The 112,987-nt window shown below is 42.6% G+C and carries 117 protein-coding genes, 1 tRNA gene, 2 rRNA genes, 1 other RNA gene and 1 CRISPR repeat array (1 of these 122 running past the window's edge); of the genes, 37 read left to right on the top strand and 84 right to left on the bottom strand.

Going from position 1 to position 112,987, the window contains the following annotated elements; all coding sequences use genetic code 11:
- Positions 1-669: a TIGR00266 family protein gene (locus PAP_RS04735; protein WP_048164932.1), complete on the bottom strand. Its 669-nt coding sequence runs from the start codon at positions 667-669 to the stop codon at positions 1-3.
- A 165-nt stretch (positions 670-834) separates the two neighbouring features.
- On the opposite strand from PAP_RS04735, the gene PAP_RS04730 reads away from it, so the two are divergent.
- From PAP_RS04730 to PAP_RS04710, 5 genes are all read left to right on the top strand, one after another.
- The gene (locus PAP_RS04730; RefSeq protein WP_048164931.1) at positions 835-1,887 is read left to right on the top strand and encodes a hydroxymethylglutaryl-CoA synthase; all 1,053 of its coding nucleotides are present in this window, start codon (positions 835-837) and stop codon (positions 1,885-1,887) included.
- A gap of 10 nt (positions 1,888-1,897) precedes the next feature.
- Positions 1,898-3,055 carry a thiolase domain-containing protein gene (locus PAP_RS04725; protein ID WP_048164930.1) on the top strand — a complete coding sequence of 386 codons (1,158 nt, stop codon included), beginning with the start codon at positions 1,898-1,900 and terminating at the stop codon, positions 3,053-3,055.
- Between the two features lies 1 nt (position 3,056).
- Positions 3,057-3,464, top strand: a complete 408-nt coding sequence (locus tag PAP_RS04720) for a Zn-ribbon domain-containing OB-fold protein (RefSeq protein ID WP_048164929.1) — start codon at positions 3,057-3,059, stop codon at positions 3,462-3,464.
- Between the two features lie 92 nt (positions 3,465-3,556).
- Positions 3,557-3,832: a hypothetical protein gene (locus PAP_RS04715; RefSeq protein ID WP_048164928.1), complete on the top strand. Its 276-nt coding sequence runs from the start codon at positions 3,557-3,559 to the stop codon at positions 3,830-3,832.
- 29 nt (positions 3,833-3,861) lie between these two features.
- Positions 3,862-4,779, top strand: a complete 918-nt coding sequence (locus tag PAP_RS04710; protein WP_048164927.1) for an SDR family oxidoreductase — start codon at positions 3,862-3,864, stop codon at positions 4,777-4,779.
- Between the two features lie 27 nt (positions 4,780-4,806).
- Here the strand turns inward: PAP_RS04710 and pfdA are convergent, their stop codons facing one another.
- The 15 genes from pfdA to rpl7ae all read right to left on the bottom strand — a co-directional run bounded on the left by pfdA (position 4,807) and on the right by rpl7ae (position 13,174).
- Positions 4,807-5,253 carry a prefoldin subunit alpha gene (pfdA, locus tag PAP_RS04705; protein ID WP_048164926.1) on the bottom strand — a complete coding sequence of 149 codons (447 nt, stop codon included), beginning with the start codon at positions 5,251-5,253 and terminating at the stop codon, positions 4,807-4,809.
- 151 nt (positions 5,254-5,404) lie between these two features.
- Positions 5,405-5,641: a 50S ribosomal protein L18Ae gene (gene rpl18a, locus PAP_RS04700; protein WP_048164925.1), complete on the bottom strand. Its 237-nt coding sequence runs from the start codon at positions 5,639-5,641 to the stop codon at positions 5,405-5,407.
- Between the two features lie 10 nt (positions 5,642-5,651).
- A complete protein-coding gene (locus PAP_RS04695; RefSeq protein ID WP_048164924.1) occupies positions 5,652-6,335 on the bottom strand; it encodes a translation initiation factor IF-6 in 684 nt (227 codons plus the stop codon).
- A gap of 41 nt (positions 6,336-6,376) precedes the next feature.
- Positions 6,377-6,649, bottom strand: a complete 273-nt coding sequence (locus PAP_RS04690) for a 50S ribosomal protein L31e (protein WP_048164923.1) — start codon at positions 6,647-6,649, stop codon at positions 6,377-6,379.
- A gap of 6 nt (positions 6,650-6,655) precedes the next feature.
- Positions 6,656-6,811 (bottom strand): 50S ribosomal protein L39e, encoded by a 156-nt coding sequence (locus PAP_RS04685; protein WP_048164922.1) that lies wholly within the window; start codon positions 6,809-6,811, stop codon positions 6,656-6,658.
- A 499-nt stretch (positions 6,812-7,310) separates the two neighbouring features.
- Positions 7,311-7,919, bottom strand: a complete 609-nt coding sequence (locus tag PAP_RS04675; protein WP_048164920.1) for a DUF7411 family protein — start codon at positions 7,917-7,919, stop codon at positions 7,311-7,313.
- Between the two features lie 7 nt (positions 7,920-7,926).
- A complete protein-coding gene (locus PAP_RS04670; protein WP_048164919.1) occupies positions 7,927-8,265 on the bottom strand; it encodes a DNA-binding protein in 339 nt (112 codons plus the stop codon).
- Positions 8,266-8,362: 97 nt separating this feature from the next.
- The gene (locus tag PAP_RS04665) at positions 8,363-8,815 is read right to left on the bottom strand and encodes a 30S ribosomal protein S19e (protein ID WP_048164918.1); all 453 of its coding nucleotides are present in this window, start codon (positions 8,813-8,815) and stop codon (positions 8,363-8,365) included.
- Positions 8,816-8,818: 3 nt separating this feature from the next.
- Positions 8,819-9,235, bottom strand: a complete 417-nt coding sequence (locus PAP_RS04660; protein WP_048164917.1) for a YhbY family RNA-binding protein — start codon at positions 9,233-9,235, stop codon at positions 8,819-8,821.
- 53 nt (positions 9,236-9,288) lie between these two features.
- The gene (locus PAP_RS04655; protein ID WP_048164916.1) at positions 9,289-9,705 is read right to left on the bottom strand and encodes a ribonuclease P protein component 4; all 417 of its coding nucleotides are present in this window, start codon (positions 9,703-9,705) and stop codon (positions 9,289-9,291) included.
- Between the two features lie 22 nt (positions 9,706-9,727).
- Positions 9,728-11,521 (bottom strand): translation initiation factor IF-2, encoded by a 1,794-nt coding sequence (gene infB, locus PAP_RS04650; protein WP_048164915.1) that lies wholly within the window; start codon positions 11,519-11,521, stop codon positions 9,728-9,730.
- Positions 11,522-11,593: 72 nt separating this feature from the next.
- Positions 11,594-12,115, bottom strand: a complete 522-nt coding sequence (gene ndk, locus PAP_RS04645) for a nucleoside-diphosphate kinase (protein WP_048164914.1) — start codon at positions 12,113-12,115, stop codon at positions 11,594-11,596.
- Positions 12,116-12,298: 183 nt separating this feature from the next.
- Positions 12,299-12,505, bottom strand: a complete 207-nt coding sequence (locus PAP_RS04640; RefSeq protein WP_048164913.1) for a 50S ribosomal protein L24e — start codon at positions 12,503-12,505, stop codon at positions 12,299-12,301.
- A 2-nt stretch (positions 12,506-12,507) separates the two neighbouring features.
- On the bottom strand, positions 12,508-12,717 hold the full coding sequence (locus tag PAP_RS04635; protein ID WP_048164912.1) for a 30S ribosomal protein S28e: 210 nt from the start codon (positions 12,715-12,717) through the stop codon (positions 12,508-12,510).
- Positions 12,718-12,802: 85 nt separating this feature from the next.
- Positions 12,803-13,174: a 50S ribosomal protein L7Ae gene (gene rpl7ae / locus PAP_RS04630; protein WP_048164911.1), complete on the bottom strand. Its 372-nt coding sequence runs from the start codon at positions 13,172-13,174 to the stop codon at positions 12,803-12,805.
- A gap of 168 nt (positions 13,175-13,342) precedes the next feature.
- Here rpl7ae and PAP_RS04625 point away from each other — a divergent pair, with 168 nt between their 5' ends.
- On the top strand, positions 13,343-13,903 hold the full coding sequence (locus PAP_RS04625; RefSeq protein ID WP_048164910.1) for a Maf-like protein: 561 nt from the start codon (positions 13,343-13,345) through the stop codon (positions 13,901-13,903).
- Between the two features lie 10 nt (positions 13,904-13,913).
- On the opposite strand, the gene PAP_RS04620 is transcribed toward PAP_RS04625, so the two are convergent.
- From PAP_RS04620 to PAP_RS04595, 6 genes are all read right to left on the bottom strand, one after another.
- Positions 13,914-15,425 (bottom strand): AMP phosphorylase, encoded by a 1,512-nt coding sequence (locus PAP_RS04620; protein WP_048164909.1) that lies wholly within the window; start codon positions 15,423-15,425, stop codon positions 13,914-13,916.
- Positions 15,426-15,552: 127 nt separating this feature from the next.
- Positions 15,553-15,795, bottom strand: a complete 243-nt coding sequence (locus PAP_RS04615; RefSeq protein ID WP_048164908.1) for a hypothetical protein — start codon at positions 15,793-15,795, stop codon at positions 15,553-15,555.
- Positions 15,796-15,902: 107 nt separating this feature from the next.
- Positions 15,903-16,145, bottom strand: a complete 243-nt coding sequence (locus tag PAP_RS04610) for a hypothetical protein (RefSeq protein ID WP_048164907.1) — start codon at positions 16,143-16,145, stop codon at positions 15,903-15,905.
- Positions 16,145-16,924 (bottom strand): cell division ATPase MinD, encoded by a 780-nt coding sequence (gene minD, locus PAP_RS04605; protein WP_048164906.1) that lies wholly within the window; start codon positions 16,922-16,924, stop codon positions 16,145-16,147. Before minD ends, PAP_RS04610 begins: the two co-directional genes overlap by 1 nt.
- Positions 16,925-17,128: 204 nt before the next feature.
- On the bottom strand, positions 17,129-17,950 hold the full coding sequence (locus PAP_RS04600) for a slipin family protein (protein WP_048164905.1): 822 nt from the start codon (positions 17,948-17,950) through the stop codon (positions 17,129-17,131).
- A gap of 1 nt (position 17,951) precedes the next feature.
- Complete coding sequence (locus PAP_RS04595; RefSeq protein ID WP_048164904.1) at positions 17,952-19,298, bottom strand: NfeD family protein; 1,347 nt, start codon at positions 19,296-19,298, stop codon at positions 17,952-17,954.
- 129 nt (positions 19,299-19,427) lie between these two features.
- Between PAP_RS04595 and PAP_RS04590 the strand changes: the two genes are divergently transcribed.
- From PAP_RS04590 to PAP_RS04575, 4 genes are read left to right on the top strand one after another with little or no spacing between them, the layout of a single operon-like run.
- Positions 19,428-19,715 (top strand): hypothetical protein, encoded by a 288-nt coding sequence (locus tag PAP_RS04590; protein WP_048164903.1) that lies wholly within the window; start codon positions 19,428-19,430, stop codon positions 19,713-19,715.
- Positions 19,716-19,725: 10 nt separating this feature from the next.
- On the top strand, positions 19,726-20,544 hold the full coding sequence (locus PAP_RS04585) for a DNA-3-methyladenine glycosylase family protein (protein ID WP_048164902.1): 819 nt from the start codon (positions 19,726-19,728) through the stop codon (positions 20,542-20,544).
- Entirely contained in the window at positions 20,541-20,879 is a 339-nt protein-coding gene (locus PAP_RS04580; protein ID WP_330217318.1) for a hypothetical protein, read from the top strand. Before PAP_RS04585 ends, PAP_RS04580 begins: the two co-directional genes overlap by 4 nt.
- Complete coding sequence (locus PAP_RS04575) at positions 20,854-21,249, top strand: hypothetical protein (RefSeq protein WP_048164901.1); 396 nt, start codon at positions 20,854-20,856, stop codon at positions 21,247-21,249. The genes PAP_RS04580 and PAP_RS04575 overlap by 26 nt, the downstream gene beginning before the upstream one ends.
- 62 nt (positions 21,250-21,311) lie before the next feature.
- Here the strand turns inward: PAP_RS04575 and PAP_RS04570 are convergent, their stop codons facing one another.
- Positions 21,312-21,797, bottom strand: coding sequence for a type II toxin-antitoxin system VapC family toxin (locus PAP_RS04570; RefSeq protein WP_048164900.1), 486 nt, complete (start codon positions 21,795-21,797; stop codon positions 21,312-21,314).
- 24 nt (positions 21,798-21,821) lie between these two features.
- Positions 21,822-23,051: a phosphoglycerate kinase gene (locus PAP_RS04565; RefSeq protein ID WP_048164899.1), complete on the bottom strand. Its 1,230-nt coding sequence runs from the start codon at positions 23,049-23,051 to the stop codon at positions 21,822-21,824.
- A gap of 154 nt (positions 23,052-23,205) precedes the next feature.
- Here PAP_RS04565 and PAP_RS04560 point away from each other — a divergent pair, with 154 nt between their 5' ends.
- Entirely contained in the window at positions 23,206-25,362 is a 2,157-nt protein-coding gene (locus tag PAP_RS04560) for a restriction endonuclease (protein WP_052649074.1), read from the top strand.
- Here PAP_RS04560 and PAP_RS04555 read toward each other — a convergent pair whose 3' ends face one another.
- Entirely contained in the window at positions 25,363-25,977 is a 615-nt protein-coding gene (locus PAP_RS04555) for a hypothetical protein (protein ID WP_048164898.1), read from the bottom strand.
- An 88-nt stretch (positions 25,978-26,065) separates the two neighbouring features.
- Between PAP_RS04555 and PAP_RS04550 the strand changes: the two genes are divergently transcribed.
- Complete coding sequence (locus tag PAP_RS04550; protein WP_052649072.1) at positions 26,066-26,632, top strand: CAP domain-containing protein; 567 nt, start codon at positions 26,066-26,068, stop codon at positions 26,630-26,632.
- 83 nt (positions 26,633-26,715) lie between these two features.
- Here PAP_RS04550 and PAP_RS04545 read toward each other — a convergent pair whose 3' ends face one another.
- Entirely contained in the window at positions 26,716-27,417 is a 702-nt protein-coding gene (locus tag PAP_RS04545; RefSeq protein ID WP_048164897.1) for a TIGR02253 family HAD-type hydrolase, read from the bottom strand.
- Positions 27,418-27,588: 171 nt separating this feature from the next.
- Between PAP_RS04545 and PAP_RS04540 the strand changes: the two genes are divergently transcribed.
- Positions 27,589-27,888, top strand: coding sequence for a hypothetical protein (locus PAP_RS04540; RefSeq protein WP_048164896.1), 300 nt, complete (start codon positions 27,589-27,591; stop codon positions 27,886-27,888).
- Here PAP_RS04540 and PAP_RS04535 read toward each other — a convergent pair.
- Together PAP_RS04535 and PAP_RS04530 are read right to left on the bottom strand one after the other, a co-directional pair.
- Positions 27,878-28,444 (bottom strand): ASCH domain-containing protein, encoded by a 567-nt coding sequence (locus tag PAP_RS04535; protein ID WP_048164895.1) that lies wholly within the window; start codon positions 28,442-28,444, stop codon positions 27,878-27,880. The genes PAP_RS04540 and PAP_RS04535 overlap by 11 nt on opposite strands.
- An 11-nt stretch (positions 28,445-28,455) precedes the next feature.
- Positions 28,456-28,794 carry an ASCH domain-containing protein gene (locus PAP_RS04530; RefSeq protein ID WP_048164894.1) on the bottom strand — a complete coding sequence of 113 codons (339 nt, stop codon included), beginning with the start codon at positions 28,792-28,794 and terminating at the stop codon, positions 28,456-28,458.
- Between the two features lie 94 nt (positions 28,795-28,888).
- On the opposite strand from PAP_RS04530, the gene PAP_RS10185 reads away from it, so the two are divergent.
- Positions 28,889-29,062, top strand: coding sequence for a class III signal peptide-containing protein (locus PAP_RS10185; protein ID WP_330217317.1), 174 nt, complete (start codon positions 28,889-28,891; stop codon positions 29,060-29,062).
- A 9-nt stretch (positions 29,063-29,071) separates the two neighbouring features.
- A complete protein-coding gene (locus PAP_RS04525; RefSeq protein ID WP_048164893.1) occupies positions 29,072-30,202 on the top strand; it encodes an A24 family peptidase C-terminal domain-containing protein in 1,131 nt (376 codons plus the stop codon).
- Between the two features lie 76 nt (positions 30,203-30,278).
- On the opposite strand, the gene PAP_RS04520 is transcribed toward PAP_RS04525, so the two are convergent.
- From PAP_RS04520 to PAP_RS04495, 6 genes are all read right to left on the bottom strand, one after another.
- A complete protein-coding gene (locus PAP_RS04520) occupies positions 30,279-30,905 on the bottom strand; it encodes an HAD-IB family phosphatase (RefSeq protein ID WP_048164892.1) in 627 nt (208 codons plus the stop codon).
- 44 nt (positions 30,906-30,949) lie between these two features.
- Entirely contained in the window at positions 30,950-31,609 is a 660-nt protein-coding gene (locus PAP_RS04515; protein ID WP_048164891.1) for a protein-L-isoaspartate(D-aspartate) O-methyltransferase, read from the bottom strand.
- A 90-nt stretch (positions 31,610-31,699) separates the two neighbouring features.
- Positions 31,700-32,305 (bottom strand): HVO_0476 family zinc finger protein, encoded by a 606-nt coding sequence (locus PAP_RS04510; RefSeq protein ID WP_048164890.1) that lies wholly within the window; start codon positions 32,303-32,305, stop codon positions 31,700-31,702.
- Positions 32,306-32,348: 43 nt separating this feature from the next.
- Positions 32,349-33,140, bottom strand: coding sequence for a helix-turn-helix transcriptional regulator (locus PAP_RS04505; RefSeq protein ID WP_236627011.1), 792 nt, complete (start codon positions 33,138-33,140; stop codon positions 32,349-32,351).
- Positions 33,141-33,229: 89 nt separating this feature from the next.
- The gene (locus PAP_RS04500) at positions 33,230-35,116 is read right to left on the bottom strand and encodes a phosphoadenosine phosphosulfate reductase domain-containing protein (RefSeq protein WP_048164888.1); all 1,887 of its coding nucleotides are present in this window, start codon (positions 35,114-35,116) and stop codon (positions 33,230-33,232) included.
- Between the two features lie 80 nt (positions 35,117-35,196).
- On the bottom strand, positions 35,197-35,898 hold the full coding sequence (locus PAP_RS04495) for a hypothetical protein (protein ID WP_144367991.1): 702 nt from the start codon (positions 35,896-35,898) through the stop codon (positions 35,197-35,199).
- 284 nt (positions 35,899-36,182) lie between these two features.
- Here PAP_RS04495 and PAP_RS04490 point away from each other — a divergent pair, with 284 nt between their 5' ends.
- The 9 genes from PAP_RS04490 to PAP_RS04450 are packed head-to-tail and all read left to right on the top strand — an operon-like array spanning position 36,183 to position 45,082.
- Positions 36,183-37,019 carry a CheR family methyltransferase gene (locus PAP_RS04490; RefSeq protein WP_048164886.1) on the top strand — a complete coding sequence of 279 codons (837 nt, stop codon included), beginning with the start codon at positions 36,183-36,185 and terminating at the stop codon, positions 37,017-37,019.
- A complete protein-coding gene (locus PAP_RS04485) occupies positions 37,012-37,374 on the top strand; it encodes a response regulator (RefSeq protein WP_048164885.1) in 363 nt (120 codons plus the stop codon). Before PAP_RS04490 ends, PAP_RS04485 begins: the two co-directional genes overlap by 8 nt.
- Positions 37,375-37,378: 4 nt before the next feature.
- The gene (locus PAP_RS04480) at positions 37,379-38,467 is read left to right on the top strand and encodes a protein-glutamate methylesterase/protein-glutamine glutaminase (RefSeq protein WP_048164884.1); all 1,089 of its coding nucleotides are present in this window, start codon (positions 37,379-37,381) and stop codon (positions 38,465-38,467) included.
- Between the two features lies 1 nt (position 38,468).
- The gene (locus PAP_RS04475) at positions 38,469-40,688 is read left to right on the top strand and encodes a chemotaxis protein CheA (RefSeq protein WP_048164883.1); all 2,220 of its coding nucleotides are present in this window, start codon (positions 38,469-38,471) and stop codon (positions 40,686-40,688) included.
- Complete coding sequence (locus PAP_RS04470; RefSeq protein WP_048164882.1) at positions 40,675-41,283, top strand: chemotaxis protein CheC; 609 nt, start codon at positions 40,675-40,677, stop codon at positions 41,281-41,283. Before PAP_RS04475 ends, PAP_RS04470 begins: the two co-directional genes overlap by 14 nt.
- 11 nt (positions 41,284-41,294) lie before the next feature.
- Positions 41,295-41,906 (top strand): chemotaxis protein CheC, encoded by a 612-nt coding sequence (locus tag PAP_RS04465; RefSeq protein WP_048165944.1) that lies wholly within the window; start codon positions 41,295-41,297, stop codon positions 41,904-41,906.
- Positions 41,902-42,384 (top strand): chemotaxis protein CheD, encoded by a 483-nt coding sequence (locus PAP_RS04460; protein ID WP_048165943.1) that lies wholly within the window; start codon positions 41,902-41,904, stop codon positions 42,382-42,384. Before PAP_RS04465 ends, PAP_RS04460 begins: the two co-directional genes overlap by 5 nt.
- 12 nt (positions 42,385-42,396) lie before the next feature.
- Positions 42,397-44,610, top strand: coding sequence for a methyl-accepting chemotaxis protein (locus PAP_RS04455; RefSeq protein ID WP_048164881.1), 2,214 nt, complete (start codon positions 42,397-42,399; stop codon positions 44,608-44,610).
- 34 nt (positions 44,611-44,644) lie between these two features.
- A complete protein-coding gene (locus tag PAP_RS04450; RefSeq protein WP_048164880.1) occupies positions 44,645-45,082 on the top strand; it encodes a chemotaxis protein CheW in 438 nt (145 codons plus the stop codon).
- Here PAP_RS04450 and PAP_RS04445 read toward each other — a convergent pair whose 3' ends face one another.
- From PAP_RS04445 to PAP_RS04380, 13 genes are all read right to left on the bottom strand, one after another.
- Positions 45,083-46,072: a CheF family chemotaxis protein gene (locus PAP_RS04445; protein WP_048164879.1), complete on the bottom strand. Its 990-nt coding sequence runs from the start codon at positions 46,070-46,072 to the stop codon at positions 45,083-45,085.
- Entirely contained in the window at positions 46,069-48,027 is a 1,959-nt protein-coding gene (locus PAP_RS04440) for a BatD family protein (RefSeq protein WP_048164878.1), read from the bottom strand. Before PAP_RS04440 ends, PAP_RS04445 begins: the two co-directional genes overlap by 4 nt.
- On the bottom strand, positions 48,024-49,730 hold the full coding sequence (gene flaJ, locus PAP_RS04435) for an archaellar assembly protein FlaJ (RefSeq protein ID WP_330217316.1): 1,707 nt from the start codon (positions 49,728-49,730) through the stop codon (positions 48,024-48,026). The genes PAP_RS04440 and flaJ overlap by 4 nt, the downstream gene beginning before the upstream one ends.
- Before the next feature lie 10 nt (positions 49,731-49,740).
- On the bottom strand, positions 49,741-51,366 hold the full coding sequence (locus PAP_RS04430) for a type II/IV secretion system ATPase subunit (RefSeq protein WP_048164877.1): 1,626 nt from the start codon (positions 51,364-51,366) through the stop codon (positions 49,741-49,743).
- 1 nt (position 51,367) lies between these two features.
- Positions 51,368-52,060, bottom strand: a complete 693-nt coding sequence (locus PAP_RS04425) for an ATPase domain-containing protein (RefSeq protein ID WP_048164876.1) — start codon at positions 52,058-52,060, stop codon at positions 51,368-51,370.
- Positions 52,061-52,072: 12 nt separating this feature from the next.
- The gene (locus PAP_RS04420; protein ID WP_052649068.1) at positions 52,073-52,537 is read right to left on the bottom strand and encodes a flagellar protein G; all 465 of its coding nucleotides are present in this window, start codon (positions 52,535-52,537) and stop codon (positions 52,073-52,075) included.
- A gap of 2 nt (positions 52,538-52,539) precedes the next feature.
- On the bottom strand, positions 52,540-53,034 hold the full coding sequence (locus PAP_RS04415) for a hypothetical protein (protein ID WP_048164875.1): 495 nt from the start codon (positions 53,032-53,034) through the stop codon (positions 52,540-52,542).
- 9 nt (positions 53,035-53,043) lie between these two features.
- On the bottom strand, positions 53,044-53,865 hold the full coding sequence (locus PAP_RS04410; RefSeq protein ID WP_048164874.1) for a FlaD/FlaE family flagellar protein: 822 nt from the start codon (positions 53,863-53,865) through the stop codon (positions 53,044-53,046).
- A complete protein-coding gene (locus PAP_RS04405) occupies positions 53,862-54,362 on the bottom strand; it encodes a flagella accessory protein C (protein ID WP_048164873.1) in 501 nt (166 codons plus the stop codon). The genes PAP_RS04410 and PAP_RS04405 overlap by 4 nt, the downstream gene beginning before the upstream one ends.
- 54 nt (positions 54,363-54,416) lie before the next feature.
- Positions 54,417-55,433: an archaellin/type IV pilin N-terminal domain-containing protein gene (locus PAP_RS10420; protein ID WP_084177531.1), complete on the bottom strand. Its 1,017-nt coding sequence runs from the start codon at positions 55,431-55,433 to the stop codon at positions 54,417-54,419.
- 10 nt (positions 55,434-55,443) lie between these two features.
- On the bottom strand, positions 55,444-56,106 hold the full coding sequence (locus PAP_RS04390; RefSeq protein ID WP_048164872.1) for a flagellin: 663 nt from the start codon (positions 56,104-56,106) through the stop codon (positions 55,444-55,446).
- A gap of 150 nt (positions 56,107-56,256) precedes the next feature.
- Positions 56,257-57,216 (bottom strand): class I SAM-dependent methyltransferase, encoded by a 960-nt coding sequence (locus PAP_RS04385; RefSeq protein ID WP_048164871.1) that lies wholly within the window; start codon positions 57,214-57,216, stop codon positions 56,257-56,259.
- A gap of 9 nt (positions 57,217-57,225) precedes the next feature.
- Positions 57,226-57,546 (bottom strand): helix-turn-helix domain-containing protein, encoded by a 321-nt coding sequence (locus PAP_RS04380; RefSeq protein WP_048164870.1) that lies wholly within the window; start codon positions 57,544-57,546, stop codon positions 57,226-57,228.
- Positions 57,547-57,974: 428 nt separating this feature from the next.
- Between PAP_RS04380 and PAP_RS04375 the strand changes: the two genes are divergently transcribed.
- Complete coding sequence (locus tag PAP_RS04375) at positions 57,975-58,706, top strand: hypothetical protein (RefSeq protein ID WP_048164869.1); 732 nt, start codon at positions 57,975-57,977, stop codon at positions 58,704-58,706.
- On the opposite strand, the gene PAP_RS04370 is transcribed toward PAP_RS04375, so the two are convergent.
- Positions 58,701-59,951: an amidohydrolase family protein gene (locus PAP_RS04370; RefSeq protein WP_330217315.1), complete on the bottom strand. Its 1,251-nt coding sequence runs from the start codon at positions 59,949-59,951 to the stop codon at positions 58,701-58,703. The genes PAP_RS04375 and PAP_RS04370 overlap by 6 nt on opposite strands.
- Before the next feature lie 239 nt (positions 59,952-60,190).
- Between PAP_RS04370 and asnS the strand changes: the two genes are divergently transcribed.
- The gene (asnS, locus tag PAP_RS04365; protein WP_048165938.1) at positions 60,191-61,480 is read left to right on the top strand and encodes an asparagine--tRNA ligase; all 1,290 of its coding nucleotides are present in this window, start codon (positions 60,191-60,193) and stop codon (positions 61,478-61,480) included.
- 64 nt (positions 61,481-61,544) lie between these two features.
- Here asnS and eno read toward each other — a convergent pair whose 3' ends face one another.
- Positions 61,545-62,837: a phosphopyruvate hydratase gene (gene eno / locus PAP_RS04360; protein ID WP_048164867.1), complete on the bottom strand. Its 1,293-nt coding sequence runs from the start codon at positions 62,835-62,837 to the stop codon at positions 61,545-61,547.
- A gap of 117 nt (positions 62,838-62,954) precedes the next feature.
- On the opposite strand from eno, the gene deoC reads away from it, so the two are divergent.
- Both deoC and PAP_RS04350 read left to right on the top strand, forming a co-directional pair.
- Positions 62,955-63,614 (top strand): deoxyribose-phosphate aldolase, encoded by a 660-nt coding sequence (deoC, locus tag PAP_RS04355; RefSeq protein ID WP_144367989.1) that lies wholly within the window; start codon positions 62,955-62,957, stop codon positions 63,612-63,614.
- The gene (locus tag PAP_RS04350; protein ID WP_048164865.1) at positions 63,614-63,898 is read left to right on the top strand and encodes a family 4B encapsulin nanocompartment shell protein; all 285 of its coding nucleotides are present in this window, start codon (positions 63,614-63,616) and stop codon (positions 63,896-63,898) included. The genes deoC and PAP_RS04350 overlap by 1 nt, the downstream gene beginning before the upstream one ends.
- On the opposite strand, the gene PAP_RS04345 is transcribed toward PAP_RS04350, so the two are convergent.
- The 5 genes from PAP_RS04345 to PAP_RS04325 all read right to left on the bottom strand — a co-directional run bounded on the left by PAP_RS04345 (position 63,895) and on the right by PAP_RS04325 (position 68,959).
- Positions 63,895-64,500: an ECF transporter S component gene (locus tag PAP_RS04345; protein WP_394296786.1), complete on the bottom strand. Its 606-nt coding sequence runs from the start codon at positions 64,498-64,500 to the stop codon at positions 63,895-63,897. The two genes, PAP_RS04350 and PAP_RS04345, sit on opposite strands and share 4 nt — an antisense overlap.
- A 108-nt stretch (positions 64,501-64,608) precedes the next feature.
- Positions 64,609-65,946: an ornithine aminotransferase gene (locus PAP_RS04340; RefSeq protein WP_048164864.1), complete on the bottom strand. Its 1,338-nt coding sequence runs from the start codon at positions 65,944-65,946 to the stop codon at positions 64,609-64,611.
- A gap of 132 nt (positions 65,947-66,078) precedes the next feature.
- Positions 66,079-67,074, bottom strand: a complete 996-nt coding sequence (trxB, locus tag PAP_RS04335) for a thioredoxin-disulfide reductase (RefSeq protein WP_048164863.1) — start codon at positions 67,072-67,074, stop codon at positions 66,079-66,081.
- 140 nt (positions 67,075-67,214) lie between these two features.
- Positions 67,215-67,748, bottom strand: a complete 534-nt coding sequence (locus tag PAP_RS04330; RefSeq protein WP_048164862.1) for a metal-dependent hydrolase — start codon at positions 67,746-67,748, stop codon at positions 67,215-67,217.
- Positions 67,745-68,959: an AAA family ATPase gene (locus tag PAP_RS04325; protein WP_048164861.1), complete on the bottom strand. Its 1,215-nt coding sequence runs from the start codon at positions 68,957-68,959 to the stop codon at positions 67,745-67,747. Before PAP_RS04325 ends, PAP_RS04330 begins: the two co-directional genes overlap by 4 nt.
- 61 nt (positions 68,960-69,020) lie before the next feature.
- Here PAP_RS04325 and PAP_RS04320 point away from each other — a divergent pair, with 61 nt between their 5' ends.
- Positions 69,021-69,515: a THUMP domain-containing protein gene (locus PAP_RS04320; protein ID WP_048164860.1), complete on the top strand. Its 495-nt coding sequence runs from the start codon at positions 69,021-69,023 to the stop codon at positions 69,513-69,515.
- A gap of 123 nt (positions 69,516-69,638) precedes the next feature.
- Here the strand turns inward: PAP_RS04320 and PAP_RS04315 are convergent.
- The 14 genes from PAP_RS04315 to PAP_RS04255 form a co-directional block, all read right to left on the bottom strand.
- Positions 69,639-72,695 (bottom strand): 23S ribosomal RNA (locus PAP_RS04315).
- A gap of 118 nt (positions 72,696-72,813) precedes the next feature.
- Positions 72,814-72,890 (bottom strand) — tRNA-Ala (locus PAP_RS04310).
- 52 nt (positions 72,891-72,942) lie between these two features.
- Positions 72,943-74,416 (bottom strand): 16S ribosomal RNA (locus PAP_RS04305).
- Together the 16S and 23S rRNA genes with 1 tRNA gene alongside form the textbook arrangement of a ribosomal RNA operon.
- A gap of 368 nt (positions 74,417-74,784) precedes the next feature.
- A complete protein-coding gene (queC, locus tag PAP_RS04300; RefSeq protein ID WP_048164859.1) occupies positions 74,785-75,504 on the bottom strand; it encodes a 7-cyano-7-deazaguanine synthase QueC in 720 nt (239 codons plus the stop codon).
- A 10-nt stretch (positions 75,505-75,514) separates the two neighbouring features.
- The gene (locus PAP_RS04295; protein ID WP_048164858.1) at positions 75,515-76,411 is read right to left on the bottom strand and encodes a dihydroorotate dehydrogenase; all 897 of its coding nucleotides are present in this window, start codon (positions 76,409-76,411) and stop codon (positions 75,515-75,517) included.
- 295 nt (positions 76,412-76,706) lie between these two features.
- Positions 76,707-77,022: signal recognition particle sRNA (ffs, locus tag PAP_RS10175), an RNA gene on the bottom strand.
- Positions 77,023-77,190: 168 nt separating this feature from the next.
- The gene (locus PAP_RS04290) at positions 77,191-78,081 is read right to left on the bottom strand and encodes an Mrp/NBP35 family ATP-binding protein (protein ID WP_048164857.1); all 891 of its coding nucleotides are present in this window, start codon (positions 78,079-78,081) and stop codon (positions 77,191-77,193) included.
- Positions 78,082-78,323: 242 nt separating this feature from the next.
- Positions 78,324-79,271 carry a pyruvate synthase subunit PorB gene (gene porB, locus PAP_RS04285; protein WP_048164856.1) on the bottom strand — a complete coding sequence of 316 codons (948 nt, stop codon included), beginning with the start codon at positions 79,269-79,271 and terminating at the stop codon, positions 78,324-78,326.
- 10 nt (positions 79,272-79,281) lie between these two features.
- On the bottom strand, positions 79,282-80,466 hold the full coding sequence (gene porA, locus PAP_RS04280; protein WP_048164855.1) for a pyruvate synthase subunit PorA: 1,185 nt from the start codon (positions 80,464-80,466) through the stop codon (positions 79,282-79,284).
- A 10-nt stretch (positions 80,467-80,476) separates the two neighbouring features.
- Positions 80,477-80,794: a pyruvate synthase subunit PorD gene (gene porD / locus PAP_RS04275; protein ID WP_048164854.1), complete on the bottom strand. Its 318-nt coding sequence runs from the start codon at positions 80,792-80,794 to the stop codon at positions 80,477-80,479.
- Positions 80,795-80,887: 93 nt separating this feature from the next.
- Entirely contained in the window at positions 80,888-81,823 is a 936-nt protein-coding gene (locus tag PAP_RS04270; RefSeq protein ID WP_048165936.1) for a 3-methyl-2-oxobutanoate dehydrogenase subunit beta, read from the bottom strand.
- Positions 81,824-81,828: 5 nt separating this feature from the next.
- The gene (gene porA, locus PAP_RS04265; protein WP_048164853.1) at positions 81,829-83,007 is read right to left on the bottom strand and encodes a pyruvate ferredoxin oxidoreductase; all 1,179 of its coding nucleotides are present in this window, start codon (positions 83,005-83,007) and stop codon (positions 81,829-81,831) included.
- Between the two features lie 10 nt (positions 83,008-83,017).
- On the bottom strand, positions 83,018-83,335 hold the full coding sequence (locus PAP_RS04260; protein ID WP_048164852.1) for a 3-methyl-2-oxobutanoate dehydrogenase subunit delta: 318 nt from the start codon (positions 83,333-83,335) through the stop codon (positions 83,018-83,020).
- Positions 83,336-83,404: 69 nt separating this feature from the next.
- Positions 83,405-83,962: a pyruvate/ketoisovalerate ferredoxin oxidoreductase subunit gamma gene (locus tag PAP_RS04255; protein WP_048164851.1), complete on the bottom strand. Its 558-nt coding sequence runs from the start codon at positions 83,960-83,962 to the stop codon at positions 83,405-83,407.
- A 295-nt stretch (positions 83,963-84,257) separates the two neighbouring features.
- Between PAP_RS04255 and PAP_RS04250 the strand changes: the two genes are divergently transcribed.
- Positions 84,258-85,220: an inorganic phosphate transporter gene (locus PAP_RS04250; RefSeq protein ID WP_048164850.1), complete on the top strand. Its 963-nt coding sequence runs from the start codon at positions 84,258-84,260 to the stop codon at positions 85,218-85,220.
- Here PAP_RS04250 and hflX read toward each other — a convergent pair.
- From hflX to PAP_RS04225, 5 genes are all read right to left on the bottom strand, one after another.
- A complete protein-coding gene (hflX, locus tag PAP_RS04245; protein WP_048165935.1) occupies positions 85,179-86,477 on the bottom strand; it encodes a GTPase HflX in 1,299 nt (432 codons plus the stop codon). The genes PAP_RS04250 and hflX overlap by 42 nt on opposite strands.
- Positions 86,478-86,835: 358 nt before the next feature.
- Positions 86,836-87,168 carry a nascent polypeptide-associated complex protein gene (locus PAP_RS04240; protein WP_201769549.1) on the bottom strand — a complete coding sequence of 111 codons (333 nt, stop codon included), beginning with the start codon at positions 87,166-87,168 and terminating at the stop codon, positions 86,836-86,838.
- A gap of 24 nt (positions 87,169-87,192) precedes the next feature.
- Positions 87,193-88,509 (bottom strand): histidine--tRNA ligase, encoded by a 1,317-nt coding sequence (hisS, locus tag PAP_RS04235; protein WP_048164848.1) that lies wholly within the window; start codon positions 88,507-88,509, stop codon positions 87,193-87,195.
- Positions 88,510-88,565: 56 nt separating this feature from the next.
- Positions 88,566-89,186: a MarC family protein gene (locus tag PAP_RS04230; protein WP_048164847.1), complete on the bottom strand. Its 621-nt coding sequence runs from the start codon at positions 89,184-89,186 to the stop codon at positions 88,566-88,568.
- Between the two features lie 66 nt (positions 89,187-89,252).
- A complete protein-coding gene (locus PAP_RS04225; protein ID WP_048164846.1) occupies positions 89,253-90,737 on the bottom strand; it encodes a phospholipid carrier-dependent glycosyltransferase in 1,485 nt (494 codons plus the stop codon).
- A 135-nt stretch (positions 90,738-90,872) separates the two neighbouring features.
- Here PAP_RS04225 and PAP_RS04220 point away from each other — a divergent pair, with 135 nt between their 5' ends.
- Complete coding sequence (locus PAP_RS04220) at positions 90,873-92,750, top strand: threonine--tRNA ligase (RefSeq protein WP_048164845.1); 1,878 nt, start codon at positions 90,873-90,875, stop codon at positions 92,748-92,750.
- Here PAP_RS04220 and PAP_RS04215 read toward each other — a convergent pair.
- The 3 genes from PAP_RS04215 to mtnA form a co-directional block, all read right to left on the bottom strand.
- On the bottom strand, positions 92,740-93,483 hold the full coding sequence (locus PAP_RS04215; protein WP_048164844.1) for a hypothetical protein: 744 nt from the start codon (positions 93,481-93,483) through the stop codon (positions 92,740-92,742). The genes PAP_RS04220 and PAP_RS04215 overlap by 11 nt on opposite strands.
- Positions 93,484-93,574: 91 nt before the next feature.
- Complete coding sequence (locus tag PAP_RS04210; protein ID WP_048164843.1) at positions 93,575-94,267, bottom strand: TBP-interacting protein; 693 nt, start codon at positions 94,265-94,267, stop codon at positions 93,575-93,577.
- Between the two features lie 118 nt (positions 94,268-94,385).
- A complete protein-coding gene (gene mtnA, locus PAP_RS04205) occupies positions 94,386-95,453 on the bottom strand; it encodes an S-methyl-5-thioribose-1-phosphate isomerase (RefSeq protein ID WP_048165934.1) in 1,068 nt (355 codons plus the stop codon).
- A 287-nt stretch (positions 95,454-95,740) separates the two neighbouring features.
- On the opposite strand from mtnA, the gene PAP_RS04200 reads away from it, so the two are divergent.
- The gene (locus PAP_RS04200) at positions 95,741-97,000 is read left to right on the top strand and encodes a cell wall-binding repeat-containing protein (protein ID WP_048164842.1); all 1,260 of its coding nucleotides are present in this window, start codon (positions 95,741-95,743) and stop codon (positions 96,998-97,000) included.
- Between the two features lies 1 nt (position 97,001).
- Here the strand turns inward: PAP_RS04200 and PAP_RS04195 are convergent, their stop codons facing one another.
- Positions 97,002-98,057, bottom strand: coding sequence for a M20/M25/M40 family metallo-hydrolase (locus PAP_RS04195; RefSeq protein WP_048164841.1), 1,056 nt, complete (start codon positions 98,055-98,057; stop codon positions 97,002-97,004).
- Positions 98,058-98,189: 132 nt separating this feature from the next.
- Positions 98,190-101,627: direct repeats of the CRISPR family, unit length 30 nt; unit sequence CTTTCAATACTTCTAAAGTCTTATTGGAAC.
- 484 nt (positions 101,628-102,111) lie between these two features.
- Entirely contained in the window at positions 102,112-102,729 is a 618-nt protein-coding gene (locus PAP_RS04190; protein ID WP_048164840.1) for an IMPACT family protein, read from the bottom strand.
- Between the two features lie 57 nt (positions 102,730-102,786).
- Between PAP_RS04190 and PAP_RS04185 the strand changes: the two genes are divergently transcribed.
- Entirely contained in the window at positions 102,787-105,456 is a 2,670-nt protein-coding gene (locus PAP_RS04185; protein WP_048164839.1) for a DEAD/DEAH box helicase, read from the top strand.
- Positions 105,457-105,471: 15 nt separating this feature from the next.
- On the opposite strand, the gene PAP_RS04180 is transcribed toward PAP_RS04185, so the two are convergent.
- On the bottom strand, positions 105,472-105,918 hold the full coding sequence (locus PAP_RS04180) for an HAD family hydrolase (RefSeq protein WP_048164838.1): 447 nt from the start codon (positions 105,916-105,918) through the stop codon (positions 105,472-105,474).
- Positions 105,919-105,980: 62 nt separating this feature from the next.
- Between PAP_RS04180 and PAP_RS04175 the strand changes: the two genes are divergently transcribed.
- Positions 105,981-106,535, top strand: a complete 555-nt coding sequence (locus tag PAP_RS04175; protein WP_048164837.1) for a flavoprotein — start codon at positions 105,981-105,983, stop codon at positions 106,533-106,535.
- An 18-nt stretch (positions 106,536-106,553) separates the two neighbouring features.
- Here PAP_RS04175 and ftsY read toward each other — a convergent pair whose 3' ends face one another.
- On the bottom strand, positions 106,554-107,459 hold the full coding sequence (gene ftsY, locus PAP_RS04170; protein WP_048164836.1) for a signal recognition particle-docking protein FtsY: 906 nt from the start codon (positions 107,457-107,459) through the stop codon (positions 106,554-106,556).
- 88 nt (positions 107,460-107,547) lie between these two features.
- Here ftsY and PAP_RS04165 point away from each other — a divergent pair, with 88 nt between their 5' ends.
- Positions 107,548-108,393, top strand: coding sequence for an FKBP-type peptidyl-prolyl cis-trans isomerase (locus PAP_RS04165; RefSeq protein ID WP_052649067.1), 846 nt, complete (start codon positions 107,548-107,550; stop codon positions 108,391-108,393).
- 84 nt (positions 108,394-108,477) lie between these two features.
- Positions 108,478-109,071: a CPBP family archaeomyxosortase MrtA gene (gene mrtA / locus PAP_RS04160; protein WP_048164834.1), complete on the top strand. Its 594-nt coding sequence runs from the start codon at positions 108,478-108,480 to the stop codon at positions 109,069-109,071.
- Positions 109,072-109,095: 24 nt separating this feature from the next.
- Here the strand turns inward: mrtA and PAP_RS04155 are convergent, their stop codons facing one another.
- From PAP_RS04155 to PAP_RS04140, 4 genes are read right to left on the bottom strand one after another with little or no spacing between them, the layout of a single operon-like run.
- On the bottom strand, positions 109,096-109,854 hold the full coding sequence (locus PAP_RS04155) for a YchF/TatD family DNA exonuclease (RefSeq protein WP_048164833.1): 759 nt from the start codon (positions 109,852-109,854) through the stop codon (positions 109,096-109,098).
- A 39-nt stretch (positions 109,855-109,893) separates the two neighbouring features.
- Positions 109,894-111,207 carry a M20/M25/M40 family metallo-hydrolase gene (locus tag PAP_RS04150; RefSeq protein ID WP_144367988.1) on the bottom strand — a complete coding sequence of 438 codons (1,314 nt, stop codon included), beginning with the start codon at positions 111,205-111,207 and terminating at the stop codon, positions 109,894-109,896.
- 43 nt (positions 111,208-111,250) lie between these two features.
- On the bottom strand, positions 111,251-112,108 hold the full coding sequence (locus tag PAP_RS04145) for a heparan-alpha-glucosaminide N-acetyltransferase (RefSeq protein WP_330217314.1): 858 nt from the start codon (positions 112,106-112,108) through the stop codon (positions 111,251-111,253).
- Positions 112,036-112,713 carry an adenylate kinase gene (locus PAP_RS04140; protein WP_048164830.1) on the bottom strand — a complete coding sequence of 226 codons (678 nt, stop codon included), beginning with the start codon at positions 112,711-112,713 and terminating at the stop codon, positions 112,036-112,038. Before PAP_RS04140 ends, PAP_RS04145 begins: the two co-directional genes overlap by 73 nt.
- A 56-nt stretch (positions 112,714-112,769) precedes the next feature.
- Here PAP_RS04140 and PAP_RS04135 point away from each other — a divergent pair, with 56 nt between their 5' ends.
- Positions 112,770-112,987: the 5' portion of a single- stranded DNA-binding family protein gene (locus PAP_RS04135; protein WP_048164829.1), read on the top strand. The gene runs 235 nt beyond the window's last position; the window shows 218 of its 453 coding nt (coding positions 1-218); it begins with the start codon at positions 112,770-112,772; the stop codon falls past the right edge of the window.

Raw genomic sequence — 112,987 nt, 5'->3', positions numbered from 1 at the left:
TCACTCTTTACTCGGCAGATATGGAATAATCCAGCTCAAAAAGCTATCTAAACTTCTCGTTTGGATATAAAGAGTCCCAGTCCCATAGAATTCTGCGACTAATCCCTCACCGCTAAATAATGTGCTCTTTAAGCCTCCAACGCGCCTTAAATTGAAGTCTAATCCCTCGCTGAAGGCCACTAAATGGCCGGTGTCTATTATAAAGCGCTCGTTGTGAAGTTCCTTCTTGTATATTGCCCCAAAACTTGAGAGAAAAACCGTTCCCTGACCTGTCATTTTGAGTAAGAATAGGCCTTCACGCCCAAAGAATGTTTTTGCTCCTCCCCACTTGGTGTTGATATCTATGTTCTCTGAGCTAGCCAAAAAAGCTCCACTTTGAGCGTACAATGTGCCGTTAAGCTCAAAAACTTCAATATCCCCCATATATGCCGGTGCAAATCCTACTACTCCTTTTCCACCTTCGGCCCTAAACTTGTTGATGAAAAAGCTTTCACCGCCGAGCATTGAGCGCTTCAAGGCTCCAAAAATGCCACCTTTAGCTTTTGTTTCCAGTCTTATGTTCGGGCTCATGTGAACCATAGCACCCGCTTCGGCTTGAATGACCTCTCCTTCTTCAAGCTCTACTTCAACCAAGCTAAAACTTGGCTTGTGCAAAATTTCATACCTCATCGTATTATCCACCTAGTGATAACTCTAAACGATAGTATATAGGGCTTCCTATCGATAATTGACGAAATATGCTTTCACTTTTACCGAAAGGCTTTTATAATAACCCGCTTTATCCATCAAGGAACGTTTGAAATTTAACTCTTATGAACTAACAAGGTGATGCCGATGAGAAGACTGTTAAAACCAATAAAGGATGTTGGTATTGTTGGATATGGAGCATATGTCCCAATGTTCCGCATAAAAGCGGAGGAAATTGGGAGAGTTTGGGGAATAAGCAGTTTCCCAATCCAAGAAAAGTCCGTGAATAATTTAGATGAAGATGCCTTAACAATAGGCATCGAAGCTGCGAGAAACGCTTTGAAAAGGGCTCAAATTGATCCTAAAGAGATTAGAGCGATTTGGTTTGGAACGGAGTCAAAGCCTTATGCCGTCAAACCAAGCGCCACCGTAATAGCCGAAGCCATAGGCGCTACACCTGAGTTAGATGCAGCTGATTTTGAGTTTGCTTGTAAAGCTGGAACCGAGGCATTACAAGCTTCTATAGGATTTGTTGGAAGTGGAATGGCCAAATATGCTATGGCAATTGGTTCTGATACAGCCCAAGGCAGACCTGGCGATCACTTGGAGTTCACAGCCTCCGCTGGAGGCGCGGCATACATCGTTGGAGAGAAGAGTAGTGAGACGATTGCCTACTTTGAGGGAAGCTATTCCTATGTAACCGATACCCCCGACTTTTGGAGGAGGCAACACGAGCACTACCCAAGACACGGCAACAGGTTCACAGGAGAACCAGCATACTTCCACCAAATTGTGAGTGCTGCTAAGGGTTTAATGGAAGAACTCGGCTATTCTCCAAGCGATTTTGATTACGCTGTCTTTCACCAGCCAAATGTTAAGTTCCCACTAACAGTTGCGAAGATATTGGGAATTCCAAAGGAGAAGGTACTACCGGGTCTCTTAACCGGGATAATAGGAAACACTTACAGCGGTGCTACGTTAGTTGGCGTTTCAGCGGTTTTAGACATAGCTAAGCCAGGCGACAGGATTCTTTGGGTAAGCTTTGGAAGCGGTGCTGGAAGCGATGCATTCTCACTCGTGGTTCAAGACGCTATAGAAGAGAAAAGAGATTTGGCTCCAAAAACAATGGACTACGTAAATAGAAAGAAATACATAGACTACGCCCTCTACGCGAAGCACAGAGGCAAGTATATAATGTGAGGTGGTTAAAATGAGGAAGCCGGTTATCATTGGTGTTGGTGCAGTCCCTGTTGGAGAGCACTGGAGAACTAGCTTGAGGGACATGGCCGTTGAAGCTTTGCTTAATGCTATGGAAGATGCAGGCGTTGATAAGGTTGATTCACTTTATGTTGGAAACATGGCGTCTGGAAGCTTCATAGAGCAGGAAAACTTAGGTGCCCTAATAGCAGACTTTGCGGGATTGGGAAACATTCCTGCTGTTAAGATTGAGGCTGCTTGTGCAAGTGGAGGAGCAGCAGTTCAAGAGGGAGTTAAAGCAGTCATGAGCGGCCTTGAAGAGGTAGTTGCCGTTGTTGGTGTCGAGAAGATGACCGACGCTTGGCCAAGCGATGGCACACGCTATTTAGGATATGCAGCAGATTCAGAATATGAACTCTTCCACGGAGCAAGTTTTGTAGCATTAAATGCTCTCATCATGAGGCTCTACATGAAGGAGTATGGCTATACTGAGGAAGATTTAGCTCATTTTGCAGTTAATGCACACATAAATGGAGCAAAGAATCCATATGCCATGTTTAAGAGACCAATTAAGTTAGAAACAGTCCTCAGGAGCCCGTACATTTCAGACCCAATAAAACTCTTCGATGCTTCTCCCATGTGCGATGGTGCAGCTGCAGTGATAATAACCACCGAGGAAAAAGCCAAAGAATTCGTTGATAAGGCCAAGATGGTTGAAGTTGCAGGAATGGGAAGGGCAATCGACACGATAAACCTCGCCAATAGGAAGGAACTTTTAACCCTGAAAGCTGCAAAAGTTGCCGCTGAAAAGGCCTACAAGATGGCAGGCATAGAGGCAAAGGATATAGACCTTTTCGAGATTCATGATGCATTTACAATAATGGCTGCTCTTAGCTTGGAGTCCATAGGCATAGCAAAAAGAGGAGAGGGTGTCAAATTAGCAAAAGAGGGACAAATAGCAATCGATGGAGATTACCCAATACAGACTTTAGGAGGTCTAAAGTCAAGAGGACACCCCGTCGGTGCCACAGGTGTCTATCAAACTGTCGAAGCAGTGTGGCAGCTTAGGGGAGAATCACCAAACCAAGTACCAGACCCAGAAATTGCCCTAACTCAAAATATTGGTGGAACAGGTTCGAATATAACAATTAGCATTCTGAGGAGGGTTTAAAATGGCGAGGCCAATGCAGGTAGCCAGATATTGGAGACACTTTAAAGAGAAGTACCGCTTAGTCGGTACAAAGTGTAAGAGCTGTGGTAAAGTTCACTTTCCTCCAAGACAAGTATGTGACGAGTGCGGAAGCAGAGAGATGGAAGATGTCCAGCTAAGTGGAAAGGGAAAAGTCCTCAGCTGGACAATAGTTAGGAACCCACCGAGCGGCTTCGAATACGTTAAACCATATCCCCTAGCTTTAATCGAGCTTGAGGAAGGCCCAATAGTGTTTGCTCAGCTCACAGACGTTGACCCTGAGGAGATAGACTTCGGCATGGAAGTCGAGATGGTAACGAGGAAGATTCGGGAGTTCGGAGAAGACGGACTAATCCTCTACGCCTACAAATTCAGACCACCAATTAAGTGAGTTGTAGCGTTTTCTTTTTATTCCTTTTAATACTCCTACACTTTGCACAATTCTTAAAATGTTTGAAATACATAAAGTTATTTGGTGGTATTATGGACAGTGAAGTAAAGCTTGCCCTTACAAAAGAGGGCGTACAAGTTGTTGACAGCCAGACGTTTAAAGTGCTGGCCGTTTTTACGATAGAGGACATAGCAGAAATACTCGAATTCAGATATGCCATCCCGTGGAACAAAAGCAAGAGTATTCTGGAGGAAATAATGTACATACTAGAAGATATAGAGGAACTCTATGAAAAGCTGAAGGCTGAAGGAAAGATGCTTTCAAAAGAGATAATCGAGGATCACGTGAAAAAGAGAAAAACATTTTAAGCGCTTTACTGTATTCTATTCGATGCGGTATGAAGAACAAGCTCATAGTGGTCACTGGAGGGGCTGGATTCATAGGCTCCCACATCGCCGAGGAGCTGAGCGAGAAAAACGAAGTGATTGTAATTGACAACCTCTACACTGGAAATCTTGAAAACGTGCCTCCAAACGTCAAATTCATCCAAGCAGATGTTAGGGACTACGAGAGCATAGCAGATCTCATCTCCCAAGCAGACTACGTTTTTCATGAGGCTGCTTTAGTGAGCGTTGTTGAGAGCGTCGAAAAGCCACTCCTTGCGGAAGAAATCAATGTTCTTGGGACGCTTAACATTTTGAGGGCTTTAATCGAAGGGCATGGAAAGATGATTTTTGCCTCTTCTGCTGCTGTCTATGGCGACAACCAGAACCTTCCCCTTAAAGAGAGCGAAAAGCCAAACCCACTATCCCCCTATGGCGTGAGCAAAGTAAGTGCAGAGTACTACCTAAAAGTGTTTCACGAACTCTATGGCATCCCAACTGTGTCTCTAAGATACTTCAATGTATTTGGGCCTAGACAGGGATACAACCAATATGCGGGAGTTATAAGCATCTTCATAAACCGCGCCCTTAGGAATGAGCCGCTAGTAATCTATGGAGATGGAAAGCAGACGCGGGATTTCATCTATATTAAAGATGTAGTTAGTGCAAATATCCTCGCTGCGGAAAGTTCTAGAGCAGATGGGAGAGTATTTAACGTGGCTAGAGGGGAGCAGACTACCATTTTAGAGCTCGCTTTGAAGATAATCGATGCAACCAATTCAAAGAGCTCAATACTATTTGATAAGCCAAGGCCGGGAGATATAAGGCACAGCTTAGCGGATGTAAGCGAAATTAGAGAGCTCGGCTTTGAACCAAAGTACAGCCTTGAGGAGGGCCTGCTAAGGACGGTGGAGTGGTATAAGAAAGGATGAAATACAGAAAAGATAGAAGGGCAAAGCTCACTTCCTTGGAACATTAAACTTCATTGCCTGCTCCTGCTGAAGTTTTTGGGCTTTTATAGCCAGCTCTTGGAGCTTGTGCTCTATTTGGTGAAGACTTTCCTGAGTCTTCTTTATCGCTTCCTCATACTCCTTAACCCTGCTATCTAAGTAGCCTATAGCATCGTCTAAGCTCTTCTCTATCGCGTATCCAGCCCCAACGCTGACTATCGCATTTTCCTTGTCCACAATTTGACCCTTTAAGAATGAACCGGCGCCGATAGGAACTAAAATTTCCGGCTTTTCATCTTCAACTTCCTTGAGCTTCTCTAACGTTTCTTTAACCGCTTTGAACTCGTTCATTCCTAAAGTTAGGAGCTCGAGGTTTTGAGCTAGCAACTGGGCTTGAGCCTGCAAAAGCTGATACTCATAAGCCAACTTTTGGAGTGCCTCCTCACTTTGAGCCATAACTTCACCTCCAAGGAGAAATGGGAAAAGCTACTTTTAAGGATGTTGGTAACTTTGAAAGTTGTATAACCAACGGAAAGATAACGAGTTAAGATCAAACAGAGAATCATTAGAAAATAGTCCCATCCCTTTGAAAAAGAGAAAAACGAAATTAAGCGAGTTCTAAGCTGAGCTTTCTAACTATTGGGTTTTCTGCTTCTTCTGGCTTTATCTCTTCGATTGACTCTATGATGACCTTGTTCCTCTTAACACGGTGCTTGCTTCCAAGTTCGGAGTAAACAAGCTCTTTAATGTCCTCTTCCTTCAAACCCCTATATTCCCTTGTGAACTTCTCTTTCTTTCCGTTCCTCTCAAAGACTCCTCTAACCCTGAATACCTTAACCTCCATTCCCCTCACCTCATAGGAATCCTAAAGCTTCCTCAATCTTGACGATTTCGGGACCGGTTGTTAGAGATCCTACAACAACACCGTTTGAGTTGGCCAGCAAACATGAGCCAACGAATGGAACACCCATGTTGGCAGTTCCAACATAAACATCAACCTTAAAGAGGTCGCTCAACCATTCGAGCTCCTCCTCGGTTGCCTCCGGATGAACGAGAGCACCTTTATTTGTTACAACTCCAACGCTCCCAACGGCATGGTACTCCGCTATAACGCCCCTCTCGACTTCAACACCAAGCACATCCTCGATGAACTTGACCTCTTCCCTTGAAAACTTCGGACTCACTAAAGCGGCTTTGTCATTGGCTAGAATAAGGTTTCCGAGTGCAGTATAAGCAGTCATCATAGGCTCAATCCGTGTATCTATGCCAAGTTCTCTTAGCGAGTTCCTAATTTTCTCAAGCTCGCCATCCCAAATGTAGTATGTAGTTAAAATGCCGTTGGAGTTCCCAACAGATAAAAGACCAACGATTCTTGATTTCATAATGCTCGTTTCAATTAAAGGAACTCCTAGGACTTCCTTAAGAACATCGAGCTTCTTCTCCTGAAGCCCCTCTCTAATCAAAGCTACTCTATCCGTAGCTAACCCAAACACTCCCAGGTATGGTGAGTTTTCAAAATCAAGTCTTTCTATGTGCATCTTCTATCCCTCGGCTTTCCCTCACAGGGAAAATGTAAAAATCAAGCGAGGTGAACTTCGGCAACCTTAATCTTGCCTTCCTCTGTTTCCCTCTCGTCAATTATGACCTTAACGCGAAGCTTGCTTGGTGGTTTCTCAATGCCGCGCTCCCATATCTTCTCGTTGACGTCCTTGCCGATGATAACTTCTTGAGCCTTTGTGTGCCTTGCTACGAACTCTCTAACGAACTTGACAGCCCTTGGAGCTCTCTTCCACCTTGGAGCAATCTTCTTAACTTTTCTAATAGGGATGGTATAAACTCTCTCCTCTGCCATAGCTCATCACTCCTTAAGCTTTGTCCTCCTCCAGTATCTCCTCTTGGGGTGGCTCATAACCTTCCTGTTTGTCTTAACGATTACCCAAACTGGAATCCTTCTATTTTGCTTACCAGCTTTTGCGAGTCTAAGCTTCTTTGCAAGTGGCTTATACCTTGCCATGTCAATCCCTCCTTCACTTGTGAACGTGAAAAGTATCTAAGGCACAATTTAGTCCGAGCTTATTTAAACTTTGCTTCCATTCACATTCAAAAGGTTGAGGTTAAAAACCTTTCCCTCGAGGGGCATTTTTCTGTTAGTTTTCAGCGTTCCTTCGTGCCCCTTACGCTAACCCCCTATTCTGACATCCCGCTGAAATGAAGGGGTAAAGGGGAAGGCCGAAAGATGCCAGAATGGTCAAACTGCAACCCATTCCCCTTTTAAAAACCTTTCCATCTGGGGGCACGTTCTGTCTTACTTTTCTGGCATCTTCCATGCCCCCTAAGTTACCCCCATATTCAGCGTTCTTTTCTGAGAGTAGTATATTCACTCTCATTCCACTTTTTAATGACCCATACATGAGGGCATTTTTCTGTCTCCATTCAGCATTTTTTCATGCCCCTTACGTTAATCCCTTATTCTACATTCCCTCAGGCATACTGTTAAAATTTATGAGAAATGCTCAAAAAGGTTCCCCTAACCTCCACCCCAAGACCCTCGACTGATAGTGGCGCCTTGGAAAGATAGTCAGCGGATCAATGCCTTTTTCTCTCAAAAGGTGCCTGAGTTCAACTTCGTAGTCGCTCTTTTCAAGCTCCTCGCTCTCCTTAACCTCAACAACGAAGAGCTTTTCCGTAAGCTCTCTAATCGTTTTGTAGCCTAAACCAAGGAGAGGCCTTATGTATTGAACTTTGAATCTATCTTCGAGCGAGCGCGTCTTCCTCTGGTCTAAAAGGGGGACTCTATCGTCTCTTCTCGTCCCGTCGCTTATTCTTTCAACGTTTTCGCGTTTTGCAATTTCCTCTAAAGCCCTCTCGTGAATGAACTGGATGGCATTGTTCGGGTGACCATCTTTAATGCACATTTCCATGGCCTTCTCCAGAATTATCTTGTCTAAAAAAACTACCTCATGCTTAAAGCCCAATCTTTCAGCAGTTTCTTTAGCGTAGCGCCATGAGTCGAGAAGGCCAAAGTTAACTGTTATGAGCTTAACATCATAACCCATTTTCTCGAGAATATAAGCGGAGAGGGAAGAGTCCTTTCCCCCGCTGTAAAAGTGATAAACCTCCATAGAAAGCTCACCACTTAATCCTAAACTCTCTCCTCGTCCTCGCCTCAATCTGGGCTAGTATCCTCTTGAGCTTTGCATCGTCTATGCGCTCCCTTATCTGGCCCGCCTGGTAAAGCTGAATTAAGATTAGCTCCACCTGTTGAGCAAGCTCGGGCCTGACAAGCCTAACCCTCGAAAGCCTCTCTCTTGCTTCTGGAGTGAGTATTTGTCTTAATATTGCCTGTATTTGAGCTTCCATCTCTGCCTGCCGCCTTGCAGCTTCCTCTTGGGCCGCCTGCTGCTCCGCTAAGCGCCTTTGAAGCTCAAGAAGCTTTTTTTTCCTAATCTCCTCAATATCCTCAGCCATGAGTATCACCTCTTTTCTCGCTAAAAGAGGTTAGAACTTAGAAGTTAAAATTCTTTTCCTAAGGCAAAAATCTCAAAAGGTAGATAATAAAGGAAGCTCAGTACTTCTTAAGCTCGGGAATAACTTCCTCAAGCTCCTTCTTAAGCTCAGTGGCAACCTTATCAAGGAAGCTTTGTCCTTGTGGGGTGACTACTCTTCCTTCCCCTGGGACTTTCTTAATGAACCCAGCTGCCTCGAGCTGTTGAAGGGCCTTTCTTATTACGCTTCCGCTAGCCTTGTAGAAGCGCTCTGGAGCATGACCCCTGTTCTTCTTGCCTCCGTACCAAGTCCTTAGCCTCTCAATGCCAACTGGACCATCAACATATACCTTCCTAAACACTGAAGCAACTCTATAATACCACCAGTCATCCTGCTCTGGAAGCCTCTCCTTGTGTATGCCAGTCTTAACGAATGGTGCCCACTCAGGTGGCTTAATAGCCTCAACTTCCTTCAACTTTTGTGCAGCCTTCTCAACGAGCAAATCACCGGGAACATCATAAACCGTAGCCATCCTTCAATCCCTCCCTTTTTTGAATTTTTTCCTAAATTGAGCGATATCGAGCTTGACCTTTTTAACGGGCTTTTCTTCCCGCTTTTCCTTTGAGAGTTCCTTAAGCTTAAGTCTCTTTAAATACTTTTCCCAACCTTCTCTTGGACGGAACAATATAAACCTTTTGCCCCTAACGTCTATGAGCTCGCTGTCCGTAAGCTCGGCTACTTTTGCAGCTATTTCTTCACGCTCCATTTGAGTAGCAATAAGAGCTCCTTTCTTAATTTCAACTTTTACTACACCATCCTTCTTTAGCTGGGTGGTAATTTCATTTATAGCACCTTCATCAAACCCTTTCTTTCCAATCCACGCTTTAGGGGAGATATCATAATATTTGGCCCTCATGGCCCTTCTCACTTTTCCGGGTAAGCGTTTCTCCATCTCTCGCACACCTCTCTTATTTTCTCGCTCTCGCTTAGGAGAAGCTACAAGGTTTATAAACTTTGGGTGTTTTTAAAGGTTTTCTCTTCACCATTGCTATCAACACTAATCCTGTGCTCTTTCCGCCTTATCTTCTTTTCTCTAAGGTAAGGATAACGCATAATATGACCACACTCGAGGCATTTAACAACTACATGAGGCATTCTCTTCTGTCTGAGCCTTATACGAGCATTCACACCAGGAACCAAGAAGGAATGGCACTTCTTACAATACCTCCTCTTCCACTTTCGGGGCATCCTAATCTTTGCTTTCTGCTGGACTGCTAGAGCTATCTCAACATATCTGTTGGCTAATCCTCTGTCGTATGGAAAGACTCTTTCAGCTAATGTGAAGAGAATTTCAATGCGCTCCCTCGCTATGGTTTTCTTTTCCCGCTGTTCCTTTTTTCGGAGAAATTTCTTGCTCGCCATGTCCTCACCAAAAGAATTAAAATTAAAGGGTGGCCCAGAATGGATCTTTTTGCTTCTTAACCTTCGCAATCTCCTTAAGCGCCCTTATATCTGTCTCATCGAGCTCGTTCCTGAGCTCTTTGACAAGTCTCATCACATCATCTCTCGAAAGGTCAACATAGAGCATTTCACCGGGATGGATGTGTCTTCCGACTATTGGGCCTTCTATAGCTATTGCGACTTGATCGCCCCTCTTTGCCTCTTGTATGAAGTCGCTCTTTGACTTTATTGACTTAATAACCCCAACTCTCTCGCCGTTCTGCTTCATTAATGGATAGCCTGGCTTTATGCGGCCCTCTAAAACCTCGATGCCAACTATCGCGGGGTGGCTTCTCCTAAAGACGTAGCGCTCATCTGGGAAAAGCTTTATAACACCAGGGAACTTTGTTTGAGCCAAGAGCTCCCTCTTTTTAGCCTCTTCTTCCGCTTTGCGCCAAGCTTCATAGTCCTCTATAATCTTATAGATGATGTTGCCTACGAATATTGGAATGCCCCTAGCATCAGCTATCTCCCTTGCGTCCTCATTCACCTTGACGTTGAAACCAAAGATAACTCCGAGATACTCATTCTCGTCTTTTATGCTCAGAGCTTCCATGACATCCGTCTTGCTTATATCCCCAACGTCTGCCTTTCTTATTGGTATGTCCTTCTCTTGAAGCTCCTTGCTTAAGGCTTCAAGGCTTCCCAAAGTGTCGGCTTTGACTATAACGCCTATCTCACCGCTCTCGATTTTTATGCGCTCTATTTGGCTCAAAATCTCCTGCTTAGCCTTCTCTACATCTTCTTCGCTCCTTGCCGCTATCACAGGTGAGCCAGCCAAAGCACCATCCAACCCGGGAGCAGCTATCTTAATACCCGCAGCAGCAGCAACTTCATCTACTTGATCGAACCTAAACCTCGGGTCTCTAATCTCATCCAGAGGCTTGGGCTTTAGCAAAGCCCTAATTTTTGTAACTATTGCCTCATCCTTGCCCCCAACCACTATGGTGTCGTCTTTTCTGAGGGTTCCGTCATAGACTATAACATCTATTGTAGTTCCGAGGCCTATCTCTTCCCTAACCTCAAGTATTGTACCTTTTGCAGGTCCTTCAACCTCAATCTTGAGCTTCTGCTCTAAATACCTCTGAGCCAGTCCCGCTATTAAAACGAGGAGCTCCGCAATTCCAATACCATATTTAGCAGAAATCGGTACTATTGCAAGCTCTTTTGTAAAGTCCTGCACTCTGTCAAAGCGGTTGGCTTGGAAGCCCATTTCATAGAACTTTCCAATGACCTCCCAAAGCTTTGTCTCGAGCTCCTGCTGGGCCCTCTGGTCTTGCTTCTTGAAGTTCACAAGGAAAGGCTCATTCTCGTTGATTTTCCATCCTTTAATCCTGTCAATTTTGTTTGCCGCAACTATGAAGGGTGTTTTGTACTTCTTCAAAATCTCTATGCTCTCTATCGTCTGGGGCTGGAAGCCCTCATTTACATCGATGATTAGGATTGCTAAATCGGCTAAGCTACCTCCTCTCGCCCTAAGGCTCGTGAAGGCCTCGTGTCCCGGAGTATCTATAAAGAGCAAGCCTGGAAGCTTAATCTCACCTTTCCAAAGGCTTAAAAGGGGGCCTGCAATTTCCTTAACCACTTCAATCGGGACTTCCGTGGCTCCGATGTGCTGGGTTATTCCTCCTGCTTCTTTGCTCGCAACATTTGTTTTACGGATTCTATCGAGCATTGTAGTCTTTCCGTGATCTACATGACCAAGAACCGCTATAATTGGTTGCCTAATCTTTTTCATAGTATCACTCCCTATAATCTTAACTAAGCTTAACTAAAAAACTAGATTTTTAAAAGTTTGGGAAAGAAGAGGCTAAACATCCAAGCATCTTGTAGAGTCAAGATACTCGCCTTTATCCTTGTCCCAGTGAGAGTGATAGAACCACTCGGCAGCTTTGCAGTACTCGTGGAGCTCTTCGTCTTTAAAGTAAAGCTCAATCTCCCTCTTAGCACTTTCTTCACTGTCTGAAGCATGTATGACGTTGTAGATGGCATCGCCAACATCGAGGCCATAGTCCCCTCTAATTGTTCCCGGCTCGGCATCTTTGGGGTCAGTTGCTCCAGCCATCTTTCTTACAACACTTATTGCATACCTGCCTTCAACGACCATGACGACGCTCGGTGCTTTAGTTACGTAATCGATGAGGGGCTCAAAGAATGGCTTCCCTTTGTGCTCTGCATAGTGCTTTTCAGCCAGCTCTCTATCAATGTGTATCATCTTCATTCCAACGATTCTAAGCCCTTTCTTTTCAAGACGGCTGATTATTTCACCGATTAGGCCCCTAACAACGGCATCGGGCTTTATTATAACTAAAGTGCGCTCTATCTTTCTCATTGGCAACACCAAAATAAATATGAATGGCGAATAAAAAAGGTTTGCGGAAAAGATTAAAGGGATGCCTTTGATTCACTCAGCCTTAGTTATCTCCACGAGTGCAAAATCTTCTATGGGATGGAATAGAAACACATAGGCATCTTGAAAATAAGAGAACCAAGAATAATAAGATAGAGAGAGGAATCACTTCTTTCTCTTTGCCCTTTGCATTCTTGCTTCTTCGAAGGCCTTTGTCCACTTGAGCTTTCTTGGGTTCTTACCCATTAGGAAGTACTTCTCGCACTTGCCGGAGCAGAATAAGAAAACTCTTCCATCGTTCCTCACGAGCATTTTGCCTGTTCCTGGCTCGAACTCTTTGCCACAGTATGAGCAAACATTCCATCTTGCCATGCTCATCTCCTCCTAATTTCTCTAGCTTCTCTTTCTGTTTCTCTAAGGATGACGATGTCTCCAACCCTAACTGGGCCCTTAATGTTTCTCCTGATAACTCTACCCTTGTCTCTTCCTTCAAGAACCCTAACCTTAACTTGAGTAACGCCACCCGTGACTCCTGTCCTTCCAATGATCTCAATAACCTCAGATGGGTATCCTTCGTCTGCCATTTCTCACACCTCAATGAAAGTTATAAATTAAAAATCTCGCCCCTCAACTTAAGCTTTTCCCTAAGGTGAAAGGATAAGAAGGAGCTCACTTGGCGAGCTCCCTAACCTTAGCTGCAATGTCCTCAACTAATTCCCTACCCTTTCCGGGCTCAATGATAGCAACACTAGCTGATGGAACCTCAATACCAGCAGCAGCACCAAGCTCCTTCTTGCTTGGGACATAGATGTATGGGATTTCCTTCTCTTCACATAGTGGTGGTAAGTGTGCAACGATCTCCTCTGGGTCAACGTCCTCAGCTATGACGACGAGCTTAGCTTGACCCCTCTCAATAGCCTTTGTGGTCTCGTTTGTACCCTTCCTAATCCTTCCGGTGTCCCTTGCGAGCTCAACTGCCTCTAAAGCCTTGTCAGCCAACTCCTTTGGAACCTCAAACTTTACGTAACTTGGCTTTGCCATCTCACATCCCTCCAAATTTTCATCGTTCATCTAAGCTTCTAATGAAGCTTTCGAATAGGCAAATGCGCGATGGCTATTTAAATTTTTTCCTTTTTAAATATTGTTATCACAACCTCAAAAGTCTTAAGCTCAAAATCTAAACAACTCAAAAAATCATGGGGTGATTGCATGATCATATTAGCCTCAAAGAGTCCAAGAAGAAGGGAAATTTTGGGAAAGTTCTTTAAAGACTTCAAAATCATCCCGAGCAAAGTAAGCGAAGAGAGCGACGCATTAAGTCCACGAGAGCACGCAATAGAGGTGGCGAGGAAAAAAGCTTGGGACGTCTATTCAAGAGAAAAAGGCACAGTAATTGGAGCAGATACAATAGTAGTTTTAGGCGATGAAGTGCTTGGAAAGCCAAAAAACGAGGAAGAAGCCAAAATAATGCTAAAAGAGCTTAGTGGAAAGACCCATGTGGTGATAACAGGATACTGCATAATTCATGAAGGGGATGAAATTTCCAATGCTGTAATTACTGAAGTAAAGTTTAGAGAGCTAAGCGAGGAAGAGATTAACGCTTATGTAAAGACAGGGGAACCTTTGGACAAAGCAGGAGCCTATGGCATTCAAGGGAAAGGTGGGCTTTTGATAGAGTGGATAAAGGGGGATTACTACAACGTCATGGGACTCCCCATGCAGGTCATACTCGAACTTCAAAAGCTAGGTTTTAATCCATGGAAAAAATAAAGTAAAACAATCAGATGTTGCCTATCCTCTGAAGAACCATTCCTTCTATTTTTATTGGCTCACTCCTTCTCGCAACGACTATAGCTTGATCCAGTCTAGTTTCGCTCTCCGCGTAGATTGTGAAGAGAGGATCTCCTTCCTTGACCTTCTCTCCCACTTTAACGTAAAGCTTAAGTCCAGCTCCTTTGTCCTCAGGTGCTCCAGCTTGCCTAGCTATAGCCGTTATAGCCCTATTATCTATACCTGTGATGTAACCGCTCGTTGGAGCCACAAATGTGTATGTCTTATCGCCGATGGGTATGTCCTCAGGCTTAATGTTGGGGTCGCCGGCTTGGGCCTCGATTATTTCTTTCATCTTCTCATAGGCTTTTCCGCTCTCAAGTATTTCACGTGCCATCTTTTTACCCATTCCAGCGGGTGCAACACCCCCCATCTCAAGGATTATGCCCGCCAAACCAGTGGCCTTCTCTACGAGGCTTCCAGGCCCTTTGCCACTTATTAGAGTTTCCATAAGCTCTCTTGCCTCCAAAGCAGGCCCGACCATGTGGCCAACAGGTTGTCCTCCATAGGTTATCGCGACCTCGACGTACTGCCCCAAACGCTTTCCAAGCTCGATAAAGTCCTTTGCCAATGAACGGGCTTGATCTAAGTTTTCCACTTTAACACCCTTACCGGTTGGAATATCGATTAAAACATACTGGGCGCCCATGGCGTACTTCTTCGACATTATGCTGGCCAGCATTAGGCCGGTAGGATCGACACTTAATGCTCTCTCCACATGGATGGTTAAGTCATCGGCGGGCGCTAGGTTTAGTGCACCTCCCCAAACCAAGCATCCTCCGACTTTTTCAACTATCCTCTTTATCTCATCTAAGCTAAAAGTGACGTTTGCCAATGTTTCCATAACATCCGCAGTTCCAGCAGCACTTGTTATTGCCCTAGATGAGGTTTTTGGAATTGTAAGCCCAGCAGCAGCGACTATAGGGACGACTATCATGTTTGTTTTGTTCCCCGGAACGCCTCCTATGCTGTGAACATCCATAATTGGCTTCCTATCTATATCAAGCATATCTCCAGTTTCAGCCATAGCTATAGTCAGAGAAGCCGTTTCGTCCATATCTAACCCGTGTATTTCTAAAGCCGTTACAAATGCACTTATTTCTATATCCCTCAGCTTTCTATCGACTATATCCTTTATGAGGCTCTCAATTTCAACTTTCTTCAGCTTTTCTCCCTTCATCTTCTTTTTGATGTAGCGCACGCTTTCGGGAGTTGCAGCAGGAACCACTTCAATAAGCTCTCCTTGAGAAATGTTAATACTTAAGAACTCTCCACTTAACCCAATTTCTCCAGGCTTTATGTTTACATTATCTATGGCAGCCTCTCCGTAAATGGCCCTTTTCCCTATTTCAAGCTTTACTAAGTCTGTTGGGTGTATTTTAGCGGCTTTTGCATCTTTTTCATTTATAAATACTATAGGCTTGCCGGGATTGATTTCCAATATTTTACTTCTCAATTTCATTGTCTTCACCCCTCAAGTTATTTATTGGTAATATTTCGAATACACGATCCTCATACTTAAGTGTTTTGAACTAGAACAGCATTAAGAACAAACTAAGAAGTATCCTAAAATGCAAAAAATATGTAAATTAAGCAACGCCTGAAGACCCTTCAACAGGATGTGTATAAACCACTTTAGAGTTCATCAAACTTACGGCTAGCACTATATCCGAAGCTATTTCTTTAATTTTCTCTGGGAGAATTGCATCCCTACCATATACATAGTTGAACACTTCATTTAGTGGGGCTCTCAGGAGTTTGCCATTAAAAACTAGCACTTCGTCTTTATTGACTTCTACTAAGGTGTCGGGATAGGCTAACCTCAACCTCATCTCCCGCCACCCCCAAAATAATCTTAAAATAGGATGCCTTTTTAAATTTAACTGCACAGAAATGTTTATTTACAAGCCTATACTAAAAATTTGGAAAGGAGCCGACCTCAGAGCCCTTTGATTTCCTCTTCTATAGATTCTTCAAGGGTCCTTTCCCATTCTGCGATGTCGAATTCTCCTAACTCAGCTTCCAAATCTTCCTTAAGGTTTAAAACTCTTCTCTTAAGGGCATTCTTAGTTTCTTCATCATAAACAACATAGTAAGGCGTTCTCCTCGCTGATATGTAGAGGAGCAAAAGCACTATATTCAGAATCAATAAAATTAAGAGCAGAGCATAAACTATAATCATCAGCGCTTCCCCCCAAAGAGTGCTCTAAATACCCTTTTAATTGGGCTTTCCGGCTCTGGAGGAGTATACTTAATTCCTGCAAGCTTAGCAGCTAACTGCTTAATTGAAATCGCTGCTGGTGAGGTTGGGTTTTTGATGACTAGAGGCACGCCATAAGCACTTGCTCTTTTTACTTCAGGATCTTCAGGCACAATGCCCAAAACCGGAACTTCTAATATAGCCTCAATTTCTTCCTTTGTGAGCTCCGTCTTTTCATTTGTAACCCTATTGAGAACAGCACCTAAGGGAAGAGTTCCTAACTTCTCTGCGACAAGCTTTGTTTTCAATGAATCTGTTATAGCAGAGATTTCCGGGTTTGTGACTATTATGAGCTCCTTTCCAATCAACAATGCTGTGACAGAGGTTATTTCTAAACCTGCTGGCGCATCTATCATTATAAAATCTCCCATTTGAGATATTTCTCTTATGAGCTCTCTCAACTTCTCGGGCTTTGCTTTTTTAATCTTCTCTAAGCTCAGTCCACCGGGGATTACTTTTACTCCTGCAGGCCCCTCATAGATAGCATCTTTAATATCAGCTTCTCCTGCCAATACATCGTGTAAGGTTATGGGTATATCCTCCATTCCCAAAATTAAGCTCAAGTTAGCCATTGTGATATCAGCATCAATTAAAATGACCTCTTTTCCAAATTGAGCCAAAGCAACGCCCAAATTTGCAACGGTTGTTGTCTTACCGGTTCCACCTTTACCAGATGCGAATACTATTGATCGTCCTTCCAAAAAGCACACCTCCCTCTTATTAAAGGATTCAAACCCACTTCCAGTTTGAATATTATGGGTTTTTAATAATTAAATATTTTCGTTTAAAGTACTACTTCATTTTTTGATGTACATTAACGTCCTTTAGACAACGTTAAGCAACATTAAAGTTAAACAGAAAAAAGTATATTAACCTAACGGTTCAAATAAAGAAAAAAGAAAGTGCTACTCTTCCTTGGATCTGGCTTCTTCTTTTAACTTCTCCTTCGCAATCTCAGCTATCTCTGCAAAGCCTCTGAACAGCTTGAGCATCTCCATCGGAATCGGCAGGACGATGACGTTGCTTTTGTCGCCCGCAACATCACTTATTGTTTGCAAGGTTCTAAGTTGTAGTGCCATTGGGTGCTTTGATATAATTTCTGCTGCCTCAGCAAGCTTTTCAGCTGCCTGTCTTTCAGCCTCAGCAAGCGTAATCCTTGCTCTCCTTTCCCTCTCAGCCTCAGCCTGTCTTGCCATTGCTCTCTGCATTCCGCTCGGCAGTTCTACATCCTTAATCTCCACTGTTGAGACTTTAATACCCCACGGGTCCGTTGCCTCATCTATGATCTTCTGGAGCTCTAAGTTAAGCTTATCCCTCGCACTCAACAGCTCATCCAAGTGTGCCTGACCAATAACGCTCCTCAAAGTAGTTTGAGATATTTGAGATGTTGCCATGATGAAATTCTTGACCTGAGTCACGGTTTTAATAGGGTCAATAACCCTAAAGTAGACTACTGCGTTTACCCTAACTGGGACGTTGTCCCTTGTAATAGTTTCTTGAACTGGAACGTCCAAGACTTGAGTTCTCAGATCAATCACGATAGCTTTTTCGAATATTGGTATAATGAAGAATATACCTGGACCTCTGGCACCAACAACCCTACCAAGCCTGAATATCACTGCTCTCTCGTATTCTTTCACGATTTTTATTGCTGATGCTAAAAACATCAAGACAAACAACAAAACAATTGCCAGCACTATTGTGCTTCCACCCAATAAAGCCACCATCTCATTCACCACCTTTCTTTTCTTCTAAACGGCTTTCTTTAAGACGAACAACAATAAGCTTCAATCCTTCAGTCTTAACTACCTTAACCTTCTCCCCAACGTTAATATCGTCTCCATATTTGCTCTCAGCTTTCCAAAGTTCACCCCTTATCTTCACCAGCCCATTTGGGACGAGAGGCTCGACAACTTCTCCTACTAGTCCAATCATTTCTTCTTTTCCTGTTTGGGCTTTTTTCCTATGAGCTCTTACCACTGCAGCCATGCCAAATGCAAAGAATAATGCCAATAGAATCCCCACAGTTATTATGATGATCCTCAAATTCTCGTAAACGTCGCTACTAACAAGGTAGTCCACACCACCACCTCCGCTGAACATAAGTATGCTTCCGATAATAAACGTCACAAGCCCTGCTACGGTGAAAAGTCCAAATGTGGGAGTTAATGCTTCCGCAATGAAGAAAACTATCGCTAGTATTAGGAGTAGTATTCCAGCACTCCTGTATCCAAAATATCCAAGACCAATTATGGCTAAAGCTATCATTATTGCACCTGCCGTTTCAGGAACATGCCATCCCGGACTTAAAAAGCCCAGTATCAGCGCCCAAATTCCCAGAGTTAAGAGAATATAGCTTATAGAAGGATCCGTTATGTAGCTTATGAGCTGGTCTTTTAGTGTAGGCTCTAAATATCTAATCTCTGTCCCTTTCAAGTCCAAAGTGACGTATTTCCCATTTACTGGGAGCTTTGTTTTCATACCATCGGCCTTTTCTAATAAATCGTTTATGTCATATGCAATAACCTCTATAACCCCATACTTAAGGGCTTCCTCCGGAGTTATGCTCAAATCCTCAGTGATAAACTTCTCCACCACAGTCTCATTTCTTCCGCTTGCGTGAGCCAGGCTCCTTATGTATGCCACATAGAAGTTCACGACTTTGTCAGGAGCTGCAATAATAGAGCCATTTTGTGAGTAGCCTAAAATTGGCCTACAAGCGCCCATGCTGGTTCCCTGAGACATTGCAATCAAATGAGAGCCCAACGCTATATACGTCCCTGCAGAAGCGGCGGTGGCTCCGTGGGGATAGACATAGATTATAACAGGAACTTTTGAATCATTTATCCTTTGGATTATGTTCTGCATTGCATCGCCCCTTCCTCCGGGCGTGTCTATAGTAATAATTAACGCGTTAGCATTTGCTCTTTCAGCCTCGCTTATATACCTATCAAACTGGTCATAAGTGTAGGAGGTAATTTGACCTTTAATTTGAGCAACATACACAACTTTTGCTTGAGCAAATGCAGGAGTGAGGAGCAAAAGGAATGCGATAAAAATCAATAATTTCTTCATAACCACCACCTTGTATAAAAGTTGTTTCTTGAATTAATTAAACTTTTCCCTATAAGTTATATCACCTCAAATGCAACATACTTAGCAAAAATCTATAAATAGTTAGGTGAGCTATGTAAATGGTGGGCGATGCGAGAGGTAATAATAAAATTTCGCTTAGCCAGGGGAGAGGAAAAAGTTAGAGTTGCGTGGCAAGTTGTAAAGGAAGCCTCAAAATACTCTCATGAAGAACCTTTTTGGGAGTTCCTAAAGAAGAAATTCAATGTCAAAGCATCTGAAATTAAAGAGATAATGAGGTTTTTGGAGAAAGAGGGAGAACTAGAAATTAAGCGTTCAAAAGATGATAAGAGGCTCTACGTATCCACCCTTAAAGACATTAAAAAACACCCCGTTACACTTGAAAAGTGGCTGAAATAAGGTGAATAGGATGATAAACTTAAGAAGAACAACACACGAGATGATAAAAAACAACACTTGGAAATTTGAAAACGGGATATTCTGGCAGGCATTTGATTTTGGCTTAGCTGGATTCGATGGTGAGAACTTTTACTTTAGCGAAATGCTCTCCAAGAAGGAGCAAAAAGAAGCAAAAGAAAAAATTGAATTTATTCTCGGCCTTAATACAAATTTAGATGAATTCTACAGCCAAATTCAAGACTCAAAGTTTTCTTTTCTTGCTGAAGAGTTCCAAGGTTTAACTCAACCAGCGGCACCTTTCAAGTATCAAGCACTAATCGAGACCATAGCTCAACAACAGGTTAACTTTGAGTTTGCAATGAAAACGATTGGAAACTTTGTCAAAACCTTTGGCAAGCGCGTAGGTGAGCTTTACGCATTTCCAAGTGCAGAAGAAGTGAAGAATTTAACGCTCGAGCAGATTAAGAGTGTGAAGTTCGGCTATAGGGCAGAGTACATTAAAGGGCTTACAGAACTCTACGTTAAAGGGGAGCTTAAATTAGATTTGGAACACCTAGGTGAAGAGGAATCAATAAAATACCTCACGAGGTTTAGAGGAATTGGAAAGTGGAGTGCCGAGCTTTTCTTGGCCTACGGCTTGAGAAAGAACACCTACCCCGCTGGCGACTTAGGATTGAGAAGAGGGGTTGCAAAGATATTTGGGAAGAGCGTTAAGGAGATCAGAGAAAGGGATGTTAGAGAGATAATCGAGCCTTACGGGAAGTGGAAGTCCCTCTTAGCGTTTTACATAACGTGCTATGATAGGAAGACACAAACAGAGATGAGGTGAAAACTTTGGAGATCGTAGTCCCGAAAGATATGTTCAAAGAACTCAAAAAGACAAGTAAAGAAGGATTACTGGAGCTTATAGAGAAGAACCTTGAAAAAGCCGAGCTCACATTAAAGGCAAGGAAAGAAACGTTTTTAATTGAGCAAAAAGCCAAGCTTGAGGAGAAAATTAAAGAGATTGAAGAAGAGCTCAAGGATCTTAGAGAGTTCTACGAAACAGCACTAAATGACAGGGAGATAATGGAGAAAGTTAGAGATGCACTTAGAGAAGAGAATGAAGTGTTAAGAAAAGAGCTGGAGGAGAAGAGACGTGCGCTTGGTAATAAAGCCAGATAAAGGATGGGGAAAGATCAGAATTGAAATACCAGATGAAGTCTGGAAAAAAATAGAAAAGCTGAGCGAAGAGTATGGAGTTCCTGCGGAGAATATCATCGAAATTATTCTATTCGGCGAGTTTAAAGAGCCGCAGGGAGAGCTAGAAACCCTCGAACGTGAGATAGAAAAACTAAAGCTCAAAGCAGCAGAGCTCGAGAAGGAGTGGGCGCCTTTGAGGTATAAAGCCTACGGCGTTAGCGAGGACAACAAAATTTTGGCAATCGAGCTGAACGGCCTTTTAGCGGAGAACATACAGCTCAAGAGGTTTTTGAGAAAGAAGACCCAGCAAGACTGGGAACTTAGAAGGAAGATAGAATACTATTTAAGATAGCGTCAGGGCTCATAGGGTTCATCACCTCTCAGTTCAGCCTTCTCATCATCCGCTAAATATATTTACTCCCGCTTCTTTTTACGCTTTTTCCTGCGGGGAATTAGCTTTACTCTACTCCCACAATCGGGGCAGATGCCTTCGGGAGGATAACGCTCAAACTTCTTTCCACAGCCTATGCAGACATAACGCCACTTAATAACCTTTTTAATGCCTTTTTTGAGAGTTTTAAATTCCAAACCGAGCGTTTTTGCAATGTTTTGGAGGTTGTAATCGTCTGTGAAAAGCGTCGCTTTGAACTCATAAGCCAATGCCAAAATTTCAATGTCAGCCTCACTCAACTCATCAAGCTCGCCGGTTTCCATAGCTTTAGCTCTCACAAAGTCCACACTCTCTTTTGAGGGCACAAAGACCTTCACTTTCCCAGCACTAATTAGGCCTTCCAAAAAAAGCCTAGAGCTGGGGTCTCTCACCTCCTCCACAACTTTCGGCGTTGTATAACCTTCCACATCGACCCCTTGAATAAAAATTGCAGCATCTATCACAAGCATAAAAGAAGATAAAAGCCGGTGAATTTAAACCTTGTCTTTGAATTTGTTATAGCTTATTTTTAGGGCTTCAATAACCGGGAGCTTTTTACCTGCAAAGAAGTTTAGCATCGCACCGCCTCCTGTACTTACATGGCTAATGCCTTTGATGTCATATTCGTAGATGCTCGCTATGCTGTGCCCTCCACCTACTATCGAAAAGGCCTTGCTTTCACCAATAGCCCTAAAAACCCCAACAGTCCCCTTCGCAAATTCTTCCCTCTCAAAGACGCCCATTGGACCGTTAGCAACTATTACACTGACTCTTCTCAACAATTCACTGTATTTTTCAATGGTTCTGCTGCCTATATCCAAGATAGGATACTCATCGAAGAACGCTTTCTCCTCGCTCAGTAAATCCACCTCAACTCTCTCTCCTTTATAATCAACGGCAAAATCAATTGGAGTCTTTACGTAAGGGTAAAACTCATCTAAAATCTTCTCAGCCCAATCTACAAGATCAAGCAGGCCCTTTTTATGCATGAATTCGATGTTTGCATCGCCTAAATCATAGCCCTTAGCCAAAGTGAAGATATGTCCTACTAAGCCGCCAGTGAGAATTAAATCCGCTTTTCCACTTTTTAACACATTTTCAGCAACTTTTAGAGAGTCATCTACCTTTGCACCGCCTAAAACATAGACCTTTGGGGTTTCATCGCTCTCATATGCCCTCTTGAGTGCTTTAATTTCTTTCTCCATCAGAAAGCCAGCAATCATTGGCTTTAGCCTTGCAAAGCCAATTAAAGAAGGTGATGAGCGGTGAGCAGCTGCAAAAGCATCGTTTACAAAATAGTCAATTAGTGGAGACAGTTTTTTAACAAAAAACGTATTTTCGCACTCTTCAAAAGAGGCATTTTTAATTTCCTCCGAGACAAATCTAAGATTCTCCAGAATCACTATCTCTCCGGGATTCAAAGCCTTAATTCGCTCTCTGGCATACCTACCAAAGATATCCTCAACGTACTCAACTTCCTGCCCCAAAAGCGAACTTAAGATTTTCGCGTGCTCTTCGGTTGTGGCGAACTCTTTATCATAAGGCCTTCCCTGATGCGTTCCTATAACAATTTTTGCCCCATGCTCCAAGAGATACATGATAGTCGGTAATACAGCTTTAAAACGCGCATCACTAGTTATTTTGCCATCTTCTACCGGAGAGTTTAAATCTGCCCGAAAGAAGACTGTTTTATTGTAATAATTGAAATCCGTGAGCTTAAACATCACATCACCATAAGGAGATAAAAATGAGTAGGTTAAAAGTTTATTTTATACACCTTTAGTGATAACATCACAGAATTCACTTTTTGCAAAAGGAATTTATAATAGAAGGCACATAGAGCTATTAGCAAATTTTAGTACGCTTATGGTGATTGGAATGCCCTGGAACTTGGAAACGCTTAGAGAGGTTGACAAAGATTATTTTATCGAATTAATTTTGGATTTAATCAAAAATTTAGGATTTAGAGACGCTGATAAGATAGCAACTTCAGAAGAGACTGGAGCAGATATTATAGCCATAAGAGAGGATCCAGTGAGCGGTTTAGAAAAGTATCTAATCAAGATAAAGCCCAGAAGTTTGGTCTCTTCTAGCGATCTAAACGATTTTATTAGAGTATTGGACAGATACAAAGGAGATAGAGGAATCTTTGTAACAAATGTGGACTTTACAAAAGATGCTAAACTTCTGGCTCAAAGGGAGCACAGAGGAAGGCTAATCCTTTGGAGTGGTGGAAAGGTTGTCGAGATGTTGAATGAATACAGAATTGAACCAAAAAAAGAATTGATAGAGAAATTAAAGTCCAAAAAGGAAGCAGAGAGCAAAAAGAGGGCAATCCTCAAGATAATTAAGCTGGACTCTCCGCTTCTATTTGATTTCAATCATGAAAAGACCGTGGAAAAAGTTATAGGCAAGCTTTCCAAGGAATACAAAATCAAGAGGGCACTTGTTTCGCTCAAATACCTTGGAGTCATCTTATCACCTGCATATATTATCTCTTGGTCCTGCAGGACAAAAGAGCAAAAAGAGGCTGAGATAAAGGATAAGGCTGTGGTTTTTAGTGATGGGAGCATAGTTATCAGGACAAGTGAAGATGAGAGGCTAAAGCCAACAGTTTCAAAAGCTCTTTTAAACAACTCTTCTGTTATAAAATGCACCGAAAAAACTCTCGAAGTCGGAATAAGCCCAAGTGAGGCGACTTTAATTGCAAAATCTCAGCTCTCCAAAGAACTCAATGTTTCGCAGTCTCACATTGCGATATCCGCGAAGAAAAAAGTTTACGTACCAAAGAAGGCTCTGTTAAAATTGCAAATCCACAAAAACGAAGCAGAAGCTGAGATGGACTTAGAAACATCTGAAATCAAAATAAAAATAAGCCTTCTCCCCGAAGAGATGCTGGTTGATTTTGCTAAGGAAGAATGCAAGAGAGTAACCCGCGAGGAGCTCAGAGAGTATAGGACTAAGATAAAGGAAAATCGCATGCTTTTGCGTGGAGAGACAGAAAGGTTTGAGTTTGCCGTTGCTATCGATGGATACACGGGAGAGATATTAGCCAAAGATATTAGAATGAAGGGAGAAGCCCTCTTAGAACTCATATCTCAGCTGTATCCACAGGGCAAGCTTGTGAATGTCGAAGAGCGCAAGAGAGAAGCCGTTGGGGATATTCTAGTAGAGAACAAAATCGTGATTCTAAAAGTAAACCTAGAAAATGGTGAGTACAGTGTATTAAAGGAACTTCATCATCCTGAAGAGGCGTTCAAAGCAGCAAAAGCAATTATTGAAGATAACTTCCCAGTCAAAGATTTGAAGCTTGAAAACTTCAAAGTTTTAGGACATAAAGTAATAGAAGTCCTGCTGAGTGGGGAGGGCGGAAAAGCCAGAGTAAAAGTCGATGGGACCAATTTGGACGTAATAGATTACTTCGTCGAAATTAACCAGAATAAGGCAAAAGAACTCATTCTAGACAAATATAAAGGTTGCAAGATAGAGGAAATTAGCGAGGACTCAGATTCATTCACGTTCTCAGTAAGTAGCGATACACAAAAAATCAGAGTAAAAATAAGCAAAGACGGAAAACTCATCGAAGAGCTGGATAACGTGATGAAAGAAGAGGTCGTTAGAGAGAAAGCGCTAAAGTATCTAGAAGAGCAAGGAGTAGAAGCAAAAATCGAAGAAATAACGCTGGACACTGATTGGATCATAACATTCATAGGGGATGAGAAGTTCGGAAAGCTTATCCTAGGCAGAGCAGATGGGAAAGTAAAAGCTCAGGAGATAAGCTACACCGAAAGGGCCCTAGAGAAGTTTTACTATGAACATTTAAAGCAAAAGTATGGAGAAGAAAATCCAGCGACTGAAAGGATGACCCACTACAGGGACAAAGGATACCTTACGATAAAGGTCTCCTCAGAGAAGAAGCTCTACTACGCCAAAATAGACGTCAAAACCGGACGCATTATAGCAGAGGATACCCTCGTAGATAAGGGAATAACCGCAAAAATAAAGAAGATGCGGCTAGAGAGCAGATACAAGTAACTACGTCATTAAGAGATTTTCAATTATTTTTATCGTCTCGACTATCTTTTTTTCGGGTTTTTCTTCATCTCTTGGAATCTCTATGTTTATGACCAGCCTCTCTTCTTGCTTCTCATCGTCAAAGTCATAGAGCTCAAGCTCTTCAATGTCCACATCCTCAAAGAGCGCCTCAACTTCGGGAGTTATGACCTTTCTGTCGTTACCATATATCTCGAGCCTAATGTTTTCATTTCTAGTCGATGCCAAGACAACCAGATCATAGCTTCCAACTTTCTTTGTGAATCTCACATAACTCCCATAGTCGATAACTTCCTCTTTAAAGCCCAACTTTCTGAGAGTAACTCTAAGGTTTTCTATTCTGTTCTTCATTTTCTTTATTATTCTCTCTCTGAGCTTGTAGGCTTCTTCAACAGCCCTTTTCATGCCCTCACCAACGTCATTAATCTCGCCTTCCCAAATACCAATGATCTTTAACCCTGATGATGTTGAGCGGAGTTCCAACTTAATACTTTTAACATCAAAATCTCTCAAATCATCAATTTTGAGTTCACCAAGTGTTAAAATTTCGAACTCAATTCTAACATTCTCTCCAAAAGTTTTTCCTTTAAATTTCAAGGGCATCACCCTACATCATGAAATGCTGATGGGTTTAAAAACTCTTCCATCCCTCTAGGATTATAAAGTACAAAAGAGAGGAAAAGTCATGAACAAAAACATCCTCATAATATTCATTGTTATCATAATAGTTCTGCCCTCGAGCTTATGTATAAACGCTGAGAATTTAGAAACCAGCAAAATGCAGACTCTTAGTGAGAGTGGAATAAAAGAGCGCATTTTTGAAAGAATCAATGAAATACGCGAGAGAAACGGGCTGAGCCCGTTAGAATGGAATGAAACCCTAGAAAAAGCTGCCCAGATGCACGCAGAAGATATGGCAAAAAGAAACTACTTTTCTCATGAGAGCCCCGAAGGGGAGACGTTTAAAGACAGACTCGCTAAGGTAGGATACAAACCAAAGAGCATAAGCGATGGAAAGAGTGAAACCATAGTGATTGGCGGAGAAAATCTATTCCTCTATGGTGGAGAAGGAAGCGTTGAAGAGATTGTAAATGAAGCAGTGAATGGATGGATGAACTCTAAAGGACACAGGGATAATATACTAAGAAAAGAGTTCACTCTAACTGGCATAGGGGTGGCATTTGCTCACAACTGCACTTATGAAGGACAATCATTCGAGTTCTGCATTTACATAGTTCAGATGTTCGGGTAGAAAAGGAAAAGGAAGGTCAGCAACGGCAGGGCTCTTCACAGCTCCGCTAGCGAAATTTTCATCATCCCCAAACTGGAATAAAGTTAGAGCTCTTCCACAATCTCCAGTATTTCCCTTAAGTCACTTATTATGAGCTCACACTCACCCCAAAGCTCTCTCTTTTCCCCTTTCTTATCGAGAAGGACGCTCATCATGTCAAGCTGTCTTGCTCCAGCACAGTCTTTTAATGGATTGTCCCCAACGTAGATCGCCTCATCTCCTTCAACACCAGCTTTCTTTAACGCAACTTCAAAAATCTTGGGGTGGGGTTTGTAAAAGCCTGCTTCCTCACTAGTTGTTATGCTGTCAAAGAGCTCCAATATGCCCAGCGCCTCGAGATGTGCCCTCAAATAGTCGTTATCCGAATCTGTTATCATTCCCACGTGATAGCCCTTCTCCCTTAATGCTTTCAAAACTTCGAGGACTTCTTCATACAGCTGTCCGTACTTTTGGTGCATCCTCAAATGGATCTCCCAAAAATCCTTTGGAACTTCAAAACCGTAGTTTTGGGCCACTTCATTTATCGCTTCTTCATCAATGAGCTTTATTGGTTTGTAGGGCTTTCCAGCCAGCTCTTTAAATTTTTTGCTTGACTTCTCTTCATATTCTTCCCATATCTTCATATAGTCCAAATCTTCGACACCGGCCTTCTTTAGAACCTCTCTGATTATATTCTGGTGGGTAACGTTCTCACCTTCTTTGCTTATGAGCGTACCAACAAAATCGAAGAACACCGCTTTAATCATGAGCACCACCACTCCTACTTCCCTCTCCAACGTTAAAACCTTTGTTGTCCCACCATCAAATATTTTAAAATCAAAAACAGCTTATTGAATAATTGACAAATAAACATGCTTAAAATCCCAAAATTTTGCCAAATTAACCGATAGATTTGCAAAAATGATAAATACTTAAACATGAGGATAACGGTAAAAATCAAGGAGGTGAATGCACTCGAAGCAATACTGCTCGTTTGGGGCGTTAGAGATGAGGTGCTTAAGGAGCTCCCTGTTGAGGGATACTGGCTCTATGGTGAGTACGACTTCATAGCAAAGGTCGACTTTAGGGATGAAGCCGAACTCGAGGAGTTTACGAAATCACTCCACAAAAAAGTCGGAAACAAGTTCACCCTTTACCCCATTGCTATTTCGTACTCAAAAAATTCCAAAATAAAGAATATGTCCCTAGAAAAACGTCCTGAGGCCTCTAAAGCTTAGGCCCCATTACCCCCTTCCATTTTAGTTCTTCATAAGCCTTCCTAAGAACCTCCCTGATTTTGTAGCGCTTGTTTAAGCCGCCGAGCTTGTATGCCGCTTTCCTTAAGCTGCCTTCTTTCAAAAAGAGCTTTAACAAAGCGACTTCCTCAGAGTCAAGATTTAGATGCTTGAGTGCCTTCTCTGCAATTTCAATTGGGTTGTTGCCTTCATAGGGGAAGTCCGCTGAGAGGATAGGTTTGTCGAGCTTCTCTGTGAGCTCAAACTCGATGAGTGTAATTTCATCCTCAGAGCGCAGATTTTTGTAATGGCTCTTCAAAGCTCTTATGAGCTCCTCCCTGTTCTTAAAGCCGTCCAACTGAGCATCTTCATCAGTAAGCTCCGCAACTTTCTTAACTACAACTCTTTTCACTTTGGCTTTCCCTAAGACATAGCCGCCTGAGTGAATTAAAATATCATCACCAGGCTTTAAGCTAACTGGCTTTAATCTAATTGTTGCTCGTTTTCCCCCATTTAGCAAGGCATCTTTGTAGCGGCCGTCAAACTTTAGGTTCTTCATCGAAACCACCACTATTCTTCGGGTTTCAAGAGCCTAAAGCGAATAGCTAAAACACCGTAGCGGTTCTCCTTCCACTTGGGATACATCCCATGGAAGCGCTTGACGGCCTCTTCAAAGCTAGGCTTATCAGGAAATATCTTCTCGATTTTTTCCTCTCTCAAAACCTGCTTGAATGTTTCATACTGTTTAACCCAGATAACCTCAGCCGGCACCAAATTATTGAAAAGGATCTTATCTTTTGGCTTCATGCCTTTAAACTGAGGATAAGCCACTCTAACCTCAATGACTTTTTTTCCACTTTTTATCATTTCCAAATATTCATCCCTTACATAGAGCTTGTAAACTTTCATCTCCAACCCCACATTGAGTCTGTCGCAGACTTAAAAATCTTAATGTGCAGAGGCATAAAAACCTTTAAATCCAATGAGAGCGAAAATACTTTAGGTGAAAACATTGCGCAGAGCACAAGGTGCTATCGAATATCTCTTTATGTTGGCAGCAGCGCTCATATTGATAGCGGTAGTTCTTAGGGTAATTACCACCAGCTTACAAGAAATCACAACAGCAGTAACAGACTACACTGAATACCTACGCGAAAAGCTACTTCAAACACTATGAGGTGAAATCATGGAGGTAGTGTTAATAATCCTTGGAGTTATTCTGGGAGTTCTTACTTCGTATACGGATATAAAAACAGGTTTCATTGATGATAAGCACGTTTTTCCAATTGCTGCTTTAGGAGTTCTCTATTATCTCTACCAAGGGTTTTTCGTTGAGCACAATACTCTTTTAGCTCTCTCCGGACTTATTGGACTCGGGATAGGCTTCCTCCTTGGTTACCTCCTCTACTTCATAGGTGGGTGGGCCAGCGGTGATGTTGTAATATTGATGGGATTTTCGGCTCTCTTTCCCTACGCATCGAGCTACGCAAAGATAAAGGCCCCCTATGCCATCCTTTATCCATTACACCCCATTACACTGCTTTTTAATAGCATAATAGCAATATTCCCCGTTATATTCCTCTATGCTCTGGGAGTCTTAATAGCTAGAAAGCGGACAGAAAGACTTAAAACAGTCTTCTTGGAAAAGGCCGACCTATCCATTGAGGCTAGCCTCTGGATAATCGCTTCATTAATCGCCATCATCGTTGTACAGGCCAAGCTTGGAATAACGCTCAACCCTGCGGTCAGGTATCTCATAACGATAGCCCTAATCACGATACTCAGCAGGTTTAAAAAGGCAGGCGATGTCTTGGGCATCCTAGCTCTGGCATACGGGCTTTATTCAATAGGACTAGATATGATCTACGCATACTTAAAGCTGCTTGTGGCACTATATGTCTTCAAAATATTCTTCTCCATTGTTAAAGTGCTTAGAGAAGAGGTTTTGGTTGAGGAAAAGCCCATCGAGGAGATTAAAGAGTGGGACATCATAGGGGAGTGGATTTACGAAAAAGATGGAGAAGTGCTGAGAGACAGAGAGAGCTTCTTTGACAAGTTCAAAAAGGCCTTTGCGAGCGGTGATTTGAGCATCCTAAAGCCAAGCTATGGGAATGTCATTACTTCCCCAACAGCGGAAGGAATTAGGAGGGAACAGCTTGAGAAGCTCAAAGCTCTTGTCGAAGAAGGAAAGCTTGAAAACAGCTTTTTAGTTAAGAAGGCCATGCCTTTTGCCCCCGCTTTGTTCCTGGGATTTCTGATTTCTATCTTTTACGGCGACATCTTCTGGTGGCTCGTCCTCAAGATGGCGGGCCTTTAGCTTTTTAAATCCACCTAAGAGAGAAAAGTTGGGGATGATGAGCTTTTGCTTTGCCGAGCTGTGACGAACACGCCCTTCACTGACCCAAGATTTTTGCTATAATCTCTTTCACTTCCTTCAGGTTCTTCGCTAAATAATCTCCCTCAACGCCCTCATGTGGGTTTATTGCAATGCTGACATCGGCCACTTTAAACATCGCAATGTCATTATGGCCGTCTCCAACAGCTATGGTAAGCTCGGGCTTAAGCTTCTCTTTAAGTTCGAGCAGAATGTCTCCCTTATTTCTAAAGTCCACCCATGGAAGCACTTTACCCGTTACTCTTCCTTCCTCATCAAAAACCAGCTCATTTGCAAAGACGTAGTCCGCTTTAAGCTCCTCTCCAATGCGCTTAGCCAAGCACAGCAGGCCACCGCTTATGATAGCTATTTTGAAGTTATTAACTCTCAAAAACGCAAAGAGCTCTTCAACGCCTTCCAAGTACTCAACACTGTTGGCCCACTCCATAATCTCCTCTCTCTTCCGCCCTTTCCAGAGGGAAGCATCAAGCTCCGCCCACGTCGCGTAATCAAACTCACCCCTAAAGAACCGCTCTGCATATTCTTTTCCTTTATCCCAGGTGCCGAAGCGTTTGTGTAATTCCACCCAGCTCGATTTTGATTTTACCAGCGTCCCTTCAAGATCGAAGGCTATGAGCTTTACCATCTTCTCACCTGCATCAACCTAAGAAGCTCACCGTTTATAAGGATTTACTCCTTCCAGCCGTACTCCCCAACGAGGGGCACAAAGGCCACTCCACCGTGTTTTATAATCTTAACTTTGTTCTCCTTGTCGAGCTTAATCACTTCGTAGAGCTCCTGCCACATATGATAACTCCCTACCGGAATTATGAGCTTTCCACCAACTTTAAGCTGCTCTACAAGAGATGTAGGGATTTTAGGAGCCCCTGCAGTTACGATAATAACGTCATAAGGGGCCTTTGGAGGAAACCCCTTAGTTCCATCGCCGAGGATTACATGAACCCTGTCATAGCCTGCCCTCTCAAGGTTTCTCCTCGCAAATTCCACCAGTTCAGGAATTCTCTCAATCGTGTAGACGTCATTTTTAACGAGTTCATAAATTAATGCAGCATTCCACCCGCTTCCTGCCCCAATTTCAAGGATGTTCATGTCCTCCTTTAGGTCTGCTATCTCAAGCATTATGGCAACCATGTGAGGTGCGCTTATGGTCTGACCCGCAGGAATCGGAAGAGGCTCATCAACATGTGCATAGTCTTTATATCTCTCCAAAACAAACTTATAGCGTGGAACTTTTAGAAAAGCTTCCCTAACGCGCTCACTTTTGATTATGCGCTGCAATTCCAAACCCGTTACCAAGTGCTTCCACTTTTCATAAAGTTCATCTTCCATGGTCTCACATTTTAAGGTTTAGCGCTCAAAGGATTTAACCTTTCCTCACCTCAACCTAAAAGGGTAAGAGCAAGCAAAAGGAAAGAGCCTCTAATCCCTTTTATGGCCTTTGTAGATCTCCAGCTTTCTGCTCGCTCTTCCTCTTATAGCATGCCCCATTAGGCGGGTAATCTCGTCAGCTTTAGCTTTACCGCGGTTTATCATCTTGCTCTTCGTCTTTATCTTCTCCACTTTAAAGGTGTAGCCGCCAACGTCAAGCACTTCCCCAGTGGCGAACTCTTCCTCCCTATCCACCTTAACCTTGAAAGACTGAGTAACCCCGTTTTTGAGATAAATTGAGACACCAAAAACGGCTGGAAAGCTTAAATTCTCACCCCAAAGGGTCTTCACTTCGTCGATTTTAGCTCTCTCAACCCTCTTTTGCCCTTCAAGTTCTATCCCTGTTATCCTAACTTCACCTTCCTCTACCTCAACGATATCTCCAACGCGAATTTCTTCTCCAAGAGGAAGCTCTGCATAAGTTTTAAAGCTCTTCTCGTGCTCGCTGACAATGAGAGGCACTTTAACAGCCTTAGGCAAGGTGATTTGCCAAACATAACCGCAGTCGAGGCATCTAAGCGTAACCTCACGCCCTCTCTCCTTTATTACCTCAACCTCTTCGCTCCCACACTCTGGACAAAGGAAATACTCTTCCATTCTCATCACCTCTCTCCTTCAAATTCCCTTAAGCTTATAAATCTTAGCCTTCTTTGAGCTTCACCAAATAGCTCCTACCATCTTTCACCCGTTCGATTAGTCCTTTCTCCTCCATCTCTCTAAGGAGAATGCTGACCTTTGCTTTGGATACCTTTAATTTTTTCACAAGCTCACTCTGCAAAATTGGCCCTTCTTTGAGTATCTCAATGACCTTTTCCTCATCACTCTTGAGAAATTCAGGCCGTTCCTTTGCCTTCCGGTCTTTATAGAGCATTCCACTGTAGAAACCTCCAACGAAAGCAAAAAGGACGAGTATCAATAGGATACGCAGATCAAACTTTTCCTTGATTTCTTGGGAAAATCCCACCAAAAAGTAGAACTCCTCTCCACTGCGGAGATTTTTCTTGCTCCACTCCAAGATTAAAGAGTTTTCCCTGCTCTCGAGCTTGTTTGGGGAGGGAATGATCGGGGTAAGGACCGCATAACCCTTTGGCATGTATAGACGGGCATAGAAATAGCCAACCGGCTGTGAAAACTTTATGTAATAAGAGAACTGCTTCCTTCCATTTACTTCTTGAATAACCCCACTTGAGTAAAAACTAATCCTAATTTTAACCCTATCTCCTTTATTAATTGTTGGAAAGTTTATATAAACCGCGTTTATGTTGCCGGTGATGATGTTAATGCTCACGTTTGCTATTACTGTCCTACCGTTTATCTCCACTATAGCATCGGGATTTTCTATAGAGTAGTCAGAGTAGAAGATGTACTGCTCTAGCGTCGTATTCGCAGTTAAATCAATCTCAATCGTCTCTTTAATTTTACTCTCATCCACTACCTCAAAATATACAGAATAGGAGTTTATTTGATAATCATAACTGGTTTGAGCATTAACCAAAGGGAGGAAAAAGAGGAGGAGCAAAATTATAATTGACTTCCCTCTTCGGGATTTTTGATTTTTAACAGCGGGCATACTTTCATACACTCCCTGCAATGGGTGCACTTTGAATAGTCAACCACTATCTTTCTTGTTTTGGTGTTTATACTTAAAGCATTTTCTGGACATCTGCCAACACAAACCCCGCATCCAACACACTCATAGGCCCTCTTTATGAGATAGTAGGCCCGAACTGCTTCCCTCTCTTCATTCGCTATTGCACCATCTTCTTTAAACACAATACTGCCTGCTCGTATATAATCCTCTCCTCTCTCGACATCCCCCAAAATCGGAGCCACTTCCTCAATGCGCTTTAGGTTAATGCGGGTGTTAAACGTAACTACATAGTTTTCTTCATTCTCCTTTATCGTGTACTGAAGGGGCTCCCAAACTCTCTTCTCTGGAATCTCAATGCCCAACTCATTAGCCAGTGCTCTTTGGCCATCAGTTAAGCGCTTCCATCTCCAAAAGCCGTAGTCCACCCACTCTTTAGGCAAATCAAAGCGTTTTCTCCACTTTTCAAGTTCGCTTTCCCACTTATCCCAGAGCTCAGGCTTTTCTTCTTTAAGGGTCTGGAACTCGGCTAAAGAAGAACTTGGACACATGAAGCAGCCAATTCTGTCCAAGCGGTGCTCGTAAAGGGGGTTATACTTTAGTTTACGAGAGAATATATAGAGCCAAACATCCAAAGCGTTCCAGTGGAAGATGGGTGAAGCTCCAATTTCATTTGGCACCCACGGGTTTCTCCACACCCTTGGCTGTCTCGCCCTTTGAATGCTCTCGTACTTCCTCTGCCCTACGAACATCAAAACTCCTTTGGGGTAATGCTTCTTTATTGTAAGCGTTATTGGGCCGAGCTTTGTGACCTTACAACACCAGCGGTAGTCGCGCCCCGGTGGCGAAAAGATGTTTAAGGCGAACCAAAAGGCGTCTTTAGCATCTGCCGTAATAAATTCGACCCCTTTACCTTCGAGCTCTTTCTTCATCTCTTCTACATATTCAAGAGTCTCGGGGAACTCTATTCCTGTGTTGTTGAAGAAAACACTGAATCCTGTTTTTAGCTCCTCTAAAACGAGCCCTAAGACAGCTAAGCTATCCTTTCCACCGCTAAAGGCAACGGCAGGGGGCATGTTGGTGTTCTCAACGGTTTTCCTTATGAAGTGCCTTGCCTCCTCTACCTTAGTCTCCAAAGCACTCTTATTAGCCTTTAAAACATCCTCCATGGTGGCCTTTCTGCCTTCGCGGTAGTTCACGTGCTTTTGGCGCCTCGTCTTAACTCCTGTTTTTCTCTCCTCGGGGTTTGTTAAATCTTTGTAGTCTTTCTTTGCTATTCCGGTGGCTATAACTTCCCCATCATCAGCTATTACAATAACGTCATCGCCTACTCTAATGCTCTCATCCGCTTCGAGGACGCCCACTGGAAGAACGTTTGCTCCCTTCTTTATGGGTTCTTTCGCCCCCTTATCAACGATAACCCACTTCTTCATCTTCTTTCCAAAGCGCTTCCACAAAGCCATGGCACCTTCTATCTTAAGGCCCGGCTTCCACTTGAGCTCTCTCGGGTCGAAGCGGAGCCATCCAAAGATGTAGCCATCAACGACGATTTCATAAACGTCGTCCTCTCCAGGAGTCTTGTTCATTAAAACGATTTTATCGTCGAGAATTTCCCCTACATCAACCCCATAATGCTTCCCAAATTCACGCTTAATGAACTCAACATCCTCTTTAAATGCAAACCTAACGTCCGCTGGGGGAGTTAAGTTAATCCTAAATCCTTCTCCGTGCAAATCACATTTCTCACTGATTAAAGGCACGTTGCACTTCTCGCACCAATGAATGTGAGCCTTACCCAAAAACACAGGTCCCTTTCTCATGCTCTCACCTTGAAGAAAAAATGGGAGGGGGGTTTATAACAGTTTTTAAAAGAACAAAAATTCAAAGTTAGTAACAACTACTAAGGTGTTTTTGTATCTACTATTTCCACATTTCCGTAATTATTTATTTTCCAAAGGATCTCCAGACCTAAATGCTCGATTATTTGAGTTTTCCTTATTTCCAGCGAATAAATTCCTCCTCCCAGATACTCAGATGATATTACACCTCCCACAGAATTTTTAAACAGTCGCATATATTTATCATCTATAACATTCCTAGGAATCAGATAAACACTAGTTTTCCCCAATTTGCCTTCGAGACCAATAAGAATCTTATACCATTCTAAGATAGCCTCTTCTCCTTCTTCAAGCAAGTGCCCTTCCAAATTGTATACAATGTTAAACACTCTTTTATATCTGTTTGCCACTTGTTTAAAGAGTCTGTTATATTTAGTACCAACTTCGGATGGATCCAAAATACCCAAAAGATTTCCAAACCTTGAAGGATGTCCACCGATTTTAATTATATTTATTTTATCCAGACTTTCGAGGAAGATACTCTTATCTTCTCCAGATGCCATTTTTTGGACTTCGTTTATTTTTATATCAACTAAATCCCCAAAACTATCCACAAGCACGCCATGCCCATTTTTCAGCTTGGAAGGCACTGCTTTTAACCATAATAACCAATCCACGGGAACTTCTGGGTCGAACTCCCATATATAAGTCGTACCTATCAAAAATTCCTTTTCGAGTATCCCCTCTATCAAAGCAACCACCATGGTAATAGAGTATTGAGAATTTATTTATCTTTCGATATTACGGTTAGAGTTGTTTCTTGTACCTAGCAAGAAAGGTATAGCTTTGAGGATTTTTGTTTAACAAGTTCATTGATTATTTGATTATTTTTGACAAAAACTGGCATAAAATAACTTAAAATATGATATACAGTTCTATGAGAGGAGACTTGTACTATTAAATAGAAAAGCTTTTATTGCGCAATACTCAAATATCTAGAGTAGTTGATTAAATAATTTGCAACACTTTAAACATAAGGTGATAAAAATTGCAAATCAATAACGGGTACCAATTAATCAAAAAAGAACTTTCAAAGTACTTAAACCTAGAAGATAATGCTTACAAAGAGACATATTTGCTCAGAAGAATTTCTGTAAGAGCAAGGAAATTAGGCTTTAGCAACAACTTATTGGATTACTACCAGTTTCTAAAAAAGAACAAAGAAGAAATTGAAGAATTGCTTCTAACAATCACGATAAATACTTCAGAGTTTTTTAGAGATCCTATCCTCTGGAAAACGCTGCAAAATAAAATATTTCCCGAACTTATCAAAAACAAGCAAAAAAGCGGCTCAAATAGCATTAGAATTTGGAGTGCTGCTTGCTCTTACGGTCAAGAGCCATATTCAATTGCAATGACCCTGTACGAAACTCTTGGCCCAGATTTAAAAGGTTTCAAAATTTCAATATTAGCTACAGACATAGATACTCAAGCATTAGCGAATGCAATCGCTGGAACTTATCCAGAAAATGCTTTAGATAAGATTCCAGCAAAGCTAAGAGAGAAATACTTTATCCAGGAGAAGAATCGATATAAAGTTAAGAATTCTTTAAAGCAGCTAGTCAAATTTAAAACATTCAACCTGCTAAGCTTTCCTTATCCCAAAGGTTTTGATATAATCTTCCTCAGAAACGTTCTTATCTACATGACTCGCCAGAGCCAAGAAAAAATTTTCAAAAATATCTACCGCTCTCTTCAAGAGGATGGATATCTAATTCTAGGTACTACCGAAAGCATACTTGGAGAATCCTCCCGTTTATTCAAAATCTACAATTTAAAAGCTAGAATATATAAAAAGAATTTGGAGTTGGTTAGATATGGCTAGAATATTGGTAGTAGATGATGCAGCATTTATGAGAATGTTGCTAAAAAAGATACTAACTCAAGCAGGGCATCAGGTAATTGGAGAAGCTTCAAATGGGGAAGAAGCCATTGAAAAGTACAAAGAGCTTAAGCCAGATTTAGTGACAATGGATATAATTATGCCAAAAATGGATGGAATTAGTGCAGTGGGGGAGATAGTAAAAATTGACCAGAATGCAAAAGTAGTAATGATAACTGCCGTTGGCCAAGAAGCAAAAGTTATGAAAGCTCTTAAGAATGGGGCCAAAGGTTACATTGTTAAACCATTCCAAGCTCCTAAAGTGATAGAAGAAATCAACAGGATCCTTTCAGGGTGATGAGATGCAAATTAAAGGAAAGACAAAGGTTCTAGTGGTCGACGATTCTAGCCTAATTCGTAAGATAATTACGGATATAATAAACTCCGATCCGGAATTAGAAGTCGTTGGTGAAGCATCCGATGGTTATGAAGCAATAAAACTAGTAAAACAGCTTAAACCTGATGTAATAACTTTAGACATTGAAATGCCAAAAATGAACGGACTAGACACTCTGAGATATATAATGAAAACGCAACCAACGCCAACAATAATGGTAAGTTCTCTCACACAGGAAGGGGCAGACGAAACAATCAAAGCTCTAGAATATGGAGCAGTGGATTTTATACAAAAACCCGTTGCAAGCAAGTTAAATGAATTTAGAAAGGAACTCATCAAAAAAATCAAAGAAGTGAAAAAAGTCCCGATTAATTTACTAGAATTTAAATCTTGGAAAATTTTACAGGAACAGAAAAAAATAGCTAAAACCATACCTACAGCCGAAATAAAGAAAAAACCCTCAATAGCCGATAGGGTGGTTGTTATAGCCTCCTCCACAGGTGGTCCAAAATCTCTTTTAGAAATTTTTCCAAAGTTTCCGAAAGACCTCGAAGCAGCTATATTAGTGGTTCAACACATGCCTCCAAAATTTACCCACTCTTTTGCTAGCAGATTAAATCGCATTTCAAATTTGGAAGTAAAAGAAGCAGAACTTGGGGATATTATTGAGCCAGGTAAAGCATACATTGCACCGGGAGGATACCACATGGAGGTCTCGATACGAGGCAAAAAGCCCATACTTACAATGAACAAAAAACCAAAAATCAATGGAGTAAGACCTTCTGCCGATCCTACTATGATCACCGCAGCCGAGGTGTTTAAGGATAAAACCGTTGGAGTTGTTATGACCGGAATGGGCTCGGATGGCGCAAATGGAATGACAAAAATAAAAGAAACAGGCGGAATCACTATAGCTCAAGATGAAACTACTTCTATAGTGTTTGGTATGCCTAAAGCTGCTATAAAGCTTGGGGTTGTAGATCATGTTGTTCCCTTAAGTAGAATTCCAAATACAGTTCTTTCGGCATTAAGAAGGCTACAGCGGGGGGGATAAAGTGGAACTTTCCCAATATCTCGAAGAATTTTTAGCCGACGCTAAAGAGAGGATTGATAACTTAAACAACGCTTTTCTAAAGCTAGAAGCGATTATTACCAAAGGAGAAGGCAACGGTAAAAAGAAAGAACTTATAGATCAGATATTTAGAGATGCACATACCCTCAAAGGTACTGCAGCAACAATGGGGTTTGATGAACTAAGCGAAGTTGCTCACAAGGTGGAAAACCTCTTCGATGACATTAGAGAAGATAGAATAGATCTTAACAGTGATATTTTTGATGTCGTGTTTGAAGTTCTCGACGTTATAGGCGAGATGATAGAAAGTATTGAGAGAGGAGAAGAGCACAATTTTGAGTTAGAGGAGCTGTACAAAAAACTTGAGTGGGTTAAAAATAACGCACATAAAAAAGAATCTTCCATTCAACAGTCATCCCTCAAGGCTGAAGCTAAAAAGTATCGTGTAAGAGTATTTTTTGACAAAAATAATTCAATGAGGGGAGTTAGAGCATTCCTTATACTTACAGATCTTGGAGAAATTGGAGAGATTCTAAAGACAGTTCCTGAGCGAAGCGAAATAGAAGAAGGAAAGCTCGAAGGAGATTTAGCCGAATATGAGATTTTAACGGATAAGCCTGTAGAGGATGTGGAAGCTCTTATAAGGAGACATCCTGAGATTATTGACATAAAAATAGATACGCTTAGTGAGAACGAAGAAAAAGAAGAACAAAAAGGCGCAAAAAGAGTTGAAATTTATCTACAAAGAGATGCTCCATTAAAAAGTGCTCGCATATTCCTAATACTGGAAGACCTCACAAAAATTGGCGAGATATCCAACTTAAATTCTCTAAAACGTAAGCTAGAGACAGAGGAATTCGATGAGGAAAAAATAACCCTGTTTATAAATACTCACGAAAGTGAAGAAAAGATAAAAGAGCTTATAATGAAGCATCCCTATGTCGAAGAAGTCAAACTCGAAGAGTCTAAAAGCAAATCAACCCCAGAAAAAGTGGAAGAACAAAAAAACGCTTCAAAAAAGACAATACAAAAGATAAAGATGAGCCAAGTTGTCAAGATAAATGTAAACCATCTCGATAAGCTGATGGATTTGATGAGCGAACTCGTTATAAACAAAGGACGATTAGACCAAATTGCTGAATTCTTGGACAATAAAGAACTTTTAGAGACCCTATCCACAACTTCAAGACTTATGTCTGAACTCCAAGAAGAGATAATGCAAATGCGCCTAGTTTCTTTGGCTATGATCTTCAATAAGTTTCCAAGAATGATTAGGGATCTCGCAAAAGAAAGTGGCAAAGAGATAGAACTCATAATGGAAGGACAGGATATTGAAGTTGATAGATCAATTTTAGATAAGCTCAGCGATATACTCGTTCATTTGCTCCGTAATGCTGTTGATCATGGCATAGAACTCCCAGAAGAAAGAGAAAAAATGGGTAAACCTAGGGTTGGAAAAATAAAGCTTGTTGCAGAGAGAAAAAAGAACCGGATAGAAATCACAGTCTCCGATGATGGAAAAGGCATTGATCCCGAAAAAATAAAACAAAAAGCCATCACAAAGGGACTTTTAACAGAGGCCTCTGCAAATGCCATGAGCAAAGAAGAACTAATAAATCTAATATTCATGCCTGGATTTAGCACTGCGGAAAAAGTTACCAAGGTCTCTGGGAGAGGTGTAGGACTGGATGTTGTCCATGATATAGTTAAATCTCTCAATGGAAGCTTAATTGTTCAGAGCGAGGTAGGAAAAGGAACAACTTTTGTAGTAAGACTTCCCATAAGCACTGCCATAATCCAAGCATTATTAATTCAGGTGAAGGATGAGATATATGCTCTTCCAATAAGCAACATAATCGAGACTAGAGAGATCACAAAGGACGATATACAGACACTTGGAGGGAGAGAAACAATAGTTCTAAGAGGGGAGATCATTCCAATATACATGCTCCATGAGCTAATTGGACTTCCATGCAAAAACATTGCCAGGTTCCCAGCAATAATTGTCGACTTGGGTTCTCACAAAATAGCAATAGGTGTTGATGGACTGCTCAATAAGAGAGATATTGTGATAAAACCTCTTGGAAAAGTACTTTCTCGTGCTAGAGGGTTCTCTGGCGCGACAATACTTGGGGATGGTAGAGTAGTGTTGATTATTGATGTAAACAGTCTCTTGGAGGGGGCTATGTATGGACGAGTCTGATGGTGTTATATTATCAGAGATTGAAAAAAGTGCTCTGCTTGAAATATTTAACATAGGAGCATCCCATGCATCCACAGCTCTCAGCGAGCTATTAGGTGTAGAAACATCCATTTCAGTGCCATTCCTTAAAATTGTGCCTATAGAAAATGCAGGAGAGTTTCTTGGAGATAGTGTAAAAGTTGCAGTTTATATGAGACTTGAAAGTGGCATTGAAGGACACATGTTTTTTGTAGCCACGCTTAGAGATTCATTGAGATTGTACAGTTTAGTTTTAGGAGAGAGTTATAATGAATTAGACGAAATGGGAAAATCAACTATAACTGAGATAGGGAATATATTAGTATCCACATTTGCCAATGCCATTTCCGAATTTTTAAATATCACGATAGAACAAACTCCTCCACAATTAGCAGTAGACTTCTTACCTGCAATTGTAGATTTTGCTCTGATAGATACAGCTACGTATAGTGAAAATGTAATTTTGTTGGACACTGATATTTTAATAGAAGACTCCATATTTAAGAGCCACCTTCTCTTATTTCCAAAATTCGAGAGCATGAAAGTCATAATGAAAAATCTAATGGAGGGATTATAGTGTTAGCTAAGATGAGCGAATTCCACAAAGATATGGTGAAAGAAGGTATTGGAATAGCCGTAGCCCATGCAGCAACTTCGTTATCCCAACTTTTTAATGGAGCAGTTGATATGGATGTCCCAAAGATTGAGATAATAGATAAAGAAGAATTTATTTCACATATAAGCAAATTAGATGAAGGAATAGTTGTATGTTTTGACATTCTAGAAGGTATGAAAGGAAAAGCAATACTGCACTTCCCCATAGAGAGTGCTTTAACACTATCAGCAATCCTAATGGGAATGAGCCCGGAAAACATGACAGAGCTTGATGAACTTGGTGAATCCGCAATAATGGAAGTAGGAAATATAATGATATCCACCTATACAGATATTCTTTCTATACTTCTCAAGGAGAGTGTATCTTTGAGTCCCCCTAACTACAACAAAAACAAAGAAGAGATTATGTGCTGCATAAATATGCCTAGATTTCAAAAAGTAAACAAAGTTTTCCTGTTTAAAACCAGCATCTATAGTGAAGAGTACAACATAGAAACATCATTCTACATAATTCCTCCGTTAGATTCGATTGAAAAACTCATTAAAAGCTTGGAAGGAGAGCTGAATAGCCTTGACGAGCATTGAAATTAAAGTTGGTATTGGAAGTTATGCCCTTGGCAAGGGGGAGGGGGTGATAAGCACATATGGATTGGGATCATGTATTGGTCTAACATTATATGACCCATTAAAAAAAGTAGGCGGACTATTACATGCTCTGCTTCCTGAAGCGGACTCATACAATGGCAAAGGCAATCCTGCTAAGTACGTAGATACCGGACTACAACTTCTAATACGAGATATGATAAAGCAAGGTGCTTCAAAAAGCAGAATCCAAGCAAAGCTTTTTGGAGGAAGCCAAATGTTCAATGTCTCAAACGAAAAGCTACAGATAGGACGGAGAAATGTAGAAGCTGCAAAAAGGGAACTAAAAAAATATAGAATTCCTCTCGTAGCAGAAGACACTGGAGGCAAAGGAGGAAGAACAATCCGCCTCTACCTAGAGACGGGAGAAGTTTATATGAGAAAAGTAAACAATGGAAAAATCTTAGAGATGAAATTTTAGGGGGTGTTAATATTGAATTTGACAAGAAAAATAAGTCTCGTACTTGTTGGGAGTATTATAATAGTAATATTAATATTCGCAGTTGGCACGTTTTATACAACAAATAGCGTGGGCAATGACATAAAAGCAAAGTTGGATATAGAAGGGCAAAAAGCAGCCAAAGAGGAAGCTTTAGCAGTCACAACAGTAATCACAGATACATTTTCAGCATTTTTTGGAAAAATTGAAGGTATAGGAAACATAGCACGGTATGACGCAGAGAATGCTTATCTTGCAAGTGTCACAGATAGCCAACTTAATCAGAGTCTCATGGAAAGGTTTAAAGTCCTAGCTAATGCAGAGCCCCAAATATCAAGCATATACTTTGGTAGAGAAAAAGACGGCCTCATGATTATTTATCCTGCACAGGAGCTGCCCAAAGGATATGACCCCAGAATAAGACCTTGGTATAAAGATGCAGTAGCTGCAGGCAAAAGTATATGGACGGAACCGTATAAAGATGCATCAACTGGTAAATGGGTCATCACATATGCCATTCCAGTTTACCAAAATGGGGAGCTCATAGGAGTTGTGGGAATAGATGTTTTTGTTTCGACTCTAATAGACAATACAAATTCAATAAAACTTGGAAACTCCGGCTACATTGCGATAGCAGATCAAAATGGTCTTGTAATTGTACATCCTAATGAAAAATACGTAAACACACTCAACATATACAAGGAAGAATCCTTAAAACCTTTAGCAAACGCCATTAAAAACAACGAAACAGGAGCAGTCGTTTACTCTTTTGAGGGTGTGGAAAAATTAGCAGCATTTTCAAGGATACCTCAAACAGGATGGGTAGTCTTTTCAATTGTTCCTTTAAATGAGCTGACAGCCAGCTACACTGAAATTGCATCTGATATGACCAGTAATCTAGAGAAAAACTCATTCTATCTAATCATCATTGCATTGCTTTTAGGCACTGCAATTACCTTTGCTGGTTACACCCTAAGCCGTTCAGCGTTAAAACCATTAAGAGATTTAAACGATGTTGCAATGCTTCTATCAGAATCCAAATTCAAAAAATCTGCTGAAGAGCTTAAAAAACTGAGCTATAAAGAAAAAGATGAAATAGGAGCACTTGTAGAGGCATTTAATGCAATATCTAAAAATGTGGTAGAAACTCTAGATGACATTATAAAAGCCCTTGAACGCTTAGCAGATGGAGATTTAAGTCAGGAAGTAGCCCTAGAGGCCAAAGGTGAATTGAAGAATGCTGTTAGGTCAATAAATAAGACCATTGCCACTTTGAGAGAATTAATTAAGGAAATCACAGAACAAAGTGCAATTCTTGAAGAGAGGGCTAATAGTCTGGCCCAGGTGGCTATGGATGTAACAGAGGCTGTAAACCAAGTTAATGAGGCCATACAGCAGGTAAGTATGGAAGCTCAAAGGCAACAAGAGAATATAGACCAAATAAGCAAAGCATCCAAACTCATGGAGGACATTACCGTAAAAGGAGTAAACTCTCTCAAAGAATTCGAATTAGCAACAAATGAAGTCGTTAACATTGCCAATGAAGGTAAAAAGAAAGGAGAAGAGTCTGCCATGCAAATACAAAATATACAAGAAACCATGAGACTCATAGAAAGCACCGTTAATAAAGTAAGTGAAATGTCAAAGAACATAGGCGAGATTACAAATGTCATAACAAGTATTGCAGAACAAACGAATCTATTAGCCTTAAATGCTGCAATTGAAGCCGCTCGTGCCGGTGAAGCAGGTAGAGGGTTCGCAGTAGTAGCACAAGAAATTAGAAAACTAGCCGAAGAAAGTAAGAAAGCAGCGGACAACATAAAGGGAATAATTGACAACATGAGAAAAGACATGGAAGATGCCGTAAGTGCAACTAAGAATGGAGTCCAAGTAGTGGATACCTCAGTTGAAACACTTAAGGAAACTATTGAATACCTCTCAAATATAGCTGAGTTAATCCAAGAATCCCAGAAAGAGCTTGCAAAAGTTAAAGAAAGCATGTTCAAGATCCAAGAAGAAGCGAAGGAGATCTCAAGCGCTTTAGAAGACTTGGGAACCTCCGCAGAAGAAACAACTGCAAGTGCTGAGGAAGTCAGCTCAGCAGCTGAAGAACAAACAGCAGCCATGGAAGAGCTTAAGAAGAACGCTGAAGAGCTTAAGAATGTCGTCGAGGAGCTAAGAAACTCAGTTTTGGTATTTAAGCTCTAATCATTTAAATTTTTTAATTTTGGGGGTGAAAAATATGGAGGTAGTAACATTTAACTTAGGAGAAGAGGAGTTCTGCCTAGAGATATCCCACGTTAGAGAAATTAAAGAAATGATGCCAATCACTAGAGTTCCTAACGTCCCAGACTTCATAGCAGGAGTAATAAACTTAAGAGGACAAATAACAGCACTTATAAATCTAAAAAGAAAGTTGGGTCTAGAAGATGAAATTCCTTTAGAAAAAAAGAAGATAATAATCGCAGAAGTTAAGGATGAAGTAGTTGGACTTATCGTGGATTCGGTTTCAGATGTTTTGACGCTCTCAGAGGAAGAAATCGAGCAGACACCTAAAACTTTATCCTCAAGGGTAGATACAAAATTCATAAAAGGCATTGCAAAAATAGATGATGGAGAAAGGCTGATCATAATTCTAGATTTGAACAAGCTTTTTGAGGAAGACGAATGGGCAATATAGCTACATTTCCATATTTCCTAATTTTATCAGTTTATTTACAATTTTTCTGCCATCCATTGTCAAATCCACTATCTTTCTTATCATGACTATTTTAAGAAGCCCTTCGTCTATCATTTCGTCATAAATCCTTTCCACATCCTCTTCGCGTATTCCTAAAAATTGATGTATCTCCAAAGGATTTATTCCGGAGTAAAGAGCAAGAAGTATCTGCTGCTTTTCTGGGCTTATCTTCATAAGCTCCTTTAGTTCTCTCTGAAGCTCTTCTTCTATATCCCGTTTTATTTCTCCAAATTCATCTGCTATCTTTTCCATAAGCTCTCTAGACTCAGGACCATGAAGAAGGATGTATCTAATTAAAAACAATGTAAGTTTTCTACTTGGAATATAAAGGTAAGAAGTTACGCTCTCACTTTTATAATTATGGGTTAATTTTAAAGCCTTTACAGTTTTTTCACCAAGTTCAACTTCCTCGATTTCCATATCCTCCAAATCGCGAAATAATGATATTACTTTTTTTCCTTGGACTATGAATGCATCCCTTTTTCCTCCCGCCGAAACAATTCTTATCATTGCTTCATCCCATTTGGAGTCCATGTTAATTGCTCCACCTTTGCTCCTTGCAAACTGGAGCATAGCTTTTTTCCCATCCAAAATAGCCATGAAAATGGAGTCAATAAAGTTTTCAAATTCCTTTATATCAAAAATTAAAGGATTCTCTCCTAATGTCAAAAGAAGATAAATTTCCCCACTCCTTATACGAAATTTTAATCCAAAATGGTCACGTGTAGGATTAAGTTTAACTTCATCTGGGATATTCATACCGACGTCAACTAGATTAGAAAAACCGTACATCTCCTTTTTGATAACCTCTCCTCTTTTAACATAGTTCAAAATAATGCCCGTTTTGTTTAGCTCTGCTATTACATCCCTCCATTGATGAGTAGTTGACTTCCAAGAACTTAATATAGTTGCTTTAGCCCTTAACTTCATGACTTCTCCCTCCGTTCTTCTAGTTTGGCAGCAATGTAAGCTAGTAAGAGTATAAATGCTACACCACTTACAAAGCCTCCTCCACTAAATAAAAGCTTCGATTTCAATGGAACAACGGTAGTATTTTGAACAACTATTTTTGACACAGTTGTAGTTTTTTCCATCGTCTGCGTAATTGTAGTAGTTGAAATTTTAGAGGAATTAGATGTAGGCGTGGCTGTACTAGATGGAGAGTTTGTCGATGGATTGTTGGGATAAACTTTAAATGTAGTGTGATTTTTAAAGAAGTTCCCCTTAGACTCCAAGGAAGTCTCTATTGTAAACTCCCCAACTTTATTAGGAATCATTGTGAATGTATAGGTCTTTGACGAATTCGTGGATAAAGTATCGGTAACATAAAGAATATTCCCGTTAATTTTTGTAAAGTCTGTGGTATAGATAGCAAATTCTTTGGGTAAAGCAACGGATAAAGTGAATGGAACATCAAAGTTCGAAAAGCTTCTAACTGTCACATTGACTTTTATTTTATCCCCTACTTTTCCATCAGCTGTATTGATTACGGTGACATACTTAGGCTTATACTCATTCACATTTATCCAATCCTCATTTGACGTAAATTCAATTTTCTCGAATCCTTTGCATGCCAGCTCGAATTGGGCATAAGCGCTAACTTTTATCTGTCCAAGGTAAAGTGAGCCTCCTTTCAAAGCTTTTAGCTCTATGGGAATTTTTTGAGTCTCCCCTACTTTAAGTTCCTCTAAGAAAGTTGGATAAGTTCCTACTATCTCAAAATCCTGGGAAAGAACAGGAGTTATTTGAAGGAAATTTAAGTCAACCTTACCATCATTTTTTAAGTAAATGTAAGATGTGAAGCGCTCGTATTGATTAACATTCTTTGGTGCCAAAAGAGTGATGTTTAACAATGCATATTCTTCCAATTTAGGCACATCTTTTTCATTTAGGAACCCTATCAGTTCTACTTTTCTTTCTTCGCCTGAAGAGATATTTAGCACTCCAATTACCAAGCCATTATAATAGAGACCTGCTCCAATAGTGTTAGGGACTAGTAAAGCACTGTTGATAGGTTTTCCACAAGGATTGAGTATCGAAATGTAAGCCTCATTTCCAAACACATTCTCCACGTTAACAAGATATGGGCCAAGTTTTGTAGTTTTACCCACACTTAGGCTTATATGATAATCTGGAAGCACATTGATGTGTAGATACGCTCCTTTAATCACAAAATGCACCTTTAAGTATTTTTCACCAATAAAGTCATCAATTGTAAGAATGCCTCCATCAGCTTCCACAGTTTGGCCTTTTTTCAGTTCAAAAGTATTACCATTTATTTCGATTTTTGCCCTCTCTATTAAGGTGCCGTTCTCATTTGTTACGTTGTAATCAATAAACTTCAACTTCCAGTCCCCTATTCTATATTCTTCATCTTTAATAAGAAATCCGTTGAAAATTTCGGGTCTTGAAACTGCAGAAATCTCAAGATTTTCAAATTTGATGCTTTCACCACTTTTTACTGTTAAATCTTTACTCTCTTCTTTTCCATAAACTCTAAGTGAAGTTTTGTTTTCATTAGTTGAAAATAGTAGTATCTGATATTCACCAAAACTTATAGACTGCCCCTCAAGGAGATATGGAAAATGAATAGTAGTTAATATATAGGTACGTTCTCCACTTATCAGTTTCCAGTACGTTAAACTAATGTTATCTGCTTTTATCTCCTTTCCCACGGGTATTACATATTCCCTATGCATTCCTTTGCCTTCAAAAATTGCAAATACTTCTCCCTTTGTGATAGAGATATCATTAATCTCTATTGAATAGTCTCCAAGTTTAACGCTATCTGGAACTAAAATCCATCCGGAAATCGTGGAATCAGCGTAGACCGATTGAGAAATAACTACAAGAAACAAAATCATTAATAAAAATTTTTCTTTCATGTCATCACCTCCATTATCGGAAGGACCATACTTCCCGTGCGTATCATCTTACTTATAATATGCTCACCCAAAAACATACTAATTGCAGAGATCCACATTAAGACTACAAAGTAATATACCGAAATGCCAATATGGCCTCCATCTGCAAACTTTATTGCAATAGAAGACATGAGTGAGTGAATTGTAATAATCAAGATAATTACATAACTAGTAAGAACAAGGCTCTGCTCAGATGGTAGGAAGAGTATGCTTGTTAAAAATTCCCCTTGAACCTGCACATTTGAGAATATGTTATTTATGTACTCAACAATTTGTAATGCTGTCATTAAAGAAAACGCAAATGCGGCTGTAATTCCAAAAATAACACCCTTAAAACTCGAAACACTCTGTGTTCTTCTCCTTCTAAGTCTTATGAGTCTTTCAAAATTTCTTGAGATTACCAAACCAACATATTCCGGCTCCGCTCCAAGCCGTATACTCTTTCTAAATATCTCTGAAAACATACTAATCAACCAGCTGCCAGTATCAGCATTAAAGTGCCTCCAAGCACCCATATCGCTTACTCTAAGAGCCATTCTATTGTATAAGTTCTTTATGTCTTTAGTTAGAGATCCAAAGTCGTGAGAGCTTAAATATTTAAGCACTAAAACTAAGGAGCCTCCACTTGATGCCAGTGACGTGCTTAAGCTTCTTATAAACGCTGGGAAATTTTCATCCTTAATCAGTATCCTGCTTTCTTCTTTATCCAGCATACGCCCAAAATAAGCTAAAGGAGTCACGATCAATGCCAGAGAGAGATAAATCGGAATATTAAATCTCGGCTTCAGAATTAACACATAAAGCACAGATACAATTAAAATTCCCACAATAGAAATTAAAATACTTCTTATCATTTTTTGCTTTCTTTCATATGTCATAGCATTTTGAGTCCATATTCTATCTTCAGGCATTCTATGTTTTATAACAACTAAAATCCCAATTTCAATGGCCAACACGACAATGAGCGAAAATATTATTAAAATTTCAACGCTTTGGCCAGTTATAAGAGGTCCTATTATAATGAACGTCACAAGAAATACAACTCCAATGATAACTGATGAATATATCTCCTTAAACACATCAAGGTCATAAAGTGCTCCCTCATAAAATGTTTCGTAATCATCCATCACGGTTTTTTGCTCGCGCAGTAAGTACTCTTTAAGATCTACACCGCTATCGAGGGAGTATGCCAACCTTTCAAGAAAATCTGAGAAAACTTTACTTGGGGTTCTTTTTGAAAGGAAACGTAATGCCTTGGGAAAACTAGTGTTAAATTTTGCAATTAAAAGATAGATCTTTCTCATATCACTTGCAATTGGTTCAAGACTCTTTTCAGAGGCAATATTAAGCACTAAATCCTCTCTCCCAACATCACTTGTTGATAGCACTGCAAAATAGGTGGCAAAGTAGGGTATCCTTGAATTTGTTTGAACTGATTTAGAACTAGCCTTTGCTGTAGGGTAAAGAGCTGCATACACTACAGGTAGAATAGCCACAATATATACCGCTAATTTGACTAAACGTGAAAAATTATATACCCTAATCAAAAAAGAGATGGAGATAAAGAGAACTATAGAGAGAGCTACATTAGGAACCACGATTCTCCTTAGATAATCCTTCATGTTCAAATCCGCTTTTACAAAGATACTTGCCCCATTTTTCACACTAAACACCTCATATTCTAAAGCTTAAACCCTGAATTCCTTTCTCATAAAAGTTCTTTATCTCCCGATAGACACTCCAGTAGTCCATAATGCCCAACTCTATCATTCTTTGGATTATCCTTGCTCTCAAAAACAATTCATTATAGATATCCTTAGGATCCTCATAGCCAGCTACTTCCGCAATTTTTCTCTCTAGGATATAAGAGTTGTTCATTCCTCTAAATACGTGTCTATCACTTACTGGATCCCACTCAAACACGTTTCTTGTAGCGACTCCACCAATTTCTTCGTAATACCCTTCGATTTCTACAACACTCACAACTCTTCTGAGGAATTTCCCTCTTACATAAACTGCTTGCTGGAAGAGTGCAATATTCAGGTTGTCTATAAAAGTAACAGGAACATTAATTGGACTTCCTGTAAATCTTTGTATCATCTTTTTAATATCTCCTGCGTGGAAAGTACTCATTACTGGGTGACCAGTTTGCATAGCTTGGAATGCTATGGCACCTTCTGCACCTCTAATCTCACCTACGATGATATAGTTTGGTCTCGATCTCAATGCAGCTCTCAAGAGATCAAAAAGCGTAACTCTTGAGTCTTCAGGCCCTCTTTCTCTGGTAGTTAATCTTTGCCATGTTGGATGAGGAACAATAACTTCTGGAGTGTCCTCAGCGGTATATATCTTTGCACTAGGTTTAATAAACGGAATTATGGAATTTAAAGTGGTTGTTTTTCCGCTCGCCGTTTCACCACAAACAAATATGCTCATTCCATATTCCAAAGCGAGCCACAAGTAAGCAGCAACTTCAGCAGAGAATGTGTTCCAATTAACAAGTTGTACTACGCTTAAGGGAGTAGCTGAGAACTTTCTTATTGTTGCAGAGGGCCCGTTTATACTAACATCCGGGCTGTATAAGATATTTATACGCGAGCCATCAGGTAGTGTTCCATCAACTACAGGGTTCTTATCACTAACAGGACGTCCTATACGCTCGCTTAAGCTTTTGAAATAGTCTGCCAACTTTATATTATCCTCAAATGTTATATTAGTAGGAAGAGCTTCAAAGATTTTATGGACGAGTGAAACATAATTTGCACCTATTATATGAATATCCTCAATATAAGGATCCCTCGCAAGGGCCTCCAACGGACCTATTCCAATTATATCTCTCTTTAACAAGTAGCGGAACTTATCAAGCTGCTCTTTGCTTATTTGAATTTTCTTTCTTCTTAAAAAGCCCTCCCCAGAATTTACCTTTTTAACAGCTTCATCAAAAAGCAGATCCAACAGCATCTCAAATTCTTCAGGATCCTCAGGGATTTTTTGTAATGGAGCCAGTTCTAGCAATTTTTCTTTTATCATATCATACTTTTTTTCCTCATCCTTTGTCTCTATTTTGGGCTCTATAACGATGTACATTCTGTCAGTCTTTGCATCTCCATATATATGGATAAAAATTGGATCTCCCACCGGATATATTATATTTGGATACTTGATATCTTTCATATCTCTACTTAAGCTTACATGAAATTTAGGAAATTTTCCATACTTTTTAGCAAATGTCTCGACATATTTCTTAAGGTGTGGATTCCTAAGCATCGCGGCATCTAAAGTATCACTAACCTCGGCCATTTCATACCACCGCCGCAATTTCTACGATAAACCCAACTTTAGGCTCCACTCTAAAGGGTATTATCTTTTGGTAGATGCCCAGCGCTTTGTTGTATTTCACAATTTTAGCAGAATTCTTTAAATCCCCGCCAAAAACCTTAACATCAAGCTTGATAAGCAAAGTTGAAACCGTTTCTAACTTTAGAATGATGTCCCTCTCCACGTCCTTCTCATTAATTGTTAGTATGATCACTTTTCCTAAAGAACTGAGCTTTTTTATATGCTCCATAAAAGCTCTTAGGGAAGTCGGAGTACTATTACGGATTATGGGGGTTATTGAGTCTATTATTGTAACTTCCGGATCATCCCATATCCTCGGCTCACTTATGAGCCTATTTAAAAATCTCTCTTCTTCAGAAATATCTGATAAAAGAGGATAAAGCGATACAAACGATAGCCTTTTCTTTATTAAAAATGGTATAATTTCATAGCCTAAAGAATACATTTGATTTATGAATTCAACAGTCGTGTATTGACTTGAGATATATGCAACAGAATGATTGTTCGATAAAAAGCCATAGAGAAGTCTTTGAGAGAATACAGACTTTCCACTGCCCGTATCTCCCTCTATCAAAGCTATGGTACCCGCAGGTATTCCACCCCCCAATCTTCTGTGAAGCTCATCATTTTTTATTGTAATCTTTAGCATTCCCATGTTCCCTGCCCCCTAAATTTTAAATACTAAACTTCTTTTTTTGCCATTTACCAAGATAATTGTGATTTTATGATATTGAGAGGACGTATCTATGATGGTAGAATTAACGAGAAGTTTTCCAATATCATGAGGATCTAAGACTTCAGATCCCGGATTATCGATATTCTCAAATGAAAGAAATGTAGAACTTACTATCTCCCCGTCAATAAGCACAGTCACACCGTTTGAATTAAATAAAAAACTCTCTTTACCAATATTTTTGATATAAAACACATAATATCCATTAACTAGAGGAATACTCTCAGGATCATTGATTATAGCAAAGTCCATCTTTAAACTTCGAGCAAGTAAAACGCCTTTATCCTTCACTCCATCTGCAATATTTTGAGTAGTCATATATAACGCCCCCGCTACCACACTTGCTATTAACACTGATGCAATGAAAAATATAAGCTCTGACATGGCTCTACTTGCCAATTCTATCCCTCCAAAGGACAGTACCATGACTCACTAAGAAGCTTAGTTTGATTAGTTTGGTTGTCCCATGTCCATTTAATTTTCAAAGAGCATCCGTATTCCGTTGTAGCAACTATGGAATGTATCTGAGTAGTTTTAGGAATGTTAGTAACATTTAATTCAATACTCTCACCAGGTAGCATATATTCCCGACTTTCCAATGAGATATAATTGGAGTTTATAATCCCATCGTAAAGCACATCCCAGTAATTAGGCCTCAAAAGTGAACCTTCATTGGTGAGATTAAAATAAACATTGTAGTAACTACCATTTTCTAAGTAGCTCCAATTTGCTATATCCAGCCGGCTGTTAAGTTTCATAACGCTTAAACTGTCATGAGCTTCCTTTGAACTACTCACTTCTAAGTATGTTTCTTCAAATGAAGTATAAAGTATGGAAACCGCAATTAAAGTGGAAATCATCAGTATAGCGAAAGACGCTGAAACACTGAAGCCCATACTAATCCCCTATACTCCATAGAACTCCTCTATTGCCCTTGTTATTAGTTTCATTTCTCTTTCAAGACTGTTTAATGTCTCCCTACTAATTCTAACCCCCCTCAATCTCTCAAGGAATAGGAGTGATATTACATGATCTTGAATTGTCAGTTTATCTTCCGGCTTCCAATTAGGCTCCCTGTGGTGGGGTTTTGTTCCTTTTGCATATTTTAAAAGATCATTAAGAACCTCTTCGGATATCCACCCAAGTTCATGGTAATACTCCAAGACGTTTTCAAGGTTCTGAACACCAACTTTTTCCATCAAGAACCCCAGCCATTTAAAGGCAGTCATCATTGATATCATATCATTGGGTAGCTTCTCCAGCCTATATGCCTTTTTTGGGGCACTAAATAATACCGACTCAACTTCTCTAGGAATGTTGAATTCCGGTATAGTGCTATTGTCATTCGGTTCCTTAAAAGATTCTCCCATATACCTATTCTCCTTTTCCATTGGTATCTCCTCCTTTATTTCAATCCCCCAAGCCCCATTATCAACAACATTACCACCATTACCCCACATTTCATTCTTTCCATAGGTTCTACCGAGATTTCTTGAAATATCTTCAAGATGTCTCCCAATTTCCTCAATTCGCTTATCCAACATAACTAATCTATCAGATTGAGATGTATACTTATTAACAACTTTCTCAATAATTTTATCAACTTGCTTTGGCTCAAGCACATCCATTTTAGCTACTAACTTCTCTCGCAAATCGTTAATCAGTATAGATGGCACTTTTCCTTGCAATTTTTTGAGCTTTTCATCTATTTCTATTTCACTTATCATTCGTAGCCCTCCGAAAGTACATCATATATTAGAGAGTCTAAATCAACTCCACGAGTAGATATGAGCTTTAAATCCGCCTTTATTTGAGCAATTTCAGTTTTTAACTCCTCTATTGCTTCTTTCAGTTCCTGAATTTCGCTTAAAATTGGATTGTTCCCTCTGGTGTCTTTAAAAGGATTAATTTCCTCAGAAACTACCTCGTAGAGCATCATGACATCTTTTATTGTTTTGTCTAAACTGTCTATATCCCCTCTTATCTCTTGTATCTGGCTTTTTAGAGTATCTATTCCCATTTTAATCCTAGGAATTTCATTTTCAACTTCTGAAAGTTGAGCCATAGTATTGTTCAATTTCTCCTCAAGCTCTTCAATCTTCTCTTCATTTGCTTGAGATGCTTCCCCCTCTTGAGCATCAAAGATTACATCATCTATGCTGCCTTCTATGTGCTTTTGGGAATTTTTTTTCTTGAATTTGTTCTTTAGATAGTCGAAGGACATTTTTCTCCACCTTCTAAAATTAAAGTTAAAAATTAAAACTAAAAAGGGAAAACTTCATTTAAGCTCTATGACCTGATTGTTACCAATTCCATAGCTTGGTGGTGTTGTAAACGCTGTAAATCCTGAAGCACCGAATTCTGGCTTAACTTCAACACTCACTGTTGTCCTTGTTGGTATTCCGCTGGTATCTGAAAAGACAGCTTTAGTATCAACTACAATAATTGCTATGTCGCCCGATGTTATTGTTGGAACATCACCGCTCAGTGATCCATCAACGTCTTGGACAATTATTAGTCCAAAGTGAGTATTGTCACTGTCCAAAACATTCCATATGGATGCAATTGTAATGTTTCCGCTGTTTATTGTGTCTGCACTAAATTGTACACTACCTCCACTTAGTGATTTTGGACTAGTTAAATTGGCATATTTCACAGGCAATGTTTTACCAGTGTTTGTAGCCAAATATCCTGAGGTAATTATGATGTTATTGCCGCTGTTTCCTGTAACCTCAAGGTATCCACTTGAAATTGTGAAGTTAGCGTTGTTGGCTGAAGTTGTGTTAAGGCTTCCACCAGTTACTGTTAGAGTACCAACGTAGTTACCATTTGAATCTTGCTCTAATGTTCCGCTTACAGTTAAGCTAATAGTATCTCCACTTGCTGAGTTATAAGTAACGTTTTGACTGGTACCTACGAGTGTTGTATTGAATATCTTTCCATCCATATCTGGGGAGATTTTGACTCTTGTAAAGTCCTTGTACTCTAATATAGCAAGTTTCTTTTGATCATTCAACACTAATTTTGTTTGGCTCAGATCTATTGGCTCACCACCGGCTTGAAGTGAAATGTATATTCCCATTTTGTCAATCTTGTTCCCTGATATGCGTCCTACTACTTTGTCGATTTGTAGTCCTGTTGCTACTTCCTTTGTCGTCTGTCTTCCAGTAGATTCTGCCCTCTGCTGCAAATAACCACTCGTGTTAATAAGAACTGCCGCCGCCACTGCCGCCACTAGAACCATAGCAATAAACACAATCAGGGTGCCAATACCAACCGCACCACGCTTCCTCATTCTTCCCACCTCACTTCAATTCAATAACCGTTGCCTGTCCATAGCTTGGTGGTGTTGTAAACGCTGTAAATCCTGGGCTGCCAAACTCAGGTCTAACTTCAACTGTGACTGTAGTTCTTGGTGAAATTCCATTGTTGCCAAAGATCGCGCTTACATTTGCGGTTAAGATTACTATGTCTCCAGAATTAATGCTTGGGTAATTGGATCTGACAGAACTATCAACATCTTGAACTACAATAATACCGAAGGTCGTTGATGTTAAGTTGTTCCAAACTCCTAAGTTTGTATCAAACAAACCATTACTTAATGAACTACTATAGTATGTACCAGTGCCTCCATATTGAAGAACAACAACGTTTTGTCCGTCGCTTAAGTATATCTTTGTTTGGTTAAGGTCTATTGCTTCTCCGCCTGCTTGAACTGAAATATAAAATGACATTAAGTCAATTTTACCATTGTTTTGATCTACATGTCCTACTACTTTGTCGATTTGTAGTCCTGTTGCTACTTCCTTTGTCGTCTGTCTTCCAGTAGATTCTGCCCTCTGCTGCAAATAACCACTCGTGTTAATAAGAACTGCCGCCGCCACTGCCGCCACTAGAACCATAGCAATAAACACAATCAGGGTGCCAATACCAACCGCACCCCTCTTTCTCTTTGCTAAAAATCCCACTATTTAGCACCTCCATTGGAAGTTTTGCAATATTATTATTGAAGTTTGAATATAAAGCAATTTTTTGTTTTTGTCTATGCACACAACTATGTATGTACATATGTAGGTAAATACCACTAGAAATTATAAGACATAAAAGAGTTAAAGGGGCTATTGCAGCTCAAATACCAAAACAGATTTACCAAATTCACGGGGTATAAATGTATAGCCATTGTACTCAAGAGCATTAATTATTTCAGCTTTACTTGGGAACTTAACAAATTCCTTTGTAAGGCTTTCAAAGAACTCCCACGCTTCTATATCTGGATAGTTCTCTCTAAATGGATCAACAATTACTAACTTTCCATTCTCATCCAATGCCTGCACAGCTTTTCTAATCACACTTTGAATATCAGGAATATACTCCAAAACAAAGCTCATGATAACTACATCGTACTTTCTTTTTGGTATTATACTTCTTATGTCCATCTCTTTTAATATAACCCAATCAAGTCCTAAATCTTTAATCTTTTGTTTTGCAATGCTTAAAGTGCCCGGAGAAAAGTCAACTCCTACATATTCACCATTAGGGCCCACAAAACGACCAATTTCAACAGGAGAAACAGAACCACATCCTAAATCTAAAACTCTCATTCCATCTCTCAGCAAGCCAATTCTTTTTATGAGGTGCCTATATACACTATTAAGCCCAGTATTTAGTCTCATGTCCCAAAAATCAGCGTCTTTGTCAAAATCCATCAATATTTTTGGATGTTCCGGAGAGATCGCAGCATAATCTATCATTTTATATATCTCTTCAAAAATTGGAATCCAATCTGGGATTAAATATTTATTTTTTTCCTTAGTTAGGGCTAATTTATAATAAAAATCCTTCGCCCATATTTCATTAAATCCTGTTCCCACGACACCTATTTTACCATATGTATCTAAAAGAGACTTCAATAAAGGTTTGTTTTTGATTGGGATTGCCATTAAAATATCTGCATAATGTCGTCTACCATCTAGTTCATTAAATATGCCATATTTCAGCCCGATTCTAATTAAATTAAACATTGAGAGATCTATAATAGCGGAAAGATTCGTATCCAACATTCTGATTAGTTTGTTCATGATTACACCTCACATAAATCTATTATAGTAAGAGTGATACGACCTAAGAGACTCTACAACTTTTTTTCCATAGTCAGACAAACGATAATATTTAAATCCGTCTCTTTCGAGCACTTCTACCAATCCTAAACTAACAAGAGAACTGCTGCCATTATATCTATTGCCAAGCCCAATTAAAGCCCCTCTTACATTTGATGGATCAGAACGAATAATTCTAGAGATTTCAGCCAGATAAGAAGCGTTTGGATGTATTTCATACAAATAAAGGAGAATACGCTTGCGCAACTCGCTCTTATTAATAGATCTAATTACAAAGGGATCCACGAACAATTTATCACCCGCCCATTGAGGCTTATTGTAATATTTACTACGGTTCTACCATTAAGTTTGCAGAGTATTCTATATAAATCTTACTGGATAAAAGAGAAATACAAATAGGCAGCTTGAATAACAGATTTTTATAGCAAAATTAATTAGTAATGGTTAGTAAACTCCACTAAAAGCAAAAAATACGGAAAAATTTATCTAATTATGACATGAGAATAATAAATATTCCAAGATTAGCCTTAAAATTTAGTTATCTAAGTATCAAAACCAGAGATATGTTGTAATTTTTTTCCAATAGAATACTCATTTATAACATTTTTTCAAAACGTATTGGAAACTATCCAGAAACTTTTTATACTTTCTTTGTTATACGCTTAGCCGTAGCATGTATACTTAGGGCATATGCTTTTGCCTAAGGGATGGGATGCCCTATGGAGATAGAATTAATCAGCAGTGGGATTAAAGAGATAGATGAACTTTTGGGTGGAGGCATAGTTAATAATGGGATACTTCTAATAGATTATGGCAAACTTTCAATAGGATGGACTCTTGGATTAAAAATTTTTAAGCATATCATAAAGAATGGTGGTTTTGGAGTAATATTAAACACCACAATACCTATCTCTAAGTTAAAACTAAGAGCAAACTATGTATGGCTAGATATCGAAAAAGAAGGAAATGCAGGGAATTTAATTGTGATAGATCTTTTCGGTTCTAAGTATAAACTGCCAAACCATGAGCCATATGTATACCAGGTAAAAAGCTGGGACAATGAGATTGGCCTCCAAAAATTGGGCAAACTTATGGGAAAGATATATGCAAATATGGTTCCAAAAGATAGAGTCGTTGTTTCCCTTATTGCGACCATGGAGGGGATGTACTATAACTTTGGAGAGAGATTTACAAATGCGTTAATACAAGGTACACTTAAAGGGTCTGAGTTAGGACTCGCAAAAAAACATAAAACAGTCCAAATGTTACTTTTAAATAGAGATGCTGTGGATAGAAAGTTCGAGACGCTGCTTACAATCCTCAGCGACCAAGTTATCATGGTAGATAGAGAGCCTGCAAAAGAAAGACTAGTAGAAGTTATCACAGTGCCTAAATCTACAATACCGGGCTTTATTCCAAAAGTAAAAAGTCATAAAATTAAAGAGCTATAAGGCATAGAAATCCTCTATACTCATCTTTAATTTTAGGAAGTATCCTTCATTGTATATGAGCTCCCCATTAACGAAGACCTTTTCGACATCACTTCCTCTAGCGGAATAAACGAGGTGCGAAAGGAAATTAGTCTCAGGCAAAAAGTGGAGCTTTTTGGCGTTTATTAACACTAAATCTGCCAGGTAGCCTTTTTCCACTAAGCCCGTATTTAGTCTCAATGCTCTTGCTCCTCCAAGCGTTGTCCAATAAAAAACATCTTTTGCAGTTGCTTTAGTTGGGTTTTCAGTCTTCACTTTGTTCAAAATCGCTGCGAACTTCATCTCCAAAATCATGTCCATAGCGTTGTTCGACACTGCGCAGTCGTTGCCTAGAGCTATGTTAGCTCCTTTTTCCCAGAGCGAGATTATAGGAGCTATGCTGCCCTCAAGTTTAGCCAAGCTGATAGGACAGTGGACTAAAGTAGCACCGCTTTTTGCATAGAGCCCAACTTCCCTCTCGGTTAAATAAACGCCGTGGACGCCGATCAATCTCTCGTTTAAGAGTTCGGCCTCTTTTAGATACTCAACTGGCAAAAGACCTTCCCTCTCCTTGACGCGCTTTACTTCTTCTCTGCTCTGAGAAACGTGAATATGAACTAGAGCATCTTTCTTCTCGCTGAGTTCTTCAACATCATTCAAAAGATCCTTTGAGCATGTATCCGTTGCATGAGGTGCTAAAGTAGCTGTAACTAGCTCGTCTTTACCGCTCCACTTTTTGAAAAACTTAAATCCCTTTTCAGGCTCTGCTATGGGCATGTCGACCAAATCCATCATAGTCTGCCCAATAAAAGCCCTAACGCCGAGCTTTTGAGCTGCCTTTGCGATCTCTTCAGCGAAGAAGTAATGGTCGTTTATTGTTGTTGAGCCGTTTGCTATGGCTTCCGCGATTCCAATTAGGGCCCATTTGTAGACCTCTTCCCCAGTCCATTCCTTCTCCATTGGCCATATCACTTCGTTGAGCCACCTATCGAGGGCCATATCATCTCCCAGCCCTCTAAATTTCGTCATCGCTACGTGAGTGTGGGCGTTTATCAATCCAGGGATTATAAGGTAGCCATCTCCTCCAAAAACTTCATCAACATCATAATCTTTGAGCCTATCTCTAGGTATGACCTCATGAATTTTATTCTTTTCAATTAGAACCGCAATGTTGCTTTTAAGCCCTCTAGCATCGAGAGCATTTCCAATCAGTGCTTTCACATCCATCACCTCGGGGAAGTTACCTAAGGAGGCGATATATTTAAAGTCTTCGTCAAATTGCCAAACAGAAAAGCGAATAATTTAAATATAATTCAACATCTAAGCCTAACGATGCCTATGCCAATGTTGATTGAACCAAAAAGCTTAAGGTTTAAGACAGTAGCACTCTGGATGAATTGACTCTTCTCATAGATAACTTAATAAGCCAAATTTTTGAGTTTAAAAAAGATTGGAGGTGTTTTATGATGATTGATAAGATTTACTGCGCAGATGTTAAGCCAGATATGGAAGGACAAAGGGTTAAATTGGCTGGATGGGTTTATAGAAAGAGAGAAGTTGGGGGAAAAGTTTTCATAGTCCTTAGGGACTCAAGCGGGATAATCCAAACAATATTCAAAAAAGATAGCGGAGATGCTTACAAGCTGGCTAAAAAAGTAGGTATAGAGTCGAGCGTGATTATAGAAGGCACAGTTAAGGCTGACCCAAGGGCCCCAACCGGTGCCGAAATCCAGGGGGAGAAGCTTGAGGTAGTCCAAGATGTGGAGTTCTTCCCAATAACAAAGGATGCAAGTCCAGAGTTCCTCCTCGACGTTAGGCACCTTCACCTTCACTCCCCTAAAGTTGCCGCGGTTATGAAGGTTAAAGCTACCATGATGCAGGCTGCTCGCGAGTGGCTCCTCCAAGACGGCTGGTACGAAGTGTTCCCACCAATTCTAGTGACGGGAGCAGTTGAAGGAGGCTCAACACTCTTTAAACTCAAGTACTTCGATAGAGACGCTTATTTGAGCCAGTCAGCTCAGCTCTACTTAGAGGCAGCAATCTTTGGCCTTGAAAAAGTATGGTCTCTAACCCCCAGCTTTAGAGCAGAGAAGAGCAGGACTAGGAGACACCTTACAGAGTACTGGCACCTCGAGCTTGAAGGTGCTTGGATGGACTTGTGGGACATCCTAAAGGTTGAGGAAGAGCTAATAAGCTATATGGTGCAGAGAACTCTTGAGCTTAGACAAAAAGAGATCGAGACCTTTAGAAAGGACTTAACAACGCTCAAGAACACCGAGCCGCCATTCCCGAGAGTCAGCTACGATGAGGCCATTGATATCCTTCAAAGTAAGGGCGTTCAGATTGAATGGGGAGAAGACATGGGTGCAGATGAGGAAAGAGTATTAACGGAAGAATTTGACAGGCCGTTCTTCGTCTACGGCTATCCAAAGCACATTAAAGCATTCTACATGAAAGAAGACCCCGAAGATCCGAGAAAGGCATTAGCTGCCGACCTTTTGGCGCCAGAAGGATACGGCGAAATCATAGGAGGAAGCCAGAGAGAAGACGACTACGACAAGCTCGTCCAAAGGATTATCGAAGAGGGTATGGACCCCAAGAACTACGAGTGGTATCTCGACCTTAGAAAGTACGGAAGTGTGCCCCACAGCGGCTTTGGTCTCGGCTTAGAGCGTTTGGTAGCATGGGTAATGAAGCTCGACCACGTGAGGTGGGCCACACTCTTCCCGAGAACACCTTCAAGGCTCTATCCTTGAGGTTTCTTCATATTTTTCTTAATCCTCAAAACATAGCAAGAAAAGTTTAAAAGAAGAAAAAGGCTCACAAGAATGGGTTCCTAAACTTCTTGCCCGGATAAAGTGCTATACCCTCGAGTTCTTCCTCAATCCTTATGAGCTGGTTGTATTTAGCGTTTCTATCGCTCCTTGCTGGTGCTCCTGTCTTAATTTGGCCAGCGTTCAATGCAACGGCTAAGTCCGCTATGGTGGCGTCTTCTGTCTCTCCAGAGCGGTGGGACACAACCACTCCATAGCCAGCCCTGAATGAGAGGTAAGCGGCATCAATTGCCTCACTGAGAGTTCCTATCTGGTTGACCTTCAATAGGAGCGCGTTGGCTGCGCCCATCTCAATTCCCTTCCTTAAGCGCTTGACGTTTGTGACAAAGAGATCATCGCCAACTATCTGCACTTTCTTGCCGAGCTCTTTTGTTATCATGGCAAAGCCCTCAAAGTCCTCCTCATACATTGGGTCTTCAATTGAAACGATTGGATAAGTTGAGACGAGCTCCTTGTAAACATCTATGAGCTCTTCCCTTGTGTACTCCTTTCCGCCGACTACATATTTTCCAATTTCACTGTTGTAGAACTCGCTTGAAGCAGCGTCAAGGGCAAAAGCTATCTCATCTCCAACTTTATAACCGCTCTCCTCAATTGCCTGGACTAGAGCGTCTAATGGCTCTCTAACATCCTTCATTGGTGGAGCAAATCCACCCTCGTCACCAACGTTAACAGCTAATTTTCCATACTTTTCCATTAGAATCTTCTTTAGGGTGTGGTATGTCTCGCTAACCATCCTAATACCTTCTCTAAAGCTCTTAGCCCCAACAGGCATTATCATGAACTCCTGAAAGTCTAAGTCATTACCTGCGTGTGCTCCACCATTGATGACGTTGCTCATTGGAACAGGCAAAACATATGCGTTTGTGCCTCCAATGTAGCGGTAGAGTGGCAAACCAAGGGTTTCGGCAGCGGCTTTAGCGACTGCGAGAGAAACACCTAAAATAGCGTTTGCACCGAGGTTTGACTTGTTCTCCGTGCCGTCGAGCTCGAGCATTAGCATATCGATGTCCCTTTGGAGTGTGACGTCCATTCCTATAAGTTCAGGGGCAATTATCTTGTTAACGTTTTCAACAGCCCTTCTAACACCCTTTCCATGGAACCGGTCTCCACCGTCTCTAAGCTCCAAAGCCTCATGAGTTCCTGTTGAAGCTCCACTTGGCACAGCAGCCCTTCCCATAGCAAAGGGTGTGTAAACATCTACCTCAACTGTTGGGTTTCCTCTAGAGTCCAAAATTTCCCTAGCCACTATTCCTGTAATCTCAAATGGGTTCTCCATCTCATTCACCTCGGGTGATATTTGTCCTCCAAACTTAAAGGTTTTGGGTGGGCATAAGCAAAATTGAGTAGAAAAGGCTAATAAGGGATTAAGCGTAAAACCTTAGAGGTGATGTGCATGGACTTTGATATAGCGAGATATATCGATCACACAAATTTAAGGGCTTATGCGACCAAAGAGGACATAATAAAGCTGTGTGAAGAGGCCAAAAAGTATGGATTCTACGCAGTCTGTGTTAATCCATATCGCGTCAAGCTCGCTAAGGAGCAGTTAGAGGGAAGTGACGTTAAAGTAGCGACTGTTATAGGCTTTCCCTTGGGAGCAACGCCGACTGAAGTTAAGGTCTTTGAAGCGAAAAAAGCTTTGGAAGATGGGGCAGAAGAGCTGGATATGGTATTAAACATAGGCGCTCTAAAGGATGGCAATTATGAGTACGTTAAGAACGACATTGCAGAGATTGTGAAAGTTGCTCACGAGAGAGGAGCTTTGGTGAAAGTCATTATTGAGACGTGCTATTTAACAGATGAAGAAAAAGAGATAGCCTGTAAACTAGCTATGGAAGCAGGAGCGGACTTTGTAAAAACCTCGACGGGCTTTGGAAGCGGCGGAGCAACAATAGAAGATGTTAAACTAATGCGCAAAGTCGTTGGTGATAAGCTGGGAGTCAAGGCCTCCGGTGGAATAAGGACGTATGAGCAAGCGAAGGCAATGATAGAAGCAGGAGCTACAAGAATAGGGACATCAAGCGGCATAAAGATAGTGGAGGAACAAGAGTGATGAGAGAGGAGATAAAAGAAATCCTTGAGGCAAAAATCAAAGAGCTCAAAGACGAGGGATTAAATCCAGACATTATCTTGGCTGGCTCTGATTTCTTACTATATGCGGGTGATGTACTGGTAGACTACAATCTGAAGATATATGAAATTGAAGACTTGGGCTATGATGCAGTTATCGCAGACTCTCAAACGCTTGGACTAATGAAAAAAGCATCTAGAAGAATCTCTGTAGACCCATTCTTAAAGGAGAAAGAGAAAGAAGTGTGGAAAGAGCTGCGCGTCTAGGATACCATTGAGACTATCTGGGGGTACCTCCTTTTTATGGTGTACCCCACTCCTCCTCCCACTATTATTCCTGTAATTGCTTGAAGTGTATTACCCGGGATTTCTGCCATTGCTCCCCCAATCCCGTAGAGGTAGACCTCGACGAGGAAGTAACCCAGCACCATTAGGAAGCCGCCCACTATCGTGGCCAGGAGCACCGTTGTGAAGTCCTCTCTCTTTGATGCAATGTAGCCTACCACCCATCCTTCAACTCCCTTGATGACCAAGGTAAACGGGGCCCAATGAGGATAGCCTATAGCATCAGCAAGAGCAGAGCCAAATCCTCCAGCAAAAGCTCCAACGAGTGGGCCGAACAAAACACCGCTAAGCATGACCATTGTATCTCCAAAGTTTATGTAACCGCTGGTCTGAGGTGTTGGGATTCTAATTACCATCGTCGCTACTGTAACAAGGGCAGCCATTACTGCGGAGACCGCGACGACCCTTGAGCTCTTAAACTCCTCCTTTTTCAGAACGAACACATATCCAAAGTAGAGCACCACCACGAGGAGCAGCAGCCATTTAACATAAGGAGCTATAACCATCAGCTCTTCTTCAGTCACAGTTACCACCTCCACATTACAAAATTATTCAAGTTAAAACTTGAGTTATCCGCTTAAAAACTTTCCTCTGAAGAATAGCTGGGGAATAAAAGAGAGAGTAAAAAGAGATCACTTCAAAGCTGCCTTTAATGACTCCTCGAATATCTCCATGGCGACGTCGATTTCTTCCTTGGTGACGATTAATGGTGGGATAAACCTGAGGGAATTGTCGCCACAGCCGAGGAGTATGAGACCTCTCTTAGCGGCTTCCGCAACAACTTTGTTTCTAACTTCAGCGTTCTTCTCCTTTGTGTCCTTGTTCTTAACGAACTCGACAGCTTGAGCAAGTCCAAGACCTCTTGCATCACCGATGACCTCGTAGTTCTCCTCAAGCTCCTTAAGCCTCTTGTGTAAGTAATCGCCAACCTCTTGGACATGTGGAAGGAGGCCTTTAACTATCTCCACTACTTCAATGGCCGCTTCAATGGCAACAGGGTTTCCACCGAAGGTTGAGGCGTGCCTTCCAGGCTTGTCGAATGCTATATCAGCTCTGTGGATACATCCTGCTAAGGGTATTCCTCCACCTATAGCCTTACCAAACTGGATTGTGTCTGGAGCAATGCCAAAGTGCTCGATAGCCCAGAACTTACCTGTTCTACCAACACCCATTTGGACTTCATCGTCAGCTAAGAGAATTCCATATTTGTCAGCGAGCTTCTTGAGATCCTTGAAGAAGTCTTTTGGTGGAACGACGTAGCCGCCTTCACCTTGGATTGGCTCAAAGACTATAGCACCAACTTCTTCTGGTGGAACGTGCTTGAAGACGTAGTCCTCGAGGAATTCAAGAACGCGGTTTATGAGCTCCTTGGGGTCAGCATAACCATCGATGTGCCATGGGTTCCTGTAGGGATTTGGATATGGAATGTGCTCAACGCCGGGCATAGTTGGGAAGAACCTCTCTTGCTGCACCCACTTACTTGCTGTTAAGCTCAAAACAGCTTGTGTCCTTCCGTGGAATGCGTGGTAGAAGGCTATGAACCTCTTTCTTCCAGTGCCGTACTTCACGAGCTTCATCATAACCTCGTTGGCCTCTGCACCGCTGTTTTGATACGCAACTTTCTTGGCAAAGTCTCCTGGAGCAAGTTCACTTAGCTTTTGTGCCAACACAACGGCGTTTTCATAGAAGAAGTCGTTTAGAGCAAAGTGTGTAAACTTTTCAGCCTGCCTCTTAACAGCCTCGACAACTTTTGGGTGCGCGTGGCCGACGTTCATAACACCAACGCCGCTTCCAAAGTCATAGAAGCTGTTCCCATCAATGTCATAGACGAGAACTCCCTCACCGTGGTCGATAACTATAGGCAAAGCCTCTGGGTCTTGAGTTGTTGTAGCTAAAACCTCAAAGTTCTTCTCAATTATCTCCTTTGCCTTTGGACCGGGTAACTCTTTAACAACAGGTCTCTTTACCATCTTAGCTCACCACTGTATAACCCGTTATATATCTATATAATTTTATGCTCATCAAAGAACAGGTTTGTTCGAAAAAGTTTCGAAGCAAGCAGAGAAATTGTGAAGTAATTCAAAACTCAAAAGAAAATAAAGCTACTCTGAGGCAATTTTATTCTGCCATTCCTCTAAGAGCTCTTTGGCCGAGTTGGCGGCTATTGCTCCCTGACCAACGGCAACAGCTATTTGTTTGAAAACGTTTGTAATGTCTCCTGCTGCAAAAATGCCTCTGACCTTGGTTCTCATGTGCATGTCCACAGGGATGTAGCCATACTCATCGGTTATTCCGAGATGTTTGACGAAGTCTGTCTTCGGCTCATAACCTATAAAGATGAACACTCCATCGACCTTTTTCTCAAATATCTCTCCAGTTTTGACGTTCTTTAACACCACTGCCTCTACTTTTTGATCTCCTTTAATTTCTGTTACAACGGCGTTGAGAACTGTGGGGATTCCCTTCTCCTTAAAGCGGTCTTGAAGTATCTTGTCTGCCCTAAACTCTTCCCTCCTGTGGACAAGAGTTACTTTAACACCTATTTCATAGAGGAATATAGCCTCCTGAAGGGCGGTGTTGCCCCCTCCAACCACAACGACTTCTTTGCCCTTAAAGAGAGGTCCATCACATGTTGCACAGTAGCTCACACCCCTTCCATAGAACTTGTCCTCCCCCGGAACTCTAAGCTTCCTTGGTGTCGCTCCAACCGCAATAATAACCGTCTTGGCCTTGTAGATCTTACCGTTCTTGGTGTGGATCTCAAATTTGCACGGCCCTTCATAGTAGGGGCACTCTGCAGGATCAATTCTAACAACCTCATCAAAAATAACATCCACACCCAGCTTTTTGGCCTGCTCATACATTAAGGTAGCGAGCTTCTGACCGCTTACACCATCTGGGAACCCAGGGTAGTTCTCTATTAAGTCAGTTAAAGCCATATTTCCACCAAGGTCTTTGCTTATGATATCCACGTCCAAACCATACCTCGCCGCATAAATTGCTGCTGTGTATCCCGCGGGTCCTGCACCAATAATAAGGACATCTCTTACTTTATTCTCATCTTTTCCAGCAGTTGACAATCCCGTTAAGCTGAACATGTTACCACCTCCAATTTTTGGTGTCCCTAAAATAATTTAAAAACATTATGGGACACATATGTATAATATTCAATCAGCAGAGCATAATTATTTTTTAGCATTTAAACTTTAAAACATTGTTGAAAAACAAAAATAAGACATTAAAAGAGTTTTATGTGTCTATCTAAAATTAAGTGGAGAGTATAACCCAAAAAAGATGCAATACCAACAAAAAGCGCCTCACCAAACTTGAGATCCAAACCGTATTCAAGGGCCACAAAGACTAAGATAGCATAGATGAATGCAAATGCCAAAGAATGTACAACTCCTCTGTGCCTCGGCATTAGTGCAGTGTATGCATACCACGAAGCAAATGCAACTATTGCTCCAATCCCCCAAGCTATTGTGAGGTTTGCCCACTCGTAAGGGGCTATGTTGGCATACTGCTGGGCTTTTAAGAAGATGGAGCTTCCCACAGCCACCGCCACAATTGGTTTAGAGCCGCGGTGAATTAAAGCCTCCGGATGATCCAGATCAGGCAAATCGCTACCCAATACGTAAAAGGCGTAGCCTAAAGCCATTGCTATAAAGCTCATCTCAATGGGCAAGTTGCCATAAAATTTTAGCAAAGAGAGCACTAAAACAGCCAGGGGATATGTTAGAATACCCCCTAGCACGTGCCCATCATAATTCACTCCTCTGCCTCCCCAGCCCTCTCTTCTTTTTCCATGAATCTCCTAACGTATTCGGGGACTTTGTAGTTGCCTTTTGGATCGCCGACTAAGAATCCAAGCCTTATGAGCTCTTCCAAATGATCATAAACCTGAATTCCAGGCTTTTTGACTTCCTTGGCAATTTGGATGTAGCTCACTGGTCCGCCTTTGAACTTAAAGACAATAGCCTCCACCAGCTCCTTATAGTCATCAGGAATCCTTGTTAAGTACTCTTCGAGGCTCTTGGGCTCTTCCAATATTGTGGTAACGACGTAGTCATCAATTGGGTCAAATTTGTGCTTGCTTGCCTCATTCAACACAAAGTGTAGGAGTCTCAATATTTGTCTTGGATTGCCCTTTCCAAGGCTGTGGATTAGCTCTATGGCCTTTTCGGTGAAGGGGTATATAGGATCATCCGTATCTCTAATTCTAACTCCGTTTAAACGCTTTTTAACAAGTTCAAATGTTTCATCTATACTCATAGGCCTGAGCTTAAACTCATAGTGGAGCCTCATGAAAAAGGCCGGAAAGAGCTTTGTATACTCTTCGTAAGCTTCAGGAACACAGGCAAACACAAAAATACATCCTGGGGGCATGTTGCTTATAAAGTGTCTTAGCATCTCAAAAAACTGTATCTTCTCCTGCTCCCTAGCAGTTTGCATGTTTTCAAGCTCATCAAGGAGAAGAGCAGAATGAGGATATTTACTCATCTCTTTCGTTAAAAGCTCCGCTATATCTCTGGATTTGTACTCATCAACAGATGTGAGCATTTTTTCAAGCTGATCAATAAAACCGAGCTTTTTTGATAGATTCTCCAAAAATATAGCAGTTTTGCTCTTCGGAGGTTTAAAAGCGTTGAATATATCGCGCGTTATTTTCAGAATATCATTGGTGTCCACCTTAACATATATGGCCTTTCCATTGTTTTCCTCAATCGATTTTGCCAAGCTCTTAAGTCTTTGAGTCTTTCCCATTCCCAGCGGCCCGACTATAGAAAAAGCTATCGAAGTCTTGTTTCCAAGAACCTCAGATAAAGCCATAGAGAGCTTCATATCAACTTCTTGGTAAACGTGTATGCTCTCCACATCGCGTATACCTTCACTTGCAAGCTCTGCAAAAGGGTTTTTTGATATACCATAGATCTCATAAGAAGGAGACTGATAAACTTTAAGAGGCATCACTTTGTTCTCCATTTAATCACCACCCTTAAAAGTTCAGTTGCGATTAGATATAAAAGTTGTGGAGGGAAAGCAGATGACAGTTCTTTTAGTTACATGTCCTGTTGGAAGGGAAGGAGATGCTTCTCTAGAATTAGAATGGGCATTGGGAAATGCAAAAGTCAAACGCACAAAATGGAGAGGAGTCCTAATTGTGTTCACTCCTCTTGAGAAAGCAGAGGCACTGAAACGCATAATTGAATTTGAGACAAGTGCGATTTTTAAGATTACTCCTTTAGACGTGCTCGTTAAGAGCGATAGGGATGAAATAATAAATATTGGTTTTGAACTCGCAAAAACAAAGATAAAAGAAGGAGACAGCTTTGCAGTTAGATGCAGGAAGAGAGGAAATAAAATCAAATCAAGCAAAGACATTGAAATCGAGCTAGGAGGAAAAATAAAGGAAGAACTAAATGCGGTTGTCAATCTAAGCAATCCAAAGTGGACGGTTGTGATTGAAATACTAGGAACGAAAACAGGAATAGGAATACTGATGCAAGAGGAGTTTATAAAAAAGGATATCCACTTCTAGCCTCATATTAATTTTTGCATTCAGAAACAATAACTAGTTTTTTAATTGCGCAAGAAGTTTTGGGAAGGGTTTTGGTGGGTCGTGCACAGGCAGACTAACCTTTCAAACGCCCAGCCCCCAATTCAGGGCAAGACCTCGGGCAATTGGGAACGGCAGGCTAAACGGGTCGGAAACCCTTCCCGCTTACACCCCCGCCCCAACAAACCCGTCTTCTACGGGCGCCCTCGTCCCTGGAAACGGGCCGGTCACCCAAACCCCAACCCAGGGAACGGCCGCTTATTTTCGGGGACCGCTTCGGCCTTAGATGCCTTCAGGCCTTATCCGCTTCGGCCTTAGATGCCTTCAGGCCTTATCGGACACGGCGTAGCTGCCCGGCTATGCCTTGCAAGACAACCGGCAGACCAGAGGCCGCGGCACCCTGTTCCTCTCGTACTAAGGGCACCTTCCCCTCAAGCGGCCAACACCTCCGGAGGATAGCATCCGACCTGTCTCACGACGGTCTAAACCCAGCTCACGTTCCCCTTTAATGGGTGAACACCCCCACCCTTGGCCCCTGCTGCAGGACCAGGATGGGAAGAGCCGACAGCGAGGTAGCAAGCCTCGGGGTCGATATGGGCTCTCGCCCGAGACGACTCTGTTATCCCCAGGGTAGCTTTTCTGTCATCCCAGGCCCCCACCGGGGAGGCTCTGGGGTTCGTTAGGCCACGCTTTCGCGGCTGGACCCGCCTCTGTTACGAGTCCAGTCAGGCCGGCTTTTGCCCTTACACTCTACGGCGGATTCCTGACCCGCCTGAGCCGACCTTAGGGCACTCCCGATACCTTTTCGGGAGTGTGCCGCCCCAGCCAAACTGCCCACCTACCGCTGTCCCCCCAACAGGAGGTTAGCTGTACGGCTAAAGGTGGGCGGTGTCTCATGGACGGCTCCACCCGCCCCAGAGGACGGGCTTCGACGCCTCCCGCCTACGCTGCGCACCCCCAGCCGTACAGCAACGGCAGGCTGCAGTAAAGCTCCATGGGGTCTTCGCTTCCGTCCGGAGGTCCCTGGCATACGCGGCCAGGCAGTGGTTTCGCCGGGCCCCAGCCGGGGACAGTGGGGACCTCGTTACGCCATTCATGCAGGTCGGCATTTAACCGACAAGGAATTTCGCTACCTTAAGAGGGTTATAGTTACCCCCGCCGTTTACCGGCGCTTCACCCGGTTGAACCCGGGCTTCACGTACCGGCACTGGGCAGGCGTCGGCCCCAGTACAAACCCTTTCGGGCTAGCTGGGACCTGTGTTTTTACTAAACAGTCGGGCCCCCCTAGTCACTGCGACCTGCGGTTTACACAACCGCAGGCACCCCTTCTCCCGAAGTTACAGGGCCAATTTGCCGATTTCCCTCGGCTGGGTTTCCCCCGACACGCCTTAGGCTTCTCACCCAGGGGCACCGGTGTCGGTTCTTGGTACGGTCGCGGAGGATCGCTCCCGGAAGGCTTTTCACGGGCCCCAGGGATCAGCGGAACCCCCCTAACGGGAGGCCCATCACGCCTTCACCCGGTTCTCACCATTACGGTACTCCCCGGGCTTATACGCTTAGCCGGCCATGCAAGACCGGTCCGCCTACCCCGAGGCGTCACCCTCCGGGCTTGCGTTACCGCACCTACCCCCGCGGTACGGGATTATAAACCCGTTTCCCTTTCCCCGGCACCGAATTACGGGCCAGGTTAGGACCGACTAACCCACGGCTGACGAACATTGCCGTGGAACCCTTGCCCCTACGGCGGCCGGGATTCTCACCCGGCTATGCTGCTACTCCCGGCAGGATCCGCAATTCCGACGGGTCCAGTGGACCTCACGGCCCACCTTCTACCCCACCGGAACGCCCCCCTACCCGATGACGGAGCAAACACTCCGCCCGCTGGGGTATCGGTGGCCGGCTTGAACCCCGTCCATTTTCGGGGCCCCTGACCTCGACGGGTGAGCTGTTACGCACTCTTTAAAGGATGGCTGCTTCTAAGCCTACCTCCCCGCTGTCTAAGGCCAGGGACACCCTTTAGGTCATACTTAGCCGGCACTTAGGGACCTTAACCCCAGGTTGGGTTCTTTCCCTTTCGGCAGACGGCTTACACCGTTGCCCTACTCCGGGGGTCTACGGCGGTAGTGGGTTCGGAGTTTGACAGGATGCCGGAGGCTTTCGCCCCCTAAACACCCAATCAGTGCTCTACCCCACCACCAACCTCGCCCCGGGCTATCCTACGGGATAATTCGGGGGGAACCAGCTATCTCCGGCCTCGATTGGCCTTTCACCCCTAGCCCGAGGTCACGGGAGCGAATTGCACGTCAGCATCCCTAACGGGCCTCCATCCCTCTGGTGAGGGACTTCACCCTACCCCGGGCTAGATCGACCGGTTTCGGGTCTCATCCGAGCGACTCCAGGCGCTTTCACACCCCGTCCCTCAGCAAACGCCTGCGGACCTGTCGGTTTCCCTACGGCTTCGGGGTTCCACCCCTTAACCTCGCCGCTCGGATGAACTCCCTGCCCCGTGTTTCAAGACGGACGGTGCGACCCCGGTCCTCTCCCCTCGTACTCACCCCTCGCGAGGCTTTCCTTCAGGGAGACTCACTCCTTAAGAGCCGCACCCAACTATCACCGCCTGGTTTCAGGCTCTTTTCACCCCCTGCCAGGGGTACTTTTCAGCTTTCCCTCACGGTACTAGTTCGCTATCGGTCTCGGGACGTATTTAGGGTTGGGAGCCGATGCCTCCCAGATTCCCGCCGGATATCCGACCGACGGTACTCAGGAATCCTGCCGGATCCACTCGGCTTACGCTTACGGGGCTATCACCCTCTCCGGCGCCGCATTCCAGCGGACTTCAGCTTCACCGAGGAGGATCCTAGGCAGGACCCACCACACCACATCCCCCAAGTGTTTCCACTTGGGGTTCAGTTTGCCCTGTGCCGTTTTCGGTCGCCCCTACTCACGGCATCGCTTTTGCTTTCTTTTCCTGCGGGTACTAAGATGTTTCAATTCCCCGCGTTCCCCCTCCTTACGGAGTGCCCATAAGGGCGGGAAGTCCCATTCGGGAATCCTCGGCTCGACGGCTGCCTGCGCCTCACCGAGGCTTATCGCAGCTTGCCACGCCCTTCGTCGGCGCCCCGAGCCGAGCCATCCACCAGGCGGTTTAGTGTACTTGCCCCTACTATGGAGGCTGGGCAGTTTTTTGGGTTAGTCTGCCTGTGCACGGCCCTCATCGCGGGAGTTATTCACTCCCTCAGACCCTTCACCCCCGAGCTCTGCTCGGGAGTTGCACTCTTCGTGGTGGACCGGCCGGGATTTGAACCCGGGGCCTCCGGCTTGCAAAGCCGGCGCTCTCCCAGGCTGAGCTACCGGCCCACGATTGACAGGCCCAACACCCCTATAACCCCCCGGACGGATTTCCTGCGTTAGGAGGTGATCGAGCCGTAGGTTCCCCTACGGCTACCTTGTTACGACTTCTCCCCCCTCACGGAGCCCGGACTCGACCCCGCCCAGAGGACGAGGCCTCATCCAGACCCCGCTCGGGTGGAGTGACGGGCGGTGTGTGCAAGGAGCAGGGACGTATTCGCCGCGCGATGATGACACGCGGGTACTAGGGATTCCAGCTTCATGCGGGCGAGTTGCAGCCCGCAATCCGAACTGGGGGCGGGTTTAGGGGATTTCCTTCCCCTTTCGGGGTCGGTTCCCATTGTCCCGCCCATTGTAGCGCGCGTGTAGCCCGGGGGTTTCGGGGCATACTGACCTACCGTCGCCCGCTCCTTCCTCCGGCTTATCGCCGGCAGTCCCCCCAGAGTGCCTCCCTCCCAACGGGAGGGGCTGGCAACTGGGGGCGCGGGTCTCGCTCGTTACCACACTTAAGTGGACGCCTCACGGTACGAGCTGACGGCGGCCATGCACCTCCTCTCGGCGTGTCCGGCAAGACCTTCAGCCTGGCCTTCATCCTGCCGTCGCCCCCGGTGAGGTTCCCGGCGTTGAATCCAATTAAACCGCACGCTCCACCCCTTGTAGTGCTCCCCCGCCAATTCCTTTAAGTTTCAGCCTTGCGGCCGTACTCCCCAGGCGGCGGGCTTAACGGCTTCCCTGCGGCACCGGGTGAGCTCGAGGCTCGCCCGACACCTAGCCCGCATCCTTTACAGCCAGGACTACCCGGGTATCTAATCCGGTTTGCTCCCCTGGCCTTCGTCCCTCACCGTCGGACCCGTTCCAGCCGGGCGCCTTCGCCACTGGCGGTCCCCCTGGGATTATAGGATTTCACCCCTACCCCAGGGGTACCCCCGGCCTCTCCCGGTCCCAAGGCCTGCAGTATCCCCAGCAAGCCCCACGGTTGAGCCGTGGGATTTCGCCAGGGACTTACAGGCCCGGCTACGGACGCTTTAGGCCCAATAATAGTGGCCACCACTTGGGCCGCCGGTATTACCGCGGCGGCTGCCACCGGCCTTGCCCAGCCCTTATTCCCGGAGCTCCTTGCACTCCGGAAAAGCCGTGGCTGTGCCACGGCACTCGGGGTCCCCCCGTCGCGGTTTCCCGCATTGCGGAGGTTTCGCGCCTGCTGCGCCCCGTAGGGCCTGGACCCGTGTCTCAGTGTCCATCTCCGGGCTCCAGCTCTCACTGCCCGTACCGATTGTCGGCTTGGTGGGCCGTTACCCCACCAACTACCTAATCGGCCGCCGGCCCATCCTCGGGCGCCGGAGCTTTCGGCTTGGGGACTTTCCAGTACCCCAAGCCTATGGGGGATTAGCCCCAGTTTCCCGGGGTTGTCCCCCTCCCGAGGGTAGGTTACCGACGTGTTACTGAGCCGTACGCCGGTGCGCGCAAGCGCCCCTTGACTCGCATGGCTTAGTCGGACCCCGATAGCAGTGGCCTCCGGCAGGATCAACCGGAATTGGGAGTCGGCCGCGATGTGAAAATCGCATTCCGTCCGGGGTTTGGTTGGGGTGTTGGGCCTGTCTTACTCCCGAGGGTTCCCCCGGTTGGGGTTTTCCTCGAGAGCGCATTGTGTTGTGCCCTTGGTTGGAGGGCGGGGTTCATTGTGAGGGCTTTGCCCTCGCTCCCCTCGACGCCGCCGTCTTGGCACCAGGGCTTTGGGCCCCCTGTTCGGGGGCTCCACCCAATAACCCCCAACCCCCACAATACAAAATAATTGCAAAAAGAGTAAGCCCTTGGATAATTAACAAACTCATGATAAAACATCTCCAAATAGTGCCATTAAATTGACATAAAAATGATAAACATGTACAAAGAAAAAGACACATTAAATTTTCGGTTTAACAGCATAAACCGTCCTGTCTTCACCAATTCCTTTGATTAGCCCTCTATGTCTCCTCACACAGCTTTCACATTCTCCGCAGTGGATTGGCTTTCCGTCTTCAGTGAATCCTTTAGGCATATAGCATGAGTTTGAATACTCATACTTTGTGTTTAACTCTTTCAAAAGTCTTGCTATTCCTTTCTTGTCAAGATTTATCAAAGGAGCTACAACTTTAACTTCGCTCAGCGCTCCATAGCGAAGCATCTCGTTCATCCTCTCAACGAACTCTAAAGTGTTGTCAGGGAAAGTTGTCCCCTCTTCAGCATTAAAGCCCACTATGATATCTCCTCCTCCAAGAGCATCCAAAAGTGAAGCGGCAATGCTAATTAAAACCACATTTCTAGCTGGCACCCAAACACTTTTCGCTGTTTCTTCAGCTCGTTTCATATTTTCGAGCTCTTCAGCACTGACTTTTGGAGTCTCTCCTCCCACGAGTGTTGTTCCTCGCATTTTCGAGAACTCTTTAAGGAATTCAAGCTCCACTATTTTTAACGGAACATTCAGCTCTCTTGAAAAAAACTCCGCAACTTTGTTTGTAACCTTCTCTTCGTTGCTCCCATAGTTTACAGTAAGCATAATCACTTCGTTATAGTTCTTTTTTGCCCAGTATAAACAGGCTGTCGAATCCAAACCGCCGCTAAACAGAACGACAGCTCTCTTCATTTTTTCCACCTCACTCTAGTGCTATGCCAATAATTTCCCTCACATCATTATATCCTTCGTCTATTAAAAACCTCGTTATTCCTTCATTGATTTCTCCAAACACCTCAAAACCTCTCAAAGAGACAGCGGTTCCAATTTGAAGGGCTTTAGCACCTGCCATTAAGAATTCTACAGCATCCTGCCACGTTGTTATTCCACCTATGCCTATGATGTCTATGTCCAAAGCTTTAGCTAAGTCATAAACCGCCCTCAATGCTATCGGCTTTATACCCTGGCCCGAGTAGCCTCCAACTTTGTTGCTCAAAATTGGTTTTTTGGCATATATATCTATGGCTATTGCCTTTAGTGTGTTTATTGCAGACACAGCATCAGCTCCAGCCCTCTCTGCAGCTAAGCCGAGTTTGGTTATGTTGTCTATGTTTGGGGTTAGCTTTGCAATAACTGGCTTATCCGTAACATCTTTAACCACTCTTACTACTCTATAGACCATATCTGGATTTTGGCCTATCTCCATGCCGTAGCCTTTCGCATGGGGGCAGCTCAAGTTCAGCTCAAAAGCATCGGCAACATCACTCAGCTTTTCCGCCAAAAATGCAAACTCTTTCTCATCTCCGCCAAAGATTGAAACAATTATTGGAAAGTCAAACTTCTCATTTATGAACTCCTCATAAAATGCTTCCCATCCAGGGTTTGGAAGCCCCATCGCGTTTATCAGTCCATACGGGAGCTCCACTATCGTGGGATTGTCATAGCCTTTTTTTGGTTTAATTCCAATGGACTTTGTTACAGCAGCGCCAGCACCTTCTTCGTGAGCCCTCCTCAACAAATCAGGGGTCATATCGCATACTCCAGAAGCTATCATGAGGGGATTTTCGAGCTTAAGCTTAGCAACTTCAACGCTCAGCATGTTTGACACCTACTAAGCAAAAGGTGAAGCTGAATTATTAATGTTTTGCCACAATCCTTGCCGAGCAAAGTTGACTAAGTTTGTATGTCTCATTTAAAGTCGCATGCTTAGATGTGAATTAAACGAACAAATTTGATGCTAAATTAGTTTCAGCTTTCGTTCGGCGTCTACAGGACGCCATCATAAGTGAAACGATAAAAAGCAGCATGTTGAGTAAAGATTCACCCAAAAACAGTTAAATTTCGGAGGACATACGAGCTTTGATCAACCTTTTGTTAAGCAAAAGGTTGTGTGGCGGCGGACACGCCCGAGGGTGGGAACCCTCCACCGCCCAGCCTTGCTCGGGACTTGTTCTCCCCCGTTACCCCCACGAGCGCCGAACGTCCCGCCTACCGCTGCTCCCTTCCGGGCCTTGCGGGGTTCAGCGGGCAAAGGGCCTTAGCACGGCCCTCCAGCCGTACTTGGCCCACCGCCAGCCCCGTGGGACGAGGGATCATTACTCCTCCCGGGGTCGGCTGGGCGGCTTTAGGAACCGCCCCTCGGGCTTCGGCCCCCGCATATCGACGGTTTCGGGTTCCAGGGGACGCCGAACCCCCCAGCCTAGTCCGCCGCCATAGACTAATAGATAGGGCGGGTATATAAAGATTTGGTTCTGAGGGCATTTTCCTGATTTCTTTCTAGAATCTTTTGTATTCCCTATGTTACCTACACCATATAGAAGGCGGACTCTAAAAGATGCTAGCTTTAGAAACAAAATAAAAGCAGAAAAATGAGAGAATTCACTCCTCACTTTTCTCTTTTTTCGTTTCCTCAAGCTTCTTGATGAGTTTTTCAACAATCTTCATAAACGCTTTTGCTGCTGCGGTATCATCATAGAGAACTATTGGAATGCCGTTATCACTGGCCTCTCTTGCTTTCACATCTATCGGGACTTTACCCAAAAAGTCAACGCCCTCCTTTTGAGCAAGCTTTTCACCGCCTCCCTCCCCAAAGAGATCTATCTTGTTGCCGCAGTGGGGACATATGAGGTAGCTCATGTTTTCAACGACAGCTATGTATGGCACTCCCATCTGCTTCATCATGTTTACTGCCTTTCCAGTATCAAGGAGAGCTACTTCTTGGGGAGTTGTGACAATAATGGCAGCATCTAGCTTGAGGGTTTGAGTAACAGTCAAAATTTGATCTCCAGTTCCAGGTGGGAAGTCAATTATCATGAAGTCCAAACTACCCCACTTAACATCTCCTAAAAGTTGCTTAATGGCCTTGGTAACGAGAGAACCCCTCCAGATAATTGGCTGATCCGGCGGAACTAAAAAGCCCATGCTCATAACTTTTATAGGTGTGGTTTGTCCCATAAAGTCGTTCATAGGAGGTATCATCTCAAAGTGTCCATCTTCAAACTTCTCGGCAAGAACTTCTTCCTTTTCAACACCGAGCATCTTTGCGACGTTTGGGCCGTGAACATCTGCATCAAGGACGCCTACGAAGTAGCCTTTCTTGGCCAAGGCAGTTGCCAGGTTAACGGCAACTGTTGACTTTCCAACGCCTCCCTTACCACTTAAAACCGCTATTTTGTAAGTCCACTCTTTTTCCTTGTCCTTAATCCTTTGAGTCAGTGGATCAGTTCCAAAACCTGCAATGTTTAAATTTGGAGGAGTTTTAATCGTCATGACAATCACCTCATTTTTAGGTTGTCCTAAAGGAATTCCCCATGATAAACTTATAAGCTTTGTCATAAATAAATGCAATAATGAACAAAAGTGGGTAAGAAATGGCCAAGTGCCTTACCCTACTAAGATATATTCAAGAATTCCCTATACTGAACTGGGATAATCATCAATATAACACTGGTCACAGAATGGTTTCAAGCTAATCAAAGATAAAACAAAATCTATAAGAAAAAGAAGGGAAATCATGGAAGTTCGACTTCTTTACCGAGGATTCTCCAAAGCTCCTTGGTTTGGTTCTTGAGCTCCTCAATGGCCTCTGGCCTCTTGAAGAGGTGCTTAAACCTTCCTTGGAGCTTGAGGTACTCCTCAATTGGCTTCTTGAACTTTCCGTCCTTGGGGAATCTTTGGAACTTTATGTTGTGGAAGTCACCGTTCTCAATCTCAAAGAGCGGCCATATACCTGTTTCAATAGCGAGCTTGGCTATTTCGATTGTCTTCTCTGGTGGTGTCCTCCATCCTGGGACACATGGGGCAAGGACTTGGACGAATGCTGGGCCATCAACGCTTGCAGCCTTCTTCATCTTCCTGTAGAAGTCTAATGGATCACCAATGCTTGCGGTAGCAACGTATGGAACTTGGTGAGCTGCTGCAATGAGGGCGACTATTTTCTTTGGTTTATCCTCACCAATTGAGTACTTTCCTGGTGGTGAAGTGGTTGTCCATGCACCATATGGGGTTGAGCTTGATCTTTGAATACCAGTGTTCATGTAAGCCTCATTATCATACATGAGGTAAACTGCGTTGTGTCTTCTCTCAAGCATACCGCTCAATGCCTGCATACCTATGTCCGCTGTTCCACCATCTCCACCGATGGCTAAAATCTTACCCTTCCTTCCAAGCTTCTTCCATGCTGCTTCAACACCGCTTGCGACAGCCGCTGCGTTTTCGAAAGCAACGTGCACCCATGGAGCCTTCCAGGCTGTGTATGGGAATACACCACTTACAACTTCCATACATCCTGTAGCGTGAGCGATTGCGAAAGCATTTGGATCGCCGTATTTAGCTTCCATAGCTTCACTAAATGCCTTTGTAGCGAGCTTCATGACTATAGCAGGACCACATCCAGCACATGCAGCGTGACCAGGTGCCCAATACTCGCGAGTTGTAATTGGGGGTTTTCTAACCGCCATTTAAATCACCTCACAAAATCTCCTTCCTCAATCCTATCCAGTAGACTTCTTCTTTAACTCCCTCATCCATAGCCTTCCTTGCAATCTCAACGACTTCCTCTAGGTTCTCAAAGGTAACGTCCCTTCCACCGAGTCCAAGGATGAAGTCAAGGACTATTGGCTTTTCTTTCTCGTTTATCAAAGCCCTGCCGACGTCGGTGTAAACAGCACCGCCAATTCCAAAGCTTATGTTCTTCTCAAGGAGTGCAAGGACTTTAGCCTTCTTTGCAAGTGCCTTTATCTCTTCGATTGGGAATGGTCTGTAAACAGTTATCTTTGCGGCACCTATCTTAACACCCTCTTCCCTCTTCTTGTCAACGAACTCCTTAACTGTTCCAGCGAGTGAGCCCATAGTGACGAGAATTATCTCAGCATCGTCTGTCCTGTACTCCTCAATGATGTGGTACTTCCTTCCAAACTTCTTCTCGAATTCCTCGAAGACTTCCTTTATAACCTCTCTGGCGTTTTCCATTGCCTCCCAGACAGTGTATCTGGCTTCCATGTAGTGGGCTGGGAATCCAAGAGCACCTTGTGTAATTGGCCTCTCAGGGTCAAGGTAGGCGTGCTTTGGAACGTATTCGCCAAGGAACTCGTCAACTACCTCTTGGTCAGGTATCTCGACGGGCTCGACTGTGTGTGTGAGGATGAATGCGTCGAATCCAACCATTGCTGGGAGGAGGACTCTCTCATCTTCAGCCACTTTGAATGCGGCCAAAATTAAGTCCAAAGCCTCTTGGTTGTTTTCAGCATAGAATTGGAGCCAACCGGTGTCTCTCTCACTTATAGTGTCTTGCCAGTCGTTCCAGATGTTAATTGGAGCTGAGAGTGCTCTGTTACCAATGGCCATAACAATCGGGAGCCTCATTCCAGCTGCTATGAAGAGAATCTCGTGCATTAAAGCGAGACCTTGTGAGGCTGTTGCTGTGAATGTTCTTACTCCAGCGGCTGAAGCACCAACACATGCTGAAATAGCTGAGTGCTCGCTCTCAACCTTAATGAACTCGGCATCAAGCTCTCCATCAGCAACGAACTCACTAATCTTCTCAGGAACTAGAGTTGATGGTGTAATCGGGAAAGCAGCAATAACCTTTGGCTTTGCAAGCTTGGCAGCCCAAGCAGCAGCTTCATTACCTTTCATAACCTTTCTCATTGGCATTTATACCACCTCATTTAGTTTCTCTAACCATCTCAATAGCTTTTGTTGGGCACTCATTCGCACAAATTCCACAACCCTTACAATAGTCGTAATCAAAGACAGGATAGCTCTCCTCGTCTAAGTATATTGCTGGCTCTGGGCAGTAGATGTAGCACATGAAGCACCTTACACACTTGTCCCTGTTAAATTTGGGCATGAAAACTCTCCAAGAACCTGTTTTGTTTACTACGCTGCTTCCTGGCAGATAGACGATAGCTCCTGGAGTCATTTTTTCGCTATACTCCTTTTCAACCATTTCAATATTCTCTTTAAAGGGGTTTTCAGCCATGTAAATCACCTCTCGGAGCAATACACCTTACGAATCCAAATCTTCATTTATATGTTTTTGCTTTCATTAAAAAGTTAAAAATGAAATTGTGAATCACTTAAACATTTCTGCTTTTTTCTTGAGCTCATCCCACTCTCTAAGCACCCACTCTTGGAGTATCTCCATATCCTCCTTGTTCATGTACTTGAATCTTCCTTGGAGCTTGAGGAACTCTTCAAGTGGCTTTGGCTCCTTGTTTGGTGAAGGCATGTTTATCTTATACTTGCCGTTCTCATACTCGAAGAGTGGGAAGTAAGCTGTTTGGACTGCCAACTTAGCAAGTTCTATTGATTTGTCTGTTGGACTTCTCCATCCGGTTGGACATGGGGCAAAGAGCTGTATGAAGCTTGGTCCTGGAGTTTCTTGAGCCTTCTTAAGCTTCCTCATGAAATCCTCGGGATATGCAACGCTTGCTGTAGCAGCATAGGGTATTTTGTGGGCTATTACAATGTCAATAACCTTCTTCTTTGGCCTCTGCTCAAGGAAGTGCTTCTTTCCGCCTGGTGTGTTTGTGGTCCAAGCACCTTGTGGGGTTGAGCTTGATCTTTGAATACCAGTGTTCATGTAAGCCTCATTATCATACATGATGTAAAGGCCATCGTGACCTCTCTCGAGGAAACCGCTCAAGGCTTGTAATCCTATGTCCGCTGTTCCACCATCTCCAGCCCATCCGACGACCATTATGCCATCTTCGCCCTTAACCTTGTAACCCTTAGCCTTCAAAGCGGCTTCAATTCCACCTATGACAGCACCTGTTGTCTCGAAAGCTGTGTGGAAGAGTGGAGCCCCAAATGTTGAGTATGGCCATGGCCCAGCAATAATTGTTGAACAGCATGCTGGGATTGTGAAGATAACCTTGTTCTTGTAAGCCTTGAGGACATACCTCAGACCTAATGCGGCAGCACAACCTTGGCAAGCTGTGTGTCCAGCATAGAAGTACTCCTCTGCTGGAAGTGATAATCTCTTCTTAACGTTCTCAGGAATTTCCATCTTTCTCACCTCTTTAATCCATACCACTCTATCTCCCTATCGAGTTCTCCCTTTTCAATTATGGCCTTCATGTTGTCTGCTATCACTTTAACATCCTTGACAGTGAAGTCTCTTCCACCAAGGCCAACAATATAGTTCTTCATTACTGGCTTTGCGTCAGTATTGTAGAGGACACCCTTAGCTTCGTTGAAGAGTATTCCCTCTTGTCCGAAGGAGAAGTTTCTGTCCAATACAGCTATTCCTTGGACGTTCTTAGCTAACTCGTAAAGCTCTTCCCTGGGGAATGGTCTGAACCACCTAACTTTCGCTGCTCCAACCTTGTATCCTTCCTTCCTAAGCAGGTCAACGGCTTCCTTAACTGTTCCCATTAGTGAGCCCATTCCCATGAAGACGAAATCTGCATCCTCAGTCTTGTAGAACTCAATCATCTTTGAGTAGTCCCTACCAAAGCGCTCGCCAAACTCCTTACCAACCTCTTTAATGACTTCTTTAGCGTTCTCCATTGCCTTGGCAATCTTGTACCTGAACTCATAGTAGTCGGATGGAGTACCAAGAGCACCGACGGCGATTGGGTTGTCAAAGTCCGTGAGAGTGTAGAGCGGCTCCCTTGGTGGGAGGAATTCATCTATCTCCTCTTGGGGTGGCATGTCGACTACATCATAAGTGTGGCTCAATATGAAAGCGCTCTCAATGACCATAACAGGAAGGTTAACCTTCTTGTGCTCAGCTATCTTAAATGCCATCAAAACGCCATCATAAACCTCTTGGTTGTTTTCGGCATAGAATTGAAGCCAGCCAGTATCTCTTTGTGCCAAAGAGTCAGTTTGATCATCCCAAACGCTCCATGGTGGGGCCATAGCTCTGTTGACATCGACCATTACTATCGGCAATCTAGCTCCGCTTGCCCAGTGGAGCATCTCGTGCATTAAAGCGAGACCCTGAGCTGAAGTTGCGGTAAATGCCCTCGCTCCTGTAGCGGAAGCACCTATACAAGCGGCCATTGCGGAGTGCTCACTCTCGACTGGCACGTATTGGAGGTTCTCAACTTCTCCATTAGCTATGAACTCAGATATCTTTTCGATGATTGAAGTTTGGGGAGTAATTGGATAAGCAGCCACAACTTCAACTCTTGCGTGCTTAGCGGCATAAGCAGCCGCATAGTTTCCACTTATCACCTTTTTCATCTTCGCCACCTCACTTCTCTTCTCTAACCATGGTTATTGCCTTTGTTGGGCACTCATTCGCACAAATTCCACAACCCTTACAATAGTCGTAGTCCACTGCAACGTAGCCATCTTCTTTGATGTATATGGAAGGCTCCGGGCAGAACTTCCAGCAGATGTAACACTTTACACACTTAGATTCATCAATTTCTGGTATAAATGTCCTCCAGTCCCCAGTGAAGTTTATCAGGGTCGTGCCAAGGGTGATTGGCGCTTCAGGGTACTCACTCTCACTTGTGAATGTGAGCTTTTTTGCTTCATCTTTTTTACTCCCAAATAGGGTGTTCAAACTGATCCCCTCCTTCAATTAGTTACAGGCAGTGATTTTAGGCAATTAAATGAAGTAAAGTGGGAAAAATCAAATCTCATAAATTTCTGTCTTTTCAAAGGCTTCTCTTGCAGCCTTAGCGTTCTTTTCGCCAAGTTCGCCGGAGAATGTGTCTTTAATAGCACTCTCAACGCTCTCAATCTTGACTATGCCCGTTGCCTTAGCAACTGCACCCAATATTGAGGTGTTTGTAATTGGTAATCCAAGAACCTCGAGGGCTATGCTTGTAGCGTCAACAATGGCGAGCTTCTTTGGCTTCTTCTTAAGGAGCTCAAGAACTTCTTCCTTGCTCTTCTCTGTGTTTACAATAACAATTCCTCCCTCTTTAAGACCAGCCGTAACATCAACGACTTGGAGGAGGGATGGATCTAAAACAACGACAACATCTGGCTCATAAATTTGAGTCTTTATCCTAATGGGCTTCTCGTCGATTCTTGTAAAAGCTGTGACTGGTGCTCCTCTTCTCTCAACACCAAAGAATGGGAATGCTTGGACGTACTTGCCCTCTGTAAATGCAGCTCCTGCTAATATGTTGGCCGCAGTAACAGCACCTTGTCCACCTCTACCGTGAAAACGAATTTCTATCATTTTCTCTTCCTCCCAATAAGTTTTCATGTTTTGTTGATAAAAAGCATTTATTTAGTTTTCGGTATAGAAAGAAAACGCTTTCGGCAAGTGTCTTTGGGTAAAAGTGAACATAATTCATGGTTAGTGTATAGAAAAAAGCATTACTTCTCATTAAAGGTGCCATTTACATTTGTAAAGTAACAAATAGGAGTCTCAATTCAAACACCATACCGGAAAATACCAAAGAAAAAATTTAAAAGCGCTCCAATCTAAGTTTTTATCTATATAGACTATATGCCACTATAGAGGGATTCCCATGGATGCGTTGATTATAGCAGTTTTCGCAGTCGGTTTTTACATCGCTTGGAACATAGGAGCAAATGACAGCGCAAACGCCATGGGGACAGCTGTGGGGGCAAATATACTCTCCTTTAAGCAAGCAACACTAACGATAGCAGTTTTTGTGTTAGTTGGGGCATATTTAGAGGGGTACAAAGTAATGAAAACTGTAGGAAAGGGCATAATCCCCGAAGGGTATTTAACACTCCAATTGGCAGTTATAGCCCTCTTAGCTGCTGGCCTTTGGGTCACCATAGCAACGATTAGAGGCCTTCCTGTGTCAACAACCCAAGCTATAATCGGAGGCGTTGTGGGGGTTGGAGTGGCAATAAGAGCTCCGGTGGAGTGGCACACATTAACAAAAATAGCTGGAGCTTGGATTGTTTCCCCCATCGTAGCAGCTTTAGTTTCAAGTATTCTCTACAAAATTTATGGTATTGTGGTTAATAACATAAAAAGCGTTAGAAGCATTGAATTGCTCTATAAGTGGCTTGCTGTTTTGGGAGGCTCTTACATGGCCTTTAACTTCGGTGCAAACGAAGTTGCAAATGCTACCGGTCCGCTGGTAGGCGCTGGAGTAATTGAGCCAGAGATAGCAGGCATTTTTGGCGCTATAAGCCTCTCGTTGGGAGCACTAACATTCAGCTATGCCGTTATGCACACCGTTGGAAAAGAAATAACGTCTTTAGGCCCAATATCAGCATTCGCGGCTCAATTTGGCTCTGCCATAGCGGTCAGCGCCGCAAATATTTTGGGCTTGCCTGTAAGCTCAAGTCAAGCGATTGTAGGAGGCGTTATGGGCGTAGGCCTAGTTACAGGCCACGGTATAAACAAAAAAACTCTCGCTGATATCGCGTTTGGATGGATTGCAACACCTTTGACGGCAGTTTTCTTCGCTTTAGCTATCTTCAAGCTCTTTGCTCTCGCCAGCCTGCTTTAATTCCACACCAAGCTTTGTTAGCTCCTTTATCATTCCCATTTGAATGTAAGCTAAAATCCTTGTTTCTTCATTCTCCTTTACCTCTACAATCTCCCCAATGGAGTTCAAAAGAGATAAAACCCTCGGAACTTTTTCAATATCTCCAACGATAATCTCAAACAGCTTAAACTTTGGTAAAGTCAAAATCAGCCTATCCAAAGCATCAAAGAGCTCATCAAGATCATTCAGCTTAGCGGATATAGAAACCACATCAAAGATTACCAAACCCCTCGAATCCGCCAATTTTTTTATCTCCTCTTTTTTGTCTTTAATGTCTTCGGGAGTTGTCAAATCATTCTTATTGAGCACAGCTATTATTGGCTTATCAAGCGACTTGAGCTCTCTTAGAACGTGAATTGAAGCCAAAAACTTCCTTTTTATCTCAGTCCAAGGCTCACTTGCATCCAAAACAAGGAGAATTATATCAGCCTGTACAATCTCCTCAAGTGTCGAATGAAAAGCCTCCACAATGAATGGAGGTAGATTGTCTATAAACCCAACGGTATCAGTAACTAAAACCTTTTTTCTGCTTACTTTGAACGCCCTAGTAATTGTGCCTAATGTTGTGAACATTTGATTCTTAACAGCCACCTCTTCTCTCGTCAGCGCATTTAAAAGGGTAGACTTACCCGCATTTGTGTATCCTGCCAAAGCCAAAAGAATAAAGCCAACCTCTTCCCTCCTCTTTCTCTTTACTGCCCTATCAGCTTTAACCCTCTCAAGCTCCTTCCTAATTTTACCCATCCTATAGCGAATGTGCTTGAGATACTGCTGTGTTTGATACTGACCCATTCCCTTGAAACCTGCCTTATCTCCAAGCTTGATCCTTCTAATTGCTTCTTTTACTATAGGGAGCTCATACTGAAGGTTGGCAAGCTCAACTTGAAGCTTAGCTTCCTTAGAACGAGCTCTCTTCTCAAATATCTCTAAAACGAGCTGCCATTTGTCTATAATTTCTATGCCAAGTTCCTTAGATAGGTTGTAGGCCTGAGAAGGAGTGAGACGGTTTGCAAAAATAACTTTATCTGGCTTAAGCTCTTCAATTTTGACCTTAATCTCCTGCACCTTTCCTTTACCTATGTTGTAGCGGGGACTCTCTTCTCTAACCTGCTCTATAATGTCAAGAACCTCATAGCCTGCACTACTTAAAAGCTCTTCAAATTCTTCTCTGCTGACCCTTTTTCTCTGGGAATGTCTAATTACACCTATAACCTTCATCATTCATGAGCTTTGACCAAGGATATATAGGTTTTTGGGTTTCTACTAAAGGCATCAAAGTAAGTGCTAAATGGAATTATTAGAATAGCAGTGCCAATGATGCTAGTAATGATGTCTCAAGCTCCTTCAGGATAAGGAGGATAATGTCAGGATAATTGCTAAAAGCAATTGAAACTGTAGTTAAAAAGCTAGGTCAGCAAAAGAAAGAAAAAAGTAGCCAAGGATACCTTAATATTAAAAAGCAGGCTAATCTTGCCTCTAAACTCTTTCGAGAGATTATTTTAAGGACTCTCAAAAACATATCAAACAAAGTGCCCAGTTAGTACAGATAAGAGAGAATATGCAAAGAAATTAAAAATCAAGCTCCTTGGAGCTTTATAATTGCTTCAGCTAAGTCACCTTTTGTTTCTTCCAAGGCTTTTTTAGCGGCTTCATAATCAGCTCCAGTCTGCTCCATAACGAGCTTTATGTCCTCTTCACTTATGTTTAAGAGTTCTTTGACTTCTTCTTTACCAACTATTTGATAGCTCTTCTCTCCCATTGCAGTGATTACCGTGACAGAGGGCTCTTTGATAACAATTTCCTTGTTTTTCATCCTGATGATGACCTCTTCAACACCTTCAAGCTCCTCCATCTTAATTCCGAGCTGCTTCATCATTCTCTGCATCTGTTTTGGATTCATACCTTTCATTGGCATCATTTCAACCACCACACTTTATTCTCCCAAAAGCTCTTTAACCTTTTTCACTACCTCACCAAGGCCAACAACAAACTGCTCTCCGCTCTCCATATCTCTGATAGTGGCTTTTCCTTCGGCCAAGTCGCGCTTTCCAAGTATTACAACATAAGGAATTCCCTGGGCATTTGCATAGTCCAATGCCTTCCTCAATTTGCGTCCTTGGACATCATATTCTGCTCTAATTCCGCTCCTTCTGAGATCCTGGGTAAGCTCTATTACTTTCTTCCTGACTTCCAGCTCCTTTCCGATGTAAGCTATAAAGACATCACTTCCAATCTTAAGCTCAGGCAAAAGACCTTTGTTCTCCAAGATTGGGATCAAACGCTCTATTCCAATTGCAAAGCCTGTCGCAGGAGTTGGCCTTCCTCCAAAGACCTCTATCAAGTTGTCATATCTTCCTCCACCACCAATTGAGCCTATACCCAGCTCGTTTGGAGCTATCGCCTCAAAGACTATGCTTGTGTAGTAATCAAAGCCCCTCGCAATTCCAAAGTCTATCAAAGCATATTCGCCAACCCCATAAGAGTCCAAAAGTTCGAAAAGCTCTTCGATACGCTTAAGTTCTTCAGTTGCAACGTCGCTCGTAAAGAGCTCGTAGGCCTTGGGCAAAACTTCATCCGGTTTGCCTTTAAGCTCAATCAAAGCCAAAACTTTTTCCACTCCTTCATCATCGAGCCCAAAGTCCTTTAAGCCCTTTACAAATTCTTCTTTCTCTATCTTATCTTTCTTATCGATGAAGCGCATTAGACCTATATCGTCCTTAACACCCAGCATTTTAGCGAATTCATCCAAAATAACCCTATCTCCAACATTAACAGTGAATTCTTTAAGTCCGGTGGCTAAGTAGGACTCGATTAAAAGCGCTATAACCTCCGCATCGGCCTCAACTTTTTGAGAGCCTATGAGCTCAACTCCTGCCTGCCAGAACTCCCTCAAGCGGCCGCTTTGAGGCTCTTCATAGCGGAACATGTTTGTTATGTAGTACCATCTTATGGGCTTTGGAGCTGTTTGGAAAGAGTTCACAAATAATCGAGCGACACTTGAGGTTAAGTCTGGTCTAAGCGAGATGTTCCTTCCACCTTTATCCTCAAAGGCATAGAGCTGATCTACAACCTCCTCTCCACTCCTAAGCTGGAAGAGCTTTGTGTACTCGAAAGTTGGAGTCAAAATCTCTTTAAAGCCGTAGCGCTCGAAAACTTCCCTTATCCTCTCAAATACCCAGCGTCTCTTTGCCATATCCTCTGGAAGCAGATCTCTCGTTCCTTTAACTCTCGCCAACTCTTGCTTTGCCATATCTTTCACCTAACAAGGAAAAAGAAAGAACCCTTAAAAACTTGTCTCTAAACTTCCTAAGCGTTTAAGAGGATGTTCACCAAAATACCTCCGGCCCCCTGGACCATCATCTGAGCACCGATGGCCATCGTGAAGAGACCTATTATTCTAATGAAGACACCCAATGTTGTTTTACTAACATTCTCGGCCACATAAAGGGTTACAAACATTATGAGGGCTGTCGCGAGTATTGCCAAAAATGTTGCTGCAACTGAAACGCTTATGCTGTATTCAGCGGTGAGCGTAATTGCGGTGGTTATTGCTGCTGGACCTGCGATTAGAGGCGTAGCAACAGGAACAGCAGCTAAAGCAAGTATGTTCTTCTCTTTCTTGAGCGTTACCATACCACCGCCTTCTAATGCTTCCAGACCAATTTTAAAAAGCACAAAGCCACCTGCCACCCTCAACGCGTCAAGCTCTATGTGAAAGATATCCTGGAGTATTATTTTCCCAGCTACCGCAAATATAACCAAAAGCAGGAGCCCTATAAAGTTGGCCCTAACTATAAGCTGTTTTATGTCTTCCAAGTGGAAATCTTCCTTCAGCAGTGTAACGAGGAGTATCTTATCACTCGGATCAATCATAATTATCATGAGCAGCGCCGCGCTCAATATTTCCTTTAATCCCACCTCAAGCATGTTCTCACCTCAATCTTCTAGAAAGTTAAAAATAAAAGCGCTCAGTTGGGTAGCGCCAATCACCAATCAGCCAGTGCCGATATCATCATTGCTCTTTTCTTTCTTAACATTTTCATCTATTAAACTTTTCTCGTCTCTTTTTTTAGATTCATGCCTTCTAATGAGCATCACAACGCAATTAAATGCCCTCTTGAGCCATTCCCAGTACATCCCAAGGGATTCCTCGAAGTACTCCCACTTTATCACATCCTTTGCAAAAACTCCTATGGACACTGCAGCTGCAGGAACCAAGGGAGTTGCATAGAAGCTGAATTGCGTCTTTCCCCCCAGAATCCACTGAAGAGCATAAAACGCTATAATACTCCAAAAAGCACCAAAGGGAATGAGAAGCTTCCCCCTCTTCTTTGCAGCGTAAGGGATTGCAAAGATCATTGCCACCATTGCAAGCATTAAAATTGGATCTGTGTAAGCAAATATATCTGGGTTGTAGTGGAAGGGGAAGGGCTTTAGATTTATGAACCACTGCCAGAATGGCGAATTAGCTGGATGCTCTCCCTTAAAGCTTAAATGCCACTTAAACGAGCCCAAAAGTTCCCTAATCCACCTCTCAGCACCTATGGCCACCATTACAGGGATATTGGCAGCTATAAATGCAATGCCCGGGATGAAAACCCCATTTAGGAGCGCATCTATAAGGCTCTTTTCCTTTCTCCGCCAATCACGGAGCAACTTTAAAAAGAACACCGGATATGGAAAGGCACCGTTGAGCTTTGTTGCTGCTGCCAGCCCTATAGAAATTCCGGTGAGACTATCGCTTCCCCTAATCATGAAATATACAAACAGCGCTGTAAAGAATGCAACGTGAATGTCAAGCATTGCAGCTATACCTGTGGCAAAAAGGAGAGGATCTAAAACCACGAAGAAGAATGCTATAAATGATGCTAAATAGCTCTTACTAATCTCATAAGCAGCTAAAAACACTAAAAGAGCGATTATCAAATGGGCGATGATTCCAGGGAGGCGCCAATAAATGGGCTCGTCCTCTATGAGCATGCCGAGCGAGATTATCCCCTTAGCCAAATATGGGTGCTCAGTATTTAGGTAATTTTGGATGTTTTCCTTATCCGGATATTTAAAACCAGGAATCAATGTAACGTTGAGCTTTGAAACACTTTGGAGAAAGCTATTATAGTTCTCTTCAGGAATATCATAGTAAACAGCAGGGAAATTTTCATACTTGACGTAAAGTGTATAGTTGTATTCCGAGGCTATGCGCCATATCTTGAGTCTGAACTTGTAGGCCTCATCTTCGCTCAGTCCTTCAGGGAGTAATATGTTCACACCATAAGAGCTTGTGTTTTCGTTGAAGTAGTGCAGTTCAGCTCCTAAGAGGTGGAGAATATTCCGCGAAGCTGAAACATACCATACCTCGTCGCCTATGTAGTCTTTCAGCTTATTGCTCGAGGCCTCATTGTAGGAGTACCAAAAAAGACTTATAAGAGATAGTGCAATGATAGCAATGTAAATTATTCTTTTAGTTTCTTCCTTCATGGAATCACCGCCCGCTCTTAATGATAATGTCGTTAGGCAAAAGAAAAATAAGAAAGTTTCGATAAAACTAAACTTTATAACCTCAGCCAAAAAGTATTTTTATTAGCGTCCTTAAAGTTAAGGCGGTGGTAGAAGATGAGAATGCTGTTGATACACAGCGATTATTTGGAGTATGAAGTCAAAGACAAAGCTCTTTCAAAACCAGAGGAGATAAGTGAAGAACAGAAGAAAGGAAGGCTCGATGAAGTTCTCGCTGCTTTTATGAGTGTGGAGAAGGTGGATGAGGCTAATCCAGAAGAAATTGTTCAAAAAGCCGTTGAGGAGATAAAAAACGTTGCTTCTCAAGTTAACGCCCAAAACATATTCGTTTACCCATTCGCACACCTGAGCAGTGAGCTTGCTAAGCCCGAAGTTGCACTCGAGATTCTCAAGGCCATAGAAGAAAAGCTCAAAGAAGAGGGCTTCAATGTCAAAAGAGCACCTTTCGGCTACTACAAAGCGTTCAAGCTTTCATGTAAAGGCCACCCCTTGGCAGAGCTTTCAAGGACAATAGTGCCTAGTGGAGAAAAGAAAGAAGAGGAAGTTCCAGAAGCACTAAAGAAGGAAGAAGAGCTTGTAAGTTACTGGTATATCTTAACGCCAGAAGGGGAGCTAATTGAGGTAGATAAGTTTGACTTCTCCGGCCATGAAAACCTCAAGAAGTTCGCCAACTATGAGATAAGCAAGAGCCGTGTGGCCGAGAAAGAGCCAGCTCACGTTAAAATAATGCTCAATCAAGAGCTTGTGGATTACGAAGAGGGAAGCGACCCCGGAAACCTCCGCTACTATCCAAAGGGAAGATTGATCAAATCTCTCTTAGAGAACTACGTCACGGAGCGCGTTATAGAGTACGGCGCAATGGAAGTTGAGACGCCAATTATGTACGACTTCGAACATCCAGCTTTGAAGAGCTACCTCAACCGCTTCCCTGCTCGCCAGTACATCGTTTTGAGCGGTGATAAGAAGTTCTTCCTTAGGTTTGCCGCTTGTTTCGGTCAGTTCTTAATGAAGAAAGATGCTACAATAAGCTACAGACACCTTCCTTTGAGAATGTACGAATTAACGAGGTACTCATTTAGAAGAGAGAAGCGCGGTGAGCTGAGCGGCCTTAGGCGTTTGAGAGCATTCACAATGCCCGATATGCACACGGTTGCAAAGGACATGGAGCAGGCTAAAGCCGAATTCAAGAAGCAGTACAAGCTCAGCATGGAAGTCCTCAAAGGAGTGGGACTTACACCAGAGGACTATGAAGTTGCAATAAGATTCACGGAGGACTTTTGGAACGAGAACAAGGAGTTCATAGTTGAGCTTGCAAAGATAATAGGAAAGCCAGTCTTAATAGAGATGTGGAAGCAGAGGTTCTTCTACTTTGTGCTCAAATTCGAGTTCAACTTCGTTGATACGCTCGACAAAGCAGCTGCTTTGAGTACCGTCCAAATTGATGTTGAAAACGCCAAACGCTATGGCGTTACATTCTACAACGAGGAAGGAAAAGAGGAATACCCATTAATCCTCCACTGCTCGCCCAGCGGTGCCATAGAGAGGGTAATGTACGCTATGCTCGAAAAGCAGGCAAAGCTCCAAGCCAAGGGCAAGAAGGCGATGTTCCCACTTTGGTTGGCCCCAATTCAGGTTAGAGTTATCCCCATAAGCGAGCAATACCTAGACTATGCTCTTTATGTCGCAGGAAAGCTCGAAGGAGCAAAGATTAGAGTGGACGTTGATGACATGAATGAGCGCTTGAACAAGAAGATAAGGAGAGCTGAAAAGGAGTGGATCCCATACATCATCGTGGTTGGCGAGAAAGAGAAGGAACAAAACGTGATAACCGTTAGAAAGAGGGAAGACGGAAAACAGTACGAGATGCAGCTCGAAGAGCTCATAAGAGAGATAAGGCAAAAGACCGAAAGCTTCCCATACAAGCCAAGGCCTCTCCCATTGCTCCTCTCAAAGAGGCCAAAGTTCAGGGGCTGAGCTTTTTGGCTTTTAGCCTCTCAACTTTTCTTCCTTTTGTTACTTGAAGCTCATAGGTTGTTGGCTCAAATCCTTCGAGAGGCGATTTTATCAGGTGGAGTCTCTCCACGATGCCTTCCGAGGTGAGCTTTGAAGTTCCTAGGAGAACATAGTCACTTATACCCGTCACCCAGGCTACAAAGCGCTCCGAAACAACATCCTGGTTTATTGGAAGTATGAGTGTGGAGCCTAGAGCATCAATACTCCTTTGGGCAATTGTTTGATTGAGAAGCTTTAAAGTTTCTTTCTCGCCGAGCATTAGTGATACCCCATCCAACGTATAGACCAGCCTCACGACCTCTTTTCCTTCAATTTTTGCTTTTAGGGTGGAGTATATTAGAGATATTTTTGGATTTATGGTTTCAGGGTCCACAGTATCGAGGTAAAAGACGTTTTTCACGTCCTCCCTTCGTCCATATTTAGAACCAAAGACGTCTATAATAGCAATATTCTCTTTATTCAGTTCTTTCTCCAAGTCCAAACCGATAAATGAAAAAGTTCTAAACATCTTTTGAAGTGGAAAGTTGTAGTTGGAGATGATGCCAAAAGAATTCTGCTCAATGTACTCTGCCATTAGAGCCAAGCTTAAGGCCCAAGCTGATGAGAATTTGTCATAAACAATTGTAATTATTGAATCTCTCATTATCTTATCGCCAAAAATACTCTCCACAACTTTAATCTCACCCCTATCCATCGGTGCCCCTTAATAGAGTCTTACATAACTATTTAAAAGAGCTTCGTTTTCTAACGTAAAGTGATTTAAGTTTGAAAAGGGGGAAGGAATACTAAAAGTCTTCCTCTTCTATGGGTTGAACATCTTTGAACATATCTTTTAGGAAGGCCTTGGCTTCGCTGCTGAACTCGCTCTCCTTAACCTCCTTCCCGAACTTGTTGAAAACTTTACCCTTAATGAAGTTGAGCTCAAAGACTTCGTATTTCTCCTCGCTCTTATCCGTTAAGCTGACACCGTGCCCTTCCATGTGCTTTGCAACACTGTCTATATCAACATACTTTCCGCAGTGCTCGCATTTATAGAACTGCCAAAGAAGATAATCCTGCCCGCTTATCATATTGTTCTTTATGTGGCTCACCATTAAGCCGCCTAGATACTCATAAAAGTCCTCCTGGACGAGGTTCCCATCCTTTTCTATAACCTTAAATCCATGCCAGACTATGTGGTCGTTTATATCCACCAAGAGAGAACGCAAGTAGTTAACACTCAATATGAATGCCCCGTTGTCAATATAAAAAGTTCTTCTATTGGGAACTACAATGACATCAATTCCAAACCCTTCTTTATTCTCACTCATCTTTTCAGCCTCTTCCCTACCGGAAGCGAACCTTATCCTAATCGGCAGCTCACTCTTTTTGTGCACACCGATAATTTTATCCTCAAATAAATCCCATCTATAGTCGTCCAAGCTCCTAACGTTGACATAGGCATTTTTCAGCTCTTGACTCAGCTGTTCGTATCCCATCTATCACCACCTAAGTGCTACTCGTTTTGAAGTTATATAAGCCTTGCCGGAAAAGTTTAAAAACAAAAGCCGCCCCCAGTTTTTCAATCTGCAGGCGGCACAGTTAAAAAGGATAAGGTCACGACCTGAAAAGCCTCTTTAAATTCCTCTCAAATGGTGGATAAACAACGCCTTTTTCCGTTATTATACCCGTCAGGTATTTGTGGGGTGTGACGTCAAATGCGGGATTATAAACATCCACATCGGGGGCTATTCTGCATCCTCCACAAGTTAGCACTTCCTCCTTTGGCCTCTCTTCAATTGGTATTTCCTTTCCACTTTTGAGGCTCATGTCAATGGTTGACGTTGGCGCAACCACAAAGAATGGAATTCCATGCTCTTTAGCCAAAACCGCCAAGGAATATGTGCCAATCTTATTAGCAAAATCACCGTTGGCAACGACTCTATCAGCACCGACTATGATGTAGTCTACCTTCCCCTGCTGCATCACAAAGCCAGCCATGTTGTCGCTTATGAGCTTTAGCCTAATCCCATCATAGTGATACTCCCAAGCCGAAAGGCGAGCGCCCTGCAAAACTGGCCTCGTCTCATCAACCCATAAAAGCTTGAGCTTCCCCTCTTTGTGCATAACTCTAAGGACAGCTCCCACGGTTCCCAAGTGAACTGTTGCTAAGCTTCCAGCGTTACAGTGAGTTAAAACATTACCTTCGTCAAGGATCTCAGCTCCGTAATGCCCCATCTTGAGATTCGCATCAACGTCTTCATCCGCTATTTTGTGGGCTTCGCTAACAATTAAGCGTTTAATGCTCTCCAAGGAATCTTCACGGTGCTCTTCCACAACCTTTTTCACCCTATTCAAAGCCCAAAAGAGATTTACAGCTGTTGGTCTCGTATTCTTGAGAACCTCATAAGCTCTGTAAAATTCATCAAAAAATTCATCCTTGTTTTTTGCCTTACTCGTCTCAGCTAAAAGTGCTAATCCATAAGCAGCTGCCGCTCCAATAGCTGGGGCACCTCTAACTTGAAGCGTTTTTATGGCTCTCGCTACTTCATCAACAGTTTCCAATGCTACAGTTTTAAACTCTCTTGGGAGTAAGAGCTGGTCTATGAGCACGACTTTACCTTCCCTAAACTGAACACTCCTCGGAAGCTTTGTAAGCTCTTCGGGCTTGTACTTCATTCTCACCACCTCCAAAAAGCCTCTCCATTGAAAAATTTAAACTTGTTGGAGGATGTTAATGGTTTAACTGTCCAGTGACATAAAAAAGCAGCATATTGATGTCATATTTTCAAATCTCAAGATTTATCCATGGAGTTTAAACGTTAATAAACGTTGAAAAACTTTCTTTAACAGTTGGAAGGCAAAAAAGCATGAAGAATGCTTTTATTTAAACAAACATGAATTTTTGTTGACGATTTCGTGAAAAAAGCTTAAATAAGAGTTTTTCATAGGAATAAAGTGAGGTGATAAGTATGGTGTGGAAAAAAGTGATAGCATTCGTGTTTGGAGTTTTGGTTTTAGCGAGTTCAGTGCCACTCATCAAGGCCCAGAGCACACAGACAAACAGCTTAAATCTGATAATCCTCGTGAGTGATAATGAAGCCGATTATACATTAGCAGAAAAGCTCGCTGAAAGCTTGAACGTCTCCGTCGTGGTGACTCCATGGGGGATTTACAACCCAAACGTCACAGCGGAGCTAGTCACCGCCAGCCCCGACGAGGTGCTGATTATAGGCGGTCCAGCTGCAGTTCCAAAGGCGTATGAGGAGGATTTAGATGAAGTGGGAATCTCCTATGCGAGACTCTGGGGAAAGAACAGGTTTGAAACAAACATTGCAGTGCTCCAGTATATAATAGAGAACTACCCCGACCTGTTGGAGAACGTCAAAATAGTAATAGCTCATGGGAACGACTTTGGGGCAATAAAGAAAGTAAAAATTTCAAAGATGGTAATACCTGTGTATGTTAACGATGATAACACAGAAGAACAGATTAAGATACTGGCTGTCATCAAAGTTAGCCACGTAATTATAATCAAGACTCCACTTTCAGAGAACGTTACAAAAGAAGTTGAAGTCGAAATCGAAAAGGAGATTAAGGCCAACATAACCGAGGACATGGCTAATATCACAGCTGATGTGGCATGGGAGGCAATTGAAATAGCCGAGAACAAAACGATGCTCGCTAAAACACTTGTCGATGAGATAGACATCCCAAGTGCGGAGAGGCTGCTCGATCTAGCGGAAGAAAAGCTTGAAGAAGCAAAAGAAGCTTATGATGAAGGCAAGTATGGCAGGGCATACGGTTTAGCCACAGCGGCAAAGAGCCACGCAGAGATTGTCATAAGGTTCGCAAACGAGCACGTGGAGAAGGTACTCAAAACAAACCAAACAGCGAAAATCGAAATACAGCTTGAAAAGCTTGAAGAAATAATAGACACTATGGAAGAGTTTGGCCTAAATGTTACTGTCGAGAAGGCACTCCTCGAAAAAGCAGAAGAGGCATACGAGAGCGGGGATTACCAAACCGCACTCCAGACCTTAGATGAGCTTAAAGACATTATAAAGGAGAGGCTGCACAAGGAGAAGCTCACTTTGAGAATGAAATGGAAAGAGAAGAAGGAATACGAAGAGATGGAAAAGCATAAGAAGGGCAGAGAGCACATGGAAGAGAACAAACATGGCGAAAAAGAGGATGAAGAGGACGAAGATGAAGAAAATGAAGAAAGCTGAGCTATCTTCCCTTCCCATATATTTCATTTATTTCCATTAAAAACTCGCTCGCGCTCACGATGTCCCTAACGTCTATGTGCTCGTTCTTCGTGTGGGAGATGTCCAAATTGCCGGGCCCAAAAACTATTGTTCTCGTGCCGTTGTATACGAAGTTTATTGCATCGGTCCAGCTTCTCATAGCACCAAATTCATCTAAGCCTGTTCTTTCCATCGCCTGCTTTGCTATTTGCACTATCTCCTCATCATCCTCAAGCTCATAGCCATCCCATATCTCTGTGTACTCATATCTTAGAGTGTATTCCTCTAAAATTGGTTCGAAGAGGTCTAAAACATCCTCAACTTCTTGATCCGGGAGGAGACGGGCCTCTAAACGCCCTTTGCAGAGGCTGGGTATTAAGTAGTAAGGGTTCTCACATATGAGCTCCTGCAGGCCTACATGCGGATCAAAATACTTGCCCCTCTTCTTAAATGGCTCTAAAGCTTTGAGCTTCTCAAGCATCTTGTAAGTTAGCTCTATAGCGTTTTCACCACTCTCTGGACAAGCACCGTGAGCCTCTTTGCCATCAACCTCGAAGTAAGCCTCTATATTCCCGGCATGGGCTATATGCACTTCTAAGTCAGTAGGCTCTAAAACAACAGCCATTTTGGGTTTATAGCGCTCCATGAAAAGTGCGCTTCCCCTACCCCCATGCTCTTCGTCGCTTACGAAGACCACTCCAACGTTTAGGTCTTGTTTGAGCCTTCTTAGGTTTTCGAGCATTAGGAGAACACTTGCTATGCCGCCTTTTATGTCGCTCGCTCCAGTTCCATAGACCATATTTCCCCTCACAAAGGGTTTAATTCTAATGGGTATGGTGTCCATGTGCACCTCAAAGAAAAGCTCAGCATCAGGGTTTACAACCAAATCTATTATCTCGCCGTCACTCTCTATATGAACATCGTAATCGAGCTTGTGGAGGAACTCCATTATGTGGAGTGCAACTCTATCTTCATGTCCAGACGGGGAGGGAATTTCTAAAAGATGTACCAAAATTTCCTTCGCTCTCTCAGCTTTCAACCTACTCACCAAAATTGGATTGCTTTAAAAGCTTATAAATGCATCTTTAGTTCCTGAACCTTAACAGCACACTGGGGAGTAATCTTATTGGAACTTTGTTGCCCCCCCACCCGATGATTGAGTATCATCAGACTTTCAATACTTCTAAAGTCTTATTGGAACTCCAATTCTCGAAATGGAGGATGTAGAGGAGGCAGCACTTTCAATACTTCTAAAGTCTTATTGGAACCATTGAAGTAAGATCATTTCCTGTTCATCGACGACAGTCTTTCAATACTTCTAAAGTCTTATTGGAACTTTCAAAACAACGCTATTAACTGCATCCATTCCAGCCTTTCAATACTTCTAAAGTCTTATTGGAACAGTCCATTGCTCTCTTAGACCTACAAACATTGCACTGCTTTCAATACTTCTAAAGTCTTATTGGAACTCGATAGAGCCTATACAACTCAATGAGAAGAATGTACTTTCAATACTTCTAAAGTCTTATTGGAACCCAAAGATAAGCTGTGCTGGTAGCCAACCAACGAAATACTTTCAATACTTCTAAAGTCTTATTGGAACCTCAGATTCTTGCCACTCTTGAAACAAAACACTCCACTTTCAATACTTCTAAAGTCTTATTGGAACCAGGCTCAACGTATGATGAAGAGCTTCCCTCTTGCAAGCTTTCAATACTTCTAAAGTCTTATTGGAACAAATCTACTCATGCTATCGCCCTCCTTCCTCTTTGCTTTCAATACTTCTAAAGTCTTATTGGAACTTGGTGGATAGTTTCAGCAGTGATTAGTCTAAATGCCTTTCAATACTTCTAAAGTCTTATTGGAACAGAAGAAGGAGCGTGAGAGCCGTTAAGGAGGTGGTGAACTTTCAATACTTCTAAAGTCTTATTGGAACTTTGTATTGAGTTCATTATTGATTCCATCAGCTGTAACTTTCAATACTTCTAAAGTCTTATTGGAACTTTGTATTGAGTTCATTATTGATTCCATCAGCTGTAACTTTCAATACTTCTAAAGTCTTATTGGAACTTTGTATTGAGTTCATTATTGATTCCATCAGCTGTAACTTTCAATACTTCTAAAGTCTTATTGGAACCTTGCGCTTCCTTTCTCTGCTTCATGAAACCCGTATCTTTCAATACTTCTAAAGTCTTATTGGAACGAGGAGTTGAAGTTCGTGAAGGAGCTTGAGAAAGCAGTCTTTCAATACTTCTAAAGTCTTATTGGAACACGTCTTAAAAGATAATTAGCCCGCTCCGCCCGCGTCTTTCAATACTTCTAAAGTCTTATTGGAACGAAAAACCAGAACAAATCATAATCGAGCTCCTGCGGCGCTTTCAATACTTCTAAAGTCTTATTGGAACACGCTTTGAACTTTTAGATACTCTTGAACTCTCAGCTTTCAATACTTCTAAAGTCTTATTGGAACTGGGAAGAAGAGGAGCCTCCTCGTCTTAATCCTGAGCTTTCAATACTTCTAAAGTCTTATTGGAACTAAGCCCCGCAATCTGCTTTTCAACTCTAATCAAGCTCTTTCAATACTTCTAAAGTCTTATTGGAACGTTCACACGCTCAGTTATCAGCGTGAATGTTCCAGACTTTCAATACTTCTAAAGTCTTATTGGAACCAAACTCCTCCTCGCTAGTAGTCCAAGAGCCATAAAACTTTCAATACTTCTAAAGTCTTATTGGAACCTGCTGAAACTTCAATTAACTTCTCCACAATGAGCTTTCAATACTTCTAAAGTCTTATTGGAACCATGTACCTCGCCATCTCTGTGGGTGTATTCGCCAGCTTTCAATACTTCTAAAGTCTTATTGGAACCTTTTCCTTAAGCCACTCGACCGCTTCTTCTATTGTCTTTCAATACTTCTAAAGTCTTATTGGAACTTTCTCTCAATTTTTGGGACTTTCTCAATTAATCTCTTTCAATACTTCTAAAGTCTTATTGGAACTCAGCATCACAAATAGCAAAAGAGTTAGGAATATCTCTTTCAATACTTCTAAAGTCTTATTGGAACCAACCCAATCAAATCTTTTCTTTCAACCTTCATCTTCTTTCAATACTTCTAAAGTCTTATTGGAACGCAGCCTTGAACTCCTCCTCATAGTGCTCTGATGAGCTTTCAATACTTCTAAAGTCTTATTGGAACCTTCAAACGCCTTAATAATCCTTCTAATATGTCTTTCTTTCAATACTTCTAAAGTCTTATTGGAACGTTCTGCCTGTCCATTCAGAAACATAATCATGTCCCCCTTTCAATACTTCTAAAGTCTTATTGGAACATAGTGCGCTTGCGTGTTCTTTAGCTTCAATTCTTCGCTTTCAATACTTCTAAAGTCTTATTGGAACCCTTCCTCTCCTCAAGAGCGCAGTTGTGCGCCCTCTACAATTCTTTCAATACTTCTAAAGTCTTATTGGAACATCCAAGTCCCAAAATTCCTCGCATTCGTCCTTGTGCTTTCAATACTTCTAAAGTCTTATTGGAACCTGCTGCACAGCAGGGGCAGGCTCAGCTACCATTTCCCTCTTTCAATACTTCTAAAGTCTTATTGGAACAGCAACCTGGCCAAAGACTATGAGCCTGGTTTCAGCCCTTTCAATACTTCTAAAGTCTTATTGGAACTTAGTTAGCTATGGCATAGTAGCAGGATCAAAAGCCCTTTCAATACTTCTAAAGTCTTATTGGAACTCTCATTTGAGAACTTCGCAGTTGTAACGACAAATGTCTTTCAATACTTCTAAAGTCTTATTGGAACAGCATGATAGGCTTTTTAGCAAAAACGAAGACTTTACTTTCAATACTTCTAAAGTCTTATTGGAACCTCAAGAGCGCCGATAATCCTCAAGACGTGCTTAGATACGCTTTCAATACTTCTAAAGTCTTATTGGAACTCTCCATCATGGACAGGAACGTTTTATCTCTATGATTACGACTTTCAATACTTCTAAAGTCTTATTGGAACGATCTATACTAAAACGAGGGAGGCACTTAATGTTGTCCTTTCAATACTTCTAAAGTCTTATTGGAACCAAACACTCCTTTGAGCTACTTCATGCTAAAGATGACTTTCAATACTTCTAAAGTCTTATTGGAACCGGATCTCAATCTCAATGTGCTGCAACGCCTTGAGTGCTTTCAATACTTCTAAAGTCTTATTGGAACTAATATCTTTGCAAACTTTGCACCTCTCACGCCAGAGCTTTCAATACTTCTAAAGTCTTATTGGAACCACTTTTTCAACTACCCACTCCGCAACCTGCCCGATCTTTCAATACTTCTAAAGTCTTATTGGAACCTCGAAATTCCTAAAAATTCCACAAAGTTCTCCGCGTTCTTTCAATACTTCTAAAGTCTTATTGGAACTTTCAAAAGCCGACAGTGAACTAGAAGTCTCTACAACTTTCAATACTTCTAAAGTCTTATTGGAACTCTTTTGAACAATTCAAAGAGCTAGACATTATTAAAACTTTCAATACTTCTAAAGTCTTATTGGAACGCTGTTCTTCTTCTTTGAACTCTTCTTTTTCCCCAACTTTCAATACTTCTAAAGTCTTATTGGAACAGGAGCAGATTTTCCTTTAAATCTCTAATAGGGAACTAAATGGGCTTTAACTATAAAAGTCTTATGGCAAAGGGGTAAAAAATTAAGCTCTAAGTGGCTCCAAATTCAAACATTATATAATCGCCAATGTAAAAGCTAAAATTTCAAAAAAAGCCTTTAGAATAATGAACGAGAATGTTCATAAGACTTCCAACGGCCAAACAAAGGCCTAAGCTCAGCAATATCATTTAGAAAGTCCTGAAATTAAAAAAGGCCAGTTTTTTATGAGGATGTCTATAAAAAGAGCTCTCTCAACCCCCGGTTTCAAATGTATATATTTAAAACGTTATAAAAATCGATGAGATTTATACCAAAAAGTGATTTAATAACCTTGAATTACTAAACACTCACAATGTATTTTTAGAGTCTTATTCATTAAAATATAACCAGAATAGCTAGAGTCGAGAAAAACAAAAATTTAGAGCTTGCATCGAAAAACCTTCAGTTAGGGTTTCTCCCACCATAACTTTCTAACCCTTGCTTTCCCCTTCGTGACATTTACAATGGTCTCAATCAACCCATCAGCTTCCCCTTTTCTTATAGCCACTTTAAAAGTAACGAACTCGTCGTAGTGCTCCTCCACGACTTCTCCTTTACCTTCAAGGGTGCTTTTAACAGTGTGAAACAGGCTGTAAGGAAAGCGCACCTCAAAGTATTCCTTCTCATAGACCTCAAGAATTCCAGCATTTTCTATTGCCCCGCTCGCTGTCTCTGAATATGCCTTAACCAAACCGCCATAGCCGAGCTTAGTCCCACCAAAGTATCGCGTCACAACGACAACAACATTGCTGAGGCCTTTATTTTGAATAACCTTGAGAACAGGCTTCCCTGCACTTCCCTTTGGCTCTCCATCATCGTCATAGCGCACCGCAAACTTCGATCCATCATTAATTAGATATGCCGAAACGTTATGTGTAGCGTCGCTGTGGTAAGCTTTAATCTTTGCTATGAATGCCTTTGCTTCCTCTTCGCTCTTAGCTGGCGAGGCATAACCTATGAAGACCGAATCTTTGAAAGTTTTTTCAACAGTTCCGATTCCTTTGAGTGTTCTATAGCCCTCCATACCCACCACTAGAAATTGTTCCGTTGATGTTTTAAGGTTTTCATACTACTTATTATTATGCACATAATCAAAGACTTAAAAAGCGAGCTCGCAGCTCTCAAGGAGTTTCCACCAAAGGAAGCTGCTTACGATGAGTTCAACTTTAAAAATCCCCAAGTAAACCAGCTAGTCCGGAATTTAGGTTTCAAACTCTATAAACACCAAGCTGAAGCTTTAAACGCTCTCTATTCTGGAAAGAACATCGTCGTTACAACCCCAACAGCCAGTGGGAAAAGTGAGATATTTCGCTTATCTATTTTTGACAACTACCTCTCCAATCCCTCCAATACTTACCTCCTTGTTTATCCAACGAGGGCTTTGATAAACAACCAGTATGAGAAGTTTTCTCTCGAGAACTTCCACTTCTTTCAAACAACGGGGAAGATGATAAAAGCTAAAATTCTCACGGGAGATGTAGAGTGGAGCGAGAGAAAAGCACTCTTAAGAGAAAAGCCAAGGGTAATTTTTACAACGCCAGACATGCTGCATTACAACATCCTTAAGAACCAAAAGCAGTACGACTGGCTTTTGAAAAACCTGAGGTTTCTCGTTGTCGATGAGCTTCACATCTACCGCGGCGTCTTTGGAACGAATGCTGCTTACGTCTTTAGGCGGCTTTTAAAGGCGTTAAAACACTTCAACACAAAGTTCCAAATCATAGCTCTCTCAGCAACACTTAGAAACCCTAAAGAATTCGCTGAGAACTTTTTTGGCATGCCTTTTGAAGCGATAACCAAAGCGACCAACCCATTTCCTAGGCGCCATTTAATCCTCTTTGAGCCCAGGAGATTGAATGAAATGCAGCTTTTAAGGGCCGTTGTAGAAAAGCTTGCTGAGAAGGGGATTAAAACCCTCGTTTTCTTCGATTCAAGGAGGGGCACTGAAAAGCTAATGCGCTTCCTTCTCTCCTCTCCAGCAGTTTACAAGACCTCAACATACAAAGGAACTCTGCCAAAAAACATCCGCTGGGAGATTGAGCGCGACTTTAAAGAAGGAAAGCTCTTAGTTTTGCTCACGACAAATGCCCTCGAATTAGGCATAGACATCGGCGATTTAGATGCTGTCATCAACTATGGAATCCCTCCAGACGGGCTTTTCTCCCTAATCCAGAGGTTTGGAAGAGCTGGCCGCTCAAAGGAGAGGGAGGCTATAAACGGCATCGTTTTGAGAAAGAACGGCCTTGACTATTATTATAAAGAGCACTTGGACGAGCTCGTTGAGCGATTGGAAAATGGAATAATTGAATACATGCCGGTCAATTTGAAGAACCGTTTGGTTGTCAAGAAGCACCTCCATTACCTCCTGAGCGAGCTTAAAGTCCTCGACTGGGATGAGCTAACAGATTTTGAAAAAGAGGTTGCTGAAGAACTCATAAAGGAAAAGAAGGCAAAGATTTATCACAATCCGCTAACGCAGAAGAAGGAACTTAGAATTTTGAGGCCTGTTTTTAGCTATTCATCAATCAGAACAGCGAGCGATGAGAGCTATTACCTCATTTTAGATGAGCACTGGATAAGGTATAATCTGTTGGAGAAGGGAAGCATGAGTGAGCTCCTCCGCTTCATAAACTGGCTCAAGATGAAGGGATACATCATTGAAGAGGTTGACAAGCCCGAATACTACCGCTCTCTCCTTCCGGGAATGGCCTACTTCTCAAGAGGCGAGCTGTATATGGTCAAAGACAAGCTGAGCATTGGGAAGTTCCACTTCATATTTGCTAAAAAGCTCAATCGCTTTTGGGAGGTTGAAACGTTTGCCTCAAAGAGAGAAGAAGTCGAGATTCTTCAAGTTTACGACAAAAAGCTTTACAAAGGCGTTGAGATTCATATCGGCCGCTTAAGGGTAAAGCATATCTATTGGGGCTATGTTGTTAAGGGAAAAAGCGTTCCGCTTTATCTTCAAGAGCTGAGCAAACTCAAAGAGGAGGGTATTTTGAAAGGAGAAATTTACTCGCCCCTTATGGGTGAAGGGGAAAGTATGGATGAAGAGGAGTGGAGCATACTCAACTGGGAGCTCTTCGCTAAGGTTGAGTTTGATACGCCATTGGAGAGGGAGTTTGAGACGGATGGAATTTGGCTCATCTTCCCGGACGGGATTAGGGAAGTTGTGAGAGAAGAATTTCATGAGTTCCTCAACTTTGCCGTGGAGCGAGATAAAGGCGATTTAGCCTTTGGCCTTTATGAGCACTTAGACAGAAAAAAGCTCTTTCCGGAGCTGTTGGGAGCAACGACTTACTACATAAGGAAAACAATAGGCGAAGCGTTGAAAAAGGCTAAAAATGAAGATGAGGAGCTGGTTTTAGCAGTAAAGAAGATGATTGACAGCAAGGACGGCATTGGGAACGGACTGCATGCGATAGAGCACAACATGATTAAAATTGCTCCGATTTTCACCTATGTTGATTCGAGAGAGCTTGGCGGCTACAGCTATGAGAGCTTTCCAAATCCACCTCATGTTGGGAGGCCTCTCGTATTTATTTACGACGGCAATGAAGGCGGCTTTGGCTTAGCTGAGATTTTGTATGAGAATGTCGAAAAGCTGATGGAGCGGAGTTTTGAGCATCTTAAAAAGTGTCAATGCAGGGATGGCTGTCCTCTCTGCGTCTATTCACCTAAGTGCGGCACGTTCAATGAGTTTCTTGATAAATGGCAAGCGATAAAGATTTGGGAAAAGGCTTTGAAGGAGTAAATTTCACTATTCCCTTTATCCCCTAAGCGTGGCTATGAGCTTTTTCTCATTGAGCAGCAGAGCCATAGCATCTTTTACGTCTTTTACAACAATATCGCTCGCCAAGAGAGCATCAACGCTTGCTCCTTCTTCACCGATAACGCAAATGCCGAGCTCGCTCATTTCAAGCATTCCAACGTCGTTATTGCCGTTTCCAACGGCTATATATGGGGCATATTTTTCAGCCTTCTCCTTTTTGTCTTCTCCACTCCTAACACGCTCGATTTTAACGTTGAGGCCCTTAAATTCTTTTTCAAGCGTTCCAAATGTGTCTGCACTTAAGACCACAACGGTGTATCTTTCGCTGAGCCGCTCTAAGAGCCTCTTCACTTCCTCACTTATCCTTCCCTCAACCCCTAAAGTTCCGTTTAAATCGAAGAGCACAGCTTTAGCCTCAATTTTTCCATAGTTTGGGATCTCCATGCTATCACCACATAGAGAAGGATTTAAAGGGTCTTAAGGTTTATCCAAAATCAGGTGATAGTATGAGGATTGCGTGGGGCATAAGCGGCGCAGGCCACCTCTTAAAGGAGAGCATTGAGGTTATGGAAACGCTCAGCGGGAAGCACGAAGTAAAAGTTTTCCTCTCCCGGGCTGGTGAAGAGGTTGCCAGGATGTACGGTGTATTGGAGCAAATAGGAGATTTTCCTATTGTCAGGGAATCAAAACAGGGTTTTGCTTTTCCGCCCTGCGGTGCCTTCAACCTAAAGAGGTTTGACGTTTTTGTGATATCCCCTGCAACTTCAAACACAGTAGCAAAGATCCGCCTTGGAATAGCCGACTCTCTCCTCTCGTGCTGTGCATCGCAGGCACTGAAGAGCAAAGTTCCTCTAATTTTAGTCCCGACAGACTCAAAGCACATCGTGGAAACGAGGGCACCAAACGGCCAAGTCTTTATGATTTACCCGAGAAAAGTGGACTTGGAGCACTTAGAAGCGCTTAGAGATGAGGGAGTAATAATTTTAGAGCACCCAAAGGAGGTTCCGAGAACACTTGAGGCTGCCAAAGAAGGGGTTAGGAGGGTAATAAAACTGGACTAGAAAAATAGTTGAGAGAAATCAGCTCTCTCCAAATATCTTCTCAAGCATCCACTTCTCATCATACTCCTTTAGGTCATCATAGCCCTGACCAACACCTATGAAGAGTATTGGAGCACCAATTGCGTGTCCTATGCTCAAAGCGGCACCGCCCCTTGCATCGGCGTCGAGTTTGGTAAGCACTACTCCATCAATTTTCACTGCTTCGTTAAATTGTCTCGCCTGCTCGATTATAGCATTTCCAGCCAGAGCATCACCTACAAAAATCACCAAATCAGGCTTTGTAACTCTAACTATCTTCTTCATCTCATCCATGAGGTTTCTGTTGAGCTCGTTTCTTCCTGCAGTGTCTATTAACACAACATCAATTCCCTTCGCCTTTGCGTGGTGAATGGCATCATAAGCTACCGCAGTTGGGTCCGCTCCATAACGGTGCTTGATTACCCTCACACCAACTCTCTTTGCGTGCTCCTCAACTTGCTCTATTGCACCAGCTCTAAACGTGTCGCTCGCTGCTATGACAACGCTCAACCCATGCTTCCTTAGATAGTTGGCGAGCTTCGCTATTGTAGTGGTTTTTCCGCTTCCGTTGAACCCAACGAAGGCTATAACATAGGGTTTCTCAGTTTTGCTCCTTATCTCTTCAATGATGTTTATCTTCCTTTGAGGTGTCAGAACATCAAGCACGGCTTTTTCAACGGCATCTTCAACTATCTTTCTTTTATTTGTTCCAATTTTCACCTTCCGGCCGACAAGCTCTGATTTAATTCTCTCTTTAAGCTCTTCAACAACCTCAAATGCAACATCTGCCTCCAAAAGCTCCCATTCAAGTTCATCTAAAGCATTATTAACGTCTTTCTCACTTATTTCTGTTTGAGCAACCTTATCAACGAATGAGTTTAACTTTTCCTTTAGCTTTCCAAACATTTCACATCCCCCATAGAAGGATTGCAAAAATATTTATAAGCTCTCTCATTCAATTGGCTATGGGTTTAAAAAGAAGGAGGTTATGCTCATGAAAGTGGCAAAAGGAGATGTTGTAAGGCTCCAATACACAGGTAAAGTTAAAGAGACTGGCGAAGTCTTTGACACCACGAGCGAAGAGGTTGCAAAGGAAGCTGGAATCTACAAAGAGGGCGGAGTTTATGGACCAGTGCCCATAATTATAGGGGCTGGACACGTTTTAAAGGGCCTCGACGAGGCTTTGGAAGGCTTAGAAGTCGGCAAAAAGTATGAGATAGAGGTTCCTCCTGAGAAGGGCTTTGGAAAGAGAGACTTCAAGCTCATAAAGACTCTCACTTTGGGACAATTCAAGAAGCACGGGGTTTACCCATTCCCCGGCCTTGAGGTCGAGATTGATGGAAAAAGAGCGAGGGTTTTAAGCGTTTCAAGCGGAAGGGTGAGGGTAGACTTCAACCACCCCTTAGCTGGAAAGACCCTCGTCTATGAGGTCGAGATTACAGAGAAGGTGGACGACCCAATTGAGCAAGTTAAGGCCATGATAGACCTAAGATTGCCAAAGATTGACATGGAGAAGGTGCAAATCGAAGTCGGCGAGAAGGAAGTCATAATCGACTTTGGAGAACAAGCTACAGACCCAAGACACATGGCTCTGGGCGAAATACTCCTAGAGGCGGACCTCAAGGCTTTGGGCTACGAGAAGATAGAGTTCAAGCCAACAGTTGAGGACCTATTGAAACCACCAGAACTTCAAGTGGAAGCCGAAGAAACAGAGGAAGCCCAAGAGGAGCCCAAGGAAGAGCAAAAGGTCGAAGAGATCAAAGAAGAAGTGCAGGAAGAGCCAAAAGAAGCTGAAGAAGCCGAAAAGAAGGAAGAGGAAGCTGAAGAGAAAGAAGAGTGATTTTCCCTTTTTCTACTCTTCTTAATATTGAGTTGCTTTTCTAAAGGGAAAGATTTTTAGGAAAGTTCCCCCTTATAGAGGGTTATGTCGAAGACCTATGTCCTCTACGCAGTCTCGCTCATTTTCATAGCATTAAACTGGCGTCTCGGTAAGAACATCTACGAGTGGGCTTTTTATGATACACTCTTCTACTTGGCTTTACCCTTAATTTTAGCATATCTCCTCGGCTTCAAACCAAAGGAGCTCGGTTTTAAACTTGGAAATAGAGAAGGATACAAGTGGGCTTTGGCTTTATTCTTTTTAACGCTCCCCCTGAGCATTTATGCCTCCACTCTAGAGAGCTTTAAGAACTTTTACCCCATTTTTACCTACTCGTCATGGAGAGATTTTCTCCTAAAAGAGTTGCTTATCGGAGCGATAATGCTCTCTCATGAGGCATTCTACAGAGGAATTCTCCTCTTTCCCTTAGCTAAGAAAAACGAATGGATGGGAATTCTAGCACAGAATATTCCATATACGCTTATCCATATCGGAAAACCACCACTTGAGCTCCCTTACTCATTCATAGCAGGTATAGTTTTTGCGAAAATGGACTTGAAGAGCGAGAGCTTCCTCCCGAGCTTTCTCCTCCACTGGATTGGGGCTGTAGTTTTTGACATTTTATGCATAATTGCATAAAAATTGAATTATTTAATTAAAGAATTAAAGTTTAAGTCCAAAGAATTTCACCGTATTCTCTTCAGTTTTTTGCTCAACTTCTTCAAAGCTAAGCCCCTTGAGAGTAGCGACTTCCCTTATAGCAAAGCTCACGTTCCAAGGCTTATTTCTTTCGCCTTTAACTGGGCTCATATAAGGAGCATCTGTCTCCACCAATATGCCCTCAAGCTCTACCTTTTCAGCTGCTTCCCTAACCTCGGGAATAAATGCTATTCCCGTGTTTATGCCTATATAATGTCCATTCTCTGCTATCTCTCTCGCTAAGAGGACATCGCCGCTGTAGGAGTGGAAATAAGCCTTCACGCCAGCTCGTTGGATGGCTTCAAAAACCTCCTTTTCGGCTTCTCTCGCGTGGAGCACAACTGGTTTATCAAGCTCAACCGCTAAGTTGAGGAAGTGGTGAAATATCTCCCTCTGAGCTTTCCTTTCAGCCTCGCTCTTAGCATAGTAAAAGTCTAAACCTATCTCGCCAATGGCGTAAATCTCATCCGAATGTTCCAAAATAAAAGCATCCACTTTTTTCACTTTCTCCCAGTTGCCTCTTCTAGCCTCATTTGGAGCGTAGCCGAGCGTAGGTTTAACAAAGTCAAAGTGCTCTTTAAGGAGCTCCCAGCTCTTCCAAACGTGGAACTTCCGGTACTCCGTTATAGAGTCCACTACTGCCTTAAGGCTCCTTCGGCTCTCCTCTATAATAAGCGGAGCATCTCTCTTAAACATCTCAATATGAGCGTGAGCATCTATCATAGCACCACCAAACCAAGAGAGAAGAGGAGAAATATAAAGTTAAGCCCTCAAAAGCTCGAGCGCAATTTTTTCGTAAACCTTTGGAAGAATCTTTAGAGACTTCACCTCAGCGTATTCATTTGGTCCGTGAATGTTTCCGCCCCTTGGCCCAAAGTCTATTGCCTCAACACCGTAGGGAGTGAAATAGCGTGAGTCCGAAGCACCAGGCCCTTCTATAAGCTTTACTCTTTCTCCAAAGCCCTCCAAGGTTTTGAGAATGGCTTTGACGAGGGGTGATTCAGGGGATGTAAACAAGTATCCCGCTCTTGGATTGTTCTTAAAGATGAGCCTGGCATTTGGTAGGTTGAACTTTAAAACCTCCTCAAATGCACTCTTAATATTCTCCGGAGAGTGGCTCATCGCTCTAACGTCGATGTAGAGCTTGTGCATTCCGTCTTCAAAGCGGTAGATGTTGGGTGTAATTGAAACCCCATAGTCGCTGTACTTCTCTGCCTTTATTGGTGTCCTAACGAGAGGGACGACAGTCTTTAAAAGCGTCGTTAACCCCAAATCCGCCTCAATTTCATCGGCACCATTGGGCTCTACGTATGTTAGAGTAACTTCGCTCGGAACAACGTTGGACTTTAAAAACTTGCCTTCAATCTTAACAGCTAAGGCATTGGAGCTTCTCAAGAAGTGCGAGAGTGCTATTAGTGGATGAGCATCTACGCCTGGGAGAAAGTAGGCTGCGTGCCTTGTCTCCACGATGGGGGTGCTTATTTTAAATGTCCTCTCCTTAAGCCCTCCTTTGATCTTTACTCTCCCCGGGGGAACCTCTACAACAGCCCCAAAACCCTTTCTGCGCCTTATTATTGGGTTCATCCCAATTCCATCAGCGTTGATTTGATATTTAGGAAGATTTCCTTCTTCTTTCAGCATCTCAGCCATGTGCATAGCCATTCTTCCGCCGATCTCTTCATCACCTGTAAAAGCAAAGAGCACTTTGCCCTTTAAGTCCTTTCTAGCGAGTTCTTTTAGGGCGAGCATAACAGCCGCGACATTTCCCTTGTCATCTGCGCTCCCTCTCCCATAAGTCCTGTCCCCGATTATAGTGAGCTTAAATGGGTCCGTCTTCCACTCTTCCAAGTTCACTGGGACGACATCAAAGTGGGCCATAAACATAATTTTTGGCTCCCCTACTCCAATTTCGCCGTACACTGCATAATAACCCTCCCTCTCAGCAAGCTCACTTTCTATTCCCCAGCTTTCAAGAGTGTCTTTGATAAACAATGGACACTCCTTCGATGGTCTCTTCCCCTTTGAAGGGTCGTTAACTGTTTCAAACGCTACAAGTTCTTTTAAAAGTTCAAGCATTCCAACCACCGTTAAGATATGCATCGAAAGGCTATTTAATATTTTAGGGAATAGTCAAGTTAGGTAAGCCACCATGGAGTAAAAAGAGCAGGCCCACCAAAATAGGCTGATGAGCTACATAAATCTTTAAAGTGTGTCTCCCTGCAAAGCATATAAACTCCACGGGAATAAAACTTGGAAAAGCTACTTCAAAGCTTCTTTCACCTTTAGGGTATGCAAAGGAACCTACGGCTAAACCAAGGAGGTAAACACCAAACCAGGGGAATATGGGAAAATAATCAAGGGTAAAGAAGCTTTGTGGAGTTATGCCGAGCGGAAGGAAAAGTAAAGTGTTTGCATGTATTCTAGAGACAAGTAAAGACCCGAAAATGAAGAAAATAGCGAAAAGTACATTTTTCTTTCCAAAGGAGTAGAAAGGAATTGCTAGAATGCTTGCCAGCCCCAAGAAATGTAGAATTCCAAAGTAAATTGTACCGTCACTTAAAAATAGATAAGTAACAATCGTAATCACCAATCCAATCCCAAAGAGCTTTCCAAAGCGTCGAAAATACTTCCCATATGGCCTTGGGCTCTTCTTTATGCTTCTAGAGTAGCTTATCCAAAAGGACAGGCCCGAGATGAACACAAAGATGGATGCAGTAGTGTAAGCAAAAAGCTTCCAAAAGAGTGGATGCCCGGAGTAGTTTAGGAAATATTGCAAGTCAGTAACAAAGTTTGAAATAACCATCATGATTATACCAACGCCTCTTGCAAAATCCACCTCCCAAAAGCGGCCTCTTGAATAGAGTTCACTGCCAAACATTGCCACGACCCTCAAATAAATCAATGTTAAAGCTCGTGCTCCCTTCTCTTCTCCTCTCTGTTGTGAATGAAGTCCAAAAGCGGCCTTATCCTCTCCCAAACGTCCCCTACACTACCATTCCCATTTATTTTAACGTAAATTCCCTGCTTTTTGTAAAACTTTATGATAGGCTTCATGTTTTTTATGTAGATATCATATCTTTTAGCAACTATCTCCGGCTTATCATCTTCCCTTTGGATCACATCTCCCCCACAGATATCGCATTTTCCATCTACCTTTGGAGGGCTGTACTTAACATGGTAAACCGCCCCACATTTACTGCATATCCTTCTACCGCTTATTCTCTCTATGCTGAGTTCCTTTGGGATGAAAATATCCAAAGCGAGTTCAAGCTTTATTCCATGATCGTAGAGATAGTTTTCAAGCGCTAAAACTTGCTCAGCGCTACGAGGATAGCCATCTATAATAAAATTGTTCCTCACTCTTCTCAACTTACTCAAAACAAGGACATTTATTATTGTATCAGGGATTAAATCCCCCTTTTTCAGGAACTTCTCCATCTCCTTTCCAAGTTCCGTCCGTTTGGTTATCTCCGCCCTAATTAAATCCCCCGAGGATATGTAAAAAAGTCCATATCTTTCAATTATCGTCTTTGAATGGGTCGTTTTTCCACTTCCAGGAGGTCCAAAAATTAGTACGTTCATTTTATCACCAATAATGTTTTAGGGTTTAAAACCATAAAAAGAATTCGGTGATGCCCATGGCAAAGCTTCTAACCGGCTTTGTAAGGGCAAGTGGGTATGCAAATAAAGTTAGGAAGGTTCTTTTTGCCATCACTAAGGGAAGCGTCAAACCCGAAGAGGTTGTAAGAGCCGCAGGAGAATTAAACCGCTACATCTTTAAGAAATTCCAAGAACTGGGTGTGGAAAAAGAAGACGTAATAAGGATACAAGCACCTTTTGAGGTTAAAGAAGGGCT

The sequence above is a fragment of the Palaeococcus pacificus DY20341 genome, from assembly GCF_000725425.1.
GTDB lineage: Archaea > Methanobacteriota_B > Thermococci > Thermococcales > Thermococcaceae > Palaeococcus > Palaeococcus pacificus.
Note: the sequence above shows the minus strand (reverse complement) of the source record. Positions and strands in the feature narration are given on the sequence as shown.

What these genes read in the sequence shown, in the direction of transcription:
- PAP_RS04735 (WP_048164932.1), bottom strand. Translation starts at nt 669, where the DNA reads ATGAGGTATGAAATTTTGCACAAGCCAAGTTTTAGCTTGGTTGAAGTA.
- PAP_RS04730 (WP_048164931.1), top strand. Translation starts at nt 835, where the DNA reads ATGAGAAGACTGTTAAAACCAATAAAGGATGTTGGTATTGTTGGATAT.
- PAP_RS04725 (WP_048164930.1), top strand. Translation starts at nt 1,898, where the DNA reads ATGAGGAAGCCGGTTATCATTGGTGTTGGTGCAGTCCCTGTTGGAGAG.
- PAP_RS04720 (WP_048164929.1), top strand. Translation starts at nt 3,057, where the DNA reads ATGGCGAGGCCAATGCAGGTAGCCAGATATTGGAGACACTTTAAAGAG.
- PAP_RS04715 (WP_048164928.1), top strand. Translation starts at nt 3,557, where the DNA reads ATGGACAGTGAAGTAAAGCTTGCCCTTACAAAAGAGGGCGTACAAGTT.
- PAP_RS04710 (WP_048164927.1), top strand. Translation starts at nt 3,862, where the DNA reads ATGAAGAACAAGCTCATAGTGGTCACTGGAGGGGCTGGATTCATAGGC.
- pfdA (WP_048164926.1), bottom strand. Translation starts at nt 5,253, where the DNA reads ATGGCTCAAAGTGAGGAGGCACTCCAAAAGTTGGCTTATGAGTATCAG.
- rpl18a (WP_048164925.1), bottom strand. Translation starts at nt 5,641, where the DNA reads ATGGAGGTTAAGGTATTCAGGGTTAGAGGAGTCTTTGAGAGGAACGGA.
- PAP_RS04695 (WP_048164924.1), bottom strand. Translation starts at nt 6,335, where the DNA reads ATGCACATAGAAAGACTTGATTTTGAAAACTCACCATACCTGGGAGTG.
- PAP_RS04690 (WP_048164923.1), bottom strand. Translation starts at nt 6,649, where the DNA reads ATGGCAGAGGAGAGAGTTTATACCATCCCTATTAGAAAAGTTAAGAAG.
- PAP_RS04685 (WP_048164922.1), bottom strand. Translation starts at nt 6,811, where the DNA reads ATGGCAAGGTATAAGCCACTTGCAAAGAAGCTTAGACTCGCAAAAGCT.
- PAP_RS04675 (WP_048164920.1), bottom strand. Translation starts at nt 7,919, where the DNA reads ATGGAGGTTTATCACTTTTACAGCGGGGGAAAGGACTCTTCCCTCTCC.
- PAP_RS04670 (WP_048164919.1), bottom strand. Translation starts at nt 8,265, where the DNA reads ATGGCTGAGGATATTGAGGAGATTAGGAAAAAAAAGCTTCTTGAGCTT.
- PAP_RS04665 (WP_048164918.1), bottom strand. Translation starts at nt 8,815, where the DNA reads ATGGCTACGGTTTATGATGTTCCCGGTGATTTGCTCGTTGAGAAGGCT.
- PAP_RS04660 (WP_048164917.1), bottom strand. Translation starts at nt 9,235, where the DNA reads ATGGAGAAACGCTTACCCGGAAAAGTGAGAAGGGCCATGAGGGCCAAA.
- PAP_RS04655 (WP_048164916.1), bottom strand. Translation starts at nt 9,705, where the DNA reads ATGGCGAGCAAGAAATTTCTCCGAAAAAAGGAACAGCGGGAAAAGAAA.
- infB (WP_048164915.1), bottom strand. Translation starts at nt 11,521, where the DNA reads ATGAAAAAGATTAGGCAACCAATTATAGCGGTTCTTGGTCATGTAGAT.
- ndk (WP_048164914.1), bottom strand. Translation starts at nt 12,115, where the DNA reads ATGAGAAAGATAGAGCGCACTTTAGTTATAATAAAGCCCGATGCCGTT.
- PAP_RS04640 (WP_048164913.1), bottom strand. Translation starts at nt 12,505, where the DNA reads ATGGCAAGATGGAATGTTTGCTCATACTGTGGCAAAGAGTTCGAGCCA.
- PAP_RS04635 (WP_048164912.1), bottom strand. Translation starts at nt 12,717, where the DNA reads ATGGCAGACGAAGGATACCCATCTGAGGTTATTGAGATCATTGGAAGG.
- rpl7ae (WP_048164911.1), bottom strand. Translation starts at nt 13,174, where the DNA reads ATGGCAAAGCCAAGTTACGTAAAGTTTGAGGTTCCAAAGGAGTTGGCT.
- PAP_RS04625 (WP_048164910.1), top strand. Translation starts at nt 13,343, where the DNA reads ATGATCATATTAGCCTCAAAGAGTCCAAGAAGAAGGGAAATTTTGGGA.
- PAP_RS04620 (WP_048164909.1), bottom strand. Translation starts at nt 15,425, where the DNA reads ATGAAATTGAGAAGTAAAATATTGGAAATCAATCCCGGCAAGCCTATA.
- PAP_RS04615 (WP_048164908.1), bottom strand. Translation starts at nt 15,795, where the DNA reads ATGAGGTTGAGGTTAGCCTATCCCGACACCTTAGTAGAAGTCAATAAA.
- PAP_RS04610 (WP_048164907.1), bottom strand. Translation starts at nt 16,145, where the DNA reads ATGATTATAGTTTATGCTCTGCTCTTAATTTTATTGATTCTGAATATA.
- PAP_RS04600 (WP_048164905.1), bottom strand. Translation starts at nt 17,950, where the DNA reads ATGGTGGCTTTATTGGGTGGAAGCACAATAGTGCTGGCAATTGTTTTG.
- PAP_RS04595 (WP_048164904.1), bottom strand. Translation starts at nt 19,298, where the DNA reads ATGAAGAAATTATTGATTTTTATCGCATTCCTTTTGCTCCTCACTCCT.
- PAP_RS04590 (WP_048164903.1), top strand. Translation starts at nt 19,428, where the DNA reads ATGCGAGAGGTAATAATAAAATTTCGCTTAGCCAGGGGAGAGGAAAAA.
- PAP_RS04585 (WP_048164902.1), top strand. Translation starts at nt 19,726, where the DNA reads ATGATAAACTTAAGAAGAACAACACACGAGATGATAAAAAACAACACT.
- PAP_RS04570 (WP_048164900.1), bottom strand. Translation starts at nt 21,797, where the DNA reads ATGCTTGTGATAGATGCTGCAATTTTTATTCAAGGGGTCGATGTGGAA.
- PAP_RS04565 (WP_048164899.1), bottom strand. Translation starts at nt 23,051, where the DNA reads ATGTTTAAGCTCACGGATTTCAATTATTACAATAAAACAGTCTTCTTT.
- PAP_RS04560 (WP_052649074.1), top strand. Translation starts at nt 23,206, where the DNA reads ATGCCCTGGAACTTGGAAACGCTTAGAGAGGTTGACAAAGATTATTTT.
- PAP_RS04550 (WP_052649072.1), top strand. Translation starts at nt 26,066, where the DNA reads ATGAACAAAAACATCCTCATAATATTCATTGTTATCATAATAGTTCTG.
- PAP_RS04545 (WP_048164897.1), bottom strand. Translation starts at nt 27,417, where the DNA reads ATGATTAAAGCGGTGTTCTTCGATTTTGTTGGTACGCTCATAAGCAAA.
- PAP_RS04540 (WP_048164896.1), top strand. Translation starts at nt 27,589, where the DNA reads ATGAGGATAACGGTAAAAATCAAGGAGGTGAATGCACTCGAAGCAATA.
- PAP_RS04535 (WP_048164895.1), bottom strand. Translation starts at nt 28,444, where the DNA reads ATGAAGAACCTAAAGTTTGACGGCCGCTACAAAGATGCCTTGCTAAAT.
- PAP_RS04530 (WP_048164894.1), bottom strand. Translation starts at nt 28,794, where the DNA reads ATGAAAGTTTACAAGCTCTATGTAAGGGATGAATATTTGGAAATGATA.
- PAP_RS04525 (WP_048164893.1), top strand. Translation starts at nt 29,072, where the DNA reads ATGGAGGTAGTGTTAATAATCCTTGGAGTTATTCTGGGAGTTCTTACT.
- PAP_RS04520 (WP_048164892.1), bottom strand. Translation starts at nt 30,905, where the DNA reads ATGGTAAAGCTCATAGCCTTCGATCTTGAAGGGACGCTGGTAAAATCA.
- PAP_RS04515 (WP_048164891.1), bottom strand. Translation starts at nt 31,609, where the DNA reads ATGGAAGATGAACTTTATGAAAAGTGGAAGCACTTGGTAACGGGTTTG.
- PAP_RS04510 (WP_048164890.1), bottom strand. Translation starts at nt 32,305, where the DNA reads ATGGAAGAGTATTTCCTTTGTCCAGAGTGTGGGAGCGAAGAGGTTGAG.
- PAP_RS04500 (WP_048164888.1), bottom strand. Translation starts at nt 35,116, where the DNA reads ATGAGAAAGGGACCTGTGTTTTTGGGTAAGGCTCACATTCATTGGTGC.
- PAP_RS04495 (WP_144367991.1), bottom strand. Translation starts at nt 35,898, where the DNA reads ATGGTGGTTGCTTTGATAGAGGGGATACTCGAAAAGGAATTTTTGATA.
- PAP_RS04485 (WP_048164885.1), top strand. Translation starts at nt 37,012, where the DNA reads ATGGCTAGAATATTGGTAGTAGATGATGCAGCATTTATGAGAATGTTG.
- PAP_RS04480 (WP_048164884.1), top strand. Translation starts at nt 37,379, where the DNA reads ATGCAAATTAAAGGAAAGACAAAGGTTCTAGTGGTCGACGATTCTAGC.
- PAP_RS04470 (WP_048164882.1), top strand. Translation starts at nt 40,675, where the DNA reads ATGGACGAGTCTGATGGTGTTATATTATCAGAGATTGAAAAAAGTGCT.
- PAP_RS04465 (WP_048165944.1), top strand. Translation starts at nt 41,295, where the DNA reads ATGAGCGAATTCCACAAAGATATGGTGAAAGAAGGTATTGGAATAGCC.
- PAP_RS04450 (WP_048164880.1), top strand. Translation starts at nt 44,645, where the DNA reads ATGGAGGTAGTAACATTTAACTTAGGAGAAGAGGAGTTCTGCCTAGAG.
- PAP_RS04445 (WP_048164879.1), bottom strand. Translation starts at nt 46,072, where the DNA reads ATGAAGTTAAGGGCTAAAGCAACTATATTAAGTTCTTGGAAGTCAACT.
- PAP_RS04440 (WP_048164878.1), bottom strand. Translation starts at nt 48,027, where the DNA reads ATGAAAGAAAAATTTTTATTAATGATTTTGTTTCTTGTAGTTATTTCT.
- PAP_RS04430 (WP_048164877.1), bottom strand. Translation starts at nt 51,366, where the DNA reads ATGGCCGAGGTTAGTGATACTTTAGATGCCGCGATGCTTAGGAATCCA.
- PAP_RS04425 (WP_048164876.1), bottom strand. Translation starts at nt 52,060, where the DNA reads ATGGGAATGCTAAAGATTACAATAAAAAATGATGAGCTTCACAGAAGA.
- PAP_RS04415 (WP_048164875.1), bottom strand. Translation starts at nt 53,034, where the DNA reads ATGGGCTTCAGTGTTTCAGCGTCTTTCGCTATACTGATGATTTCCACT.
- PAP_RS04410 (WP_048164874.1), bottom strand. Translation starts at nt 53,865, where the DNA reads ATGATAAGTGAAATAGAAATAGATGAAAAGCTCAAAAAATTGCAAGGA.
- PAP_RS04405 (WP_048164873.1), bottom strand. Translation starts at nt 54,362, where the DNA reads ATGTCCTTCGACTATCTAAAGAACAAATTCAAGAAAAAAAATTCCCAA.
- PAP_RS10420 (WP_084177531.1), bottom strand. Translation starts at nt 55,433, where the DNA reads ATGAGGAAGCGTGGTGCGGTTGGTATTGGCACCCTGATTGTGTTTATT.
- PAP_RS04385 (WP_048164871.1), bottom strand. Translation starts at nt 57,216, where the DNA reads ATGAACAAACTAATCAGAATGTTGGATACGAATCTTTCCGCTATTATA.
- PAP_RS04375 (WP_048164869.1), top strand. Translation starts at nt 57,975, where the DNA reads ATGGAGATAGAATTAATCAGCAGTGGGATTAAAGAGATAGATGAACTT.
- PAP_RS04370 (WP_330217315.1), bottom strand. Translation starts at nt 59,951, where the DNA reads ATGGATGTGAAAGCACTGATTGGAAATGCTCTCGATGCTAGAGGGCTT.
- asnS (WP_048165938.1), top strand. Translation starts at nt 60,191, where the DNA reads ATGATTGATAAGATTTACTGCGCAGATGTTAAGCCAGATATGGAAGGA.
- eno (WP_048164867.1), bottom strand. Translation starts at nt 62,837, where the DNA reads ATGGAGAACCCATTTGAGATTACAGGAATAGTGGCTAGGGAAATTTTG.
- deoC (WP_144367989.1), top strand. Translation starts at nt 62,955, where the DNA reads ATGGACTTTGATATAGCGAGATATATCGATCACACAAATTTAAGGGCT.
- PAP_RS04350 (WP_048164865.1), top strand. Translation starts at nt 63,614, where the DNA reads ATGAGAGAGGAGATAAAAGAAATCCTTGAGGCAAAAATCAAAGAGCTC.
- PAP_RS04340 (WP_048164864.1), bottom strand. Translation starts at nt 65,946, where the DNA reads ATGGTAAAGAGACCTGTTGTTAAAGAGTTACCCGGTCCAAAGGCAAAG.
- trxB (WP_048164863.1), bottom strand. Translation starts at nt 67,074, where the DNA reads ATGTTCAGCTTAACGGGATTGTCAACTGCTGGAAAAGATGAGAATAAA.
- PAP_RS04325 (WP_048164861.1), bottom strand. Translation starts at nt 68,959, where the DNA reads ATGGAGAACAAAGTGATGCCTCTTAAAGTTTATCAGTCTCCTTCTTAT.
- PAP_RS04320 (WP_048164860.1), top strand. Translation starts at nt 69,021, where the DNA reads ATGACAGTTCTTTTAGTTACATGTCCTGTTGGAAGGGAAGGAGATGCT.
- queC (WP_048164859.1), bottom strand. Translation starts at nt 75,504, where the DNA reads ATGAAGAGAGCTGTCGTTCTGTTTAGCGGCGGTTTGGATTCGACAGCC.
- PAP_RS04295 (WP_048164858.1), bottom strand. Translation starts at nt 76,411, where the DNA reads ATGCTGAGCGTTGAAGTTGCTAAGCTTAAGCTCGAAAATCCCCTCATG.
- PAP_RS04290 (WP_048164857.1), bottom strand. Translation starts at nt 78,081, where the DNA reads ATGACGATTAAAACTCCTCCAAATTTAAACATTGCAGGTTTTGGAACT.
- porB (WP_048164856.1), bottom strand. Translation starts at nt 79,271, where the DNA reads ATGGCGGTTAGAAAACCCCCAATTACAACTCGCGAGTATTGGGCACCT.
- porA (WP_048164855.1), bottom strand. Translation starts at nt 80,466, where the DNA reads ATGCCAATGAGAAAGGTTATGAAAGGTAATGAAGCTGCTGCTTGGGCT.
- porD (WP_048164854.1), bottom strand. Translation starts at nt 80,794, where the DNA reads ATGGCTGAAAACCCCTTTAAAGAGAATATTGAAATGGTTGAAAAGGAG.
- PAP_RS04270 (WP_048165936.1), bottom strand. Translation starts at nt 81,823, where the DNA reads ATGGAAATTCCTGAGAACGTTAAGAAGAGATTATCACTTCCAGCAGAG.
- porA (WP_048164853.1), bottom strand. Translation starts at nt 83,007, where the DNA reads ATGAAAAAGGTGATAAGTGGAAACTATGCGGCTGCTTATGCCGCTAAG.
- PAP_RS04255 (WP_048164851.1), bottom strand. Translation starts at nt 83,962, where the DNA reads ATGATAGAAATTCGTTTTCACGGTAGAGGTGGACAAGGTGCTGTTACT.
- PAP_RS04250 (WP_048164850.1), top strand. Translation starts at nt 84,258, where the DNA reads ATGGATGCGTTGATTATAGCAGTTTTCGCAGTCGGTTTTTACATCGCT.
- hflX (WP_048165935.1), bottom strand. Translation starts at nt 86,477, where the DNA reads ATGAAGGTTATAGGTGTAATTAGACATTCCCAGAGAAAAAGGGTCAGC.
- PAP_RS04240 (WP_201769549.1), bottom strand. Translation starts at nt 87,168, where the DNA reads ATGAAAGGTATGAATCCAAAACAGATGCAGAGAATGATGAAGCAGCTC.
- hisS (WP_048164848.1), bottom strand. Translation starts at nt 88,509, where the DNA reads ATGGCAAAGCAAGAGTTGGCGAGAGTTAAAGGAACGAGAGATCTGCTT.
- PAP_RS04230 (WP_048164847.1), bottom strand. Translation starts at nt 89,186, where the DNA reads ATGCTTGAGGTGGGATTAAAGGAAATATTGAGCGCGGCGCTGCTCATG.
- PAP_RS04225 (WP_048164846.1), bottom strand. Translation starts at nt 90,737, where the DNA reads ATGAAGGAAGAAACTAAAAGAATAATTTACATTGCTATCATTGCACTA.
- PAP_RS04220 (WP_048164845.1), top strand. Translation starts at nt 90,873, where the DNA reads ATGAGAATGCTGTTGATACACAGCGATTATTTGGAGTATGAAGTCAAA.
- PAP_RS04215 (WP_048164844.1), bottom strand. Translation starts at nt 93,483, where the DNA reads ATGGATAGGGGTGAGATTAAAGTTGTGGAGAGTATTTTTGGCGATAAG.
- PAP_RS04210 (WP_048164843.1), bottom strand. Translation starts at nt 94,267, where the DNA reads ATGGGATACGAACAGCTGAGTCAAGAGCTGAAAAATGCCTATGTCAAC.
- PAP_RS04200 (WP_048164842.1), top strand. Translation starts at nt 95,741, where the DNA reads ATGGTGTGGAAAAAAGTGATAGCATTCGTGTTTGGAGTTTTGGTTTTA.
- PAP_RS04190 (WP_048164840.1), bottom strand. Translation starts at nt 102,729, where the DNA reads ATGGAGGGCTATAGAACACTCAAAGGAATCGGAACTGTTGAAAAAACT.
- PAP_RS04185 (WP_048164839.1), top strand. Translation starts at nt 102,787, where the DNA reads ATGCACATAATCAAAGACTTAAAAAGCGAGCTCGCAGCTCTCAAGGAG.
- PAP_RS04180 (WP_048164838.1), bottom strand. Translation starts at nt 105,918, where the DNA reads ATGGAGATCCCAAACTATGGAAAAATTGAGGCTAAAGCTGTGCTCTTC.
- PAP_RS04175 (WP_048164837.1), top strand. Translation starts at nt 105,981, where the DNA reads ATGAGGATTGCGTGGGGCATAAGCGGCGCAGGCCACCTCTTAAAGGAG.
- ftsY (WP_048164836.1), bottom strand. Translation starts at nt 107,459, where the DNA reads ATGTTTGGAAAGCTAAAGGAAAAGTTAAACTCATTCGTTGATAAGGTT.
- PAP_RS04165 (WP_052649067.1), top strand. Translation starts at nt 107,548, where the DNA reads ATGAAAGTGGCAAAAGGAGATGTTGTAAGGCTCCAATACACAGGTAAA.
- mrtA (WP_048164834.1), top strand. Translation starts at nt 108,478, where the DNA reads ATGTCGAAGACCTATGTCCTCTACGCAGTCTCGCTCATTTTCATAGCA.
- PAP_RS04155 (WP_048164833.1), bottom strand. Translation starts at nt 109,854, where the DNA reads ATGATAGATGCTCACGCTCATATTGAGATGTTTAAGAGAGATGCTCCG.
- PAP_RS04150 (WP_144367988.1), bottom strand. Translation starts at nt 111,207, where the DNA reads ATGCTTGAACTTTTAAAAGAACTTGTAGCGTTTGAAACAGTTAACGAC.
- PAP_RS04140 (WP_048164830.1), bottom strand. Translation starts at nt 112,713, where the DNA reads ATGAACGTACTAATTTTTGGACCTCCTGGAAGTGGAAAAACGACCCAT.